The sequence below is a fragment of the Microbacterium sp. NPDC058062 genome (assembly GCF_042885375.1).
Lineage (GTDB): Bacteria > Actinomycetota > Actinomycetes > Actinomycetales > Microbacteriaceae > Microbacterium > Microbacterium trichothecenolyticum_C.
Genome location: NZ_JBHVSC010000009.1, coordinates 1 through 84,699, shown reverse-complemented (window position 1 = coordinate 84,699; position 84,699 = coordinate 1). Strand labels below are relative to the sequence as shown.

Genomic DNA, 84,699 nt, shown 5'->3' with positions numbered 1-84,699 from the left:
AAAAAGACCCCCACCAACCAGAAAACCGGTCGACAGAGAAAAAAATTGGCATTTGACAAGTGCACGCTGTTGAGTTCTCAAAGATCGGACGCACCCGCATTCCGGCTTCACAGCCATCACCGCAGGGCAACTTCACTATCTTATCCCATCAAAGCTGTCCGTCAGACCGACCGGAGCGCTTCGAGCGGGAAACCCATCGTCCAGCACGCGAAGCGTCTTGGAGGTGATGGGGCGGTTCGTTACTTGAGGGGAGCCAGACCCTGAGGCCTTCCGCTCTACCCTTTGGGGCGAACAAGAAGACTTTACCCCGCGGATGCGGTTTCGTCCAAATCGACGCCCCAGACGGCTGCTCGGCCCCCGCGGAGACCCCACGGAGACCCCGCCAGACGCCGGATCCCGTCACGATCGAACCTGCCCCAAACGCAGATCAGCCCCGCACGAAGCGGGGCTGATCTGGTGAAGCTGGCGGTGACGGTGGGATTTGAACCCACGGTAGGGGGTTACCCTACACAACTTTTCGAGAGTTGCACCTTCGGCCGCTCGGACACGTCACCGCCGACAAGCTTACGACACGTCGGCGGATGCTGCGAATCGAGGCCTCTCCCGCGGTCTCAGCCGAGCTCGATCGCCCCGCGGATCACGTCGACCACACGCTCCGGCTCGTCGATCCCGACGGCGAACACGTACGTCGCCGTGAACCCGATGCCTGCGAGCGACTCCGCGATCCCCGCCAGGTCCGCCGGCGTCGACTCGGGGGTGATCGCCACCATCGCGGTCTTCTCGATGTCGTCGTAGTCACGTCCGACGTCGTCGCAGTGGCCGCGGAGCACGTCGAGCTTGTGCGTGGGCAGCTCGCCGCGCACGCCGAGGTTGCACGCATCCGCGTATTGGGCCACCAGCCGGAGGGTCTTCTTCTCGCCGCCCCCGCCGATCAGCAGATAAGGATGCGGGCGCGTGATGCTCTGCGGGGAGTTCAGCGTCCGCTCGAGCTGCCAGATCGCACCTTCGTAGGACTCGTCCGAGTCCGACCACATCTGCAGGCAGATCTGCAGCGTCTCCTCGAGCTCACGGAACCTCCGGCCGACCGGCGGGAACGGGAAGCCGAGCCCGCGGCACTCCTCCTCGTTCCACGCCGCGCCGAGCCCGAGGCCGAAGCGACCGCCCGACAGCACGTCGAGCGTCGTCACCTGCTTCGCCAGCAGGGCGGGGTGCCGGTAGATCACGCCGGTGACGAGGGCATGGAGCATCGCCTTCTCGGTGTGTGCGGCGATGAACCCGAGCGTGGCGTACGCCTCGAGCATCTCGTGCTCCACCGGGCCGAGGCCGGGCAGCTGCCAGAAGTGGTCCATGACCGTGATGCGACGGATGCCGGCGTCCTCGGCATTGCGCACGTGCCGGGCGAGCGCCGGGCCGAGCTGCGCGGCGCCGGTGCGCCAGGTGAAGTCTGCGATGTGGATTCCGAAGTCCATGCGCATCTCCTGTTCCGAGCGATCGGATCGACTGCATCGTCAGGTTAGTCGCCGCCGCGAGGGTGCGGGCCAGCCGAGCGCATCCACTTCGACGGCGACGGCCCCCGTGTCGCCGGGGCGGTCTAGCGTGGGGATCGTGACCGACGAGCACCCTGGCGAGGCGCCGACATCCGTCACGGGCCGCATGTCGACGACGCAGCGGTATGTGCTGTGGATCGCGGTGCTCGCGTCGTTCGTGGCCTTCCTCGACGGCACGATCGTGAACGTCGCCCTGCCGGCGATCAGCGAGGAGCTCGGCGGCGGCATCACGACGCAGCAGTGGGTCGTCGACGCGTACCTCATCACCCTCGGTGCGCTGATCCTCGTAGCGGGATCCGTGAGCGATGCGTACGGGCGGGTGCTGGTGCTGCGCATCGGGCTCATCGGGTTCGGCATCGCCTCCCTCGCGATCGCCGCCTCCCCGACCGCGGAGTTCCTCATCGTCGCGCGGGGGTTCCAGGGCGCGGCCGGCGCGTTCCTCGTGCCGAGCTCGCTCGCGCTCATCACGTCGAACTTCAGCGGCTCGGCGCAGAGCCGCGCCATCGGCATCTGGACAGCCATGACCACGTCCGCCATGATCGTCGGCCCGCTGCTCGGCGGCATCCTGGTCGACTTCGCATCGTGGCGGTGGGCCTTCCTCATCAACGTCGTGCCGATCGGCGTCACCCTCGCGCTGCTGGCGCGCGGCGGCTTCCGCGACACGCGGCATCCCGGTGCCTCGATCGACTGGGTCGGTGCGGCGCTGTGCACCCTCGGTCTCGGCGGCATGGTCTACGCCCTCATCGAGCAGCCCAACCAGGGCTGGGCGTCCCCCGCGATCTGGCTGCCGCTCGTCCTCGGCGCGGTGCTGTTCCTCGCCTTCATCCTGCGGCAGCGCACGGTGCGGCGTCCGATCCTGCCGCTCGATCTCTTCCGGGTGCGCAACTTCTGGACCGGCAACGTCGCGACCACCTTCATCTACGGGGCGCTGGCACTCAACGGACTCGTCGTGGTCGTGTACCTGCAGGAGGGCGCGGGACTCCCCGCGACGCTGGCCGGGCTGGCCAGCCTGCCGATGACGATCCTGATGATCCTCTTCAGCTCACGAGTCGGGTCGCTCAGCGGGAGGTGGGGTCCGCGGTTCTTCATGACCGTCGGACCGATCACGATGGGGATCGGCGCTCTGCTCCTCCTCACCGTCGGCACCGACTTCTCCTACTGGTGGCAGGTGCTGCCGAGCATGATCGTGATGGGCGCGGGCCTCGCGCTCACGGTGGCTCCGCTCACGTCGGCGATCCTCGGGGCGATCGGCCCCGAGCGCTCGGGCATCGCCTCGGCCGTCAACAACGCGGTGGCGCGCGTCGCCGGGCTGATCGCCATCGCCCTGCTCGCCACCATCGTCGGCGGCGCGCTCGACCTCGACGGGTTCCACCGGTCGGCCATCGTCACGGCGGTGCTGATGATCGCCGGCGGGATCACGTCGTTCTTCGGGATCCGCAATCCCCAGCGCTCACCTGACGGGGTATAGACCCGGCGATCCACGCTGGCTTGCAGCATCCGCTCACTGCAAGACTGGCCGCATGGCCGTCATCGAGAACTCGAAAGTCACCATCGTCGGAGCCGGCAGCGTCGGCTCGAGCGCCGCATACGCCGCGCTCATCCGCGGTTCCGCCCGCCACGTCGCCCTCTACGACATCGCGACGCAGAAGGTCGAGGCCGAGGTCCTCGACCTCGCGCACGGCACGCAGTTCACCGGGACGAGCGACATCATCGGCGGCAGCGACCTGTCGGTGGTCGAGGGTTCGCACGTCGTCGTGATCACGGCGGGCGCGAAGCAGAACCCGGGTCAGACCCGCATTGAGCTCGCCGGCGTGAACGCCGGGATCATGAAGAAGATGATGCCGCAGCTGCTCAGCGTCGCGCCCGACGCCGTCTACGTCATCGTCACCAACCCCTGCGACGTGCTCACGGTCCTCGCGCAGGAGGAGACCGGCCTGCCGCCCGAGCGCATCTTCGCGTCGGGCACCGTGCTCGACACGTCGCGTCTGCGCTGGAAGCTCGCCGAGCGCGCGGGCGTCTCGACCTCGAGCGTGCACGCGTACATCGTGGGCGAGCACGGCGACACCGAGTTCCCGCTGTGGTCGAAGGCGACGATCGGCACCGTCCCGATCCTCGAGTGGGTCACGCCCGCCGGCGACCGCATGTCTGTCGAAGAGCTCGACCAGATCGCCATCGACGTCCGCGACGCCGCCTACAAGGTGATCCAGGGCAAGGGCGCGACGAACTACGCGATCGGTCTGTCGAGCGCGCGCATCATCGAGGCCATCCTCAACGACGAGCGCGCGGTCATGCCCGTCTCGCCGGTGCTGCGGGACTTCCACGGCGTCGACGGCGTGGCGCTGTCGGTGCCGTCTGTCGTGAGCGCGGCCGGTGCCGTGCCGATCCGCGAGACGCAGTTCGACCACCAGGAGCTCGAGCTGTTCCACGCCTCCGCCGCGGCGCTGAAGGAGGTCGCCGACTCCCTGCGCGGCTGAGCCCCGTCGACGCCGGCGGCACGGATGCTGCGGGCCGCAGCATCCGTTTCCCTCATTCGAACAGGCGGGCGAGGTTCTCCAGTGACGACGCGAGGCCCTCGGCGTGGTCTTCGGGCGAGATGCCGGAGGGCACGTCCGTCGCCTGGACGGTGACGAGGGTCGACCCGTGGCGCGGCTCGAAGCTCCATGTCATCGTCATCGTGCCGGCGAAGGCGGGGTCGTCCGAGGGGAAGTCGATCGCCTCGATGATCCCGTGCGGCGGTGCGAGCTCGACGCGGCGCACGTCCGCCACGTCGGCATCCGCGGTCGCCTTGCCCCCGCCTTCGGGAGCCTCGTCGTAGGTCAGCACCATGCGGTAGCCGGTGACCGGGTCGAATCGCTCGAAGCGGCCCGTCATCCCGGACGGCGGCAGCCATGCGAGGAGCTGGCCGGCATCCGTGAACGCGGCGAACACGCGGTCGGGGGCGGCCGCGATGAGACGGGATGCCGAGTCCACACGCATACCGTCAACCTACGCCTCGACCGGACGTGCGCGGGGCTCGCGGGCGATGTCGCGGGCCGGACGTAGGCTCATCGCATGCCCGCTGCCCGACGCCCGACGCAGACAGCCCCCTACCGGTGCACCGAGTGCGGCTGGACCACGCTCAAGTGGGTGGGGCGCTGCGGCGAGTGCCAGCAGTGGGGCACCGTGGTCGAGGCCGCCGAGCAGACCGGCATCCTCCGCTCGGTGACTCCGGTCTCCCCCGGCGCGGGGCGCGCGGCGCAGCCGATCACGCGCATCGACACGTCCGACGCACCACGGCGCACCACGGGCGTCGGCGAGTTCGACCGCGTCCTCGGCGGTGGGCTGGTGCCTGGAGCTGCGATCCTGCTGTCGGGCGAACCGGGCGTCGGCAAGTCCACGCTGCTGCTCGAGGTCGCCGCGCAGTCCGCCCAGGCGGGGCGGCGCGTTCTCTATGCGAGCGCCGAGGAGTCCACGGCCCAGGTGCGGCTGCGCGCCGAGCGCACCGGCGCGCTGCACGACGAGCTCTACCTCGCGAGCGAGACCGACCTCGCGACGATCCTCGGGCACGTCGACGAGGTCAAGCCCGACCTTCTCATCGTCGACTCGGTGCAGACGGTGTCGTCGGCGCTGTCGGAGGGCATGGCGGGGCATCCGTCGCAGGTGCGCGAGGTCGCCGCGACGCTCATCCGCGTCGCGAAGGAGCGCGGCCTTCCCACGATCATCGTCGGCCACGTCACGAAGGACGGCTCGATCGCCGGTCCTCGCATCCTCGAGCACCTGGTCGACGTGGTGTGCCAGTTCGAGGGCGATCGGCAGACGTCGCTCCGGTTCGTGCGTGCGCTCAAGAACCGGTTCGGCCCGACGGACGAGGTCGGATGCTTCGACATGACCGGCGCCGGCATCGCCGAGGTGCCCGACCCCAGCGCGCTGTTCCTCGGTCACGGCAGCACCGAGCCCGGCACGTGCGTGTCCATCGCACTCGAAGGTCGCCGGGCGCTCCCCGTCGAGGTGCAGGCGCTCACGATCGACAGCAAGTCGGGCAACCCGCGGCGCATCGTTAACGGCGTCGATGCGGCGCGCGTCGCGACCGTGCTCGCGGTGCTCGAGAAGCGGATGAAGATCAAGACCTCCGACCAGGACGTCTACGTCTCGACGGTCGGCGGTGTGAGGTTCGCCGAGCCTGCGGCTGATCTCGCCATCGCGCTGGCCGTCGCTAGCGCGGTCGAGGGCTGGACGATTCCCCGGCACATCGCCGTCGTCGGCGAGCTGAGCCTGGCGGGCGAGGTGCGGCCCGTCACCCAGGCCGCGCAGCGACGCAGCGAAGGCGCGCGACTCGGCTATCGCGATGTCATCGACCACCGGTCAGGATCCCTCGGGGGCGCCGTCAGCGACGTGCGGGTGCGCTCGAAGGGCCGACCCGGCGAGGACATCCCCGAGTTCTGAGCCGCGGCGACGCCCTCAGCGACCGCGAGGCCGCCGGCGCCGCCCGGGATCGGCGAACCCCAGCACGATGGGGATCACCAGTCCGGCCGCGCAGACGATTCCGACGAGCAGGTACTCCACCCGGCGAGTCTGCCCCGCGGCGTCGCGCCCCGGCGGACTTTCGCGCGGAGTGTCCGACTTCCGCGATCAGGCGTCGAGCGCGGCGATGAGGTCGGTGGGTGAGGCCTGCAGCGGGTGCGGGCCGGCGATGTCGAAGAAGACCGTGGTGATCTCGTCCTCGTGCGCGCCGAGGAAGGCGCGCAGCCACGTCGGCGACTGCAGCGCAACGCCCGGGGGCAGTGTCTCGGGCTTGTGGGCGGCGTCGCTGAACAGCAGCAGCGCGATGTCGCCGGTCTTCGCGTCGCGGTAGGTCCACACCTCGCCGACGTCGAGGGGGTTGTCACGGTGACCGGGCCGCATCAGCGGGACGACGGTGGGGCCGTGGCGCAGCGCGAAGGCGACCGCGGCCATGTCCTGCGTCTGGAGCGCGTCGCCGAGCTGGGTATTGCGGAAGTCCGCCGCTCCGGCCTTCTTCACGCGTTTCTTGCCTGCCACCCGTCCAGCGTAATCGCCCGACGCAGCGGCGACGCGGCGGTCAGTCAGGCGAGGAAGCCGCGCAGCAGGGCCTCGGAACCGGCGAGGTGTTCGAGGATCGCGGCTTCCGCAGCATCCGGTCGCCCCGCGAGGATCGCCGTCACGATGCGCTCGTGCTGCACGTTGGAGTGCTCGATGTTGCGCGGCAGCAGCGGGAACGTGTCGAGCCACTCGTTCACGCGCGCCCGGTTCTCGGCGGCGAGCGCCACGAGGGACGGGATGGCGGCGAGCTCGGCGATCGTGAGGTGCAGCAGGGTGTCGAGCCGGCGATAGTCGGCTTCGGATGCTTCGGCCACGACCTCGTAGCGCGCCCACAGCTCGTCGCGGGCGGCGGCGTCGAGCGTGCGTCCGGCCGCGGCGCGGGCCGCGCCCGCCTCGAGCACGCGGCGAAGCCCGAGGACGTCCTCCAGCTCGGCGGTCGTGACGTCGCGGGGGTGCGGAGGTTGCGGCAGCGGGTCGGCGACGAACGTGCCGCCGTAGCGGCCGCGTCGGCGCACGAGGTAGCCGGTGTCGGCGAGCTCACGGATCGCCTCACGCACCGTGTCGCGGCTCACGGCGTAGAGCACGGCGAGCTCGCGCTCGGACGGCAGCGACTCCCCCGGCGCGACCACGCCCAGCCGGATCGTCTGCACCAGGCGCGCGACGGTGTCTTCGAGCGCGTTGCCCTCGCGCACCGGCCGGTAGACGGCCTTGCGCACCTCCTGCAGTGGGGCATCGGTCATGGCGAGACCCTACAGCGGGGTGACATAGGCGTTCGTGATGCCGCCGTCGACGACGAACGTGCTCGCGGTGATGAACGACGCGTCGTCCGACGCGAGGAAGGCGACCGCCGCCGCGAGCTCCTCGGGCTCGGCGAAGCGACCCATCGGCACGTGCACGAGCCGGCGCTGCGCGCGCTCGGGGTCCTTCGCGAAGAGCTCCTGCAGCAGCGGGGTGTTCACCGGGCCGGGACACAGTGCGTTCACGCGCACCCCCTGGCGCGCGAATTGCACGCCAAGCTCGCGGGTCATGGCGAGCACGCCGCCCTTGGATGCGGTGTACGAGATCTGCGACGTCGCCGAACCGAGCAGCGCGACGAACGAGGCGGTGTTGATGATCGACCCCTTGCCCGCCGGCACCATGTGCCGCAGCGCCGCGCGCGAGCACAGGTACACGCTCTTGAGGTTGACGTCCTGCACGCGATCCCACGCCGGCAGCTCGGTCGTCTCGATCGAGTCGTCGTCGGCGGGTGAGATGCCGGCGTTGTTGAACGCGATGTCGAGGCGCCCGAGGTCGCCCGCGACCGAGTCGAAGAGCATGTTGACGGATGCCTCGTCCGCGACGTCCACCGGACGGAACAGCCCGTCGACCTCCAGGGCCGCCCGCTCCCCGGCGGCCGGGTCGAGGTCGGCGATCACGACGCGTGCGCCCTCGGCGGCGAACCGCCGTGCGGTCGCGAGGCCGATGCCGGATGCCCCGCCCGTGATGACGGCCACCCGGTCCTTGAGCCGCTGGGTCAGATCCATGCGCTTCCCTTCCTTTCCTGCCCTGCGATGTCCGGACTTCGCAGGATTCCGCGCCCCGAAGCCCGCGAAGTCCGGACATCGCACCCGGTGTCGATGCCAGTCACGAGGCGTCCGTCGCGAAGAAGACGTTCTTGGTCTCGGTGAAGTGCTCGACGGCGTCGGGGCCCAGCTCGCGGCCGAGGCCCGACGCCTTCATGCCGCCGAACGGGGTCCAGTACCGCACCGAGGAGTGCGAGTTGACCGACAGCACGCCGCTCTTCACACCCCGCGAGACGCGCACCGCACGGCCGAGGTTCTCGGTCCAGATCGAGCCGGCGAGACCGTAGATCGTGTCGTTCGCCAGCCGGATCGCGTCGGCCTCATCGTCGAACGGGAGCACCGCGACGACGGGCCCGAAGACCTCCTCGCGCGCGATGCGGTCGGCGGGGCCGGCCAGCACCACGGTGGGGGCGAACCAGAAACCGTCGCCGGACGGCGCCGACCCGCGGAACGCGACGTCCGCCCCGTCGAGGAAGCCTTCGACGGTGGAGCGATGGGATGCCGAGATCAGCGGCCCCATCTCCGTCGCCTCGTCCGCGGGGTCGCCGACCCGCCACGCCTGCACCGCGGGCTCGAGGAGTTCGAGGAACCTGTCGTACACCGATCGCTCGACCAGGATGCGGCTGCGGGCGCAGCAGTCCTGCCCGGCGTTGTCGAACACTGCCCCTGGTGCCGATGCTGCGGCCTTCTCGAGGTCGGCGTCGGCGAACACGATGTTGGCGCTCTTGCCGCCGAGCTCGAGGGTGACGGGCTTGAGCTCGCGCGCGCAGCCCGCCGCGACATCCGTCCCCACCGACGTCGAGCCGGTGAAGACGACCTTGCGCACCTCCGGGTGCGAGACGAACCGCTGCCCGACGACCGAGCCCGACCCGGTGACGACCTCGAACAGCCCCTCCGGCAGTCCGGCGAGAAGCGCGAGCTCCCCCAGCCGCATCGCCGTGAGCGGAGTCAGCTCGGCGGGCTTCAGCACGACGGCGTTGCCCGCGGCGAGCGCCGGCGCGAACCCCCACGACGCGATGGTCATCGGGAAGTTCCACGGCACGATGATGCCCACCACCCCGTACGGCTCGTGGAACGTCACGTCGAGCCCGCCCGCGACCGGGATCTGCTGCCCCGACAGCCGCTCGGGCGCCCCGGCGTAGAAGTTCAGCACCTGCGCGACGTGCGACGCCTCCCAGCGGGCGGACCCGATGGGGTGACCCGAGTTGAGCACCTCCAGCTGCGCCAGCTCCTCGATGTGCGCCTCGACCACGCGCGCGAACGACCGCAGCGCGTCGGCCCGCGCGACCGGCGGCAGCGACGCCCACGAACGCTGCGCGACGACGGCGCGCGAGATCGCAGCATCCGTCTCGTCCTCACTCGCGCGAGCGACCTCACGGATCGGCAGCGCGGTCGCCGGATTGATGACGGTGAACACGCTCATGCGCTCGGCACTCCTCGCGATGCATAGACGGATGCCTCGGCCACGAGCCCCGCGAACAGCCGGCGGTCCTCCTGGTTCTGCTCGGGGTGCCACTGCACGCCGAGCACGTAGCCCTCGCCGTCCGACTCGAAGGCCTGTACCAGCCCGTCGGTGTGGGCGGTCGCGACGAGTCCGTCGCCGAGGCGGTCGACGCCCTGGTGGTGGTAGCTGTGCACCGCGAGCGCACCGGGTCCGACGAGCTCCGCCAGGCGCGACCCCTCGTCGACGATGACGTCGTTCGTCGCGAAGACGCCCCCGCCGACACGGAACCGCTCGGTGCCGAGCGCCTCGGGCAGATGCTGATGCAGCGTGCCGCCGCGCGCCACGTTCACGAGCTGCAGGCCGCGGCAGATCGCGAGGACCGGCAGTCGTCGCTCCTCCGCGCCGCGGAAGAGGGCGAGCTCCCACGCATCGCGATCGGGCCGGGGCTCGTCGGTGCGCGGATGCCGCTCGGCGCCGTACAGCTCCGGCTGCACGTCGAGCCCGCCGGTGAGGATCAGCCCGTCGAGTCCGTCGAGCACCGCGTCCGCGGCGATCTCGGGGTCCGGCTGCGGCGGCAGCAGCACGGCCACGCCGCCCGACGCCGTCACCGAGTCGAAGTAGACCTGCGGGAGGAACGCCGCGCGGACGTCCCAGACGCCCTGCTTCGCCTGCTCGAGGTAGGTCGTCAGACCGATCACAGGCTTCTTAGAGCCGCTCGAAGCCACGGACCCTCTCCCAGTCGGTCACGGCGGCGTCGTAGGTCTCGACCTCGATGCGCGCCTGGTTCAGGTAGTGCTCGACCATGTCGTCGCCGAACGCCGCCCTGGCGATGGCCGATTCGTCGAAGAGCTGCGCCGCTTCGCGCAGCGTCGTCGGCAGGTGGTCGACGCCGGCCGTGTAGGCATTGCCCTCCAGCCGATCGGGCAGCGGCAGCTCGTGCTCGATGCCGTGCAGGCCGCCCGCGATGATCGCGGCGATGCCGAGATACGGGTTGACGTCGCCGCCCGGCACACGGTTCTCGACCCGCAGCGACGAGCCGTGGCCGACCACGCGCAGCGCGCACGTGCGGTTGTCGACGCCCCACGCGACGCCGGTCGGGGCGAACGAGCCCTTCGCGAAACGCTTGTACGAATTGATGTTGGGTGCGTAGAGGACCGTGAACTCTCGGAGGGTCGCCAGGACGCCGGCGATCCAGTGCTCCATGAGCGGGCTGAAGCCGTGCGCGCCGTCGCCGGCCATGACGGGGTCCCCCGTCGCCGAGCGCACCGACAGATGGATGTGGCAGCTGTTGCCCTCCCGCTCGTTGAACTTGGCCATGAACGTGAGCGATTTGCCGTGATGCCCCGCGATCGCCTTCGCGCCGTTCTTGTAGATCGCGTGCTGGTCCGCCGTCTGCTGCGCCTCGGCGAACCGGAACGCGATCTCCTGCTGACCCAGGTTGCACTCGCCCTTGACGCCCTCGGTGTAGAAGCCGGCGCCGTCCATCGACAGCCGGATGTCGCGCAGGAGAGGTTCGAGGCGGCCCGAGGCGAGCAGGTCGTAGTCGACGTTGTAGTCGGTGGACGGTGTGAGATCCCGGTAGCCCTTGGCCCAGGCATCCCGATACGTGTCGTCGAAGACGATGAACTCGAGCTCTGTCCCGGAGAAGGCCACGAGACCGCGGTCGGCGAGCCGCTCGCGCTGGCGGTTCAGGATTTCGCGCGGCGACTGCACGACCGGGTCGCCGTTCTCCCACGTGAGATCGGCCATGACCATCGCGGACCCGGGCAGCCACGGGACGCGTCGGAGGGTGGAGACGTCGGGGCGCAGCATCATGTCGCCGTAGCCGGTCTCCCAGCTCGACATCGCGTAGCCGTCGACGGTGTTCATGTCGACGTCCACCGACAGCAGGTAGTTGCACGCCTCCGCACCGTGCGGCAGCACCTCTTCCTGGAAGAGCCGCGCCGACACCCGCTTGCCGACCAGCCTGCCCTGGGCGTCGGCGAACGCGACGATGACGGTGTCGATGTCGCCCGCGGCGATCCCGGCGTCGAGATCGGAAACGCTGAGAGGGGCCTGGGCCGTCATGAGTCCTCCATTGGTGGGCCGCGCGTCCTTTTCGCCCCACCAAAGCCACCGTATCGGGCCTTGCACGGGACGAAGTTGCTTCTAAAGGTAGACACGAAGTACCTTTCGCGCCATTCTCTTGCCAAGAGGCGATACATCCGTAGAATCGCGCGCGCTTTCCCGAGAGCGAGGAGCCCGTCATGTCAGATTCCCGATCCGTCGGCGGCGTCACCTATACGCAGGCCGGCAGCGAGTACTTCCAGAAACGCCAACTCACCCGCGCAGCCGGATTCTGGGGCCTGTGGGGCCTCGGTGTCGCGGCGGTCGTCTCGGGCGACTTCTCGGGCTGGAACTTCGGCCTCGGAGCCGCCGGCTGGGGCGGACTGCTGATCGCGACGCTGATCATCATCGTCATGTACTTCGGCATGCTCTTCTCGATCGGCGAGATGTCGGCGGCGCTGCCCCACACCGGCGGCGCCTACTCGTTCGCCCGTTCGGCGATGGGCCCGTGGGGCGGCTTCATCACCGGCTTCGCCGAGACCATCGAGTACGTCTTCACCACGGGCGTGATCGTGCTCTTCTCCGCCGACTACCTGAACGGCATCTTCTCGATCCTCAGCGGCGGGGCGTTCGACCTGAAGGCGGCGGGACTCCAGTGGGTCTGGTGGATCGTCCTCTACGCCGTGTTCATCGGTCTCAACACGGCGGGAGCCGCGATCTCCTTCCGGTTCGCCGTCGTCGTGTCGATCCTGACCATCGGCATCCTCGTGCTCTTCGGCGTGCTCGCGTTCGCGAACGGCGCCGTCGACTTCTCCCGGGTGTGGGACATCGCGCCCGATGAGTCCATCGCCGGATCGTCGGAGTTCCTGCCCTTCGGCGGCATGGGCATCCTGTTCGCCCTGCCGTTCGCGATGTGGTTCTTCCTCGGGATCGAAGAGCTCCCCCTCGCGGCGGAAGAGGCGCACAACCCCCAGAAGGACATCCCCCGCGCGGGCATCTGGGGTCTTCTGACGCTCATCTTCACCGGCGCCATCGTGCTGTTCCTGAACCCGGCGGTCACCGGCTCGGCCGCGATCGCGGCGAGCGGCGAGCCGCTGCTCGACGGCTTCCGAGCCTTCCTGCCGCCTCAGCTCGCTGCGGTGCTCGCGCTCTTCGCGCTGATCGGCCTTCTCGCCTCGCTGCAGGGCATCATGTTCGCCTACGGACGCAACATGTACTCCCTGTCGCGCGCGGGCTACTACCCCAAGTTCCTGTCGCTCACGGGCAAGCGCCAGACGCCGTGGGTGGCTCTCCTCACGGGCGCGATCATCGGCTTCGTCGTGCTGGTCGGCGTCGATCTCATCACGAAGGCGAACGAGGACATCGGCGCCGTCTCGAATGCGATCGTGCTCAACATCGCGGTGTGGGGCGCGGTCATCTCCTACCTCCTGCAGATGGTGTCGTACATCGTGCTCAAGGTGAAGCTGCCGAACGTCGCGCGCCCGTACCGCAGCCCGGTGGGCATCACGGGCGCCGCCATCGCCGGCGTCATCGCCCTCGCGACGTTCATCGGCCAATTCATCAACCCCGGATACACGGCCGCGATCATCGCGATCGGGGTGCTCTACGTCATCGGCCTCGTCATCTTCGCCCTCGTCGGCCGCCACCGCCTGGTGCTCTCTCCGGAAGAGGAGTACGCGCTGTCAGGTGGCCAGCACCGCGATCCTCAGGCGGAGGGCTACGACGCGATGGAGAAGGAAGTCTTCGACAACAAGCCCTAGGTGTTCGGCCAAAACACCTTGTGCAGGGGAAGAGGAGCGGGGCGGCCTGGGGGACGCCCCGCTCCACTGCGTCGCACGGACGATCGGGAAGACGGATGCTGCGCCCCGCGGTATCCGGCAGGGGTCCGAGGTGCGCGTCAGTAGAGCAGGAACTGCTTCGGCTCCGTCGACGGGATGCCGCCGATCTCGACCGACAGGTGGTACGAGGCGCCGCCGCCGGGAGCCATCGGGCGGTTGCCGTCGGCGCAGGTGCCGACCGCGGAGCGCGTGCGATCCCACGAGAGGGCCGTCGCGCTCGACACCGTCTGCCCGGCGGCGATCAGCACGATCATGTCGCTGGGCTCGCTCTGGCAGTCGGTCGAGCGCCACCAGATGTCGTCGCCGCTGGTGACCGTGAACGACTGGGCGCTGGTGCCGACGTTCATCGTGCAGTCGGGCCCGTTGTTGGTGAGCGTGATGGTGAACTGCGGCTGCTGCTCGCCCGCGTAGGTGTCGGCGCTGGTGACCGGCTCGACCGTGATCTCGCTCGCGACACACGGCTGCGCGGTGGGGGTCGCCCCGGGCGTCGGGGTCTGCCCCTCGACGACCGCACCTTCGACGGCCCCGGTGTCGGTTCCCCCGGTGGTCGCCTGCGACGACGGCACCGGCAGAGACTCGGCCGTGTTCTTCGCCGGGGGCTTCTCGTCGGAGGAGGTCGTCGCCGCCCCCGCCCACGGCTGCGCGATGAGCAGCCAGACCACCGCCGCGATGACCAGCAGCCCGACGATCAGCACGAGCCGCCGGCGACGGTAGACCGCCTTGGAGGGGCGACGTCGGGGGCTGGTGCCGGTCATGCTCAACAGGCTAACGGCGGGCGTCGCCTTCTCCCGTCGGCGCGCCCCGGATGCCGCGACCCGGCGGCCGCGCGAGCGTCAGAGGCGCTTGATCATGCGGGTGTTGCCGAGGGTGTTCGGCTTCACGTGCGCGAGGTCGAGGAACTCCGCGACGCCCTCGTCGGGAGAGCGGATGAGCTGCGAGTAGACGTCGGGGTCGACGACCTGCTCGCCGATCTGCTCGAACCCGCGACGCGTGAAGAAGTCGACCTCGAACGTCAGGCAGAACAGGCGCGAGAGGCCGAGCGTGCGGGCGTTCGTCTCGAGGCCCTCGACGATCGCGCGGCCCACACCGTGGTGCAGCCAGCCGTCGGCGACGATGAGGGTGCGGACCTCCCCGAGGTCCTCCCACATCACGTGCAGCGCGCCGCAGCCGATGATGTCCCCATTCGCGTCCTCCGCGATGAGGAACTGCTGCGTCGCCTCGTACAGCACGACGAGGTCCTTGCCGAGGAGGATCCGCCGCTGCACGAACGGCTCGAGGAGCGCCTGGATGCGGCGGACGTCGCTCGTGCGTGCCGGCCGGACGGTGAACTCTGCCACCCGTCAAGCGTAGAGCCGCGCGGGCCCCGGAACGACGAAGAGCAGATGCCGTGGCATCCGCTCTTCGTTCGAATCAGGGGTTACGCGTTCGCAGCGAGATCCGGAGTCGCGGAGATCTCGCCGTTGTGCACGACTCCCACCGCGACCTTGTCGCCGCGCGGCCCGTGCTCGAAGACGAACTCGCCGTTCTGCGCGTCCACCTTCACGTGGTCGCCGGACTCGAGCTCGCCGTGCAGGATCTTCTCCGACAGACGGTCCTCGACCTCGCGCTGCATGGCGCGACGCAGCGGCCGGGCGCCGAGTGCGGGGTCGAACCCGATCTCGATCAGCTTGTCCTTCGCGGCATCGGTCAGCTCGATCGTCATGTCGCGGTCGAGCAGACGCTCGCCGAGGCGCTTGGTGAACAGACCCACGATCTGGCGCAGCTCGTCCTTGTCGAGCTGCGGGAAGACGATGATGTCGTCCACGCGGTTCAGGAACTCGGGCTTGAAGTTGCGCTTCAGCTCCTCGTTGACCTTGCCCTTCATGCGCTCGTAGGTCGTGCCGCTGTTGCCCTCGACCTGGAAGCCCACGGGGCCACCGGCGATCGCCGACGAACCGAGGTTCGTCGTCATGATGATCACCGTGTTCTTGAAGTCGATGACGCGACCCTGACCGTCGGTCAGGCGGCCCTCTTCGAGGATCTGCAGGAGCGAGTTGAAGATGTCGGGGTGGGCCTTCTCGATCTCGTCGAAGAGCACGACCGAGAACGGCTTGCGGCGCACCTTCTCGGTGAGCTGGCCGCCTTCTTCGAACCCGACGAATCCGGGAGGGGCACCGAACAGTCGCGAGACGGTGTGCTTCTCACCGAACTCCGACATGTCGAGCGAGATGAGCGCGTGCTCGTCGTCGAAGAGGAACTCGGCGAGCGCCTTGGCCAGCTCGGTCTTTCCGACACCGGTGGGGCCGGCGAAGATGAACGAGCCCGACGGGCGCTTCGGGTCCTTGAGGCCGGCGCGCTGACGGCGGATCGTCTTCGAGAGGGCGGCGATCGCCTCCTCCTGGCCGATGACGCGCTGGTGCAGCGCCTTCTCCATGAAGACGAGACGGCTCGACTCCTCCTCGGTGAGCTTGAACACCGGGATGCCGGTCGCCTGGGCGAGCACCTCGGCGATCAGGCCCTCGTCGACGACGGCGTGGCTGGCCACGTCACCCGAGCGCCACTGCTTCTCGAGGCGCAGGCGCTCGGCGAGCAGGGACTTCTCCTCGTCGCGCAGCGACGCGGCCTTCTCGAAGTCCTGGTCCTCGGAGGCGCGCTCCTTGTCCTCGCGAACCTTGGCGATCTTCTCGTCGAACTCGCGGAGCTCCGGCGGGCTCGACAGGATCGACAGACGCAGGCGGGCGCCGGCCTCGTCGATCAGGTCGATGGCCTTGTCGGGCAGGAAGCGGTCCGAGATGTAGCGGTCGGCGAGGTTCGCCGCCGCGACGATCGCGCCGTCGGTGATCTGCACCTTGTGGTGCGCCTCGTAGCGGTCGCGCAGCCCCTTCAGGATGTTGATCGCGTGGGGCAGGCTCGGCTCGGCGACCTGGATCGGCTGGAAGCGGCGCTCGAGCGCAGCATCCTTCTCGAAGTGCTTGCGGTACTCGTCGAGCGTGGTCGCACCGATCGTCTGGAGCTCACCACGCGCGAGGAGGGGCTTCAAGATCGACGCGGCGTCGATCGCACCCTCGGCGGCACCCGCACCGACGAGGGTGTGGATCTCGTCGATGAAGACGATGATGTCGCCGCGCGTGCGGATCTCCTTGGTGACCTTCTTCAGGCGCTCCTCGAAGTCACCGCGGTAGCGGGAACCGGCGATGAGCGAGCCGAGGTCGAGCGAGTAGAGCTGCTTGTCCTTGAGCGTCTCGGGCACGTCGCCCTTGACGATGGCCTGCGCGAGGCCCTCGACGACCGCCGTCTTTCCGACGCCGGGCTCGCCGATGAGGACGGGGTTGTTCTTGGAGCGGCGCGACAGGATCTGCATCACGCGCTCGATCTCCTTCTCGCGCCCGATGACCGGGTCGAGCTTGTTGTCGCGCGCGGCCTGCGTGAGGTTGCGACCGAACTGGTCGAGCACCTGCGAGCCGCCCTGCGTGCTGCCCTGGGTCTGCTCGCCGGCGCCGGAGGCGACACCCGCGGGCTCCTTGCCCTGGTAGCCCGAGAGCAGCTGGATGACCTGCTGGCGCACCTTGTTGAGGTCTGCGCCGAGCTTGACGAGCACCTGGGCGGCGACGCCCTCGCCCTCGCGGATGAGGCCGAGGAGGATGTGCTCGGTGCCGATGTAGTTGTGGCCCAGCTGCAGCGCCTCGCGGAGGCTGAGCTCGAGCACCTTCTTGGCGCGCGGCGTGAAGGGGATGTGCCCGGTCGGCTGCTGCTGACCCTGGCCGATGATGTCCTGCACCTGCTCGCGCACGGCGTCGAGCGAGATGCCCAGGCTCTCGAGCGCCTTGGCGGCGACCCCTTCGCCCTCGTGGATGAGACCGAGCAGGATGTGCTCGGTGCCGATGTAGTTGTGGTTCAGCATCTTCGCCTCTTCCTGGGCGAGGACGACCACACGACGGGCACGGTCGGTGAATCTCTCGAACATCGTTCACTCCTCCGGGGCGCCTCGGGTCGGTTGACCCACTGCGCCTTACAACGAGGGTAGCCAGCGGCTCGGGAGCGCACGGCCGTGTTCGCCGTGGGCATAGCGGGCGCGACACAGAACGGATGCCTTGCGTCGCAGCATCCCACGGGCTTATCGTTTTTCGATAATAATGTTTATCGATATGTAGTGAGGATGTGGACATGATCGACGCAACAGTCGACACGCTTCCCGGTCGCGCGGACCGCATCACGATGCGGGTGATCGGCGGACTGGCTGCGGCCATGGCCGTCGCGCTCGCCGCGGGTCAGGCGACCATCGTGGCGACCTTCGCGTGGGCCGACGCGGTGACCCTGTCGCTGCTCGCCGACCAGGCGCTGCCGGTCGAGGGCGGTGAGGGCGTGAGCGAGGCCGCCGTCGAGACCGTCGCGCTCACCACCGACGCGCTCGCGGCGGGAACGCGTGCGCTCTTCGCGGGCGGTGCCGTGCTGCTCGGCGTCACCGCGGTGATCGTCGGGTTCGCACTGGCGCTGCTGATGTTCGCGACGGCCTCGGGCCGGCCGTTCCGCCCGGCGCTCTACCGGTTCAGCCTCGTGGCCGGACTGGTACTCGTCCTCGGGCCGCTGCTGGCGACGGCGCTCACGGGGTTCGCCTCGATGCAGGCGGCTTTCGAGCTGAACGATGCCGTGAACGGCATCCTGGTCCCCGGGTTCGCCCTGTCGTCGTGGGGCCTCACGATCCCCGTCGTCGGCCTGGGTGTGATCTGCCTGGCGTATCTTCTCCGCCGGATGGAAGGCCTCCAGCGGGACACGGCAGGCCTCGTATGACGCCAGCCGACGACGACGGGCCCTCCGGCGTCCACTGCCGGCTCGACGAGCTGCTCGAGTCCCGCGGCATGACGCTCACGCGGCTCTCCGAGCTGGTGGGGGTGTCGGTCGTGAACCTCTCGATCCTGAAAAACGACCGCGCCCGCGCGATCCGCTACTCGACCCTCTCAGCGATCTGCCGGACCCTGGATTGCGAGATCGGCGACCTGCTGGTGCGGGCTGACACCTGACTCCGGCACGTAGGTGCGCCGGCCCCCTCTGCTCACCTGTCACAAAGCGTCGCGGTGGGTGGCGATTTGCGACAGGTGAGCAGCGGCCGTCGAGGCACGAAATCGCTCACCTGTCGCGAAGTGTCGTGGGTGCCGGCATTTCGTGACAGGCGAGCAATGGGGCCCGGGCAGAGGCGACTCACCTGTCACAAAGTGCCGAGGTGGGTGGCAGTTCGTGGCAGGCGAGCCAAGAGGATTCCGGATGCCGCGGGCCGCAGCATCCGGAATCTGAGACGATGCGGTGGGGCGGCGACTCAGGCGCGACGGCGGATCGCCGCGCGCACCCTCTGCACCGCCAGTGCGGGTTCGTCGAACAGATCGGCCTTGGTGATCTGCACGATGATCCATCCCGCGGCGCGAAGGGCCTCGTAGCGGGCGATGTCGCGAGCCCATTGCTCCGGATCGAGGAGGTGATGCTCGCCCTCGTACTCGATCGCGATCTTGAGGCCCGGATACGCGAGATCGACGCACCCGAGGTAGGCGCCGTTCTCATATACGTCGTGATTTCGCTCGGGCTCGGGCAGACCGTGATCGATGAGCGTGAGGCGCAGCCAGGACTCGGTGCGGGACGCGGAGTCGGTTCGCACGCGCGGCAGCGCGAGTCGAGCGGCGGCCACGCCGACCCTGCGGCCCGCGGAGACGGCGGTCTGGAGATCGGCAAGCGTCGCGAGAGGTGAGTCGACGCGCCACGTCCGCGCCACCGCGTCTCCGGCCGCGACAACGTCATAAGGATCGGTCAGCTGTCGTCCAAGACTCACCCAGACGGCCGCGGGCGTCGCGATGAGCAGACCCGTGCGCTCATCGCGCATGGTGGTCACGAGCGAGCGCTTGGCCTCGTGCCCGCGGATGCCGACGCTGCGAGGAAGCCGTCGCGGTCGGAACACCGACACATGCAGGAGCGATCGCGCGATCAGGAGGTATGGGAGAGGAATCCCGAGAATGACCGCGGCAGTGATGTGGCTGAAGAACTCACCCTCGGACATCCGCGGCGCATAGGCGAGGGCAAGTGCGAGGTGGGCTCGCTCGGCAGGGCCGAGAGCGCGACCCCAGCGGTCGGTCTCGAGCTCCTCGGGGAGGAAGGCATCACAGACCACTCGCACCCCGTGATAGGGCTTGTCCACGTCGGTGCGACGCAGTCGCCCCAACGGCACTCCGGCCTCTCTCGCCTGTCGCACCGAGAATCTGGGCCCGAGCTCCTCCGGAAGCGGTCGCATCACACGAGAAGCGTGACCTGAGCGCCGTCCGGATCGCGTCGTGACAGTTCGATTCCGTGGAGAGTCCGAAGCTCACCGCGCCTGGGGAGGAAGGGGCATCGGGCTCGTCCACCCGCTGCTCACCTGTCACAAGGTGCCGGCGCGGGCGACGCATCGCGACAGGTGAGCAGCGGCGACACCAACGAGAGCGGCTCACCCGTCACGAAGTGCCACTCGGGGCGGCACTTTGGGACAGGTGAGCAGCGGCGACACCAACGAGAGCGGTGAGCCGAAGACCTCAGAGGGCTCCGGATGCCGCGGGCCGCGGCATCCGTTCATCCGGGGGTCAGTTGGGGTAGATCGGGATGCGGATGTTGTCGAACTCGCTGCCGGTGAGGATGGCGAAGGTCTCGGCGTCCTCGTCCTCGAGGCCGTTGACCGCCGTCACGACGCCGCGCGGGGCCATGTCCATCGTGCAGACCTGGTCGGCCGGCGGGGTCACGAAGGTCACGGTGACCTCGGTCGCGCTGGTCGGCTCGGTGTTCTCGATCGTGGGAGCGCACGAGGACGAGCCCCACGACAGGATCACGAACTGGCCGTCGACGTCGGTCCAGCCGGCACTCGGCAGGTAGTCGGTCTCGCTGCCGGCCTTCAGGCCCTCGACGCCGTCGAGGTCGGTGTCGCCGTGCCAGCCGTCGCCGGTCACCTCGATCTCGACGCCCTTCGCGGGGTCGACCCCGTCGGGAACGCCCACCAGCGTCACGCGCGGGACGAGGTCGGCGGTGCACGCCTTGTCGCCCTCGGCGTCGACCAGCGTGACCTTCATCACGCCGTCTTCGAACGTCGCCTCCTCGGCGACCGGGATGCACGTCGAGCTGCCCTGGGTGACGATGCCGACCATGCGGCCGCCGTCGAGCCAGGCCGCGCCGACCTCCTGCTCGTTGCTGTCGTCGCTCTTGCCGGTCGCGGCCGGCGACGGGGTGGTGCCGCCGCTGCCGGCGGGCGTCGCGCAGGCGGTCAGGAGTCCTGCGGTGAGCAGCGCCAGGCCGAGCCCGGCGAGCAGTGAACGGGAGCGAACGGGCATGCGAGGCCTCCTGGAGTTCCGCGGACGCCATCCCCCGCGGCATCCGTCACCCATATCGTGTCGCAAAACGCCCCGGAATCTCAGCAGTCCGGTCACGTCAAGGTCACGATCCGCCGGGAGAACGCCTTACTGCAGCGCCGACGTCAGGCGCGCGAGATTGTCGAGCACCGTCGAGCGCAGCGGCTGCTTCTCCCACTCCTCGAGCGTGAGCTCCCGCGAGAGCGAGCGGTACATGTCTTCCACGATGCGCATCTGGCGCACGAACTCCTCGCCACGCACCAGCATCGAGATCTCCATGTTGAGACCGAATGAGCGCATGTCCATGTTGCTCGAGCCGACGATGGCGACCTCGTCGTCGATGGTGAGGCTCTTCGTGTGCAGGATGAACGGCTTCTTGTACATCCAGATCTTCACGCCTGCGCGCAGCAGCGCTTCGTAGTAGCTGCGCTGCGCGTGGTACACCATCGCCTGGTCGCCCTCCTCCGACACGAACAGTTCGACATGGATGCCGCGCTGACACGCTGTCGTGATCGCCAGGAGCATCGCCTCGTCGGGCACGAAGTACGGGCTCACCACGATGATCTTGCGCTGCGCCGCGTAGAGCAGCCCGGCGAAGAGCTTCAGGTTGTTCTGGAACTCGAATCCCGGCCCGGAGGGGATGATCTGGCAGTCGAGATCGCCCGGCCCGCTGGTCACGTCGAACAGGTCGATCTGCTCGGTGAGCACCTCATCGGTCTCGCTGTACCAGTCGCTCAGGAAGACGGCATTGACGGATGCGACGACCGGGCCTTCGATGCGCGCCATGAGGTCGACCCAGTTCAGACCGCGCTTGATGTTCTTGCGCAGGTTGTACGTCGAGGCGGTGACGTTCTGCGAGCCGGTGAACGCGACGCGCCCGTCGACGACGAGGAGCTTGCGGTGGTTGCGCAGGTCGGGGCGCTGGTACTTGCCGCGCAGCGGCTGCACCGGGAGCATGAGGTGCCACTGCGCGCCCATCCCGGTCAGGCGCTTGAGCGTGCGCTTGTAGAACGGCTTGCCGCGGTTCGCCCAGTGATCGAGCAGCACACGCACGGTCACCCCGCGCGCCGCCACCTCTTCGAGCGCGCGGAAGAAGTTGTCGGTCGCGGCATCCGCCTGGAGGATGTAGAACTCGACGTGCACGAACCGCTCGGCTTCGCGGATGGCGTCCGCCATCGCGTCGAGGCTCTCCTGGTAGTCGGGGATCAGGTGTGCGGCGTTGTCGCCCGCCAGGGGCATCGCACCGAGATTGCGGTTGAGCGTCACGAGCGACGTGAACCAGCTCGGCGCGTGCGGGCGCAGTGTTCCGAAGTCCAGCGACGCGCTGGTGTCGTGGATGTAGTCGTTGATGCGCTCCTGCTTGCGACGGCGCTTGCGCGGAAGCCGCGGGTTGCCGATCAGCAGGAACAGGAAGACGCCGATGATCGGGATGAAGTAGATCGCCAGCAGCCACGCCATCGCCGCGGTCGGACGGCGGTTGCGCGGCACCACGATGATCGCCGTGATGCGGATGACGATGTCGACGATGAAGACGAGCACCACCCACCACGTCGCGTCGAACGTGATGGTGATCATCGAGCGGAGCCTCTCCCCGGCGTCGGGCGGACCGACCCGATCGGACACGCCGATCGAGCGGTGTGCCCCACACTATCGGGGGCGGCGGACGCGGCCCGCATCCGGGCGAGGTCTGCGGGGGCGGGTGCCGGCGGCGATCAGGCGTCGGTGGAGGCGGTGCCGGGCGCCACCGGCGGCAGCCCGCGCTTGGCGCGCTCTTCGGCCTCGATCTTCGCGTAGACACGACGCTCGGTGCGGTCGGCGCGGACGATGCTGCGCAGCACGAAGAAGAAGATCAGCGACACGAGGACGGTCGGCAGGAGCGTCCAGAGCGCCGCGACCCAGTAATCCATGCCTTCAAGGATACGCCGTGCGGTATCGCCTCCTCCCCTCCTCCCCAGGGCCCCGCTTTCGGCCCCGGGGCGACGACGCCTGTGGAGACGGCGGTGCGGACCCCCGGCGTCACGACACTCTTCCCATGACCCCCACCATCGTGAAAGCCGCGGACGCCGCGCAGTTCCTCTCCTTCGTCCCCCGCATGCTCGGCTACCACCCGACGCAGAGCCTCGTCGTGATCCCGTTCCATGGGGGCCGCAGCCTGGGCGCCATGCGCTTCGACCTCCCCGACGGCGACGAGGACGCGGTCGACAGGATCGCCGCGACGGTCACGGGCATGGTGTGCCGGCTCCCCGAGGCCGATGCCGTCGCCGCGATCGCGTACACCGGAGCACGGTTCCAGGACGAGGGACGGATGCCGCATCGCGACCTCCTCGCCGCCCTCGAGCGCCGCGCCGATGCGTGCGGCCTGCGGGTCACCGATCTGCTGTGCGTCGGCACCGACGGGTGGGGCTCGTTCCTCGACGGGGAGTGTCCCGCGACGGGGAGATCGCTCGGCGACCTGGAGTGGATCGGCTCCGGAGACATCCCGGAGCCGGACGGCGATCAGTCGACGGGCGCCGACTTGCCGGAGTGCTCGGCCGATGAGCGCGAGCGTGTCGCGAAGGCGATGACGGCGCTCGACACGGCGGTGGCGGTGCTGTGCGGACCACCGGCGGACGGCGGCACTGCGGCGCGCACCGTGCGCTCTGCCCGCACCGCGTGCGACGACGCGGTGCTGGGCTCCGCCCGCGGAACGGAGGGCGCGACGAGCGCGGCGCTGCCGAGCGCGCGGGTCAGCGACCTCGGCCCCGTTCCGGCGCCGGTATCGGGCACGGCGGAGGCTGCGGCATCCGTCACCGACGAGGTGGCGCGGGTCGACCCGCAGGCGCTCGCGGCGGTCTGCCGGTTCGACGATCTGCCCGGGTTCTTCGAGGACGCCCTCGCACGACCGCTCGATGCGGCGGACGCGTACGACGACGCCGCTCTCGTGTGGTGCCTCGCGCGGCCGTCGCTGCGGGATGTCGCGCTCGTGCAGTGGAGCGGCAACCTCGCACAGGGCGACGAGGCGTTCGATGCACAGCTGCGGTGGGAGTCGGGAGAGGAGTATCCGGCGCATCTCGCGATGCGCATGTGGGGAGAGGGCGACCGGCCGCAGGTGTCACGGCTCGAGACCGCTCTCCAGCTGTCGCGCCGGGCAGCTGCGGTCGCGCCGCACGACGCGCAGCCCGGTCCGCTCGCGATGTGCGCGTGGCTGTCGTGGGCTCTCGGTCGCTCGACCCATGCGGCGGCATACGCGGAGCGCGCGTGCGAGATCGAGCCCGAGCACGGGCTGTCGCAGATCGTGCTGTCGTTCGTGAACGCCGGGCACCTGCCGGACTGGGCGTTCCAGCGCACGAGCGCCCGGTGATCCGCGCGCGGGAGTATCCCGCCGGCGGGCTACTTGACGAGCGGGAAGAGGATCGTCTCGCGGATGCCGAGCCCGGTCACCGCCATGAGCAGCCGGTCGATGCCCATGCCCATGCCACCGGTCGGGGGCATGCCGTGCTCGAGCGCGCGCAGGAACTCCTCGTCGATCCGCATCGCCTCGAGGTCGCCCTTCGCGGCGAGCTTGGCCTGTTCGATGAAGCGCTCCCGCTGGATGACCGGGTCGATGAGCTCGGAGTAGCCGGTCGCGAGCTCGAAGCCGCGCACGTAGAGGTCCCACTTCTCCACGACGCCGGCGATCGAGCGGTGCTCGCGCACGAGCGGGCTCGTGTCGACCGGGAAGTCCATGACGAAGGTGGGGCGCACGAGGCCCGGCTTCACGAAGTGCTCCCACAGCTCCTCGACGAGCTTGCCGTGGATCGCGTGCGGCGGCAGGTCGACGCCCTCGGCCTCGGCGAGCGCGACCAGGTCCTCGAACGGCGTCTCGGGCGTGATCGAGCGGCCCGCCGCCTCCGACAGCGACTCGTACATCGACAGGCGGTCCCACTGCCCGCCCAGGTCGTATTCGGTGCCGTCGGCCCAGATCACCGTGGTCGAGCCCGAGATCGCGACGGCCGCATTCTGGATCAGCTCCTGCGTGAGGTCGGCGATGCCGTTGTAGTCGCTGTACGCCTGGTACGCCTCGAGCATCGCGAACTCGGGGCTGTGAGTCGAGTCGGCACCCTCGTTGCGGAAGTTGCGGTTGATCTCGAAGACGCGGTCGATGCCGCCGACCACGGCGCGCTTGAGGAACAGCTCGGGCGCGATGCGAAGGTACAGGTCGGTGTCGAACGCGTTGGAGTGCGTGATGAACGGGCGTGCCGACGCTCCACCGTGCTGCACCTGCAGCATCGGGGTCTCTACCTCGATGAAGTCGTGCGACGCGAACGTCTGTCGCAGGCTGGCGTTGACCTTCGCGCGTGCGAGGACCGTGTCGCGCGCGCGGTCGCGCACGATGAGGTCGAGGAAGCGGCTGCGGACGCGACTCTCTTCGCTGAGCTCGGAGTGCAGGTTCGGCAGCGGGAGGACGGCCTTCGACGCGATGCGCCACTCCGACACCATGATCGACAGCTCGCCGCGGCGGCTCGAGATGACCTCACCCGAGACGAAGACGTGGTCTCCGAGGTCGACGAGCTCCTTCCACGCCTGCAGCGACTCGTCGCCGACGGCCGCGAGCGACACCATCGCCTGGATGCGGCTGCCGTCACCCGCCTGCAGCGAGGCGAAGCAGAGCTTTCCGGTGTTGCGGCTGAAGACGATGCGTCCGGCGACCGCGGCGGTCACGCCGGTCTCGGCGCCCGGCTCGAGGTCGGCGAACCGATCGCGCAGGGCCGGGATGGTGTCGGTGATGGGCAGGCTGACCGGGTAGGCCCCACCCGCGGCATCCGCACGCTCCGCGATCAGACGCTCGCGCTTGGCCAGCCGCACGGCCTTCTGCTCGAAGACTTCTTCTTCGGTCGGCTCGTCGGGCGCGGTCGCGTCGGTCACGGGGTGGGCTCCTCGGTGGGTGTTCTCCGCAGAACGCGGACCCCCAAGTCTACCGAGGTGCTCAAGGGTGCGAGTAAGGTCGGGGCCGGTCCTTCGAACGCCCACCTCGACACGATCGGACGACGCGATGTCGCAAGCTCGTCGCACGATGTCGGATCTCGCCGGGTTCTGGGTCGTCGCGGCCGCCTTCACGAGCGTCACCGCCTACGCCACGGTCCCGACGCCGCTGTACCCGCTGTACCAGGCGGCCGACGACTTCCCCGTTCCGGTCGTGACGTTCATCTTCGCCGCGTTCGCGGTGGGGGTCGTCTTCAGCCTGTTCCTGATCGGCCACATCAGCGACTGGGCGGGACGACGCCGGATGGCCGTGATCGCGGTCCTCGTCTCGGCGCTCGCGGCGGTCGTCTTCATCGTGTGGAACTCGGTCCCGGGCCTCATCGTCGCGCGATTCGTCGACGGCGTCAGCGTGGGCATGCTCAGCGCCGCGGCCACCGCACACCTCGCCGAGCTGCGCGCGAGGGCGCGCCCCGCGGAGACCGCGGTCGTCGCGGCGTCGGTGGCCGGAGCCGCCAACCTCGGCGGACTTGCGCTCGGACCGCTCGCGGGCGGCCTCTTCGCCGAGTTCGCCCCCAACCCCCTCGAGCTGCCGCACATCGTCTTCCTCGTGCTCTTCATCGCCGCGGCCTTCGTCCTGCGCCACGTGCCCGAGACGGTCGACACGTCGGCGCGGGATCCGGCCTACCGACCGCAGCGGCTCGCATTCCCCTCCGGGTCCGGTGCGGCCTTCGCTGCGGCGGGCACCGGCGCGGCCGCCTCGTTCGCGCTGTTCGCGCTGTTCACGTCGCTGGCGCCGACATTCCTCCACGACACGTTCCACGTGTCCGACCACCTCGTGGACGGGGCCACCGTCTTCGCCGTCTTCGGCGCCGCAGCGCTCGCGCAGCTGCTGCTGGTCCGCGTCGCCCAGCGGGCGCAGCTCCTCATCGCGATGCTGTGCTTCGTCGTCGGACTCGTGTCCATCGCCGCAGGAGCCCTGATCCCCGCCCTCGTGCTCTTCATCACGGGCGGGATCGTCGCCGGGTCCGGCGCCGGCATCATGTTCCGCTCGGCGATCGCCGCGGCCGGGGCCCTCTCGGCACCCGACCGCCGGGGCGAGACTCTCGCACTCCTCTTCCTCATCGCCTATGGGGGCCTCGTCGCACCGGTGCTGCTCGTCGGACTGAGCCTTCCCTTCGTGGGCGAGACGACCGTGCTCCTCGTCTTCTCCGCCGTCGTGCTCCTCGCGACGCTCGGCGCGGGTGTCGCGATGCGGCGTCACGCGCTCCCGGCACGCACGCGGTCGGACGACCGGGCAGGGTGATCCCGGCCGCGGACTCGGCGGATCGCCTCAGGGCAGGTCGACCGCAACCCCGAGCCGCGCCCAGCGGATCCGTTCCCGCACCGGCCCCGGGGCGGCTTCGAAGACCGCCGCGGCGGCCTCCTCCTGCTGCGAGAAGTGACTCCATCCCTCGACGTGGATCGGCACGGCCACGTCGGGCTGGGCGAGCCCGACGAGCTCGACCGCGTCGTCGGCGTCCATCGTGTACGAGAGCGGCCCGGTGCGGGGGAACTTCACCGCGCCGATGTGCACGAGCGCCACCTCGGGCCGCAGCCCGGTCGCCGCGCGCCGCAGGCCGCCGTACATCACGGTGTCGCCCGTCATCCACAGGCCGGGCCGTCCCGCGCCCCCGAGCGAGAGCGCGAACCCGACGACGGGTCCGACGATCGGCCCGGTGAGCGGAGCCCCGTGCCGGCACGGGGTCGCGGTGACGAGCAGGTCGCGCTTGCCCTCGGCGGTGAGGGTGACGGCATCCCCGGCGGCGAGGCCCCGGGCGTCGGGATGCGCGCCGTCCTTCGTCAGCGCCTTCGCGCCCGCGACCGTGGTCAGCACGGTCCGCGCCGCCGACAGCCCCGCCCGACCCGCGTCGTCGAGGTTGTCGGCGTGGTGATGGTGGCTCAGCAGCACCACGTCGACCACGCCGACCTCCTCGAGCGGGATCGCGGGGCCGGTGGTCTTGCGCGATGACGTGCCCAGAGCGAAGGAGTACGTACGGCCCGGCGGGTCGAACGTCGGATCCGTGAGGATCCGCCAGCCTTCCCATTCGACGAGGGCGGTCGGGCCGCCGATCCGTGTGACGCGCATGTCGCCTCCCAGCCCTCGTACCGGGCGTCAGCCCAGGTAGATCTCTGCGTTGTCGATGAATCGGTGCCCCGCCACCGAGGCCGCGATGAGGGCGAGGGCGGGACCGCTGCTGCCCTCGTCGACGGGCAGGAACGTCGCCGGGTCGACGACGCTCAGGTACTCGAGCCGGATCCGCGGCTCCCCCATCAGCGTCGACTGCGCGGCGGCGATGCATGCGTCGACGCCGCGGTCCGCGTTCGCTGCCGCCGCGTCGAGCGCAGCCGGAAGGAGCGCAGCGGCCACGAGGTCGCGGTCCTCGAGCATGCCGACCCGCGTCGACACCGGCAGGCCGTCGTCGCCCCGCACGGTCTCGACGGTCGCCACCTCGACGTCGAAGAACAGGTCGCGGATCATGCGGCGCACCAGGAACACCCGCTGCCGGTCCCGGTCGCCGTACACGGCGACGTCCGGCCGGACGAGATGGAACAGCTTGGCCTCGACCGTCAGCAGCCCGTCGAAGTAGAACGGGCGGGCGCGCCCTTCGTAGCGGAGGCCGAGGTCGCCCGCGGTGACCTTCGTCGTCGCCGCGCCGTCCGGGAGCAGCTCGCTCGCCTCCGGTGCGAACACGACGTCGACGCCGAGCGATTCGAGCAGGCGCTCGTCCTCGTCGGGGGTCCGCGGGTAGGCGGCGAACTCGGACGGCGAGGCGAAGCGCAGCGGGTTGACGAACACCGACACGACGACGATGTCGGCCACCTCGCGCGCGCGATGCACGAGGTCGATGTGCCCGTCGTGGAGCGCGCCGATGGTGGAGATGAGCGCGATGCGCGCCCCCGGGGCGGCGGCGCGGACCTCGGCGAGCCGAGCGCGCAGCTCGTCGACGGTGCTGATCATCCTTGGATCGTAGCGGGGGGCTCGGCTCCGGGGCCGGAACCCGCCTCCGCCAGCGCGTGGTCGATGGTCGTGTGCGCGAGGGCCGACAAGAACGAGCCCGGGTGCGGCACGCCCGCTTCGGCGAGGAGGGCGGTCGCCTGCCGCACGATCGAGCGCGAGAAGTCGCGTGCCGTCGCGATCGCCTCGGCGTACGCGGGGCGAGCCGACTCGTCGACCACGACGGGCTCGCAGCCGAGCTCGACGGCCAGCGCCTGCGCGATCGGCAGCACCGGAGCGGGTGCGGTGACGGCGGCGTAGGCGCTCGCGAGCGCACGCAGATCCATCGATGTTCCGCTGAACTCGATCGCGGGGTGCACGGCGAGCGGGATCGCCCCCTTCGCGACGGCGGCGGACAGGATGCCGGTGCCGAAGGCCGGATCCGTGTGCAGCACGAGCTGCCCCGGCTGCCACGCTCCGACCTCGGCCAGACCGCCGACCAGTCCCTCGAGCTGGTCGTGAGGCACCGCGACGATCACCAGCTCGCTCCGGCGCGCGACCTCGGTGGCGTCCAGGACGGGAACCCCGGGCAGGATCGCCTCGACATGCTCGGGGTCGGAGCCCTGGGTGATCCCCACGAGCGCGTGCCCGGCTCCGGCGAGTGCCGCGCCCAGGACGGGGCCGACCCGGCCGGCGCCGATGATCCCCACGCCGAGGCGACCGTCGCGGCTCACGCGCGGTCCTCCCTCGGCTCGGCCGCAACGGTGTATCCCGGGGGCGGTGGCGGGACCGGCGGCACGGCCACCCCCGCCGCAGCGGGAGGAACGGGCGCCGGCCCGGCAGGCACGTAGGCCTCGGGCTCCGGGCGCACGGCGGCCTCAGAATCCATGTCGTCCTGGGCCCAGCGATGGGTGCGGTCGGCCAGCGCGGCGCGCACCGAACCGTGGGCGACGTCGTCGAACAGCGCCAGGGCGGCGTCGCGGTCGACGGCCGCGAGGAACGGCGAGACCGGGCCGGTGACGACGTGTGCACGCACATTGGTCACGCGCGACGCGCGGTCGAGCGGCCCCTGGTAGAGCCCGAAGCTCTGCAGGCGCGCGAGTGGGAGGATCACGAGCTTGCGCCACACCACGCCGCGCCGCATCAGGAGCACGTCCTCGGTGAGGCGGAAGCCGTTGCGGCGGTACGAGAACGGCCGGATCCACCACGCGCGCTTCGGCGTGTTCGTGAAGGTGTCGTCGTCGGTCGGCCCGAACATGCCCTGCTGCACGATGAGCGCCCGCTCGTCGTCGGGCAGCGAGGGCTGGAGGAGGCGCAGCACCCGCTCGACGTCCGCCGCGGTGCCGACCGGCAGCACGGTCGTGAACTGATCCGTCGTGCCGTCGGCGGCGCTGCGACCGGTGAGGCGGTTGATGCGGATCGTCCACCATCCGGCGGGGCGCCAGAAGACCCCCTGTGTCACCTCGACGGCATGCACCCGGCCGGGCGGGACGATCTCGGTGATCGTCGTGAAGAGCCCGAATGTGATGCGCACGCCGTCGGGCGTCGGCGCGATCGAGTAGCGCAGCGAGCGCACGATCGAGCGCACCCAGTACGCGCCGAAGCCGATGATCGCGGGCACGAAGCCGAACAGCAGCCAGGTCACGCCCTGACTGACGCCGATCACGATGGCGACGACGGCGAACAGCAGTCCGAGCGTCGACGCGCTGAGGACATGGGATGCCACGAGCCGGCCGACCGGGATGTGCACGACCGACTCCCGCTCGGCGACCGGGGCCTCGGGCCCCTCGATCAGCCCCGTGATCTCGCGGCCGACGGTCTGGCTGAGGGAGGCCACCCTGCCGGGCTGTCGCGGCGCGACCGCACCGGCGGGGCCGGCGGCCATCGCGAGCCGCCGCCCCGACGCGAGACGGAGGATGTCGGCACGGACCGCTTCGGCGTTGGCGGTCGAGAGGTACTCGAGCTTGACGTTCGCGTCGGTGCCCGCGCCCACGACCTCGAGTTTGGCCATGCCCAGCAGCCGCGCGATCATCGGCCGCGTGAGGTTGACGCCCTGCACGCGGTCGAGGGGCGCACGCCGCTGCGTGCGGAACAGGATGCCGCTGCGCACCTCGACGTCGTCGTCGGTGATGCGGAAGGTGTGGAAGCGCCACGACGTATAGAACACCGTCACGAGAACGATGAGAACCACAAGTACAGCGACGCCGGCCAGCAGATAGAGGTTGTTCGCGATGATGAAGTCGATCGGGTCGCCGCCGACCTGCTCCCACTCCACGACCTCGTCCCCCACCCCGGGGGCGAGCCACGGCAGGAAGATGTACAGCAGCCGGTCGCGCAGATTCGCGAAGATGATGCCGATGACGACGATGAGGAACAGTCCGCCGCGCAGCAGCGGGGTCAGCGGATGCAGCCGGTGCCACTCGCCGTCGCTCAGCGGTGACCGCACCAGCTGCGGCGGCGGCACGCCGGGCCCGGCAGGCGTCGGCTCAGCAGGGGGAACCGTGCTCATAGCCCTGTGCGCCGGCTCTCGGCGACCTCGACGAGGTGGTCGCGGAGCGTCTCGGCGGTGGACTGCGCCAGCCCCGGGATCACCACGCCGGTCGCGGCGGCGGCCGTCACGAACTTGAGCTGCGCGATGCCGAAGCCCCGATCCAGCGGACCGTGCGTGATGTCGATGAGCTGCATGCGGCCGTAGGGCACAGCGACGAAGCGCTGCCACAGGATGCCGCGGCGGAAGACGAGATCGTCGTCGCGGAGCTGGTACCCGATCGCCCGCGCCTGGCGCGGAAGGATGGCGAGGGTCCACGCGAGGATCACGGTCATGATGCCGCCGGGGATCCACGCCCACAGCTGGTGCATCAGGAGTGTGAGCACGAGCGTGGCGGCGATGACCACCAGCAGGAACGACCCCGTCGAGATCAGCTGCACCGTCACGTACTTCGGGGAGATCTGGTGCCACACCCCGCCCTCGAGCGCGAGACGGTTCTCTGACCGCGGCTCGACGAGCCGCTCGAACTCCGGGGCGGCGTCCGGGACAGCCGCCGCCTCAGGCGCGGCCGCCGCGTCAGTGACCGCGGAGGCGGGGTTCGAGTCCGGGGTCGTCGCCTCCGGGCTGTTCGTCATCGTCGTCCTTCCGGATGGTGCACAGGTGCTCCGCGACCAGACCCGCGGCGACCAGCAGGGCGCCGCACACGGTCGTCGCGATGACCGTTCCCAACGAGCCTAGCGAGGGCGTGACCGGCCGGGTCGACAGGAAGATCCACAGGCCTGCACCCAGGCCGCCGATCGCGGCGCCCACGATGCTGGACGCCTTCGCGAGCATCGCGATGCGCACGGCGCGGAACGGGTCGACCTTCGCCTTGGTGGTGCCGTGCGTGGCGCGGCGGATCGGGATCGCCAGAGCGATCACGACGACCCCGAGCAGCACGAGGAGGATGGGCAGGGTCACCGCGGGTGTGAACGTGGGGCTTCCTGCCGAGGTCAGCAGCTGGTCCACGAGGAAGCCCGCCGCGACCCCGAGGACCGCGGCGATGATCAGCACGCCCGCACCGGTGCGCTTCATCGGCCCTCCGTCCGCAGCCGGCGCAGCGCCTCGTCGACCCGGCCGACGCCCGGGAGCACCGCGTCGGGATCGACGGCCAGCCACGGCCCGAGCACGAAGTCGCGCTCGGCCGCGCGCGGATGCGGCAGCAGCAGGCGCGGATCGTCGCTGACGACGTCGCCGTAGGCGATCAGGTCGAGGTCGAGCGTGCGGTCCTCCCAGCCTCCCTCGCGCGCGGAACGTGCGACCGACCGCACCCGGCCGTGCCGCTGCTCGATCGCGTGGAGGTAGCCGAGCAGCACCGACGGTGCCAGGCGTGTGGTCAGGATCGCCACGGCGTTCAAGTAGGCCGGGGCGGAGGCATCCGGTCCTTCCGGCTTCAACGCGACAGACTCGATCGGCTCCGACACGCGGACCGCGTCGACGAGCGGCACGCGGGCGAGGTCCTTGATGGCCGCGGTCATCGTCTCGGCGCGGTCGCCGAGGTTGGCGCCGAGCGCCACGACGGCTTCGACGGCCTCCCGCGGATGGCGGTCGGGGTCGCCGTCGAAGCCCTGCGCGAGTCGGCGGTTCACGAGCCCACCGTCCACGTCGGCTCGACAGGGCGGCCGCGGCGGATGGTGACCGCGACATCGGAGAACGGAACCGTGATCGGGGCCTGCGGCTTGTGCACCGTGACCGCGACCATGCGCACGAGGTCGTACGTGAGGAGGTCGTCGGCGATGCGCGCCGCGACGCCCTCGATGAGGTTCAGCGGCTCGCCGCCGACCATCGCGACGATGCGCTCGGCGACCTCGCCGTAGTGCACGGTGTCGGCTACGTCGTCCGTCTCGGCCGCCTCGGCGGTGCTGAGGTACAGGGTCACGTCGACGACGAACTCCTGGCCCTCTCGGCGCTCGTCCTCGAACACCCCGTGATACCCGTAGGCGCGCACGCCGGTGAGCGTGATCTCGTCGATGAAGTCCATCAGCCCTCCTGGCCGCCTGTTCGATCCGCACCGGCCCAGCGGTCGGCGACCACCAGAGCATCCCGGGTGGCGCCGACATCGTGGACGCGCACCGCCCACACGCCCGCCTGCGCCGCGAGGACGCTGGTCACCGCCGTCGCCAGGTCACGGCGGGCCTCGGAGGCGTCGGCGGGGTCCTCCGCGAGCGCGTCCGCGAGGAACCGCTTGCGGCTGGTGCCGATCAGCACCCGCTGGCCCATCGCGACGAAGCGGTCGAGACCTCGCAAGGTCTGCCAGTTCTGCTCTCCGCGCTTGCCGAAGCCGATGCCGGGGTCGACGATGATCCGCGCGGGATCGATGCCGGCCTGCGCGGCGGCCTCGATCCTGCCGGTGAGCTCGCGCGTCACCTCGGCCACGACGTCGTCGTATACGGCGCGCGCGTACATGTCGGCGGAATGGCCGCGCCAGTGCTGCAGCACCACGTCCGCGTCGGTCGGGGCGACGGCCGCCAGCATCCCGGGGTCGGCCATGCCGCCCGAGACGTCGTTCACGATCCGCGCGCCCGCCTGGACGGCCAGGGCGGCGGTCGAGGCGTTCATCGTGTCGATGCTGACGACGACCCCCGCGTCGGAGAGGGCGCGCACGACGGGGATCACCCGCTCCTGCTCGACGTCCGGAGCCACGCGCTCGGCGCCCGGCCGGGTCGACTCACCGCCGATGTCGAGGATGTCGGCGCCCTGCGCGCGGAGCAGCAGTCCGTGGGCGACGGCGGCATCGGCATCCACATACCGTCCGCCGTCGCTGAACGAGTCGGGCGTCACATTGACGACGCCCATGATGAGGGTCATGAGCGGCCGGCCCCGATCAGCGCGACCAGCTCGGCGCGCGCGGCCGGTTCGGCGAGCTCCCCGCGGGCGGCGATCGTCACCGTCGAGGCATCCGGCTGCCGTCCGCCGCGCATCGTCACGCACTCGTGCGAGGCGTCGAGCACCACGAGCACGCCGCGGGCGTCGAGGGATCCGGCGATCACGTCGGCGATCTGCTCGCCCAGGCGCTCCTGCACCTGCGGCCGCGACGACAGGATGTCGACGACCTTCGGCAGTGCGCCGAGGCCGACGACCTGCTCGCCGGGGAGGTAGGCGAGGTGCGCGTGCCCGCGGAAGGGCAGGAGGTGGTGCTCGCACACCGAGCGGAAGATGATGTCGCGCAGGATCACCGCTCCCGAGGGGAGCGTGTCGGGAGCGGGGCCGCGCGACACCGAGATCGTGTGCGCGAGCGGGGCGGCAGCATCCGCCCCCACTCCCGCGAAGAACTCGGCGTACGCGTCGGCGACCCGCTCGGGTGTCTGCTTCAGTCCGGGGCGCTCGGGGTCTTCGCCGATCGCCTCGAGCAGCTCGCGCACGAGCGCGGCGACGCGCTCACGATCGACGGCCATAGGCCGAGCCTACGCGGTCGCCGGGCGCGCCTGTCCGGTGGGGCGCCGCTTGGTCGCCTTCTCGGCGGCCGGCAGCTCGTCGGCCTCGACGCTCGCGGCGAGTCCTGCCTCGCCGCGACGCTGCGGGACCTCGACGGGAGGCAGCTCCGAGACGGGGCGCTGCTCGCTCGACAGCCACTGCGGGCGCGGCGGGAGGCGCTTGACGTCCTTGAAGATCTCGGCGAGCTCCAGGTGGTCGAGCGTCTCCTTCTCGAGAAGCTCCAGAGCGAGCTTGTCGAGCACGGCGCGGTTCGCGTTGATGACCTCGTACGCCTCGTTGTGCGCCTGCTCGATGAGGTCGCGCACCTGGACGTCGACCCGCTCGGCCACGCGCTCCGAGAACTCGCGGCCGTGGCCCATGTCGCGGCCCATGAAGACCTCGCCCGAGGACTGGCCGAGCTTGACGGGACCGATGTCGCCGGTCATGCCGTACTCGGTGACCATCTTGCGGGCGATGTTCGTCGCCTTCTCGATGTCGTTCGAGGCGCCGGTGGTCGGGTCGTGGAACACGATCTCCTCCGCGACGCGCCCGCCCATCGCGTACGTGAGCTGGTCCTGCAGCTCGTTGCGCGTGACGGAGTACTTGTCGTCGAGCGGCAGCACCATCGTGTAGCCGAGGGCCTTGCCGCGCGGAAGGATCGTGACCTTCGTGACGGGGTCAGTGTGGTTCATCGCCGCCGCCGCGAGCGCGTGACCGCCCTCGTGATACGCCGTGATGAGCTTCTCCTTGTCCTTCATCACGCGCGTGCGGCGCTGCGGGCCGGCGATGACGCGATCGATGGCCTCGTCGAGGGCGCGGTTGTCGATCAGCTGCGCGTTCGAGCGGGCGGTGAGGAGCGCGGCCTCGTTGAGGACGTTGGCGAGGTCGGCGCCGGTGAAGCCGGGCGTCTTGCGGGCGACGACCTCGAGGTCGACGCCGTCCGCGAGCGGCTTGCCGCGGCCGTGCACCTCGAGGATCTTGGTGCGCCCCTTGAGGTCGGGCGCGTCCACGCCGATCTGCCGGTCGAAGCGGCCGGGGCGCAGCAGCGCCGGGTCGAGGATGTCGGGGCGGTTCGTCGCCGCGATCACGATGACGTTGGCCTTGGGGTCGAAGCCGTCCATCTCGACGAGCATCTGGTTGAGCGTCTGCTCGCGCTCGTCGTGGCCGCCGCCCATGCCGGCGCCGCGGTGGCGGCCGACGGCGTCGATCTCGTCGATGAAGATGATGGCCGGCGCGTTCTCCTTGGCATTGTTGAAGAGGTCGCGCACGCGGCTCGCGCCGACGCCGACGAACATCTCGACGAAGTCCGAACCCGAGATCGAGTAGAAGGGCACGCCCGCCTCACCCGCGACAGCGCGGGCGAGGAGCGTCTTGCCGGTTCCGGGAGGGCCGTACAGCAGCACGCCCTTCGGGATGCGGGCGCCGACCGCCTGGAACTTCGAGGGGTCCTTGAGGAAGTCCTTGATCTCTTCGAGCTCTTCGATCGCCTCGTCGGAGCCCGCGACGTCCTGGAAGGTGACCTGCGGCATCTCCTTCGTCACGAGCTTCGCGCGCGACTTGCCGAACTGCATCACCTTGCTGCCTCCGCCCTGGGCGCTCGAGAGCAGGAACCAGAAGAGGAGGCCGAGCAGCAGGATCGGCAGGAGGAGCGAGATGAAGCCGTCGAACCACGTGGCGCGGGGGACGGCGTCGTTGAAGCCGTCCTTGGGGTTCGCGTCGTTGATCGCGGTGACGACTTCGTCAGCCCGCGCCGACACGTAATAGAACTGCACGTCGGAGGCGCCCTCGTACTCCTTCGAGAGCTTCATGTCGACCCGCTGGTCGCCGTCGGTGTTGACGACCTCGGTGACCGTGTCGCCCGAGAGCAGCTCGAGACCCTCCTGCGTGGAGATCTGCTTCGCGCCGCCCAGGCTCGAGATGAGCGAGAAACCCACGATGAGGAAGACCCCGATCAGCAGGACGTAGAAGAGCGGGTTGCGGGTGATCTTCTTGAAGTCCATGGCGCGGGCGCGAGCCCGACCCCTTTCGTCGACGTGCCGCCGCGGACGGGAAAACCCCCGTCGACGGTTGAATCAGGGTATCGCGCGATTCCTAGGCGCCGTCTGTGCATTCGCCCCGGGCGTAATCACAGTCCGCCCGATAGCGTGGGGCGAAGCGCCGCACGAGCCCACGACGAGGAGGACCCCGTGCCCCGCATCCACCCCTCGCTCATCGTCCTCGCCGCAGCGGCCGTCGCCCTGACCGGCTGCGCGTCCGCTCCGCAGGCGCTGGCGCCCTCCGAGATCGTTGCCGAGATCTCGTGTGCGGACATGGACCCCCTGGGCGGCGACCCGGGCGGGGCCGGCCCCATGCCCGACGACTTCGAGCCCGTCGCCGCGGTCCGCTGCGTGCCCTTCCAGACCGTCGAGGACGACGAGGGCATCTGGTCCGTCGTCCTCCGTGAGCGGCTCGAAGGCGATCTCACGGCGCTTCTGCGCGCTCAGGCGGAGCCCGACGACGCGCGCTCTCTGGGACCGTGCGCGGCGATCGCGATGATCGCCCCGCAGATCTGGCTGACGGATGCTGCGGGCCGAGGCATCCCTGTCCGCTATCCGGCCGACGGCTGCAGCCAGCCGAAGCTCGACCTGATCGGCGACGCGCTGGCCGACCTGGCCGTCGTGCAGACCGACGAGGAGCAACGCACGCTCGCGCAGCCGCGCGCGGCGCTCGACGCCGGATGCGCGCCGACGTGGTCCGCCCGGCCGCTGCAGATCGCGTCGCCGGAGGATCTCGAGGAATGGGAGGGGACGCTCGACGCGCCCGCCCCCGCGCCGACATCGACGGGCATCCAGACCGTGCCGTGGGCGCCGCCGCGGACCCCCGCACCCGGCGAGGTCGAGACGCTCCGGCTCTGCGCGTACTCCACCGACGATGCCGCGAACCCCTCGGCGACGCCCGCGCCCGGCGCGACGACCTGGGCCACCATCGACGTGGAGGGCACCGCGTGGTTCACCGGCAGCCGTCGGCTCGACGCCGCCGAGACGCGCGCAGTGCTCGAGGCGGCAGCATCCGCTCAGCCGCTGCCGGAGTCGTGCGACGACATCCCCGGTTCCCTGGTCGTGCTCGACGCGAACGAGGAGGGGACGGCGCCGATCACGGTGGAGCTGGACGGCTGCCGCCGGCTCATCGTCGACATGGTCTCGACGTACACCGCGCCGCCCGCCCTCGTGGAGATGCTCGCGGGCTGACCCGATTCAGGAATAGACGTGCGGCGCGAGCACGGCCACGTCGCGCAGGTTGCGGTACTTCTCCGCGTAGTCGAGGCCGTAGCCGACGACGAACTCCGTCGGGATGTCGAAGCCGACGTAGCGGCAGTGCACCTCGACCTTGGCGGCCTCGGGCTTGCGCAGCAGCGCGAAGACCTCGACGGATGCCGCACCACGGGCCGCGAAGTTCTCCAGCAGCCAGCTGAGGGTCAGACCCGAGTCGATGATGTCCTCGACGATGAGCACGTGCTTGCCGAGGATGTCGGTGTCGAGGTCCTTGCGGATCTGCACGACACCGCTGGACTTCGTGCCGGCGCCGTAGGACGAGACCGCCATCCAGTCCATCGTCACGTGCTTCTTGAGCGCGCGCGAGAAGTCGGCCATGACCATGATCGCGCCCTTGAGCACTCCGACCAGCAGAAGGTCTTCGTCGGCGTAGTCCTCGGCGACCTGCGCCGCGATCTCGTCGAGCTTGGCTCGGATCTCCTCCTCGGTGACGAGGACTTCGGTGATGTCGCTGGAAACGTCGGCCGCGCGCATGTCAAGAGTCTAGAGGGGCGACTTCAGCGCGCGGTGAACTCGATGCGGCCGCCGACGCGGCGGGCGTGGCATCCGGGGAGGTCGATCGGGCCCTGACCCGACCAGTCCGTGACCAGGCGCGCCACCTCGAGCGTCTGCGTGCGGGTGAGGCTCTCGTGGAACTCGCTGGCCACGACGTGCCGGATGATCCGGTTGCGCAGCGCCGCCGGGTTCGCGGCGAGCGCCGCCGCCGACACCGAGATGCCGGCCTCCGCGTGCTCGACGATGTCCTCGATCGTCTCGTCGATCATCTCGTCGAACGCCTCGGCGTCCTCGCGCAGCTGCGCCGCCGTGCGGGCGAGCGCCTCGGCGATCCCCGGGCCGAGTTCGGATTCGAGCACCGGCAGCACCGTCCCGCGCACCCGCACGCGCGCGAACCGCGGGTCGGCGTTGTGGGGATCGTCCCAGGGCTCGAGCGCCTCGACCGCGCACGCGGCGCGGGTCGTGTCGCGGCGCACGCCCAGCAGCGGGCGCAGCAGCGGGATCCCCTCGAGATCGGATGCCTCGGCCATGCCCTGCAGGCTGGTCGCGCCCGCGCCGCGGGCGAGGCCGAGCAGCACCGTCTCAGCCTGGTCGTCGAGCGTGTGACCGGTGAGGATCGCGGCCGCCCCGATCGCCCGGGCACCGTCCGCGAGGGCGCGGTATCGCGCCTCGCGGGCCGCCGCCTCCGGACCGCCGGCTGCGCCGACCTCGACGCGCGCCACGCGGGCCTCGAGCCCGAGCGCCTCGGAAGTCGTCGCGGCGGCGGCCGCAGCATCCGTCGATCCGTCCTGCAGGCCGTGGTCGACGGTGAGCGACGCGGCGCGGAGGCCGAGCTTCGGCGCCTCGAAGGCCGTCGCCGCGGCCAGCGCCAGAGAGTCCGCTCCGCCCGACAGGGCCACGAGCACCGTCCCTCCGGGTTCGAGGCCAGTGAGCGCGCGGCGCACGGCGAGCCGCACCTCGGCGACGGCGGGGTCGAGTCCGGGTCTGCGCTCCTCCACCCGCCCACCGTACCCGCGACGCGCCGCGACTAGGCTGGTCGCGGCAATCCACAGTCTTCGAAGGAGCACCACTATGGGCGCGTACGACGCCGTCATCGAGATCCCGCGCGGCAGCCGCGTGAAGTACGAGGTCGACCACGGCACGGGCCGCGTGTTCCTCGACCGCATCCTCTACACGCCCATGGGCTACCCGACCAACTACGGGTTCTTCGAGAACACCCTCGGCGAGGACGGCGACCCGCTCGACGTGCTCGTGATCCTCGACGTGGACCTGGCCCCCGGCATCCTCGCCAGCGTCCGTCCCGTCGGTGTGCTCAAGATGAGCGACGAGGCCGGCGGCGACGACAAGGTCGTGGCCGTGCTCGCCAAGGACCCGCGCTGGGCGCACATCCAGGACGTCGGCGACATCTCCGAGTACCTGCAGAAGGAGATCACGCACTTCTTCGAGCACTACAAGGACCTCGAGCCCAACAAGTGGGTCAAGGTCGACGAGTGGGCGAACGCCGCCGAGGCCGAGCGCCTGGTCGACGAGGCGTTCGCGCGCTTCGCCCAGCACGAGGGCCAGACCGCGACCCAGGGTGAGGGCGTCGCGCCCAGCACGCTCTGACATGTCTTCACGCGAGAACCGGATGCCTCGGCATCCGGTTCTCGTCGTTTCCGGCGTGGATGCGGGTCAGACCGAGATGCCGCGATCGGCCATGAAGTAGATCGGGTTGACCGGGGAGCCGTTGACGTACGTCTCGAAGTGCACGTGGCAGCCGAACGAGTTGCCGGTGTTGCCCTCGCTCGCGATGAGCTGGCCGGCGTTGACCCACTGCCCGACGCCCACGAAGATGCCGCCGTTGCGGATGTGGCCGTAGCCCGATCCGATGCCGCCGCCGTGGTCGATCTTGACGTAGTTGCCGTAGCCGCCGTTCCAGCCGGCGTAGACGACGCGCCCCGCCGACGCGGCGTAGATGCCGGATCCGCAGCCTGCGGCGAGGTCGACACCGTAGTGGAAGCCGCTGGAGCAGTAGCTGTTGCCGCACTGCACGGTACGCGGGCCGTAGCCGGAGCTGCGCCAGCCGGATGACGGACGGGCCCAGCCGGAGCCGACGACGGCTCCACCGCCGCCGCTGCCGCCACCTCCGCCGCCTCCGCCGCCCTGGTTCTGCTGGGCGAGGCGGTCGGCCTCTGCCTTCGCCGCGGCTGCAGCCGCCGCAGCGGCCGCGGCAGCCGCCGCGGCGCGGACGCGCTCGCCCTCCTGGTAGTCGGCGACGGTCTTCGCCGTGGCGTCCTGCAGGGCCGCGAGCTGCGCCTCGAGCTCGCCGCGCTTGGCGTTCTGCGCGTCGAGGGCGGCCTGCGCCTCGTCGGCGGCCTTCTGCGCGGCGACCATCTTCTCTTCGGCGATCTTCTGCAGCCGGTCGCGCTCCGCGCGCTGCACACCCGCCTGGTCGCTGAGGCTCTGCGCCGAGTCGCGGGCGGTGACGGCCTGGGCGTAGACGTCCTGGTTGCGCTGGACGAGCTTGTCCATCGTTCCCAGACGTGCCAGCAGGTCGTCGGCGCCGGCGGCCGACCCCGCGAAGAACAGCTCGAGGGATGTGTCGTCGCCGCCGTTGCGATACAGCTGCGCCGCGACGCGGCCGGCCTTGTTCGCGGCGTCGATCGCGGCGGCGGCCTGCTCGTCGGCCTGCTGCTGCAGCTGGTCGGCGCGGAGCGCGGCGTCGAAGTACGCCTGCTGCGCGACGTAGAACTCGTCGGCCATCTGCTGCGCGACCTGCTGCTTCGCGGCGACATCGGCTTCGAGCCCGGCGATGAGCTCTTGGATCTTGGTGATCTCGGCGGCCTTGGCCGCCTCGTTGTTCTTCGCGGCGACGACGTCGTCCCACGAGGGGTAGTCGGCGGCGAATGCCGGGGCGACGAGCGGGCCGAGCGTTCCGCCGGCTGCGCCGAGCGCGGCGACGCCGAGGATTCCGAGCCCGAGCGCGGTGCGCCGGTTCATCGAGGGCCACAGCCGCCGCTGCTCGCGAGCAGACGGCGCGCACCCGCAGTCCACGGAGGCGTCGTCGGACACGGCCTGATCAGTGACGTTTTCGGGCTGCACCGGATCCCTCCCTCGCGGCGTCAACTCGTTTCACACTAGCAACATCAGTAACATGCGCAACCCCCCAGAGGTGCACGGCGACCGCCGCCTCGGGAAGCGGTCACCCGGTCAGTGTGCGCCTCGAGAACGCGTTGCACAAGGGCGGCGCGCGCTCGATTCGCGTTTTCGCGAGGAGTTACGTATGCTTGGTCCTCGGCAGTGAGCCCCAAAGGTTCACCCGGCCCCATCGTTTAGCGGCCTAGGACGCCGCCCTTTCACGGCGGTAGCACGGGTTCGAATCCCGTTGGGGTCACTCCACAATTCAATAAGCATGGCCCTGTAGCGCAGTTGGTTAGCGTGCCGCCCTGTCACGGCGGAGGTCGCGGGTTCAAGTCCCGTCAGGGTCGCTCCGAGCGACGGGCCCTTTTTTCGAAGAGGGCCTTTCGTCTAGGACGCGGCAGGTCTTGTATGAGAGATGCCGTGCGGCTCTGTAGCTCAGTTGGTAGAGCGTTCGACTGAAAATCGAAAGGTCACCGGATCGATGCCGGTCGGAGCCACAAGGGTGATCGTTACAGTCACCCCAGGAACCCTCGCGTAGCTTCTACATCGCGGGGGTTTCGTCTTTCTTCAGCGCATGACGCGGTAGCCGAGATACACCGACCCGTTCGCGAAGCGGCGCTCATCGATGAGTTCCAGGTCGAGACGCAGCCCCTCGTCGAGGAAGCGGATGCCGCCCCCGACGACCGCGGGCGAGATCACGGTGTGCACCTGATCGAGGATGCCGGCGCGCGCCGCCGCTGAGGCGAGCCGGCCGCCGCCGATCCCGATCGGGGTGGCGGAGGCATCCGTCATCCGTCTCACCTCATCGGGGTCGAACGAGGTGCGCAGCTCGGTGCGGCGGGTCGTCACGGCGTCGAGGGTCGCGGAGTAGACGACCTTGTCGACGTCGCGCCACTGCAGCGCGAACTCGCGCTCGGCCGGCGGAAGGTCGTCGAGCGGGAAGTCCTCCCAGGCCTTCATCACCTCGTAGACGCGACGTCCGTAGAGGTGGGTGCGCGCGGGCGCCATCAGGTCGTTGACGAAGGAGTGCACCTCGGTGTCGGGCGTCGCCCATTCCCAGCGGCCGTCCGGACCGGCGATGTAGCCGTCGAGTGAGGCGGAGTTGAAGTAGATGAGCGAGCCCATGCGTCGGGACGCTACTCGGCACGCCACTCGCGGGCCAGCGTGTTCGCGTTGCCAGTGAATCGTCAGCCACCACCACTTGCGGTGGGGACGGCTGCGAGGGCTATTGTTTCTCGATAGGTACATACCGTTTATCGATAGGCAGACTCGCATGCAACGCACCACGATCGTCGTCCTGAAAGTCCTCATCGCGGCACTGCTCGCGCTGCTGCTGTGCTGCCAGGTGTTCGTGGTCCCGGCCGTCGCCGCGCAGTCGGCGGTGCGCTACTCCGAGATCTCGTACTTCGAGATCCCGGGCACGATCGTCGGCATCCTCTTCCTCCTGTGCGTGCAGGTGGTGCTCGTGTGCGTGTGGCGCCTGCTGTCACTCGTCCGCGAAGACAGCATCTTCAGCGAGAGCGCCTTCCCCGACGTCGACGTCAGCCTGGCCGCGGTCGCGTTCGCGACGTTCCTGGTGCTCGTCGCGCTCATCGCGCTGAGCCTCACGGGATTCATGACGCCGTCCATCACCCTGCTCCTGCTGCTCGGCGTCGTGGTCGGCGCCGGCCTGTCGCTTTTGATCGTGGTGCTGCGGGGGCTATTGCGGAAAGCCTCGCAGCTCGAGCACGACCTCTCGGAGGTGGTGTGATGCCGATCATCATCAACCTCGACGTGCAGCTGGCGAAGAAGAAGATGTCGGTCACCGACTTCGCCGCCGCGATCGACATCACCCCCGCGAACGTCTCGGTGCTGAAGAACGGGCGCGCGAAGGCGGTGCGGTTCACGACGCTCGACGCGATCTGCCGGGTGCTCGAGTGCCAGCCCGGCGACATCCTCGAGTGGGTGCCCGACGACCACCCGGCGGCGATCGCCGCCGCGGAGGGTGAGGCATGACCGCAGCGACGGCGGGGCGAAGGGTGGCGCCGGCGTGGAGCTCGACGGCGATCGCCGAGCTGCTCGACGTCGTGCGCTGCCCGGTGTGCGGCGCGGGCATCGTCGCCGAGCGGAGGTGCCCGGCCTGCGGGGCGGACTTCCGCGGCGCGATCGGCCGCGACCTGTGGGCGGCGTCGCAGGACGCCGTCGATGCGCTCAAGGCGCGACAGCTCGTTCTCGAGCGCGTGCCGATCGTCCCGGTCGGGGCACCGAGCGCCGCCGTCGCCGCGGAACCCGTCGTCACCCACCACCCTCCGGCTCCGTCGGCGATCCCCGCGCCGGCAGCGGGGCCCTCCGCGACCGTGCAGTCCGTGCTCGCGGTCGCCGGAGCCGGGCTCGTCGCGGTGGCCGCGGTGGTGTTCACGTTCTTCAATCCCGACCTCGCCGACCCGCTGCCGCGCGCCGCGATCGTCGGCGCCATCGCCGCGGCGTTCCTCGGCGGCTCCGCGTTCCTCTCGCGCCGCGGCCTGCGCTTCTCCGCCGAGGCGATCGGAGCCCTCGGCGTGGTGTTCCTGGCTCTCACGATCGCGACCGCGCTCGCGCTGCTTCCGTCCGGCCTGGACGGATGGGTCTTCACCGCTGTGACGACGCTGGTCGCCGGCGGCGCCCTCGCCGGGCTCGCTCCGCGTGCCGGCGTCCGCGCATGGCTGTGGAGCGGCCTCGTGGCCCTGGCCTTCGTTCCCGTGATGCTCGGACTCGCGACCCCCTCGGCACTCGCGACCACGGCCGGCTGCCTGGCCTCCGCCGCCGCGGCGAGCGCGCTGGTCGCCTTCGCGTCCCGCGGGTCGAGCGGCTTCGCGCGCCCGCTGACCGCGGAGACCGTGACCCTCACCGTCGTCCAGTTCGGCTTCGTGGCCGCCGCGCTCCTCACCGTGTGGGGAACGGATGCCTCCACCGGCGTCTCCCCCGCGTACCTTGCGAGCGCGACCCTGGTCGCGATCGCCGCCCTTGCCGCAGTGTCCGCGCGGCACCTCGCGGGGGCCCTGTGGAGCGGTGTCGCCGGAGCGGCGATCGTCGCCGCCGTGGTGGTGCTGCCCCTCGCCGCGACAGGTCTCGGCGACTGGCTCGCGGCGTTCCCCGTCGCCGCCGGCCTCGGGCTCGTCGTCGCGGGTGCGCTCAGTCCGCTGCATCGCGTGGTCGCGCGCGCCGCCTTCTTCGCCGGAGCCGTCGCGATCGTCGCGGCCGTCGCCGTGATCCCGACGCTCACCGCCTTCCTGACGCTGGCGGGCGCCGTCGCCGGCCCGAGCACCGTCCTGTCGTCGGCGACCGGGCTGGGGCTCACGGCAGGGCTTGCTGCCCTGGCTCTGTCGCTCGCGTCGTTCGCGGCGATCACGACCCCGCACGGCGTCGCACTCGCAGGTGCCGCCGGGGACGAGGCATCCGTCGAACGGCGCCTCATCACCGACCCCGGCGCCGAGCCGCTCGAGGCGTGGCGGCCACCGGCCATCGGGACCCGGTGGCTCGGATTCGTCGGCGCGTGGTACGCGGTGCTTGCGTTCCTCACGGTGCTCGCGCTGCCGAACCTCGAGGTGTGGGCGCGCATCGCGATCGGGCTCGTCGCGGCGGTCGTGGCCGGTGCCGTCTCGACGACGTGGCTGCGGGATGCCTCGGCCGCCGTCCGCATGCCGCTCGTGGTGGGCGCGCACGCGGCCGTCGCCTTCGCCGCGGTGCTGTCGTGGCGCGACGACGACCTCACGGTGTGGGCGGGCGCCGCCGTCGTCGCCACCCTCGGCGTGCTCGCACTCACGGTGCCGCGCGCGGCGCGGTTCGTGCACGTCGGAGTCGGATTCGCCTACGCGCTGGTGGTCCTCGCGACGGCGCTCGCCCGTGCGGGCGCCGACCCGCTCGTGGTGGTCTGCCTCACCACCTGCGCCGCCGGTACGGTCGCCATCGGGGTCACGTTCGCCCGCCGGGTTCCGTCGCGCGAGTGGTACGCGGTGCTCGTCGTGACCGCCGTTCCCTTCGCCGTCGGTGTGCTGCAGGTGGTGTTCGAGCGCAGCGGCTGGACCGCCCTGTCGACCGCGGTGATCTTCTGCCTCGCCCTCACACTCGTCACGACGACGCGACCTGGGCTCGGCATCGTCGTGCGCACGCTCGCCGCGGCGACCCTCGTGCCCGCCGTCGCAGTGGTCGCGGTGTGCCTCGGCGCGCAGCTGCTGCCGATGAGCGGCTCGCCGATCGTGCTCCCCGTCATCGCGGCGGTCGTCGCCGGCGTGCTGGCGTCGGCGGACCTTCTCACCACCGCCCTCTCGCGGCGCCTGCCGGCGACACACGTGCGGGCCGCAGGGCTCGCGGTCGAGGCATCCGCTCTCCTCACGGCCGTGATCGCCGTCGGGCTCTCCCTCGTCCGCACGTCGGCGGGGCTGCCGACCACGCTGCTCGTGCTCGTGATCCTGGGCGTCGGGTTCGTCGCGACCGCCCTCTTCTCGCCGCGCCGCTACGCGTGGCCGCTCGCGGGCGCGGCGTTCACGGGTGCCCTGTGGAGTGCGTGGGGCATCGTCCGCGTCACGGGCCTCGAGCCGTACCTGCTGCCGCCCGCCCTGGGCGTCTCGATCGTCGCCGCCTGGCTGACCGCGCGCGGGCGGCCGGCCGTCGGGCTGTACTCCGTGGGCCTGGCCGTCGCGGTGGTCCCCGTGCTGATCGCGCTCGCGCTGGACGGCACGGATGCTGCGATGCCCGTGTTCTCGATGGATGCCGGCTTCCCCGCCCGGGCCGCTGCGCTCGTGGGTGCGGCCTGGGCGTTGGTGGCAGCATCCGTCATCGTGTCCCGCGTGTCCGCGCCACGTGTGCGCCGCCTGCGCCTGCTGCGGGCGCCGACGCTCGCGGTCGCGATCGCCGCGGCCGCGGCCGCTGCGGTGCAGGGAGTGCGGTGGGGTACGGGGCTCGACGACGCGCCCACGGACCCGCTCATCGTCGCGGCGCTCGCGTTCGGACTCGTCGGTGCCGGGGCAGCGGCGTGCGCCGCGCGACTGCTCCACGTCGGGGCGACACCGGACACGCTGCTCTCCCGGACGCGCTGGCTCGGCGCGCCCGCCGTGCTGATCCTCGGGGTCGCGGCGTGGCCGGCGATCGAGCGGGACTGGTCCGTCATCTGGACGATGTGGGCGCTGCTGCTGGCGCTGCTCACGCTCATGGTGGCCGTCGCCGCGCGCGGCCTCCGGGCGCCGACCGCGCTGCCACCGGTGTGGTTCCTGTTCGCGGTGTCGTTCACGACCGCGGTGGTCGCGTGGAGTCCTCGCGACCTGCGCGTCGAGTGGTTCTCGCTGCCGCTCGGGCTCTTCCTGCTCGCGGCCGGGGCGCTCGCGCTGCGCCATCCCGCACCGTTCGCGCCCACGCGGTCGTTCGAGGCGTGGCCCGCCGGCTGGACCGGATCGTGGCCGCTCCTTGCGCCCGGCCTCGTGACGATGCTCAGCGCATCCGTCGCGGCGACCTACACCGACCCGCGGACGTGGCGCGCGATCCTCGTGATGGCGATCGCGCTGGTCGCGATCCTGGTGGGGGCCACCCGGCGCCTCGCCGCGCCGTTCCTCATCGGGATCGTCGTGCTGCCGGTCGAGAACGTGCTGGCGTTCATGGTGCAGATCGGCCGCGGCATCGAAGCGATGCCGTGGTGGATCACGCTGTCGGTGGTGGGAGCGGTGCTGCTCATCATCGCCGTCGGCTACGAACGGCGGGCCGGCGACGGCACCGGGCTCGCGGCCCGACTGCGCGACCTCGCCTGATCGGGCGGCTCAGGACCCGAAGGTGACGTCGACCTGTATCTCGGTCGCGAGCCGCTCGAGCTCCTGGGTGAGGGCGGCGAGATCGACGGATGCCGGGATCCGGGCCGTCACCGTCGCCTCGAACAGCCGGCCGCCGTACATGGCCGCCTCACGCGTCTCGGTGGTCATGCGGTCGATGCTGATGTCGTGGGAGCGCAGGACCGTCGTCATCTCCCTGACGATGCCCGGATGGTCGTTGCCGATCACCTGGAGGGTGAGCGGACGCATGGCGGCAGCCTCCGCGGAGGGCTCGGAGCCGGTGCTGACCGTGACGGAGAGCAGCCCGTCGAGCACCGACAGGGACTCACGGAGCTCGTCCGCACGTGCCGGGACGACGGAGACCTCGACGACCCCGGCGAACACCCCCGACAGCTCGGCGAGCTGGCTGTTCTCCCAGTTGCCGCCGTGGCGGTCGACCACATCGGCGACGGCCGCGACGAGACCGGCCCGATCGCCTCCGACGAGCGTGAGCACGAGGATCGTCATGGCTCACAGCGTACCCACCGGGCGACGGCGGGTTCAGTCGGATCGCTCGGCGAGCATCGAGGTCATGCGCGAGATCTCGATGCGCTGGTCGGAGTCGAAGTGGTTGGCGAGCTGCGCGAGCTCCGCCTCCGCACCGTCGGCGCTGCCGAAGAGCTCCGTGATCATGACGAGCGCGCCCTGGTGGTGCTGGATCATCGACTGCAGGAACAGCGTGTCGAAGTCCTCCCCCTCGGCAGCCTCGAGAGCTTCCATCTGCTCGGGGCTCAGCATCCCGGGCATGAGCGTGTGCTCGTCGTGCGCAGCATCCGGATCCCTCACCGGCTCGCCGCGGTTCTGCAGCCACGTCTCGAGCTGGACCATCTCGTCTTCCTGGCTGATCCGCATGCGCTCCGCGAGGAGACGGATGTCGCGGTCAGAGGTGCGGTCGTCGACGTAACCCGTCATCTCCAGCGCCTGTGCGTGGTGGTGCAGCATGTCGCGCACGAAGACGACGTCCGTCTGGGTGTGTGCTTCCGGCGTCACCTCGAGCTGCTCGCCCGGCGCGAGCGTGCGGCCCTCCTCGCCGGGAGCGCCCAGTTGGACGACGGGGGCGGTCGAGGTCGGGCGAGGTTCGGGGGGCGTCGCGGTGCATCCGGTGAGTGCGAGCGCGATCACGAGCACAACGCTCACCCGAGCGACGACTGGGGTCACAGAACGCTCCTCCGACACCGATGGCGGGAACCGAAGTGCCCGAATCGATCCTAGCCAGGAGACATAGAGAACCGATAGATTCCGAGCATCGGCCTCCCCCAGGGCCTGGTTCGGGCACGCTGTCGTGCGCGGGCTCCTGCCGGAGGCATCCGTTTCCAGCGCAGTGAGAGGGGCACGTCCGATGAAGAACTCCCGATCCGCGCGATGGCGCAGACACACGCTCGCCGCAGCAGGAGCACTCCTGCTCGGTGCGTCGGTGCTGACCGCCACCGCCGCCTCCGCCGAGAGCGACCCCCGCGAGGGCGCCCCTCCCGGCTACCTCGATGCCACAGAGATCACGAGCAACATCGAACTGCTCGCGAGCCTCCCGCGCGTGGCGCCGTTCGACGCCGCTCCCGGCAACTTCGGCTTCGTCAACTCCGACCTCGCCTTCACCGGCGACAACGCCATCGTCGGCAACTTCAACGGCTTCCAGGTGTACGACGTCTCGGATCCCGCCGCTCCCACGCTGCGCGCGTCGTTCGTGTGCCCCGGCGGCCAGGGCGACGTCTCGGTGTACGGGAACCTCCTGTTCATGTCGGTCGAAGAGACGCGCGGCCGCATCGACTGCGGCACCCAGGGCGCGGGCGGCGCGGTGAACGCCGAGCGGTTCCGCGGCGTGCGCATCTTCGACATCACCGACATCGACCACCCGGTGCAGCTGCCCGGCGTGCAGACGTGCCGCGGCTCGCACACGCACACCCTGGTCACCGACCCCGACGACCCGGCGAACATCTACATCTACAACTCGGGGACCTCGGGCGTCCGCCCGGCCGCGGAGCTCGCCGGCTGCGAGAACGTCTCGTCGAACACGCAGAACCCTGTCACGACGGGCAACCCCACGCAGTGGCGCATCGACGTCATCAAGGTGCCGCTGGCGGCACCGCAGACGGCGGCGGTCGTGAGTCAGCCGCGCATCTTCACCGACCCGGTGACGGGCGCCTACAACGGTCTGCAGAACACCCTGTCGGGCACCCTGCACCCGTCGGGCGCCGCCTACAGTCCGGTGCCGAACACGAACACGTGCCACGACATCACGGCGTACCCCGAGATCGGCCTGGCCGCCGGCGCCTGCCAGGGCAACGGCATCCTGCTCGACATCTCGGATCCGGCGAACCCGGTGCGACTGGACGCGGTCTCCGACCCGAACTTCTCGTACTGGCACTCGGCGACGTTCAACAACGACGGCACGAAGGTGATCTTCACCGACGAGTGGGGCGGCGGCACGTCGGCCCGCTGCCGCGCGACGGACAAGCCGGAGTGGGGCGCCGACGCCCTGTTCGACATCGTCGGCGGCAAGCTGCAGTTCGCGAGCTACTACAAGCTGCCCGCGGTGCAGACGGCCCAGGAGAACTGCGTCGCCCACAACGGATCGATCGTGCCCGTGCCCGGTCGTGACGTCATGGTGCAGGCCTGGTACCAGGGCGGGTTGTCGGTGATCGACTTCACCGACACCAAGAACCCGAAGGAGATCGCGTATCTCGACCGGGGCCCGATCAACACGCCGAACCCCAACGGGCTCAACCTGGGCGGGTACTGGTCGACGTACTGGTACAACGGCAACGTCCTCGGCAGTGAGATCGCGCGCGGCTTCGAGACGCTCGGGCTCACGCCGAACCAGTGGATGTCGGCGAACGAGATCGAGGCCGCCGGAGAGATCCAGCAGGCCGAGTTCAACGCCCAGCTGCAGACGAAGCTCGAACATGCCCCGAGTTTCGCGGTGGTGGGGGCGTACGTCGATCAGGCGGAGCGCGCCGGGTCGCTGACGCCGAAGGCGATCCAGCAGGTGCGCAAGCACCTGGCGGAGGCCGAGGTGCTCTCGGGCGACGGCAGCGCGAACCGCGCGGTCGCCGCGCAGCTCGACAACGCGGCTCGCAAGTCGGGCGCCGCGCCCGGCTCCGACGTGGCCGAGTCGATCGCCGCCCTGAGGGCGCTGTACAGCTGACACGACGCCGGTCGCAGCGTCGGTGCCCGGCGGTCTTCGGACCGCCGGGCACCGATCGATCCGGGCTGCTGCCCGTCGGACCAGGTCCGGCGCGCGGTCTCAGCGCGGCGCGAGCTCGGACGTCACCGGGAACGGCAGTCGGAAGCGTTCAGGATCGGCGCCGACGGCGGACGCCGCGCCGTACTCGTCCGCGACCACGGTGACGCCGCGGGCGCTCGCCTCGGCGATCCGCACCGGTCGCTCGGTGCCGTCCGCGAGGCGAAGGGTCCACCGGTCGGCGAGATAGCCGATGCCGAGCTCCTCGAGCAGCTCCTCGGCGGCGAGCCACTCGAGGTCGGCGACGCCTTCGGGCGTGCGCTCGCGACCGAGCAGGTCGAAGACGCGGAAGCCGTCGCCGGAGGCGAGCATCCATCCCAGGATCTCGCCGTCGGCGCGACGGTGTTCGATCCAGTCCGCAGGCAGCACGGGACACGAGCGTACCGACACCGACGCCGGGAGGCGACGCGGATCGTCCACAACCCGCGCCACGGTCGGGCCGCGGGTCGCGGCATCCGGGTAGCATCCCCCTCAGAGATCGCACGTGGGGATGCGCGGTCCGGATGCGGGGAGTCTCATGGCCACCTTCGGCACACCTCCCGCCCGACGGCCGTCGGCGCGGGTGCGACGCCGGCGCCTGTTCGCGGGCATCGCCGGCGCTGTGGTGCTGCTCGCCGTCATCGGCGGCACGGTCGCGGCGATCGGCTTCGCGCGTGCGGGCGCCGACGATCAGGGGACGGATGCTGCGCCCCGCGCGACAGAGTCGGCCACGCCCACGCCCACGCCGACCCCGACGCCGCTGACGCCCGAGGAGCAGTTGCTCGCGTCCGCGACCGACCCTGCTGCGTGCGCGGTGAGCTTCACAGGTGACGGCATCGCCGACGCGCCCATGCTGCAGACGCAGGGCGCGCTGTACGCAGGCTTGCCGATCCCTTCGCGCGACGGGCTCGTGTTCGCCGGCTGGTACGCGACGCCGGCGGATGCCGCGGCGTTCGCGATCCCCGGACGCGTGAACGGCTCTGAACCCGTCGCCTGCACCGACCAGCGCGTGACGCTGTACGGCGCGTGGATGAGCTCCGAGCAGAACGCGGCCGAGGACGCCCGCATCCCGATCCTGATGTACCACCAGTTCACCGCGAATCCCGGCGGGGAAAGCGGCTGGCTGCGCGGCAACTACGCCTACATCGGCGACTTCGACGCGCACATGAGCCACATCGCGACGACAGGCTTCTACCTGCCCACGTGGGACGAGCTGTCGGCCTTCATCGATGGGCGCCTCTTCCTGCCGAACCACTCGGTGATCGTCACCGACGACGACGCCGATCAGACCTGGTTCGACCTCGCGGCGCCGGTGGTCGACAAGTACAAGGTGCTCACCACGTCGTTCATGATCACGGCCTACCGGCAGGATCCGCCCCCGAACGCCTACGTGCTGCGGCGCTCGCACACGCACGACATGCACCGTGCGGGGGCGAACGGCGACGGGCTCATCACGAACCTGTCGGTCCCCGAGATCGTCGCCGACATGGAGGCGTCGTACGGCGTGCTCGGGGTCAAGGAGATCATGGCGTACCCGTTCGGGCACTACAACGACACCGCGAAGGAAGGCCTGCGCCAGGCGGGCTGGGAGATGGCCCGCACCATCGAGCCCGGCTACGTCACGATCGGCACCGACAAGCTCGCGCTGCCGACGGTGCGCATCAATTACGGCATGGGACTGGACGCGCTGATCAACCTCATCGGGTGATGGCCGACGAGTTGGACGAGGAGTCCACTACCGGTTCACCTTAAGGCGTGTCAAGTTTTCCGGGAAAACTCTTCCGGTCGTCGCCTGGCGGGCGTACAGTGACAACGCGCAGGGGGGCGCAGTACCCGAAACTGAGGTCCCCTTCGACCCGACAACCCGGCCGGGCCGCGCAATTGGGGTTGGACTGCTCGACGCTGTCGTCGCGCCGTTCGACGGGGAAGTACATGTCTGCTAGGGACGCGTCGTCGTGCGCGCGGTGGACCGCGGTCTGAAGCCGACCGCGATCAACGCGGCGCCAACGGGCGCCGGAGGAGTGACCCGAACGCTCCTCCGACGTCCACCCCTGACGCGCCCTGATCCGGACACCCTTCCCGACGCGATCGCCCCTCGCGTACAGCCGTCGCTGGAGCGCCGCCGCCACTGGGAGCGGCGCTACCGGCGACGGTTGGTCGCGACCGATGCGTCCTGCGTCACCGCGGCCGCCATCGCAGCGATGGTCTTCGAAACGGGGCTCACCCCATCCCTCGCAGTTCTCGCGCAGCCGGCACGCATCGGAGTGTTCGTCGTGTGCGCCTGGATGGCACTGCTGTGGCTCGCACGCACGCGCGAGCCGTCCGTGCTCGGTGCGGGCGCGGCGGAGTATATGCGCCTCGGGCACGCGACGGGATTCGCCTTCGGCATCCTTTCGACCGTGTTCGTCCTCGCCCAACTGCCCGGCCTGCGGGCTCAGCTCATCGTCGCGCTGCCCTGCGGCCTCGTCGCACTCGTGCTCACCCGCCGCATGTGGCGCAAATGGCTGATCCATGAGCGTGAGCGCGGCGAATGCCTCTCGCGCGTCATCGTCGCCGGCACCCGCGACGACGTCGAGTACGTCATCGACAAGCTGACACACGATCCCCATCACGCCTACATGGTCATCGGTGCGACGACGACGGACGGGGTGTTCGACCCGATCGACATCGAGGATCACCATTACCCGGTGATCGGGTCGATCCGCCTGACCGCGCGGTACGGACGCGAGGCCGGTGCGGACGCCATCGTCGTCGCCAGCACGCCCGAGAACGACCGAGACTTCGTGCGGCGGCTCGGGTGGGAGCTGGAGGGCAGCGCGGCCGAGCTGGTGCTGTGCAATCGACTCACCGACGTTGCTGGGCCCCGACTGTCGTTGCGGCCCCTCGATGGGCTGCCTCTCGTGCAGGTGAAGATCCCCGAATTCGAGGGTGGCGTTCATGCCATCAAGCGGGGAATGGACGTCGTGCTCTCACTGCTCGCGCTCGCGCCGATCGTGATCATCGCGCCGTTCGTCGCCATCGCCATCAAGCTCGACTCCCGTGGGCCCGTGCTGTTCCACCAGTTGCGGGTGGGTCGGGACGGCCGGCAGTTCTGGATGCTCAAGTTCCGCACGATGGTCGCCGACGCCGAGCTGAGGCGCACGGAACTGACCTCGCGCGACGAAGGCGCCGGCCCGCTGTTCAAGATGAAGAGCGACCCCCGTGTGACGCGCGTGGGTGCAGTCCTGAGAAGGTTCTCCATCGACGAGCTGCCGCAGTTCGTGAATGTGCTGCGCGGTGACATGAGCATCGTGGGACCGCGCCCGCCCCTGCCCTCCGAGGTCACGTCATACGACGGCACCGTATGCCGGCGGCTGTACATCAAGCCGGGGATCACGGGCCTCTGGCAGATCAGCGGCCGCAGCGATCTGACATGGGACGACAGCGTGCGGCTCGACCTCCGCTACGTCGAGAACTGGTCGATCGCGACCGACCTCATGATCATGTGGCGGACCGCGCACGTCATGATCGCACCGAAGGGGGCGTACTGATGTCCCCTCTCCAGACCAGGCCGGCGACAACGGCGTCGCCGGCCGCCAAGAACCGGATCCGCGGTCACACGCCGCCATACCCCACGGGTGCACCCCGGTGAGTGCGTGTGACGACAGCCCGTTCCCCCAAGCGGGCGTGGCCGCGGGTCCCTGGGACACGTCCATCGCGAGGGAGCGCACGCCATGACGATTCACCATCCGACCGATGCCCCCGAAGCCGCCGCGATGGCTGCGAGCGTGCCCGGCAAAGTGCGATTGGGAGTAGTGGGTGTCGGAAAGATGGGGCTGTCGCACTTGTCCATCGCGCGCGCGCTCGATCACGTCGAAGTGGTCGGGGTGTGCGACTCCACCGACTACGTCCTCGACGTGCTCGGCAAGTACACGGGCATGCACACATTCGGTTCCGTGTCGCGCATGCTCGACGAGGCGCAGCCCGACGCGGTGCTCATCGCGACGCCGACGGGGTCGCACGCAGAGTTGGTGGGCGCGGTGATCGACAGGGGTGTCCACGTCTTCTGCGAGAAGCCGCTCACGCTCCGGGCGGAGGAATCCCGCGAACTGGCACGGCGGGCGGACGATCTGGGCCTGGTCGCCCAGGTCGGTTATCACAATCGATTCATCGCGACGTTCGGCGAAGTGAAGCGGCTGCTGGATGCGGGCGCGGTCGGTCGGCCAAGCCATATACTCGCCGAGGCATATGGGCCCGTCGTGCTGAAGCAGAAGGGCTCTACGTGGCGAAGCCGGCGAGCTACGGGCGGGGGCTGTCTGTACGACTACGCGGCGCACCCGATCGACCTCGTGAACTGGTACGCCGGAACGCCGCAGGGCGTTCGCGGGTCGGTACTGCACAGCATCTTCTCCACCGAGACGGACGACGAGGTGTACTCGACCTTCGTCTACGACGACGGACTCACCGCCCATATCTCGGTCAACTGGTCGGACGATTCGTACCGCAAGATGTCCACCTCAGTCACTGTCAGCGGATCGCGGGGGCGCATCTACGCCGACAGGCAGGAGATCCGCGTGTACCTCAGGGACGGCGCCACGCCGCCGGCCGGCTACCATCCCGGCTGGAACGTCCACTACACCACCGAACTGACGCCACCGGTCTCGTTCTACCTGCGTGGCGAGGAGTACACCGCGCAACTCGAGAGCTTCATCGACGCCGTCGGCGCGCACGAGCACCACGCGCGCCAGAACTCCTTCGACAGCGCGGCCGCCACGGACGCGATCCTCGACGCGATCGTCCGGGACTCGGAGCGCTCGTCCGATGGCACCCCGGCGCCGCGCGCAGGCTCGGACCGGCACCGGCGCACGTCGAGGAGATGGGGGCAGAAGCGATGACGCTCGACACCATGAGGCCGGTCCACATCATGGATCGGCTGCTGCTCGGCGACAACCAGTTCTTCGGCATCAACCACATGTCGGAGGAGCGTGCGCGTGCGCAGGCCATGCACTTCCAGGACACCCAATCGATCGTCGACGTCATCGAGGTCGCGCTCGAGGAGGGCGTACGCACGCTGATGTGCACGACGCACGACCGGATCGCCGAGGTCTGCGATCGTGTCCGGGATGATCCAGAACGCTACCGCGGGCTCCGCTTCTACCCGTGCATGCCGTACGCGCACAAATACGCGAACGCGGTGACTGAGCACGGCATGTTGGGCGCCCTCCGCTCGTTCCTCCCCGACGACGGGGCGTTGGAGGCCGTCGTACGTGGAGGTCGGTCGGTGCTGCGCAAAGACATCGAAGGCATGATCCCGCTCCTGATCGACGCCGAGATGAAGATGTTCCGTGGACTGCAGACGCCGGTGATCTTCCTGCAGAACGTCGTCGTGGATCTTCTCCTCGGACTGGGATTCGACGAGGCGTTCGCGGCCTTCGATCGTCACGTCCGCACGCGCTACGGCGCCGAGCCAGGGTTCATCACCATGAACCTGCCGCAGCTGCTGGATCGCCTGGACGCGATCGGCATCGGCAATCCGATCGTCTGCGCGAACATCAACGCGATGGGCTTCCGGATGTCGGGCGGCCTGGAAGCGTACGAGCGGGCACTCACGCAACGGATCTTCCGTCCGGTGGCGATGTCGGTGTTCGCCTCCGGTGCCATCGCGCCGCGCCCTGCGCTGGAGTGGATCCATGAGCACGCGCGAGTCGAATCGATCGTCTTCGGCGCCTCTTCTCGGTCCTCGATCGCGAGCACCGTGACCATCGCGCGGGAGCTCTGGGGACCAGCCGTCGCACAGGTTTCGTGACGCGCGGCACTCAGCTCCATGAGTGGGTTCTCATCGGATACTCAGTGAGAAAGCACTCATTTATAACGGGTTTGTCACGGAAGGCGTGTCGGGGCCTGTAAGAATCGATCTACACGTCGAAGGCTGACCTTCGACGATCCGTGCCCCCCTACCCGAGCGCCGGTTCGCCGGCGCTTTCCTTTTGCATGCATATGAAGAAATTCCATCGTCACCTCATCGCCTCCCTCACAACCCTCGCCCTCGCCGCAACCTCGGTCGCGGCTGCGGCACCGGCCATCGCGGCCACCCAGTCCACCGCAGTGATCAGCGCCGAAGCACCGCGCACCGCCGATCTCGTCGCCTCGGCGAGCTCCGACTGGGGCTACTGGCGCTCGGCGACGGCACCGGCCTCGACCTGGAAGACCGACACCGCCGCCTGGAAGACCGGAAAGGCGCCCCTTGGCTGGGGCCGCGACACCGGCCCTGTCGGCACCGTTCTTCCGACGATCTCGGGCAGCCAGCCGCTCGCAACGTACTTCAAGAAGACGTTCTCGGTCGGCACCGAACTGCCCGCATCCCTCAAGCTGACCACCTGGGCAGACGACGGCGTCGTCGTGTACCTCAACGGCCGAGAGATCGCCCGGGCCAACATCGCGAGCTCGGCCCAGATCGGCCCCAACACCTACGCGACAGCCGCCCCCAACTCGACGACGGCCCGCCAGCGTCTGGTGACGGTCGATGTGCCCGCGAGCGCTCTGAAGTCGGGAACCAACGTCCTTGCAGCGCAGGTCGCATCGAACTGGCGTGCGACGCCGAACATCAGCTTCGATGCCAAGCTGACCGCAACCTACAGTGCAGGCGGAAGCACCACGCAGCCCACCACGCCCACCCCTCCGGCCGATGGTTCGGTGACGGGCTGGGGTGCGCCGGACTGGCGCGACGAGTTCGACTACGTCGACTCGTCGACCGGCAAGCCCGCCGTGGACCCGACCAAATGGAACGTCCGCGACCGGAGCACGCTGGGTCTCCTCCCCGACGCGGCCGTGGTCGACAAGAACCAGGTGACCGTCGACGGCAACGGCATCATGCACATCCGCGCGGACTGGCTCGACCAGCCGGTGATCCGCACCTCAGGCGCCGGCCCCAAGGAGATCTGGCACAAGACGGGGTACCTGGATCAGCGCTCGCTGCGCAGCGGCGACGTCTCGCGCTCCCAGCAGTACGGCCGCTGGGAGATCCGCGCCAAGGTCCCGACCGGGCCGCATACCCTCGGCGCCCTCGCCGCGTTCTGGCTGCGCAACAGCCAGTCCGGTGAGATCGACATCATGGAGGCCTGGGGTTACGACAACGGTCCGCTGCGCGATCAGAAGATCAACTCGGCTACGACGACCGTGCACACCCAGACGTCCGGGCCCGGGAACGAGAAATTCTTCTGGACGCACAGCGAGCACGGCGGTCCCGTGCCGGTCTGGGACGACTTCCACACCTTCGCGTTCGAGCTGACGCCGACGTACGCGGCGATCATCGTGGACGGCAAGGAACTGGCTCGCACCACGCCCGCGAAGAACCCGACGCTGTGGAACAAGGACTACTTCGGCAGCCCGCTCCACATGCGCCTCAACCTCCACGTGGGTCCGTCCGAGCTGTACTGGGGCCTGCCCGACCCCAACAACCGTGCGGCCACCCAGAACCTGGACTTCCAGGTCGACTACGTGCGGACTTGGTCGTACGACGGGTGATGCGGACGGCGGTCAGACGCGCGCGTCCCTGGCGACGACGGGCGGATGCTCCGCCTCCGCCTTCGCACCGGCCCGCGAGATCGGGACCGTGACGTCCGACTCCTGACTGACGGGGGTCTCGCCATCGGGCGAGGCCCCCGCTTCGTCGTCTGCGGGCTCGCGGGCACCACGCCCGCGACGGTCGCGGCGATAAGCGAGGGTGGGTCCGCTGCGGGCCCTGGTGACGAGCAGAGCCGCGATCCCGCCGACCATCAGGCCGAGGAACAGCCCGCCGGCGACGAATACCGGGACACCGGGCCGGTTCGAATCGGTGGGTGCACTCGCGGGAGTCACCAGGCTGCCGGGGAAGAACGGCGTCGCTTCGAGTCTCGCCTTCTGCTCGAGCAGGGCGTCGAGCTGCAGCTGCGTGGCCGCACGGGCGTCGCTGTCCGGAGGCTGGGAGTCGTACAGTGCCTGCAGCCGGTCGATGGACTCGGAGAGCTCAGCCGTAGTCTGCTCGACGACATTGCGGGCGTTGTCGGATCGCGTCTCGCCGTATGCCGTCGCCACGGCATTCGCCCATTCCGCCGATCGCTCGGGCGACCGCGTCGTGACCTCGAAGGTGAGCACCTGCGAACCCCGCGGAACCTGGACCACGGTCGCGTCACGCAGCGCTCCGACGGAGGCGTCGTCGAGCCCGGCTGCGGCGCGCTCCAGCACGGACGCGGAGGTCGCGACCAGCCGCTCGGTCTCCATGTTGACCGTGTTGAACGACGACCCCGACGACAGCACGCTGATGGGCTCGACCGTGTGCTGCGCGGTCGCGGTATACGTCTGCGGAAGAAGCGCCCAGGCTGCGGCTCCGATCGCGACGAACGTGAACACCGTCGCGGCAAGGACCCACCACGACTTGACGACCCCCGTGTAGAGGTCTTCGAGCGTCCAGTGATTCGACACGAACGTCCCCCGATCCCCAATCGGCATCGCACCGGGCCCCCTCGCCCGTCACGCGTATTCTACGTCCGCGATCGGCCGTCTGGTCCGTCGCACACGATTGTGATCAGACCGGGAGGTCCGTCTCGTCGGACGCGGTCATGTCACCGCCCGCGCGCGGGAAACCCGGGACCCCGTCGCACGCGTGAGGGGTCGCGGCTCCGCCGCCTGCCGAGTAGAATTCCGGCGAAGCCGTCGATGTCGGGGAGGCGTCGACACCTGGGGAATGCAGAGACGCGTCCACCGGGTCTTCACTCATCGAATGGGGACATCGATGACAGAGCGAATCGGCTATGCCGCGGGGGCGTTCGACCTCTTTCACATCGGCCACCTGAACATCCTGCGCCAAGCGAAAGAGCGATGCGACATCCTGATCGCCGGCGTCGTCAGCGACGAGATGCTGAAGCTGTCGAAAGGGATCGAGCCGTTCGTCCCGACGGCGGAGCGCGTGGCGATCGTCGAGGCGATCACCTACGTCGATCGGGTGCACGTCGAGGACACGCCGAGCAAGATGGACGCGTGGTCCGCGCTCGGGTTCACGCACTTCTTCAAAGGCGACGACTGGCGGGGTACGGCGAAGGGCCGGCGGCTCGAGAGGGAGTTCCGCGCAGTCGGCGTCGAAGTCGTCTACTTCCCCTACACGGTGCACACCTCGAGCACCGCGTTGCGTGCGGCGCTCGATGCGGCGATCGCCGCCCGGCAACTCCCGGCATGACCGAGCAGGTGCGGGCTCAGGCGGTGCCGCACGGAGGTAGGGACACTCCGCAGGTCTCCGTCGTCATCCCCACGCATAATCGCCCTCAGCTCATGAAGCTCGCGGTCGAGAGCGTCCTCAGCCAGCGTGCCCCCGTCACCGGCGAAGTGATCATCGTCTTCGACGCGTGTTCGGTGGATGTCCCGGAGGTGGCTCTCCCTGCGGGGTGGAGCCTGCGGGGTGTTCCCAATTCGCGGACACGGGGGCTCGCCGGCGCCCGCAACAGCGGGATCTCCGATGCCCGCGGGGATTACGTGGCGTTCCTCGACGATGACGACGTCTGGCTACCCGGCAAGCTCGCCGCACAGATCGACCGTTTCGCCGAGAGTCCCGAGGCGGTCGTCGTCGGCACTGCCATGGTCGTCGACAACGGAACCGAGGACGTCGTGCGGCTCGCGCCGAGCGAGAACCTGACGCACGAGGACTTCCTGCGCAACCGCAATCCTGGTGTCCATTCGTCCAGCCTGCTGTTCCGCCGCGCGGATCTGCTCGGTCCCCTCGGTCTCATCGACGAAGAGCTGCCCCGCAGCTACGGGGAGGACTACGACATCCTGCTGCGCGCCTCGGCACTGGGCGCTGTGACGGTCGTGAACCGGCCGCTGGTCCGCGTTCTGTGGAACGGGCAGTCCTACTACTTCGGGCAGTGGGCAGCCTATGCGGAGGCCTTGCAGTACCTCCTCCGCAAGCACGGGGACTTCGCGACGACCCCGGGCGCGATCGGACGGATCGAGGCGCAGGTCGCGTTCGCCCTCGCCTCGTCGCGGCAGGGACGGGATGCGCGGCGGTGGGCCCGGCGGGCGATCAGCAACGATCCGCGACAGATCAAGGCTTATCTGGCGATCGCCATCTCGCTGAGGCTGCTCACCCCGGCAGCGGTGACGCGGATCGCACAGAGGTTCGGCAGAGGGATCTGACATGAAGATCCTTATCGCGTGCTCCTCCGGCGGCCACCTCACGCAGGCGCTCGCACTGCGTGGCTGGTGGGAGCAGCATGAGCGCTGCTGGGCCACCTTCCCGGTCGAGGATGCGCGCTCGCGCCTGGCGGATGAGCGCGTGTACGAGATCCACTACCCGACGGTGCGGAACCTCCCCAACCTCATCCGCAACTTCGGCCTCGCTCGCCATGTGCTCGCCCGCGAGCGCCCGGACCTCGTGTTCTCCACCGGCGCCGCGATCGCTCTGCCTTTCTTCGCTCTTGCGCGTCTTCATGGCGCCCGGACGGTCTATCTCGAGCCGGTCGACCGCGTGACCTCGCCCGGCCTGAGCGGCCGGCTCGCGTATCCGTTCGCCGACGAGTTCCTTGTCCAGTGGGAGCAGATGCGCGCGTTCTACCCCGGCTCGCGGAACGTCGGGGTGGTGCTATGAGCACCCCGCACTCCGAGGTGGCGCGCACCCGCAGAAGGGGCGCGCGCCGGGGGACCCGACGCGGTGACATCGTGCTCAGCCTCCAGGGAGGTCTGGGCAACCAGCTGTTCCAGTGGTCGTTCGCGCAGCAGCTGATCTCGGAGGGTCGCGCGGTGCGGTTCGATCGGGTCCGCTGCCGCGGCGACCGCCCGTACGCCCTGGGCGGACTGGTTCCCCGTTCGTCGCTGCTGAACCCGCTGCACGGCGCAGCACTGGCCGCGGCCGAGAGGGTCGGCATCATCAGCGAGCGCTCTCGGTTCCGGCTCGTCAGACAACGGCGATCGGGCTACGACCCCGACGTCCGCCGCGATCTCGACGGCACGTCGTATCTTCTCGGGTACTTCCAGTCGCCCCGCTACTTCGCCGAGGTGGCCGATCAGGTCGGACGCAGCATCCTCGATCATCTCCAGACGCTGCTCCTCCCCGACGGTGCGCGGTTCGCGGCCGAACTCCGCGACGACCCGGCCGCGGTCGCTGTCCACGTCCGGCGAGGGGATTACCTGACCGATCCCGCAGCGGCGGCACGACACGGCGTCCTCGAGCGCGGCTACTACGACCGCGCTCTCGCCCTGATGGCAGACCTCGGCTACACGCACCGCGTCTGGTTCAGCGACGACCCGGCATGGGTGCACGCGAACCTCGCCGCGCCGGGCGACCGCATCTGCGACCCAGCCGTCACCACGTCGGACGGCGGCGAGATCGCGTTGATGGCGGCGTGCGCCACGCGGATCGTCGCGAACAGCAGCTTCAGCTGGTGGAGCGGCTACCTCGGATCCCCGAGTACACCTGCGCGCCCGGTCGTCGCCCCGGTGGTGTGGTTCGCCGGTGGCCACAGCGACGCGAGGGACCTGATCCCCGTCACTTGGGTCAGGGTGTGAGCACCGTGGGCGCGCCGTTCGTCGTCGTCTCCGCGGGGACGTATCACCTTCCGTTCCAGCGGCTGATGGAGTGGATCCAGCGCTGGCACGACGATCATCCCGACGTGCGCCTTCTCGTGCAGCATGGGCCGTCCCGGCCCGTCGACGGCGCAGAGAACGTCGCCCTGCTGCCCTACTCGGAGCTGCTCGCCCTGTGCGCGGAGGCGGACGTCGTGGTGCTGCAGGGCGGGGCGGGCGGCGTCATGGACATGCGGGCGTTGACGGTGGTCCCGATCGTCGTACCGCGGGTGCCCGGCGACGGGGAGGTCGTCGACGACCACCAGCTGGTCTTCACCGCCGAGATGGCGAAGCTCGGCCTCATCCGGCGTGCGGCCACCTTCGAGGAGCTCGAGTCGCTGTTGACCTCCTCCCTGGAGCCCGCACCCGTTATGCGGCACCACGCCGGGGAGGTCGCGACACCGGGCGTCGAGCGCGTGGCGGAGCTGCTGAGCCGCCCTGTGCGGAAGCTCCCGTGGCGCTATCGGCTGCGGCGGCTGATCCGCGTCGCGCTGAGCCTGGCCGCGAGTCGCGTCACACGTACCTCCCGATGAGCGGAACCCGGCGCCACAGCCCCTTGAGATCGAGCACACCGCGGAGGAACCACAGGGTGACCGCGTAGATGCCGCTGAGGACGACAACCGCGACGATGAGGACGGCGAAGCCGACCCCGCCCAACCAGGTGAAGGCGGCGCCGCCCAGTCCGAACACGACCGTCGGGATCGCCGCAGGCAGGAGGAGCCGTCGCGGCATGAGCCGGACACCCATCCCCCGGTGCACCTGCCACACGGCGAGGAGGTTGTCGACCATCACCACCACGACCCACGTGATCGCGGCGCCCCAGATCCCGAGGACCGGTACGAGGAGCAGGTTGCCGCCGATGCTCACCGCGACGGCGAGCGCCTTGTTGTACATCTGCCACGCGCTTCTGCCGCCCTGGAGGAGGATGCTCTGCAGCATCCCCGAAGCGGTCTGCAGCATCATCGACGCGGCGATGAGCGCCATCGGCCCCCAGCCCTCCACGAACTCGGGGCCGAAGACGAGCAGCACCGATCCGCCCATGGAGATGAGAAGGAGAAAGAACGGCCAGTTGAGCAGGATCATCACCCGAACGACCCGGGTGTGCAGGCGGCTCGACTCCTCGAGCTCGCTCCGGGCCAGGAGCGCGGACGTCGTGGGGGCGACGGCGACCCTCATCGACTTGTCGACGATGCCGCCGGCTTTCACGACGCGCGTCACGACGGCGTAGACGCCCGCGACGGCAGGCGAGGAGAGCGCGGCCACGATCAGGACGTCCGCCCATTCCAGGGCTGCCTCGAGGGTGAGCCCGAGCGCTCGCGGCAGGTTGAAGCGCCAGAACGCCTCGGGCGTCAGGCGGTCACGGCTGGGCGCGTCGGCGCGCCTGCGGAAGTCCCTCACCAGGGGTGCCGCGATCACGAGGGCGGTGACCAGGAGCCATATCGGCAACGGCCACAGCCAGGCCTCGAAAGCGGCGGTCGCGGACAGGAAGGCCCATGCGACGACCGACACCACGGCGAGGCGCGAGGCAGGCACACCCACACTCTGGAGCAGCGTGAAGGCTGTCACGCCGCGAAGCATGCGCGCCGCCGCCTGAAGCACGCCGAGGAGCGCGCCGGGGACGATGAAGAGGCTCATCGCTCGAAGGAGCGGCTCGAGCGTCGACCGCTCGCCTGGCGCCGCGAGCCAGCCGGCGATCCCGCCGGCGCCGAACCACAGCAGTACTGATGCGCAGGTCGACACCACGACGACAGGCACGACGGCATACAAGAGGATGCGCCACTCGGCGCCGACGCGGTCGAATGCGCGCTCCGCCGCGATGAATCGCACGATGCCGCTGTTGGTTCCGAGGCCCAGAATCAGCGTGAGGATGGTGAAGACGCCGACGGCCTGGAAGAAGACACCGGCGCCGGATGCGCCGAGCAGATTGCCGACGATCGACGTGAGGCCCAGCGCGGCGAGAGCGGCGAAGGCGGAGCCGAGCAGGCTGACCAGCCCGCTGCGCGCCAGCTGCTCACGTTCCATTCCCGGACCGTCCGAAGGGCACCGGATTGCTCCTCCAATACTCCGAGTCGCCGAGGTACTTCTCTCTGAGCATCACCGCAAGCGCAGGGCCGACGAAGACCAGCTGACGGTCCAGCCCGTAGAAGATCGCGAGGCCGCAGGCGACCACGACACTGGCATGCAGCCAGAGCGCCGACAGGTTGGGAGCATCCGCGGTGCGGAACGCGCCGCTGAGCAGCATGAGTGCAAAGAGTGCCAGACCGACGAACCCGAAGCAGAACATCGTGTTCCAGATCGCGCCCTGCGTCCCTATGAAGATCTCGCTCCACCGGCTGGGGAGAGGCGCCCCGTACCCGAGGATCGGAGACTCGAGCGTCCGTTCGAACGTCTCCACGTAGAGACTTCCTCGTCCTGTTGTCGTGTCCGCCGCTTCCTGCCGGGTGACGATCGCGTCGAGGAATCCCGACAGCGTGAGGATCGTCGCCGACGCTGCCGAGAGCAGCGTGACCCACAGCAGCGCCATCCACCTTCCCCGCAGAGCCAGTCGCAGCATCACGTACAGCACCACACCCGCCAGTCCGACGAACATGCCGCGGTTGCTGCTGACGACGGCCGGGGGCACGATCGCGACGAGGCAGAGCACGAGGAACCACATCGCACGGGCGCTCCGGTGCGCGATCACCGTGGCGACGGCGATAGGAGTCAGCACGGCGATGCCTGCGCCCCACCCGTTCGCATACGGGAACGGCGCGGATGGTCGCATGAACGGCTCCTCGGCTCCCCAGGGCATCTGGATCTCGGCGAGCGGCGGGAACACCAGGTCGCTCACGTACTCGTCCGACGTGATGGCGTCGGGCAGAAGCAGCCCGACCGTGAATGTCAGGCGGTACTCGGGGAACAGCATCCCCAGGTATCCGCCGACGATGACGAAGACCCAGATGAACGTCAGCCCATTGAGCACTCGACGTGCCGGCAGCGTCCGTCGTGCGTTGACGATGTACACGATCATGATCGCCAGCGCGAGGAACTGCCCGAAGCGCAGCCCCACGCTGACGAATCGTCCGAGCTGGTCGACCATGAGCGCACACGGGATCATCCAGATCGCGAATCCGAACCACGGCAGCACGCCCGGCACGAAGGTGAAGCTCCGCCGAAACGTCAGGTAGGCCAGCATCGGAATCGCGACGATGATCTGCGCGAAAGCCAGCAGACCCAGCGCCCAGAAGACGGGATAGCCCCACAGGACGACGAGCACGGGCCACGCCGGAAGGGCGGAGGTGTCAGTCTCGGCCGCCGGGCTCTGACCGGTCGAGCGCACCAGCGAGCGGCTGGGCGACGGCACGAAGGACATCATGGCGATCTCAGTTGCCGGTACTTGCGACGCAGGGAAACGGTGAACACCAGAAGCTGCCACACGAAGAGTGCCGTGTAGGCGAGCGCGAATGCCGCCGGAACGGCCAGCAGACCGACGACGACATACGTCGTCGACGGGTCCTGGGGCTGTTTGACGAGGGAGTCGGCCAGGCTGGGAGACCCGTCATGCGAGCCGTGCGAGCGCGGCAGGAGCTTCTCAGCGAGAAGCTGGGAGAGGAACCACGCCGACACGAGCACCGAGAAGAGGGCCGCGACGACGACGAGCGCGAGTGGGGCGTCGGTGCGGAAGAGATACACGGCCACAGCCACGTGCACGAGCGGCGTCCTCACTCCGTCCACGACGTGATCGAGCCACTCGCCCGCCGGGCCACCGCTTCGCTGGATCCGCGACAGCTGGCCGTCCGCCGAATCGAAGACGTAGCCGGCGAGCAGCAGCAGTGCGGCAAGCGGCGGAGCCCATGGCCCGGATCCCAGGCCGATGAGCAGCACCCCGGCGGCGCCCAGCGCGGCGCTGACCGCGGTGAGCTGATTGGGGGTCGCCCCGATGACGGCCGCCTCCACCGCGACGCGCCCGCCGAGCGGTCGGTTCACCCATCTGAGGTATGCGGGGACACCGACCGCCGGCTTCTGCGCCGAACCCAGTGCGGCGAGCGCGTGCCCCCGCGCCAGGCGTTCCATCACCTCGGCATGTTCAGCGCCAGGTCGAAGCTCAGATCTGCCGTGCTCCGGTAGTTGGCGTGCATCGACGCGGATATGACGTTCTTCCCCTCCACCAGCAGGGCCGCCGGTACGACGAAGGTGGAGCGGCTCGCCGACGCCGTCGCGTTGCTGACGACCGCGGTCGCGTAGGAGTTCTGTGTGATCGCGCCGACGGGCATCCGTGTCCTCCCGAGCTCCACGCCGTTCAGGTACACGATCACGCCGTCGTTCGCGATCACCGTGACCGTTCCGTCCTTCACTCCGGCCGCGTCGACCACGGTGAAGGACTTCCGGAACTGCGCGCTCAACGGCTTGGTCGCGAGGGCTGTCGGATCGATGTTCGTCGCAGCGGAGGCGACACCGCGCGCGAGCACACCGTTGCCGACCGACCACGTCGAGTCGTCGAACTGCACCGCGTTCCAGTCCGCGGGCAACGGGTCGTTCGAGTACCGCCACGACCAGGCTGCACCGTTGTCGATGACGACCGGCGGATCCACCGGGTCCGGAGGCGCCAGAGTGTGCACCTGGAGCGTGACGGCTGACGACGATCCGCCACCGCCCACCGCCACCACGCCGTAGACGTACGTCGTGTCCGCAGTGAGGCCGCTGTCCGACCACGACAGCTGCGACGCCGGAACCGAGGCGACGGCGACACCACCGCGGGTGATCGAGTACGAGGCCACCGGCCCACCGCTCGCAGGTGCGTTCCACGACAGCGTGGCGGCGTCCTGCGTCACATTGCTCGACGCCAGGCCCGTGACCGGACCCGGAGCTGCGATGGGCGCCCCGCGCTGGGCGACGAACGACAGATCGAAGCTCATATCTGGAGTGCTGCGGTAGTTGGCATGCGACGAGGCCGCGATGACGTTCGTGCCATTGACGAGCGTGCCCGCGGGCACGGTGAACGTCGAGCGGGTCGCCGCCGCCGTGGCGTGGGTGACGACGGCAGTCGCATACGTGTTCTGAGTGATCGCGCCCGCCGGCATCCGAGTCCTTCCGAGCTCGACGCCGTTCAGGTACACCACCACCCCGTCGTTCGCGATGACGGTGACCGTCCCCTCTGCCACCGTGTTCGCGTTCGTCACCGTGAACTCGTGCCGGAACTGCGCGCTCAGCGGTCGTGGCGACAGCGCGTTCGGGTCGATGTTCGTCGCTGCACCGGCGACTCCTCGGGCGAGCAGGCCGTTGCCGACGGCCCACGACGAGTCGTTGAAGCTCACCGACGCCCAGTCGGCCGGAAGCGGGTCGGACGAGAATCGGTACGACCACGGCGCGCCGTTCGCGATGAACGTCGTCGAGGTGTCAGGCGCCGTCTGGACCGTCGCCGCGGCGGTGCTCGCCGAGCGGTTGCCCACGGCATCCCTAGCCCGCACGAAGTACTTTGTCGCCGTGGCGGTCGCCGGCACGCTGATGGCCGTCGCCGTGGTCGAGGCGATCACGCGGTTGCCACGCAGCACCTCATATGTGACACCGCCCGGATCGGAGGAGGCGCTCCAGCTCAGGTCCGCCTGTGTGCCGCCGCCGGTGATCGCCACCGAGATGGGGCCCGGCTTGGTCGGCGCCGCCGCGTCGCGGGGGGCGAAGCGGGCGAAGCCGCCAGACCACTGATTGATGAAGCCGGCGCGGATCGTCCGCTCGAGATCGCCTCCGGCCCACACGACGCCCGTGGAGTCGACGAAGAGTCCCCAGACGCCGTACCCGGCCCGCGCAGTCACGATCGGTGCGAAGTCGTAGACGTACTTGTGCGTCTGAGCATTCCACGCCCCGAACAGGCTGATCTTGTCCGCCTGTGTCCAGTTCGTCCCGACGTTCGACCAGGTGTATGCGTCCTGGTAGACGAAGTCGCCGCAGTGGCATCCGCCGTAGACGAGGCCGTTGCCGGTCGCGACCGCCTGGAAGTCTCCGCCCGCCTTGGTGATGCTCCCACTCGTCAGCGCGAAGGTATCCCGGTTGTAGGAGAACATCGAGTGTTCGGAGCCGCCCAGCCAGACCTGATCGCCCGCTTCCACGACACCGAGCTGCCAGACGTTACCGGTGATGTTCCCGTTGGCGTCGAGCACCGGCCTACTGAAGGTCGGAGTCCATTGGGGAGAGGTGAGCGGAGCGCCGGCTACCGTCTGCAGCGCGGTCGCGCTGGGCGCCTTGACGTCCTCCTTCATCCTGAAGTAGCCCGAATAGTAGGCGCGATCGCCCTGCGCGGACGCGTCGACGGACACCGTCGTGCCGTTGAGGAAGGCATTCCAGTCAGAGTCGGGCGTGCTCGTGGTCACCGCGACGCGCCCTCCGTTCCACGTGCTCGCGCTGGAGGGCGAGCCGGCGCGGGTCAGATGGGTGAAGGCACCTGCGACGTACAGCAGGTTGCCTTGGACGTCGAGTCCGCGAACGGACGGCAGGCCGCCTGTCGTGCGGTTCTCCGCATCCACCTGGGTTCCTGAGAGCGCACCCGTCGTCGGATTGACGAAGGCGAGAGCGGCCTGCGGGGTGCCGTTGACCGACGCGAACTGTCCGCCGATGGCGAGTCGTCCGTCCGGAAGAGGTTTGATCGCCTTCACCTGACCGTCGAGGGCCGGCCTGAAGGTGGAGACCCACTCGCCGGTGTTCACATCGAAGGCGGCGATGTACGGCTGGTCGACCTGATCCGCCCCTGCCTCAGTGCGCTTGACGTACCGGAAGTTGCCGCCGACGTACACCTTGCCGGCCATCTCTCCGAAGGCAGCCACCTCGGTGTTGAGCTCCCCGGTCGCGCCGTTGGCCGAGCCTGACACACCCCACACGGTCTTCATCGCGTCGCTGTTCGGGATGGCGGGCATCGTGCTCGCGGGCGCTCCGCTGTCGGGGATCGAGCCGAAGTTCATGTCGGACAGCCGCAGAGTCGGCCGCAGGAACAGCTGCGTGAACGGGTACGCGGTGCCTTGATTGTTGTTCGGCGTCCACAGGTACGACGTGGACGCGTTCTGTCCCGTCACGCCGCTGCCGTAGGCCCAGCCGGCGAGCCAGCTGTGGTCCTGCTTGGCCACGGTGTCGATGCGGTTGAACGACGTGTTGTTGCCGAAGCTGCTGGTGAGCCCGCCACTGCCGTTCGTCGTTCCGAAGCGCCAGGTTCCTACCCGCTGCTCGGCGTTGAAGGTCCAGACCCACCGGTCGCGCACGACCATCTTGAAGCGCGCCTCCTGCCAGGTGGTTCCGGCGACGTTGGTCGCCCGACGCACGCGGATGCCGTCAGCCAGCGCGTCGACCCGGCCCTTGTCGAGGATCCCGTCGATGGTCGCCGAGGGCAGTTGAGCCACCTTGAACGCCGCAGTTCCCGAGGGCGTGTTCGCGATCGTGGCGGCCGACTGGAGACCTTGGTAGTAGTTCTTCCAGCCTTCACGCCCTCGGGCGATCAGGACCCATCCCCCGCCTTCCGACTCCTGATCGCAGTAGAACTGCTGCGGGTACACCAGTGCGGGAGTCTGCAGCCAGTACACGCCGTTCGTCGATGCCGGATAGTTCTGTTTGATCTCCCAGCACGAGCCCGCGGCCGTCGCCTCCGTCTTGCCGTCCGGCAGCGGATCGGCGGCGGTCGCCGACATCGGCATGGCGAGCGCACCCACCACTGCCATGATCGCGATCGTCGCGGAGAGGGCGAGGCGAGGCCGCCCGCGCGTGGTCATACGTGACGATTGGCGTACTCGGGTGGGCTCGATCTCGTTCATGGCAGCGGGCAATCCTGGTCATCGGGTATTTCGTGGGTGGCGAGCTTCCACACGTCGTCTTCGAACACTGCGCCGTAGACGTGTTTCACTGGCCGGCCGGGGTTGTACAGCGACGCTTTCAGCGACTTCCCGGTCTCGTCGAGCACGTCGATGCCCGAGACATCGACGCACACGGTCAGGGTCATGGTGGGCGGATCGACGCTGAGGTCGACCGCCGAAGCGGTGGTCTGGGTCACCTTGGCCTCGCCCACCTGGTGATAGCCGAGGTCGTACTGCTCCTGGGCGGCGGACTCGAGTTCGCCCAGTACGAACCCGGTCGCGATCTTGTCGAGCCCCACGGCGGAGCCGTCACCGCGCTGCGCGATATCGTTCGTCGCAGCGACGACAGCGGCGGCGCTGTCCTCGGCCCGTTCGACCTGGTCAGCTTCGCTGGTGCTGATCGGCGCCGGAGATGGCGCGTCGAACTTCAGCGGCTCGGTCGAGGCCTGGTCCTTCTCTGCATCGCCGGTGTCGACCGCCCCCGTCGACGTGGGTGGGGCAGGTGCCGACGGGGGCGTGCCCAGGAAGACCGCGACGGCGACCGCCGCCGCGATCAGGACGAGACCGGCGACTCCGACGCGCATGCGACGCTGCCGGCGGCCGTCGGTGCTCTTGTCCTGCGTCTTCGGCGCGGTCATGTGCTCACCACGCAAAAGCGTCCATGAATGGACACCATCCGAGCACCTCCCCAGTGCTCAGCGGCGGGTTCGGGTTCCGCCGTTCAATGCGCCGACCGACTCACGGAACCCCAAGATTCGTGCGCCGTCGGGTGTCGGACGCATGCAACATGCTAACTCGTTGTCACGGCGCGTCAAGGGTGGGTCTTCGAAACCTGCTAAGATCCGGGCGCTCAGAGCTCGCCGGGCTGGACGGCCTCGCGGTCGAGGTCCTCGACGAAGCGGCGCGCGGGGCTGACCGCGGCGCCCGCCTTGCGGGGCGCGTAGACGACCAGCGAGTGGAAGAGGAAGCGGACGAAGAACGCGACCACGAGGGTGATCGCCGTCGCCACGACCGCTGAGATGTGCCCCGTCGAGACCATCATGGCGACGATCGGGATGCGGATCACGGCCTCGGCGTTGTTGAACGTGAAGGACTTCGCGAAGCGCAGCCACACGCCGGAGGCGCTCTCGCGCATGTCCTGGAAGACGAAGCGCTCCTGCAGCAGGAAGTTGCCGATGATCGTCACCTCGGCGGCGACGATCGCGGCGACGATGTAGTCGACGCCCCAGTGGGTGAGCGCCCAGACGATCGCGACGTTGGCGACGGCGCCGAGTCCGCCGATCACGGCGAACAGCGACATCTTGCCGAACCGCAGCGCGGTCAGCTGCGTGAGGAAGTGCAGTCCCTGACGCACGGACGCCTTCGATTCGCCCGCATGGCGGTCCGCGAAGTCGAAGGGGATCTCGGCCACGCGCATCGGGCGGCGCGCCAGGATCTCCAGCAGGATCTTGAATCCGCGCGGGCGCAGCTGCTCGGCGTCGATCGTGCGGCGATCGACGAGGAAGAACCCCGTCATCGGGTCGGAGACGTCCTTCAGCCGGATGGGGAACATCGCGCGCGTCACCGCCGTCGACGCCTTCGAGACCATCACCCGGGTGCGGTCCGCGAGTCCGCCGGCGGTGCCTCCGCCGGCATAGCGCGAGGCGATCACGACATCCACGTCGCCGCGCGAGTAGCGGTGCCAGAGCTCGGGGATCTCTTCGGGCGGATGCTGCAGATCGGAGTCCATGACGAGGCAGGCGTCCGCCTCGGCCGCGGCGAAGCCCTCCATGACCGCTCCCCCGAGACCGCCGACGGGTCGGTCGCGGTGGATCAGCCGGACCGGCAGGGCAGCGGATGCGGCGACCTCGCGGATCACGTCGGGGGTGGCATCGGTGCTGTCGTCGACGAAGACGATCTCGGCGTCGAGACGGTTCTGGACCGCGGCGGTGATACGCCGGACGAGCTCCGCGATGTTCGGAGCCTCGTTGTACGTCGGAACCACGATCGACAACAGCATCGCGGGCTATCCTCCCATGCGCCGGCGAATCCGACTCGGGCGGTTCAGCAGACGCATGGGAGACCCTCGGTCAACGCACGGCGGCGAATCGCCCCTCGACACGCGTGCGCAACCCGAGGATGCTGGGCGAAAACCCTCGCCGACCCCCGGAGGCTGCCATGCCCGCACGTCCGTCCCATCGCCCGTCACCGAGGATCGCGAGGTCGATCGCCCTCGGCTCGCTCGCCACCGGACTCATCGTCGCCTCGCTCGCCGGCGCCGCCGGGGCGAACGCGGCACCCGGCGGCACACCCGGCCCCCGCTACGCCCCGGGGTCGGAGGGCGCGGGCGACCCGTACTTCCCGTTCGCGGGCAACGGCGGCATCGACGTCCAGCACTACGCCCTCGATCTCGACTACACGCCGCCGCCGCCCGCGCCCGCTCCCCTGGAAGGGCAGCTGACAGGGGTGGCGACCATCGACCTGGTCGCGACGGCCGACATCGACCGCTTCAACCTCGACCTGCGGGGGCTCACCGCGTCGTCGGTCGTGGTGAACGGAAAGAGCATGGCGTTCACGCAGGGCTCTGGGGAGCTCGCCGTCACGCCGCGCCCGAAGCTCAAGACCGGGCAGTCCGCGACCGTGGTCGTGACCTACGGCGGCACCACCGGTCGTCCGACCGACATCGAGGACGCCCTCTACGGGTGGGTGACCACGCGCGACGGGGCGATGGTGGTGAGCGAGCCCGACGGCTCGTCGACCTGGTTCCCGGTGAGCGACCACCCGACCGACAAGGCGACCTACTCGTACGAGATCACCGTGCCCGAGGGCCGCGTCGCCGTCGCCAACGGACTCCTCGAGGGATCGGAGACCGCGGACGGCAGGACCACGTGGCGCTGGAACGCGCCCGATCCCATGGCGGCGTACCTCGCGACCGCGACGGTCGGCGACTTCCGGCTCGAGCAGTACACGGCAGCGAACGGGACGCCGATCATCGACGCGATCGACAAGTCGCGGCAGCCGGCCCAGTACGCGAACCTCGCCAGGACGAGCGACATGCTCACCTTCTTCGAGGGCCTGTACGGCGACTACCCCTTCGTCTCGTACGGCGCCATCGTCGACAACGACTCCGTGTCGTACGCGCTGGAGACGCAGACCCGGTCGTTCTTCTCGAGCTCGGCGGGGCTGGGCACCGTCGCCCACGAACTCGCACACCAGTGGATGGGCAACCAGGTGAGCCCGGGCCGCTGGGCCGACATCTGGCTCAACGAGGGCTGGGCGACGTACTCCGAGTGGATGTGGACCGAGCACAACGGCGGACAGACCGCCGACGCACGGTTCAACGCGCTGATGTCCTCGTCCTCGCAGTCCGCGTGGAACACCGTGCTCGCCGACCCTGGCCCGTTCGGCCTGTTCGGCACGCCGGTGTACAACCGCGGCGCGGCGCTGCTGCACGCCCTGCGTGAGAAGGTCGGCGACGAGGTGTTCTTCGACATCGCGAAGCAGTGGGTCGTACGCTTCGGCGGCGGAACCGCGACCACTGCCGACTTCATCGCACTCTCGGAAGAGGTCTCCCATCAGGACCTCACCACGTTCTTCGACGTGTGGGCCTACCAGCCGCCGAAGCCGACGAGCTGGTGACGATCGCGGGTGGGCGCCGCACGCGGCGCCCACCCAGGTTCCATCCCTGAGAATGGAATGGTGACTTCCCCGGCTTCCTCCCCCTCCACCATCACGATGTTCGGCGCCGACTGGTGCCGCGACTGCATCCGCACCAAGAAGCAGCTCGACGAGCTCGGCATCTCGTACACCTACGTCGACCTCGTCGCCGACCCCGCCGCTGCGGACGTCGCCCGCGACATCTCGGGCCGTACCAACATCCCGGTCGTCGTGTACCCGGATGCGTCGCACCACGTCGAGCCGTCGAACGCCGACGTCGAGTCGAAGCTGCGGGAGCTCTCCCTCATCTGAGGTCCGGATCGACCCGGGTTCGCGGTCGGGTCTGACGCGGCGGACCCCCGCCGAATTAGGCTGAGGCCGTGAGCGTCGAACGCAATACCCGGGCGATCGAAGGATCCGTCGTCACCGACTTCGAGGACCGCATGAGCTATGGCGGCTACCTCGATCTCGCCACCCTGCTGTCGGCCCAGCGGCCGCTGAGCAACCCCGAGCACCACGACGAGCTGCTGTTCATCGTGCAGCACCAGACCACGGAGCTGTGGCTGAAGCTCGTGCTGCACGAGCTCGGCGCCGCGTGCCGGCTGCTGCGCGAAGACCAGCTTGCCCCCGCGCTCAAGTGCATCGCACGCGTCAAGCACATCCAGAAGACCCTCACCGAGCAGTGGTCGGTGCTCGCGACGCTGACGCCCGCCGAATACGGGCAGTTCCGCGGCGTGCTGGGCAACGCCAGCGGATTCCAGTCGGCGCAGTACCGCGCCGTCGAGTTCACGCTCGGCAACAAGAACGCCGCCATGCTGCGGGTGTTCGCCTCCGATCCCGCCGCCCACGCCCTCGTCGCTGCGGCGCTCGAGGCGCCGAGCCTCTACGACGAGTTCCTCGCGATGCTCGCCCGCTCGGGCTACCCGATCCCCGCCGAAGTGCTCGAGCGCGATGTCACGAAGGCGTGGACCTACACTCCGGAGCTCGTGCCCGTGCTCACCGAGATCTACCGCGATCCTGAGGCCCACTGGGCGGCCTACGAGACGTGCGAGGAGCTCGTCGACCTCGAGGACAACTTCCAGCTCTGGCGCTTCCGCCATCTCAAGACGGTCGAGCGCATCATCGGCCTGAAGACGGGCACCGGCGGCTCGAGCGGCGTGCCTTTCCTTCAGCGCGCGCTGGACCTCACGTTCTTCCCCGAGCTGTACGCCGTGCGGACGGAGCTGTGATGTCGCACGATCCCGACGCGCTGCGCGAACTCCTCGGCGCCGAGGCGGTGCTCTGCCGCCGGGCGATCACCGGCGAGCACGGTGTCTCGCTGCCTCCGTTCACCGACCACCACGTGCACCTGCACCTCATCGACGAGAGCGGTCTGGCCGCAGGCGGCATCGCCGGCGTCGTCGATCTCGGCGGCGACCCGGTGGCACTGGCACGGCGGGGGAACCACAGCATTCCGCGCGTGGCATATGCCGGCGCGTTCCTCACGGCGGTCGGCGGATACCCGGTCGGCCGGCCCTGGGCACCCGCGGAGATCGCGCGCGAGATCGCGGACGCGTCGACCCACCCCGGCGTCGCCGGCGGCGCGGCGACCGCGGTCGACGAGCAGGCGTCGTTCGGGGCATCCGTCATCAAGGCGGCGCTCAACAGCGTCGCGGGTCCCGTGCTCGACGCACCGGCGCTGGCCGCGATCGTGGAGGTCGCGCGCGAGCGCGGGCTGCCCGTCGTCGCGCATGCGGAGGGCGAAGGGATGCCGCAGCTCGCGCTCGACGCGGGCGTTGACGGCTTCGCCCACACGCCGTTCACCGAGTTCGTCGGACGCCACTTCACTGCGCACGCGGTCGCCGCCGGCCAGGTGTGGATCTCGACCCTCGCGATCCACCGCGACGACGACGAGGCGGCCGAGTTCGCGCGGGTGAACCTCGCGGGCTTCGCCGCCGCGGGCGGACGCGTGCTCTACGGCACGGACCTCGGCAACGGCGAGCAGCCGGTCGGCGTCAACCCCGACGAGGTCGCGGCGCTCGACCGCGCGGGAATCCGCGGTGCGGCGCTCATCTCGGCGCTGGCCGATCCATGGCCGCTCGTCGACCCGCCCTCGGGTGTCTGCACCTTCGTCCCCGGCCCACCGCCGACCGGCCTCGACGAGGTCGCCGAGTGGCTCCGGGGCGCGACCGTCGTCCCGACCGAGGAGCTGATCCATGACGACCACTGACCCGACCGAGGCGCCGGTGGCCGAGCGACTCGAGGACGAGGCATCCATTCTCGACGCCGCCGACCCGTTGCGCGCGCACCGCGACGCGTTCGTCGGAGCCGAGACGTCGCTCGTGTACTTCGACGGCAACTCGCTCGGGCGCCCCCTGCGCGCGAGCGTCGAGCGGCTCGCCGCGTTCGCGCGGGACGAGTGGGGCGGGCGCCTCATCCGCGGCTGGGACGAGTCGTGGATGCAGCTGCCCTTCGACACCGGCGACGCCGTCGGCCGCGCGGCGATCGGCGCCGCAGCGGGTCAGACGGTGATCGGCGACTCGACGACCGTGCTCCTCTACAAGCTGCTGCGCGCGGCGTTCGACGCCGCCGTCGCCGCGGATCCGGCACGCGTCGAGATCGTCGTCGACCGCGACAACTTCCCCACCGACCGCTACCTGGTCGAGGGCATCGCCGCGGAACGCGGCGGGCGCCTCAGATGGATCCACGTCGACCTCGACGGCGGTGTGTCCGCTGACGCGCTCCGCGCGGCGGTCGGCCCCGAGACGGCCGTCGTGCTGCTGTCGCACGTCGCGTACCGGTCGGGATACCTGGCGGATGCCGCGACCCTCACCCGCATCGCGCACGACGCCGGCGCGCTCATCCTCTGGGATCTGTGCCACTCCGCAGGCTCCGTGCCGGTCGAGGCCGACGCGTGGGACTTCGACCTCGCGGTGGGCTGCACGTACAAGTACCTCAACGGCGGTCCCGGTTCGCCGGCTTTCGCCTACGTCGCCGCACGGCTGCAGGATCGGCTCGCACAGCCCATCCAGGGGTGGATGGGCACGGCCGACGTCTTCGCGATGGGGCCGGAGTACCGCCCTGCCGACGGCATGCGGCGCTTCCTCTCGGGCACGCCGCCCATCGTCGGCATGCTCGCGATGCAGGACACCCTCGACCTGCTCGACGAGGTGGGCATCGAGGCCGTGCGCGCCAAGTCGGTCGCACTCACGGAGTTCGCCGTGCGTGTGGCCGACGAACTGCTCGCTCCACTCGGGGTCGCGGTCGCCTCGCCGCGGAACCCCGCCGAGCGCGGCGGACACGTGACGCTGTCGCACCCGTCGATGCGCGCGGTCACCGCCCGCCTGTGGACGCAGGACGTGATCCCCGACTACCGCGACCCCGGCGGGCTGCGCATCGGCCTCTCGCCGCTCTCGACGTCGTTCGCCGAGACCCTCGCCGGCCTCCGGGCGGTCGAGGCCGCCGTCCGCGCCGAATCCTGACCGCGGGGCGGTGTCCACAGGGGACACGATCGATCGACACGGCTGACCTACACTGGCGCGATGAGCAATGAGGCTCCGCCGGCGACTGGGGTTCCGGCAACCACCTCCTCCGCCCGTCTCAGCCGGGGCACGATCGCGCGCTACGCGACCGGATCGCTCGGCACGGGCGGCTTCGCGACCCTGCCCGGGCTCGTGCTGACCTACTACCTCACCGACTCGCTCGGAGTCGCCGCGCTCGCAGCCGGCGCCGTCATCACGGTCGCGAAGGTGTGGGACGTCGTCATCGACCCGGTCATCGGCGCGCTCACCGATCGCGACCTCGCCCGCCACGGCAGCCGCCGGCGCTTGATGCTGATCGGCGCGCTCGCGCTGCCGGTGCTGTTCGCGCTGACGTTCGCGGTGCCGCCGTCGCTCGGGCCGCTGGTCGCCGGCATCTGGGTGCTGCTCGCGTTCACGCTCACGGCGACGGCGTTCAGCCTCTTCCAGGTGCCGTACATCGCGCTTCCCGCCGAGCTCACCCCGCGCTACGACGAGCGCACGCGGCTGCTGACGTGGCGCGTCGTCGTGCTCACGCTCGCGATCCTGCTGTTCGGCGCCGGGGGTCCGGCGCTGCGTCGGGTGTCAGAGGACCCGTTCGTCCAGTACCTCGTGATGGGCGTCGTCTGCGGTGTGGTCATCGGGATCGGGATGCTGGTTGCCACGGGTGTCGCCAAACGCGCAGCTGGGCCCACGCGCCCGGAGGCTCCGGACGCCGCCCCTCAGCCGATCCGCGAGAGTGCACCTGGTCGCCGAGAGGTGGGGAACGAACAAGCGTCTCGGCGACCAGCTGCACTCTCGCCGGAAGGTGGAGCGACGGATGCGCCGGCCGCCGGGATCCGGGCGCACTTCGCCGAAGGGATCGGTGCACTCAGGCGAAGCAGGGCGTTCCGGATGCTGCTGTCGACGTTCGTGCTGCAGGCGCTGGCCACCGGACTCATGCTCGCCGGCGCTCAGTACGTCGCGACCTGGGTGCTGCACTCGCAGGCCGCGGTCGAGCTGCTGTTCGTCGCGCTGATCGCGCCGGCGCTGCTCGCCGCCCCCGCGTGGGGAGTGGTCGCGCGCCGCATCGGCAAGGAGCGGACGTTCACGATCGCGAGCGTCGTCTTCGCGATCGCGGCGGTGTCGATCCTCGGCATGCTGTGGGCGCCGGGCGACTGGATCTATGTGCCGGTCGGCATCGCGGGCATCGCGTACGCCGGCATGCAGTCGCTGCCGATGGCCATGCTCCCCGACGTCATCTCGCACGACGAGCGCACGCACGGACCCGGCCGCGCGGGATCGTTCAGCGGCGTCTGGACCGCCGGAGAGACGGTGGGCTTCGCGCTCGGCGCGACGACGCTGGCGGTGATCCTGGCCGTCACGGGATACGTCTCGTCGACGGGCACGCAGGTGGTGGAGCAGCCGGATGCCGCGATCACGGGCATCGTCGTGAGCTTCAGCCTCGCGCCGGCCGTGCTGATCGCGCTGAGCCTGCTCACCCTCGCCCGCTACCCGCTGCGCCGCGCCGACATCGACCACCACGACACCGAGTCGCAGCCCGCCTGAGACCGAGTGCCGCCGCACAGGCACGGTGACATAGGATGCCCGGTGACGGACTCACGAGCGGGAGTCGCCGCGAGTTCGAAGGAGAACACATGTCCCCCACCTCGTCCGCGACGCCGGCGAAGCCGCGCAAGGCGCCGGCGAAGCGCGCGCCGAAGTCCGACCTTCCGGCCGACGAGCGCGCTGTGCTCGACGCCGACATCGATCGGCTCGAAGCGGGCGCGAAGGTGTGGGTCGCGCTCACCCTCGACCAGCGGGCCCGCCTGCTCGGCCGCGTGCGCGACGCCGTCGGCGTCGTCGCACAGGAGTGGGCCGACGCCGCGACCATGTCGAAGGGGCTGGAGCCGGGGCATCCGCTGTCGGGCGAAGAGTGGCTCGGCGGGCCCTACGCCATCATCGGACTGCTCGACGCGCTGCGCGAGACGCTCGAGGCGCTCGCGAAGGGCCGCAGCCCGCTCGACGGCGTCACGCTCGACGAGGCTCCCGGCGGGCGCCTGCGCGCGAACACCTTCCCCCTGAACGGCACCGAGAAGTTCCTGCTGTCGGGCTTCACCGGCGAGGTGTGGTTCGAGCCGGGCGTCTCCGCGATCGAGGCGACCCGCGCGGCGGGCCTCGCCCAGCTGACCCCGACCGTGTCGGGTGGCGTCGGCCTCGTGCTGGGCGCGGGCAACGTGAGCTCCATCCCGGTCGCCGACGTGCTGTACGAGCTCTTCGCGCACAATCGCGTGGCGCTGCTCAAGGTCAACCCGACGCAGGACGCGCTCGTGCCGGTGTTCGAGCGCGCGCTCGCCCCGCTGATCGAGCCCGGCTTCGTGCGCATCGTGCGCGGCGGGGCTGCGACCGGCGCCTACCTGACCTCGCACCCGCGCTTCGCGCACGTGCACATCACCGGCTCGGCAGTCACGTTCGACGCGATCGTGTGGGGCACCGGGACGGTCCCCACGCCCCCTCCACGCGCCGCTGGCGCGTCGCCCGGAGCCTCCGGGCGCGTGGGCCCAGCTGCGGCAGCACGCGCGTCGGGAAGCCCGAAGCTTCAGGTTCCGATCACGGCCGAGCTCGGCGGCGTCTCACCCATCATCGTGGTGCCGGGAAGGTGGTCGGCGGCAGACCTGAAGTACCAGGCCGAGCACGTCGCGACCATGCGCCTCGTGAACGCCGGGCACAACTGCATCGCCGGCCAGGTCGTGATCATCAGCTCCGACTGGCCGCAGCGCGCGGAGTTCCTGCGGGAGCTGCATACGGCGTACGCCGCGGCGCCGGAGCGCCCGGTCTGGTACCCCCGCAGCGAAGAGCGGCTGGAGGCCGCAGCATCCGCGTATCCCGATGCCGTGTGGAGCGCCGACCGCACGCGCGCGATCGTCGAAGCCGGCCACGGTGACGACGATGTCGAGACGGTCGAGTACTTCGCGCCCATCCTCGGGGTCGTCGAGGTCGGCGGCACCGGCCAGGAGTTCCTCGACGCCGCGGTCGCGCACGCGAACGACAGGCTCACCGGCACCCTCGGTGCCAACGTGATCATCGACCCCGCCACCGAGGAGGCCCTCGGCGAAGGGTTCGAGCGCGCGCTCGCCGACCTGCGTTACGGCGACATCGCGATCAACACATGGACGGCCTTCAACTTCCTCACCGCACGCCTCACGTGGGGCGGTTTCCCCGGCGCGACGCTCGACGACGTGTCGAGCGGCATCGGCGTCGTGCACAACGCCCTGCTGCTGGATCGCGTCGAGCGATCGGTCGCCCGCGGCCCGTTCCGGCCCTTCCCCCGTTCGGTCGGCAAGGGCGTGTTCACGATCCTGCCGACGCCGCCGTGGTTCGTGAGCTCGCGCACCGGCGCCGAGGTCAGCGCCGGGCTCACGCGCTACCTCGTCGACGGCAAGCTTCCCGGACTGGTGAAGACGCTCACGAAGGCCATGCAGGCGTGACGGCCGATTTCGGCTCCGACGGGCTCGAGGCCGACTACATCGTCGTCGGCGCGGGCTCGGCCGGAGCGGCGCTCGCGGCGCGGCTGAGCGACGACCTCAACGTCTCGGTGCTGCTGCTCGAGGCCGGCGGCCCCGACAAGGCGCTCGAGCTGCACGTGCCCGCCGCCTTCTCGAAGCTGTTCCGCGGCGCCTACGACTGGAACTACGACACCGTCCCGCAGCCCGCTCTGGAGGGCCGCACGGTGTACTGGCCGCGCGGCAAGACGCTGGGCGGATCGTCGTCCCTCAACGCGATGATGTGGGTGCGCGGCTTCGCCGCCGACTACGACGAATGGGCGGATGCCGCCGGCCCCACGTGGTCCTGGGACGCGCTGGTCCCCTACTTCCAGCGTGTGGAGCGCACGTCCGACCCGGCGGATGGGACACAGGGCGCGCACGGCCCCCAAGCCGTCGAGCACCAGCGCGACCCCCGGCCCCATACCGCCGCGTTCCTGGCGGCGGCGCGGGAGGCGGGGCATCCTGTCACTCCCGCGAATCTGCCCGAGGGCCAGGGCTTCTCGCAGACGATGGTGAGCGAGCACCGCGGCGCGCGCGCTTCGACGGCCGACGCCTACCTCCGTCCCGCGAAGGGCCGACGCAACCTGCGCGTGATGACGGGTGCCCACGTGCGCCGGATCACCTTCACCACTGCCGAGGAGGACGGGGCGGAGCCCCGCGCCAACGGCGCGTATGTCGAAGTGGACGGGATCACGCGCCACGTGCGCGCCCGGCGCGAGATCGTCCTGTCGGGCGGAGCGGTGAACACTCCGCAGGTGCTCATGCTGAGCGGCATCGGCCCGGCTGAGCATCTCGCCGAGCACGGCATCGAGGTCGTCGTCGACGCCCCCGATGTCGGGGCGAACCTGCAGGACCACCTCGTCGCGGGCCTCGCGCCGGCCGCGAAGGGCGGCACGCTGTACGACGCCGAGAAGCCCGCCGAGCTCGCGAAGTACCTCACCGCCCGCAAGGGGATGCTGACCTCCAACGTCGCCGAGGCCTACGGGTTCGTGCGCACCGAGGTCGCCGAGCGCACGGGCGCGCCGGAAGGGCTCCCCGACATCGAGATCATCTTCGCGCCCGTCCCGTACGTCGGCGAGGGCCTGGTGCCGACGCCGGCGCACGGGCTGACGGTGGGTGCGATCCTCCTGCGCCCGCGCAGCCGGGGCACGATCCGGCTCGCGTCGGCCGACCCGTCGGCGGCGCCGCTCATCGACCCCGCGTACCTGTCGGATCCCGAGGGCGTCGACGCCGAGACGATGCTCGCGGGGCTCGCCGAGTGCGAGAGCCTCATCGACACCGAGGCGCTCCGTGCCCTCACCACCGGCGGCTGGGTGCAGCCCGACGGCGGCGAGCGCATGACGCCGGTGGAACGCGCGGAGCTGTCGCTCCGCCGCTACTCGCATACCCTCTACCACCCGGTCGGCACCGCGCGGATGGGGACGGATGCCGCGTCCGTCGTCGACCCCGAGCTGCGCGTGCGCGGGGTCGCCGGACTCCGCGTGGCCGACGCATCCGTCATGCCCACGGTGATCCGCGGCCACACCAACGCCCCCGCGATCGTGATCGGCGAGGTCGCCGCCGACCTCATCCTCGGCCGCCGCGTCTGACGGCGTCGGCCCGGCTCGGGGCCGCCGCCCCGGGTGGCGCAACACGCGGGGTCGCACCGGTGATGCCGCGTGTCGTGACCCCCGAACTGCGACCCCGGCGCCTCGGGTGCCGCAACACGCGGGGTCATGCGAGCGGGCCCGCGCGTCGTGACACCGGAGCGGCGTGTCAGCGGAGCGATGCCGGCACAGGGGTCTCAGGGAGGGGCAGCGGCGTGCCCCCGGCGAACATGCGGCGGACCAGCGGCAGCGCGGCGCGCGAGAACATGACGCGGGTCATCGCCCGCGACGCGGCCGCCTCGAGCCGGGTCGCCGGGACCATGCGCTTGATGCCACCACCCGGGATCTCCTTGCCCTTCTCGGCGAACGGCGCGATGTCGGCCGAATACGCCCGCAGCGCCTCGGGCGCATCGCCGGGCGTCGCCGCGAGCCGCGCCGCCAGCAGGTACGCGCCGATGAGCGCGACGGCGGTCCCCTGTCCCGTCATCGGCGAGCCGCACGACGCGGCGTCCCCGAGCAGCACCACCCGGCCGTTCGCGACGTCGGGAAGGTCGATGCGCACCAGCTCGTCGAAGTACAGATCGGATGCCTCGCCCAGCGCTTCGAGCACTGCCGGCGCGTGCCATCCGGCACCGGCGATGCGCTCACGGATCAGCGACTCCTGCGCGGCTCGGTCGCCGCGCAGTGCGGGGTCGCGGTCCATGCGGAACGTGAGGATCGCCTTGGAGGTCGCCGGGTCGAGGTCGGGCCGGATGCCGAAGGTCGCTCCGGGAACGAAGCGCATCGCGAACCAGTTCTCTTCGAGGTCGGCGGGCGTCGGCATCGTGAAGAACGCGGCATAGCCGCCGAGGTAGGTCGCGAACTGCTCCTCCGGCCCGAAGGCGAGGCGCCGAGTGAGGGAGTGCACGCCGTCGGCGCCGACGACGACGTCGAAGCGATCGGGTCCGGCGTGCTCGAACCGGACGTCGACGCCGGACTCGTCCTGAGCGAGTGCGGTGAGGCGGTCGCCGTACCGGAGGTCGAGCACGCCGGGTGACTCGTCGGAAGCGGTGTGCAGCGCATCGAGCAGCACCTGCGCGAGGTCACCGCGCGCGATCTCGATCTCGGCGACCGCACCCTCCCCGTCGAAGTCAGCCATCGACATGCGGCCCAAGACCCTGCCCTCGCCGTCGACATACGACATGCCTTCCTCGTGCACGCGGAGGCGATCGATTCCGGGCATGATGCCCATGCGCTCGGCGACCTCGCGACTCGCACCGCGCAGGTCGACCGCCTGCCCGCCGGGACGCGGGGCCGCCGCCCGCTCCACGACGGTGGTCCGGATGCCGGACCGCACGAGTTGCAGAGCGAGGGCGAGACCAGCGATTCCGGCACCGGACACGAGGACGTGAGGCGTCCCGGCGAAGTCGCTCATGAGGCATCCCATCTCTTAGACGTTTGTATGAGACATATGTCTAACAGGTGAGTCGCACGTTTGTCTAGCACGTTCGTCTAAGACGCATCGGTACGATGGGCGCATGGGCAATCGCGAAGACCTCCTGGCCGGCGCACGACAGGTGATCCTCGAGCGCGGCGTCGCTAAGGCGACTGCACGGGACATCGCCGCTGCCGCAGGCGTGAGCCTCGCCGCGATCGGCTACCACTTCGGCTCGAAGGACGAGCTCATCAGCGCCGCGCTCACCGAGTCCCTCGGCAGCGGCATCGGCGACGCGATGGAGGCCATCGTCGACGAGACGGCCGCGCTCCCCCTGATCGACGGCTTCGCCACCCTGTTCGACCGCATGCCCGAGATCTTCGCGGCCAACCGCGAGGCCCTGGTCGCGAGCCTCGAGAACTCCGTCCGCGTGTCGCGCGACGCCGGCGCGAGCCGGGCGCTGGCGGATGCCACCGAGCAGGCGCACCTCGGCATCGTCGAGGTGCTGCGCTCCGCGCGCCCCGATCTCAGCGCCACCGACCTCGATGCGATCGCCAAGCTCGAGTTCGTCCTCGTGCAGAGCCTCGGCCTGCTGTGGATCATCAGCCCCGACTCCCTGCCCACCGGCGACGAGCTCGCCCGCGCGGTCGCCGCGATCGCCGGCGCCGGCGCGGGCGCTGCCCAGACCTGACCCTGCTCCACCCCCGTCCACAGGTCAACCGCGGTTCCACAGGACCGGTCCCCGCGCTCGTGCCCTGCAGAAGCCCGGTTGACCTGTCGGAGGGCAGGGGGATGGATGCTGCGACCCCGGGCCGCAGCGCGGACACAGCGATACCCCTCGCGAGGAGCGGCGGGGCCTCGAGCAAACATGACTCGGGTCAGCGATCCCCACACACCCCGGTCAACAGGTCAACCGCGGTTCCGCAGGACCGATCCCCGCGCACGTGTCCTGCAGAAGCCCGGTTGACAGTGATGATTGGTGCTGGGAGCCCCGCAGCGGTCGTCCTGACTCTCCGATTGACTGACCGTGGTGTCTTGGACGGGATTCG

At 70.0% G+C, this 84,699-nt stretch carries 75 protein-coding genes and 4 tRNA genes; 36 read left to right on the top strand and 43 right to left on the bottom strand.

The window, feature by feature from the left end; all coding sequences use genetic code 11:
• Nucleotides 1–463: 463 nt before the first annotated feature.
• Both ACFVSU_RS21265 and ACFVSU_RS21260 read right to left on the bottom strand, forming a co-directional pair.
• Nucleotides 464–554, bottom strand: a tRNA-Ser gene (locus ACFVSU_RS21265).
• 57 nt (nt 555–611) lie between these two features.
• Nucleotides 612–1,469: an LLM class F420-dependent oxidoreductase gene (locus ACFVSU_RS21260; RefSeq protein WP_387147817.1), complete on the bottom strand. Its 858-nt coding sequence runs from the start codon at nt 1,467–1,469 to the stop codon at nt 612–614.
• Between the two features lie 184 nt (nt 1,470–1,653).
• On the opposite strand from ACFVSU_RS21260, the gene ACFVSU_RS21255 reads away from it, so the two are divergent.
• Nucleotides 1,654–3,015, top strand: coding sequence for an MFS transporter (locus ACFVSU_RS21255; protein WP_387147824.1), 1,362 nt, complete (start codon nt 1,654–1,656; stop codon nt 3,013–3,015).
• Nucleotides 3,016–3,067: 52 nt separating this feature from the next.
• A complete protein-coding gene (locus tag ACFVSU_RS21250; RefSeq protein WP_310292893.1) occupies nt 3,068–4,021 on the top strand; it encodes an L-lactate dehydrogenase in 954 nt (317 codons plus the stop codon).
• Between the two features lie 52 nt (nt 4,022–4,073).
• On the opposite strand, the gene ACFVSU_RS21245 is transcribed toward ACFVSU_RS21250, so the two are convergent.
• Nucleotides 4,074–4,523, bottom strand: coding sequence for an SRPBCC domain-containing protein (locus ACFVSU_RS21245; RefSeq protein ID WP_387147813.1), 450 nt, complete (start codon nt 4,521–4,523; stop codon nt 4,074–4,076).
• A 75-nt stretch (nt 4,524–4,598) separates the two neighbouring features.
• Between ACFVSU_RS21245 and radA the strand changes: the two genes are divergently transcribed.
• Nucleotides 4,599–5,969 (top strand): DNA repair protein RadA, encoded by a 1,371-nt coding sequence (radA, locus tag ACFVSU_RS21240; protein ID WP_387147810.1) that lies wholly within the window; start codon nt 4,599–4,601, stop codon nt 5,967–5,969.
• Nucleotides 5,970–6,155: 186 nt separating this feature from the next.
• On the opposite strand, the gene ACFVSU_RS21235 is transcribed toward radA, so the two are convergent.
• The 6 genes from ACFVSU_RS21235 to ACFVSU_RS21210 all read right to left on the bottom strand — a co-directional run bounded on the left by ACFVSU_RS21235 (nt 6,156) and on the right by ACFVSU_RS21210 (nt 11,657).
• Nucleotides 6,156–6,563: a dehydrogenase gene (locus ACFVSU_RS21235; RefSeq protein WP_387147807.1), complete on the bottom strand. Its 408-nt coding sequence runs from the start codon at nt 6,561–6,563 to the stop codon at nt 6,156–6,158.
• A gap of 44 nt (nt 6,564–6,607) precedes the next feature.
• Nucleotides 6,608–7,324: a FadR/GntR family transcriptional regulator gene (locus ACFVSU_RS21230; RefSeq protein ID WP_387147804.1), complete on the bottom strand. Its 717-nt coding sequence runs from the start codon at nt 7,322–7,324 to the stop codon at nt 6,608–6,610.
• Between the two features lie 9 nt (nt 7,325–7,333).
• A complete protein-coding gene (locus tag ACFVSU_RS21225) occupies nt 7,334–8,107 on the bottom strand; it encodes a 3-oxoacyl-ACP reductase (protein ID WP_387147801.1) in 774 nt (257 codons plus the stop codon).
• A 100-nt stretch (nt 8,108–8,207) separates the two neighbouring features.
• Nucleotides 8,208–9,569, bottom strand: a complete 1,362-nt coding sequence (locus ACFVSU_RS21220) for an aldehyde dehydrogenase family protein (protein WP_387147798.1) — start codon at nt 9,567–9,569, stop codon at nt 8,208–8,210.
• Nucleotides 9,566–10,288: a gamma-glutamyl-gamma-aminobutyrate hydrolase family protein gene (locus tag ACFVSU_RS21215; protein ID WP_387147795.1), complete on the bottom strand. Its 723-nt coding sequence runs from the start codon at nt 10,286–10,288 to the stop codon at nt 9,566–9,568. The genes ACFVSU_RS21220 and ACFVSU_RS21215 overlap by 4 nt, the downstream gene beginning before the upstream one ends.
• Before the next feature lie 7 nt (nt 10,289–10,295).
• A complete protein-coding gene (locus ACFVSU_RS21210; protein ID WP_387147792.1) occupies nt 10,296–11,657 on the bottom strand; it encodes a glutamine synthetase family protein in 1,362 nt (453 codons plus the stop codon).
• 179 nt (nt 11,658–11,836) lie between these two features.
• Between ACFVSU_RS21210 and ACFVSU_RS21205 the strand changes: the two genes are divergently transcribed.
• Nucleotides 11,837–13,396, top strand: a complete 1,560-nt coding sequence (locus ACFVSU_RS21205) for an amino acid permease (RefSeq protein ID WP_387147789.1) — start codon at nt 11,837–11,839, stop codon at nt 13,394–13,396.
• A 137-nt stretch (nt 13,397–13,533) separates the two neighbouring features.
• Here ACFVSU_RS21205 and ACFVSU_RS21200 read toward each other — a convergent pair whose 3' ends face one another.
• The 3 genes from ACFVSU_RS21200 to ACFVSU_RS21190 all read right to left on the bottom strand — a co-directional run bounded on the left by ACFVSU_RS21200 (nt 13,534) and on the right by ACFVSU_RS21190 (nt 17,417).
• Nucleotides 13,534–14,229: a hypothetical protein gene (locus ACFVSU_RS21200; protein ID WP_387147787.1), complete on the bottom strand. Its 696-nt coding sequence runs from the start codon at nt 14,227–14,229 to the stop codon at nt 13,534–13,536.
• Between the two features lie 78 nt (nt 14,230–14,307).
• Nucleotides 14,308–14,811 (bottom strand): amino-acid N-acetyltransferase, encoded by a 504-nt coding sequence (locus ACFVSU_RS21195; protein ID WP_387147784.1) that lies wholly within the window; start codon nt 14,809–14,811, stop codon nt 14,308–14,310.
• A gap of 80 nt (nt 14,812–14,891) precedes the next feature.
• Nucleotides 14,892–17,417: an ATP-dependent Clp protease ATP-binding subunit gene (locus tag ACFVSU_RS21190; RefSeq protein ID WP_387147781.1), complete on the bottom strand. Its 2,526-nt coding sequence runs from the start codon at nt 17,415–17,417 to the stop codon at nt 14,892–14,894.
• 200 nt (nt 17,418–17,617) lie between these two features.
• Here ACFVSU_RS21190 and ACFVSU_RS21185 point away from each other — a divergent pair, with 200 nt between their 5' ends.
• Nucleotides 17,618–18,241 (top strand): hypothetical protein, encoded by a 624-nt coding sequence (locus ACFVSU_RS21185; RefSeq protein WP_387147778.1) that lies wholly within the window; start codon nt 17,618–17,620, stop codon nt 18,239–18,241.
• The gene (locus tag ACFVSU_RS21180) at nt 18,238–18,471 is read left to right on the top strand and encodes a helix-turn-helix domain-containing protein (RefSeq protein ID WP_387147775.1); all 234 of its coding nucleotides are present in this window, start codon (nt 18,238–18,240) and stop codon (nt 18,469–18,471) included. Before ACFVSU_RS21185 ends, ACFVSU_RS21180 begins: the two co-directional genes overlap by 4 nt.
• A gap of 293 nt (nt 18,472–18,764) precedes the next feature.
• Here ACFVSU_RS21180 and ACFVSU_RS21175 read toward each other — a convergent pair whose 3' ends face one another.
• From ACFVSU_RS21175 to ACFVSU_RS21160, 4 genes are all read right to left on the bottom strand, one after another.
• Nucleotides 18,765–19,604, bottom strand: coding sequence for a hypothetical protein (locus ACFVSU_RS21175; RefSeq protein ID WP_387147772.1), 840 nt, complete (start codon nt 19,602–19,604; stop codon nt 18,765–18,767).
• Nucleotides 19,605–20,049: 445 nt separating this feature from the next.
• Nucleotides 20,050–20,787 carry a hypothetical protein gene (locus ACFVSU_RS21170; protein ID WP_387147769.1) on the bottom strand — a complete coding sequence of 246 codons (738 nt, stop codon included), beginning with the start codon at nt 20,785–20,787 and terminating at the stop codon, nt 20,050–20,052.
• 126 nt (nt 20,788–20,913) lie between these two features.
• Nucleotides 20,914–22,380, bottom strand: a complete 1,467-nt coding sequence (gene cls, locus ACFVSU_RS21165) for a cardiolipin synthase (RefSeq protein ID WP_387147765.1) — start codon at nt 22,378–22,380, stop codon at nt 20,914–20,916.
• A gap of 137 nt (nt 22,381–22,517) precedes the next feature.
• Nucleotides 22,518–22,712 carry a hypothetical protein gene (locus ACFVSU_RS21160; protein ID WP_056372494.1) on the bottom strand — a complete coding sequence of 65 codons (195 nt, stop codon included), beginning with the start codon at nt 22,710–22,712 and terminating at the stop codon, nt 22,518–22,520.
• Nucleotides 22,713–22,837: 125 nt separating this feature from the next.
• Between ACFVSU_RS21160 and ACFVSU_RS21155 the strand changes: the two genes are divergently transcribed.
• Nucleotides 22,838–24,145 carry a DUF4192 family protein gene (locus tag ACFVSU_RS21155; protein ID WP_387147761.1) on the top strand — a complete coding sequence of 436 codons (1,308 nt, stop codon included), beginning with the start codon at nt 22,838–22,840 and terminating at the stop codon, nt 24,143–24,145.
• A 29-nt stretch (nt 24,146–24,174) separates the two neighbouring features.
• On the opposite strand, the gene lysS is transcribed toward ACFVSU_RS21155, so the two are convergent.
• A complete protein-coding gene (lysS, locus tag ACFVSU_RS21150; protein WP_387147758.1) occupies nt 24,175–25,689 on the bottom strand; it encodes a lysine--tRNA ligase in 1,515 nt (504 codons plus the stop codon).
• A 127-nt stretch (nt 25,690–25,816) separates the two neighbouring features.
• Between lysS and ACFVSU_RS21145 the strand changes: the two genes are divergently transcribed.
• Nucleotides 25,817–27,049: an MFS transporter gene (locus ACFVSU_RS21145; RefSeq protein WP_387147754.1), complete on the top strand. Its 1,233-nt coding sequence runs from the start codon at nt 25,817–25,819 to the stop codon at nt 27,047–27,049.
• A gap of 27 nt (nt 27,050–27,076) precedes the next feature.
• Here the strand turns inward: ACFVSU_RS21145 and ACFVSU_RS21140 are convergent, their stop codons facing one another.
• From ACFVSU_RS21140 to ftsH, 11 genes are read right to left on the bottom strand one after another with little or no spacing between them, the layout of a single operon-like run.
• A complete protein-coding gene (locus tag ACFVSU_RS21140; protein WP_387147751.1) occupies nt 27,077–27,871 on the bottom strand; it encodes an MBL fold metallo-hydrolase in 795 nt (264 codons plus the stop codon).
• 27 nt (nt 27,872–27,898) lie between these two features.
• The gene (gene panC, locus ACFVSU_RS21135) at nt 27,899–28,744 is read right to left on the bottom strand and encodes a pantoate--beta-alanine ligase (protein WP_387147748.1); all 846 of its coding nucleotides are present in this window, start codon (nt 28,742–28,744) and stop codon (nt 27,899–27,901) included.
• On the bottom strand, nt 28,741–29,454 hold the full coding sequence (locus ACFVSU_RS21130; protein WP_387147745.1) for a DUF2520 domain-containing protein: 714 nt from the start codon (nt 29,452–29,454) through the stop codon (nt 28,741–28,743). Before ACFVSU_RS21130 ends, panC begins: the two co-directional genes overlap by 4 nt.
• On the bottom strand, nt 29,451–31,229 hold the full coding sequence (locus ACFVSU_RS21125; RefSeq protein ID WP_387147742.1) for a PH domain-containing protein: 1,779 nt from the start codon (nt 31,227–31,229) through the stop codon (nt 29,451–29,453). The genes ACFVSU_RS21130 and ACFVSU_RS21125 overlap by 4 nt, the downstream gene beginning before the upstream one ends.
• Complete coding sequence (locus tag ACFVSU_RS21120; RefSeq protein WP_387147739.1) at nt 31,226–31,843, bottom strand: PH domain-containing protein; 618 nt, start codon at nt 31,841–31,843, stop codon at nt 31,226–31,228. Before ACFVSU_RS21120 ends, ACFVSU_RS21125 begins: the two co-directional genes overlap by 4 nt.
• Nucleotides 31,785–32,282 carry a DUF3180 domain-containing protein gene (locus tag ACFVSU_RS21115; RefSeq protein ID WP_387147736.1) on the bottom strand — a complete coding sequence of 166 codons (498 nt, stop codon included), beginning with the start codon at nt 32,280–32,282 and terminating at the stop codon, nt 31,785–31,787. Before ACFVSU_RS21115 ends, ACFVSU_RS21120 begins: the two co-directional genes overlap by 59 nt.
• Nucleotides 32,279–32,836, bottom strand: coding sequence for a 2-amino-4-hydroxy-6-hydroxymethyldihydropteridine diphosphokinase (gene folK, locus ACFVSU_RS21110; protein WP_387147733.1), 558 nt, complete (start codon nt 32,834–32,836; stop codon nt 32,279–32,281). Before folK ends, ACFVSU_RS21115 begins: the two co-directional genes overlap by 4 nt.
• Complete coding sequence (gene folB / locus ACFVSU_RS21105) at nt 32,833–33,228, bottom strand: dihydroneopterin aldolase (protein ID WP_387147730.1); 396 nt, start codon at nt 33,226–33,228, stop codon at nt 32,833–32,835. The genes folK and folB overlap by 4 nt, the downstream gene beginning before the upstream one ends.
• Nucleotides 33,228–34,055 (bottom strand): dihydropteroate synthase, encoded by an 828-nt coding sequence (folP, locus tag ACFVSU_RS21100; RefSeq protein ID WP_387147727.1) that lies wholly within the window; start codon nt 34,053–34,055, stop codon nt 33,228–33,230. The genes folB and folP overlap by 1 nt, the downstream gene beginning before the upstream one ends.
• Entirely contained in the window at nt 34,052–34,642 is a 591-nt protein-coding gene (gene folE, locus ACFVSU_RS21095) for a GTP cyclohydrolase I (RefSeq protein ID WP_387147724.1), read from the bottom strand. The genes folP and folE overlap by 4 nt, the downstream gene beginning before the upstream one ends.
• A gap of 9 nt (nt 34,643–34,651) precedes the next feature.
• Nucleotides 34,652–36,661, bottom strand: coding sequence for an ATP-dependent zinc metalloprotease FtsH (ftsH, locus tag ACFVSU_RS21090; RefSeq protein WP_387147721.1), 2,010 nt, complete (start codon nt 36,659–36,661; stop codon nt 34,652–34,654).
• Between the two features lie 186 nt (nt 36,662–36,847).
• On the opposite strand from ftsH, the gene ACFVSU_RS21085 reads away from it, so the two are divergent.
• Nucleotides 36,848–37,888: a hypothetical protein gene (locus ACFVSU_RS21085; protein ID WP_387147718.1), complete on the top strand. Its 1,041-nt coding sequence runs from the start codon at nt 36,848–36,850 to the stop codon at nt 37,886–37,888.
• Between the two features lie 6 nt (nt 37,889–37,894).
• Here the strand turns inward: ACFVSU_RS21085 and hpt are convergent, their stop codons facing one another.
• Together hpt and tilS are read right to left on the bottom strand one after the other, a co-directional pair.
• Nucleotides 37,895–38,446, bottom strand: coding sequence for a hypoxanthine phosphoribosyltransferase (gene hpt / locus ACFVSU_RS21080; protein ID WP_056372524.1), 552 nt, complete (start codon nt 38,444–38,446; stop codon nt 37,895–37,897).
• 23 nt (nt 38,447–38,469) lie between these two features.
• Nucleotides 38,470–39,465, bottom strand: a complete 996-nt coding sequence (gene tilS, locus ACFVSU_RS21075) for a tRNA lysidine(34) synthetase TilS (protein ID WP_387147715.1) — start codon at nt 39,463–39,465, stop codon at nt 38,470–38,472.
• Nucleotides 39,466–39,538: 73 nt separating this feature from the next.
• Here tilS and ppa point away from each other — a divergent pair, with 73 nt between their 5' ends.
• The gene (ppa, locus tag ACFVSU_RS21070) at nt 39,539–40,072 is read left to right on the top strand and encodes an inorganic diphosphatase (protein ID WP_310292821.1); all 534 of its coding nucleotides are present in this window, start codon (nt 39,539–39,541) and stop codon (nt 40,070–40,072) included.
• Nucleotides 40,073–40,138: 66 nt separating this feature from the next.
• Here ppa and ACFVSU_RS21065 read toward each other — a convergent pair whose 3' ends face one another.
• Nucleotides 40,139–41,518 carry a peptidoglycan DD-metalloendopeptidase family protein gene (locus ACFVSU_RS21065; protein ID WP_387147711.1) on the bottom strand — a complete coding sequence of 460 codons (1,380 nt, stop codon included), beginning with the start codon at nt 41,516–41,518 and terminating at the stop codon, nt 40,139–40,141.
• Between the two features lie 249 nt (nt 41,519–41,767).
• Between ACFVSU_RS21065 and ACFVSU_RS21060 the strand changes: the two genes are divergently transcribed.
• The 3 genes from ACFVSU_RS21060 to ACFVSU_RS21050 all read left to right on the top strand — a co-directional run bounded on the left by ACFVSU_RS21060 (nt 41,768) and on the right by ACFVSU_RS21050 (nt 42,084).
• A tRNA-Glu gene (locus ACFVSU_RS21060) sits at nt 41,768–41,840 on the top strand.
• Nucleotides 41,841–41,860: 20 nt separating this feature from the next.
• Nucleotides 41,861–41,934, top strand: a tRNA-Asp gene (locus tag ACFVSU_RS21055).
• A 77-nt stretch (nt 41,935–42,011) separates the two neighbouring features.
• Nucleotides 42,012–42,084, top strand: a tRNA-Phe gene (locus ACFVSU_RS21050).
• A gap of 70 nt (nt 42,085–42,154) precedes the next feature.
• On the opposite strand, the gene ACFVSU_RS21045 is transcribed toward ACFVSU_RS21050, so the two are convergent.
• On the bottom strand, nt 42,155–42,712 hold the full coding sequence (locus ACFVSU_RS21045; RefSeq protein ID WP_387147709.1) for a dihydrofolate reductase family protein: 558 nt from the start codon (nt 42,710–42,712) through the stop codon (nt 42,155–42,157).
• 148 nt (nt 42,713–42,860) lie between these two features.
• Here ACFVSU_RS21045 and ACFVSU_RS21040 point away from each other — a divergent pair, with 148 nt between their 5' ends.
• Genes ACFVSU_RS21040 through ACFVSU_RS21030 form a run of 3 tightly spaced genes read left to right on the top strand, consistent with a single transcriptional unit; the run spans nt 42,861 to nt 47,343 of the window.
• Nucleotides 42,861–43,337 carry a DUF2975 domain-containing protein gene (locus ACFVSU_RS21040; protein WP_387147706.1) on the top strand — a complete coding sequence of 159 codons (477 nt, stop codon included), beginning with the start codon at nt 42,861–42,863 and terminating at the stop codon, nt 43,335–43,337.
• Complete coding sequence (locus ACFVSU_RS21035) at nt 43,337–43,582, top strand: helix-turn-helix transcriptional regulator (protein ID WP_056366551.1); 246 nt, start codon at nt 43,337–43,339, stop codon at nt 43,580–43,582. The genes ACFVSU_RS21040 and ACFVSU_RS21035 overlap by 1 nt, the downstream gene beginning before the upstream one ends.
• Nucleotides 43,579–47,343 (top strand): SCO7613 C-terminal domain-containing membrane protein, encoded by a 3,765-nt coding sequence (locus tag ACFVSU_RS21030; RefSeq protein WP_387147703.1) that lies wholly within the window; start codon nt 43,579–43,581, stop codon nt 47,341–47,343. The genes ACFVSU_RS21035 and ACFVSU_RS21030 overlap by 4 nt, the downstream gene beginning before the upstream one ends.
• A gap of 9 nt (nt 47,344–47,352) precedes the next feature.
• Here ACFVSU_RS21030 and ACFVSU_RS21025 read toward each other — a convergent pair whose 3' ends face one another.
• Together ACFVSU_RS21025 and ACFVSU_RS21020 are read right to left on the bottom strand one after the other, a co-directional pair.
• The gene (locus tag ACFVSU_RS21025; RefSeq protein WP_387147700.1) at nt 47,353–47,868 is read right to left on the bottom strand and encodes a glycine cleavage system protein R; all 516 of its coding nucleotides are present in this window, start codon (nt 47,866–47,868) and stop codon (nt 47,353–47,355) included.
• Between the two features lie 33 nt (nt 47,869–47,901).
• Nucleotides 47,902–48,558 (bottom strand): DUF305 domain-containing protein, encoded by a 657-nt coding sequence (locus ACFVSU_RS21020; protein WP_387147697.1) that lies wholly within the window; start codon nt 48,556–48,558, stop codon nt 47,902–47,904.
• Between the two features lie 181 nt (nt 48,559–48,739).
• Here ACFVSU_RS21020 and ACFVSU_RS21015 point away from each other — a divergent pair, with 181 nt between their 5' ends.
• The gene (locus ACFVSU_RS21015) at nt 48,740–50,542 is read left to right on the top strand and encodes an LVIVD repeat-containing protein (RefSeq protein WP_387147694.1); all 1,803 of its coding nucleotides are present in this window, start codon (nt 48,740–48,742) and stop codon (nt 50,540–50,542) included.
• A 99-nt stretch (nt 50,543–50,641) separates the two neighbouring features.
• On the opposite strand, the gene ACFVSU_RS21010 is transcribed toward ACFVSU_RS21015, so the two are convergent.
• Entirely contained in the window at nt 50,642–51,007 is a 366-nt protein-coding gene (locus ACFVSU_RS21010; protein ID WP_387147691.1) for a hypothetical protein, read from the bottom strand.
• Between the two features lie 148 nt (nt 51,008–51,155).
• Here ACFVSU_RS21010 and ACFVSU_RS21005 point away from each other — a divergent pair, with 148 nt between their 5' ends.
• The 5 genes from ACFVSU_RS21005 to ACFVSU_RS20985 all read left to right on the top strand — a co-directional run bounded on the left by ACFVSU_RS21005 (nt 51,156) and on the right by ACFVSU_RS20985 (nt 58,120).
• A complete protein-coding gene (locus tag ACFVSU_RS21005) occupies nt 51,156–52,325 on the top strand; it encodes a polysaccharide deacetylase family protein (RefSeq protein ID WP_387147688.1) in 1,170 nt (389 codons plus the stop codon).
• A 445-nt stretch (nt 52,326–52,770) separates the two neighbouring features.
• On the top strand, nt 52,771–54,147 hold the full coding sequence (locus ACFVSU_RS21000; RefSeq protein WP_387147684.1) for a sugar transferase: 1,377 nt from the start codon (nt 52,771–52,773) through the stop codon (nt 54,145–54,147).
• Between the two features lie 183 nt (nt 54,148–54,330).
• Nucleotides 54,331–55,491, top strand: a complete 1,161-nt coding sequence (locus ACFVSU_RS20995) for a Gfo/Idh/MocA family protein (RefSeq protein ID WP_387147681.1) — start codon at nt 54,331–54,333, stop codon at nt 55,489–55,491.
• Nucleotides 55,492–55,502: 11 nt separating this feature from the next.
• On the top strand, nt 55,503–56,402 hold the full coding sequence (locus tag ACFVSU_RS20990; protein ID WP_387147678.1) for a hypothetical protein: 900 nt from the start codon (nt 55,503–55,505) through the stop codon (nt 56,400–56,402).
• Between the two features lie 191 nt (nt 56,403–56,593).
• Nucleotides 56,594–58,120 (top strand): family 16 glycosylhydrolase, encoded by a 1,527-nt coding sequence (locus tag ACFVSU_RS20985; RefSeq protein ID WP_387147675.1) that lies wholly within the window; start codon nt 56,594–56,596, stop codon nt 58,118–58,120.
• A gap of 12 nt (nt 58,121–58,132) precedes the next feature.
• Here ACFVSU_RS20985 and ACFVSU_RS20980 read toward each other — a convergent pair whose 3' ends face one another.
• Nucleotides 58,133–59,056, bottom strand: coding sequence for a hypothetical protein (locus tag ACFVSU_RS20980; RefSeq protein WP_387147672.1), 924 nt, complete (start codon nt 59,054–59,056; stop codon nt 58,133–58,135).
• Between the two features lie 310 nt (nt 59,057–59,366).
• On the opposite strand from ACFVSU_RS20980, the gene ACFVSU_RS20975 reads away from it, so the two are divergent.
• The 5 genes from ACFVSU_RS20975 to ACFVSU_RS20955 are packed head-to-tail and all read left to right on the top strand — an operon-like array spanning nt 59,367 to nt 62,718.
• Complete coding sequence (locus ACFVSU_RS20975; RefSeq protein WP_387147669.1) at nt 59,367–59,807, top strand: adenylyltransferase/cytidyltransferase family protein; 441 nt, start codon at nt 59,367–59,369, stop codon at nt 59,805–59,807.
• A complete protein-coding gene (locus ACFVSU_RS20970; RefSeq protein ID WP_387147666.1) occupies nt 59,804–60,760 on the top strand; it encodes a glycosyltransferase family 2 protein in 957 nt (318 codons plus the stop codon). Before ACFVSU_RS20975 ends, ACFVSU_RS20970 begins: the two co-directional genes overlap by 4 nt.
• Nucleotide 60,761: 1 nt before the next feature.
• A complete protein-coding gene (locus ACFVSU_RS20965) occupies nt 60,762–61,211 on the top strand; it encodes a UDP-N-acetylglucosamine--LPS N-acetylglucosamine transferase (RefSeq protein ID WP_387147663.1) in 450 nt (149 codons plus the stop codon).
• On the top strand, nt 61,208–62,128 hold the full coding sequence (locus tag ACFVSU_RS20960) for an alpha-1,2-fucosyltransferase (protein ID WP_387147660.1): 921 nt from the start codon (nt 61,208–61,210) through the stop codon (nt 62,126–62,128). Before ACFVSU_RS20965 ends, ACFVSU_RS20960 begins: the two co-directional genes overlap by 4 nt.
• Complete coding sequence (locus ACFVSU_RS20955) at nt 62,125–62,718, top strand: glycosyltransferase (RefSeq protein ID WP_387147658.1); 594 nt, start codon at nt 62,125–62,127, stop codon at nt 62,716–62,718. The genes ACFVSU_RS20960 and ACFVSU_RS20955 overlap by 4 nt, the downstream gene beginning before the upstream one ends.
• Here ACFVSU_RS20955 and ACFVSU_RS20950 read toward each other — a convergent pair.
• The 6 genes from ACFVSU_RS20950 to ACFVSU_RS20925 all read right to left on the bottom strand — a co-directional run bounded on the left by ACFVSU_RS20950 (nt 62,699) and on the right by ACFVSU_RS20925 (nt 71,992).
• A complete protein-coding gene (locus tag ACFVSU_RS20950; RefSeq protein WP_387147654.1) occupies nt 62,699–64,207 on the bottom strand; it encodes a lipopolysaccharide biosynthesis protein in 1,509 nt (502 codons plus the stop codon). The genes ACFVSU_RS20955 and ACFVSU_RS20950 overlap by 20 nt on opposite strands.
• Nucleotides 64,197–65,528 (bottom strand): O-antigen ligase family protein, encoded by a 1,332-nt coding sequence (locus ACFVSU_RS20945; protein ID WP_387147651.1) that lies wholly within the window; start codon nt 65,526–65,528, stop codon nt 64,197–64,199. Before ACFVSU_RS20945 ends, ACFVSU_RS20950 begins: the two co-directional genes overlap by 11 nt.
• A gap of 8 nt (nt 65,529–65,536) precedes the next feature.
• Nucleotides 65,537–66,238: a CDP-alcohol phosphatidyltransferase family protein gene (locus ACFVSU_RS20940; protein ID WP_387147821.1), complete on the bottom strand. Its 702-nt coding sequence runs from the start codon at nt 66,236–66,238 to the stop codon at nt 65,537–65,539.
• The gene (locus ACFVSU_RS20935) at nt 66,238–69,912 is read right to left on the bottom strand and encodes a fibrinogen-like YCDxxxxGGGW domain-containing protein (RefSeq protein ID WP_387147648.1); all 3,675 of its coding nucleotides are present in this window, start codon (nt 69,910–69,912) and stop codon (nt 66,238–66,240) included. Before ACFVSU_RS20935 ends, ACFVSU_RS20940 begins: the two co-directional genes overlap by 1 nt.
• A gap of 38 nt (nt 69,913–69,950) precedes the next feature.
• Entirely contained in the window at nt 69,951–70,577 is a 627-nt protein-coding gene (locus ACFVSU_RS20930) for a hypothetical protein (RefSeq protein ID WP_387147645.1), read from the bottom strand.
• 266 nt (nt 70,578–70,843) lie between these two features.
• Entirely contained in the window at nt 70,844–71,992 is a 1,149-nt protein-coding gene (locus tag ACFVSU_RS20925; RefSeq protein ID WP_387147642.1) for a glycosyltransferase, read from the bottom strand.
• Nucleotides 71,993–72,150: 158 nt separating this feature from the next.
• On the opposite strand from ACFVSU_RS20925, the gene ACFVSU_RS20920 reads away from it, so the two are divergent.
• The 8 genes from ACFVSU_RS20920 (at nt 72,151) to ACFVSU_RS20885 (ending at nt 82,239) form a co-directional block, all read left to right on the top strand.
• On the top strand, nt 72,151–73,611 hold the full coding sequence (locus ACFVSU_RS20920; protein ID WP_387147639.1) for a M1 family metallopeptidase: 1,461 nt from the start codon (nt 72,151–72,153) through the stop codon (nt 73,609–73,611).
• Between the two features lie 96 nt (nt 73,612–73,707).
• Entirely contained in the window at nt 73,708–73,941 is a 234-nt protein-coding gene (locus tag ACFVSU_RS20915) for a glutaredoxin domain-containing protein (protein WP_045297699.1), read from the top strand.
• A 68-nt stretch (nt 73,942–74,009) separates the two neighbouring features.
• Complete coding sequence (kynA, locus tag ACFVSU_RS20910) at nt 74,010–74,858, top strand: tryptophan 2,3-dioxygenase (protein ID WP_387147636.1); 849 nt, start codon at nt 74,010–74,012, stop codon at nt 74,856–74,858.
• Entirely contained in the window at nt 74,858–75,838 is a 981-nt protein-coding gene (locus ACFVSU_RS20905; RefSeq protein ID WP_387147633.1) for a hypothetical protein, read from the top strand. Before kynA ends, ACFVSU_RS20905 begins: the two co-directional genes overlap by 1 nt.
• Complete coding sequence (locus ACFVSU_RS20900; RefSeq protein WP_387147630.1) at nt 75,825–77,090, top strand: kynureninase; 1,266 nt, start codon at nt 75,825–75,827, stop codon at nt 77,088–77,090. The genes ACFVSU_RS20905 and ACFVSU_RS20900 overlap by 14 nt, the downstream gene beginning before the upstream one ends.
• A 60-nt stretch (nt 77,091–77,150) precedes the next feature.
• Nucleotides 77,151–78,674 carry an MFS transporter gene (locus tag ACFVSU_RS20895; RefSeq protein ID WP_387147627.1) on the top strand — a complete coding sequence of 508 codons (1,524 nt, stop codon included), beginning with the start codon at nt 77,151–77,153 and terminating at the stop codon, nt 78,672–78,674.
• Between the two features lie 89 nt (nt 78,675–78,763).
• On the top strand, nt 78,764–80,593 hold the full coding sequence (locus ACFVSU_RS20890; protein WP_387147624.1) for an aldehyde dehydrogenase family protein: 1,830 nt from the start codon (nt 78,764–78,766) through the stop codon (nt 80,591–80,593).
• Nucleotides 80,590–82,239, top strand: coding sequence for a GMC family oxidoreductase (locus tag ACFVSU_RS20885; RefSeq protein ID WP_387147621.1), 1,650 nt, complete (start codon nt 80,590–80,592; stop codon nt 82,237–82,239). The genes ACFVSU_RS20890 and ACFVSU_RS20885 overlap by 4 nt, the downstream gene beginning before the upstream one ends.
• 166 nt (nt 82,240–82,405) lie before the next feature.
• On the opposite strand, the gene ACFVSU_RS20880 is transcribed toward ACFVSU_RS20885, so the two are convergent.
• On the bottom strand, nt 82,406–83,650 hold the full coding sequence (locus ACFVSU_RS20880; RefSeq protein WP_387147618.1) for an FAD-dependent monooxygenase: 1,245 nt from the start codon (nt 83,648–83,650) through the stop codon (nt 82,406–82,408).
• 103 nt (nt 83,651–83,753) lie between these two features.
• Between ACFVSU_RS20880 and ACFVSU_RS20875 the strand changes: the two genes are divergently transcribed.
• Entirely contained in the window at nt 83,754–84,341 is a 588-nt protein-coding gene (locus ACFVSU_RS20875) for a TetR family transcriptional regulator (protein WP_387147615.1), read from the top strand.
• Nucleotides 84,342–84,699 lie beyond the last annotated feature (358 nt).

What these genes read in the sequence shown, in the direction of transcription:
- ACFVSU_RS21140 (WP_387147751.1), bottom strand. Translation starts at nt 27,871, where the DNA reads ATGCGCGTCACACGGATCGGCGGCCCGACCGCCCTCGTCGAATGGGAA.
- ACFVSU_RS21260 (WP_387147817.1), bottom strand. Translation starts at nt 1,469, where the DNA reads ATGGACTTCGGAATCCACATCGCAGACTTCACCTGGCGCACCGGCGCC.
- ACFVSU_RS20995 (WP_387147681.1), top strand. Translation starts at nt 54,331, where the DNA reads ATGACGATTCACCATCCGACCGATGCCCCCGAAGCCGCCGCGATGGCT.
- ftsH (WP_387147721.1), bottom strand. Translation starts at nt 36,661, where the DNA reads ATGGACTTCAAGAAGATCACCCGCAACCCGCTCTTCTACGTCCTGCTG.
- ACFVSU_RS21120 (WP_387147739.1), bottom strand. Translation starts at nt 31,843, where the DNA reads ATGACGAACAGCCCGGAGGCGACGACCCCGGACTCGAACCCCGCCTCC.
- ACFVSU_RS21030 (WP_387147703.1), top strand. Translation starts at nt 43,579, where the DNA reads ATGACCGCAGCGACGGCGGGGCGAAGGGTGGCGCCGGCGTGGAGCTCG.
- folB (WP_387147730.1), bottom strand. Translation starts at nt 33,228, where the DNA reads ATGGACTTCATCGACGAGATCACGCTCACCGGCGTGCGCGCCTACGGG.
- cls (WP_387147765.1), bottom strand. Translation starts at nt 22,380, where the DNA reads ATGATCACCATCACGTTCGACGCGACGTGGTGGGTGGTGCTCGTCTTC.
- ACFVSU_RS21005 (WP_387147688.1), top strand. Translation starts at nt 51,156, where the DNA reads ATGGCCACCTTCGGCACACCTCCCGCCCGACGGCCGTCGGCGCGGGTG.
- ACFVSU_RS21190 (WP_387147781.1), bottom strand. Translation starts at nt 17,417, where the DNA reads ATGTTCGAGAGATTCACCGACCGTGCCCGTCGTGTGGTCGTCCTCGCC.
- ACFVSU_RS21155 (WP_387147761.1), top strand. Translation starts at nt 22,838, where the DNA reads ATGACCCCCACCATCGTGAAAGCCGCGGACGCCGCGCAGTTCCTCTCC.
- ppa (WP_310292821.1), top strand. Translation starts at nt 39,539, where the DNA reads ATGGGCGCGTACGACGCCGTCATCGAGATCCCGCGCGGCAGCCGCGTG.
- ACFVSU_RS21255 (WP_387147824.1), top strand. Translation starts at nt 1,654, where the DNA reads ATGTCGACGACGCAGCGGTATGTGCTGTGGATCGCGGTGCTCGCGTCG.
- ACFVSU_RS21250 (WP_310292893.1), top strand. Translation starts at nt 3,068, where the DNA reads ATGGCCGTCATCGAGAACTCGAAAGTCACCATCGTCGGAGCCGGCAGC.
- ACFVSU_RS21200 (WP_387147787.1), bottom strand. Translation starts at nt 14,229, where the DNA reads ATGACCGGCACCAGCCCCCGACGTCGCCCCTCCAAGGCGGTCTACCGT.
- ACFVSU_RS20900 (WP_387147630.1), top strand. Translation starts at nt 75,825, where the DNA reads ATGACGACCACTGACCCGACCGAGGCGCCGGTGGCCGAGCGACTCGAG.
- ACFVSU_RS20940 (WP_387147821.1), bottom strand. Translation starts at nt 66,238, where the DNA reads ATGGAACGCCTGGCGCGGGGGCACGCGCTCGCCGCACTGGGTTCGGCG.
- ACFVSU_RS20960 (WP_387147660.1), top strand. Translation starts at nt 61,208, where the DNA reads ATGAGCACCCCGCACTCCGAGGTGGCGCGCACCCGCAGAAGGGGCGCG.
- ACFVSU_RS21220 (WP_387147798.1), bottom strand. Translation starts at nt 9,569, where the DNA reads ATGAGCGTGTTCACCGTCATCAATCCGGCGACCGCGCTGCCGATCCGT.
- ACFVSU_RS21025 (WP_387147700.1), bottom strand. Translation starts at nt 47,868, where the DNA reads ATGACGATCCTCGTGCTCACGCTCGTCGGAGGCGATCGGGCCGGTCTC.
- ACFVSU_RS20935 (WP_387147648.1), bottom strand. Translation starts at nt 69,912, where the DNA reads ATGACCACGCGCGGGCGGCCTCGCCTCGCCCTCTCCGCGACGATCGCG.
- ACFVSU_RS21145 (WP_387147754.1), top strand. Translation starts at nt 25,817, where the DNA reads ATGTCGCAAGCTCGTCGCACGATGTCGGATCTCGCCGGGTTCTGGGTC.
- ACFVSU_RS20880 (WP_387147618.1), bottom strand. Translation starts at nt 83,650, where the DNA reads ATGAGCGACTTCGCCGGGACGCCTCACGTCCTCGTGTCCGGTGCCGGA.
- ACFVSU_RS20920 (WP_387147639.1), top strand. Translation starts at nt 72,151, where the DNA reads ATGCCCGCACGTCCGTCCCATCGCCCGTCACCGAGGATCGCGAGGTCG.
- ACFVSU_RS20985 (WP_387147675.1), top strand. Translation starts at nt 56,594, where the DNA reads ATGAAGAAATTCCATCGTCACCTCATCGCCTCCCTCACAACCCTCGCC.
- ACFVSU_RS20890 (WP_387147624.1), top strand. Translation starts at nt 78,764, where the DNA reads ATGTCCCCCACCTCGTCCGCGACGCCGGCGAAGCCGCGCAAGGCGCCG.
- ACFVSU_RS21180 (WP_387147775.1), top strand. Translation starts at nt 18,238, where the DNA reads ATGACGCCAGCCGACGACGACGGGCCCTCCGGCGTCCACTGCCGGCTC.
- radA (WP_387147810.1), top strand. Translation starts at nt 4,599, where the DNA reads ATGCCCGCTGCCCGACGCCCGACGCAGACAGCCCCCTACCGGTGCACC.
- ACFVSU_RS21115 (WP_387147736.1), bottom strand. Translation starts at nt 32,282, where the DNA reads ATGAAGCGCACCGGTGCGGGCGTGCTGATCATCGCCGCGGTCCTCGGG.
- ACFVSU_RS21170 (WP_387147769.1), bottom strand. Translation starts at nt 20,787, where the DNA reads ATGCCCGTTCGCTCCCGTTCACTGCTCGCCGGGCTCGGCCTGGCGCTG.
- ACFVSU_RS20875 (WP_387147615.1), top strand. Translation starts at nt 83,754, where the DNA reads ATGGGCAATCGCGAAGACCTCCTGGCCGGCGCACGACAGGTGATCCTC.
- ACFVSU_RS21230 (WP_387147804.1), bottom strand. Translation starts at nt 7,324, where the DNA reads ATGACCGATGCCCCACTGCAGGAGGTGCGCAAGGCCGTCTACCGGCCG.
- ACFVSU_RS21035 (WP_056366551.1), top strand. Translation starts at nt 43,337, where the DNA reads ATGCCGATCATCATCAACCTCGACGTGCAGCTGGCGAAGAAGAAGATG.
- ACFVSU_RS20950 (WP_387147654.1), bottom strand. Translation starts at nt 64,207, where the DNA reads ATGGAACGTGAGCAGCTGGCGCGCAGCGGGCTGGTCAGCCTGCTCGGC.
- folE (WP_387147724.1), bottom strand. Translation starts at nt 34,642, where the DNA reads ATGGCCGTCGATCGTGAGCGCGTCGCCGCGCTCGTGCGCGAGCTGCTC.
- ACFVSU_RS20970 (WP_387147666.1), top strand. Translation starts at nt 59,804, where the DNA reads ATGACCGAGCAGGTGCGGGCTCAGGCGGTGCCGCACGGAGGTAGGGAC.
- ACFVSU_RS20975 (WP_387147669.1), top strand. Translation starts at nt 59,367, where the DNA reads ATGACAGAGCGAATCGGCTATGCCGCGGGGGCGTTCGACCTCTTTCAC.
- ACFVSU_RS21205 (WP_387147789.1), top strand. Translation starts at nt 11,837, where the DNA reads ATGTCAGATTCCCGATCCGTCGGCGGCGTCACCTATACGCAGGCCGGC.
- ACFVSU_RS20895 (WP_387147627.1), top strand. Translation starts at nt 77,151, where the DNA reads ATGAGCAATGAGGCTCCGCCGGCGACTGGGGTTCCGGCAACCACCTCC.
- ACFVSU_RS20930 (WP_387147645.1), bottom strand. Translation starts at nt 70,577, where the DNA reads ATGCGCGTCGGAGTCGCCGGTCTCGTCCTGATCGCGGCGGCGGTCGCC.
- ACFVSU_RS21225 (WP_387147801.1), bottom strand. Translation starts at nt 8,107, where the DNA reads ATGGATCTGACCCAGCGGCTCAAGGACCGGGTGGCCGTCATCACGGGC.
- hpt (WP_056372524.1), bottom strand. Translation starts at nt 38,446, where the DNA reads ATGCGCGCGGCCGACGTTTCCAGCGACATCACCGAAGTCCTCGTCACC.
- ACFVSU_RS20925 (WP_387147642.1), bottom strand. Translation starts at nt 71,992, where the DNA reads ATGCTGTTGTCGATCGTGGTTCCGACGTACAACGAGGCTCCGAACATC.
- ACFVSU_RS20905 (WP_387147633.1), top strand. Translation starts at nt 74,858, where the DNA reads ATGTCGCACGATCCCGACGCGCTGCGCGAACTCCTCGGCGCCGAGGCG.
- folP (WP_387147727.1), bottom strand. Translation starts at nt 34,055, where the DNA reads ATGACCCTCATCATGGGCGTCGTCAATGTGACGCCCGACTCGTTCAGC.
- ACFVSU_RS21045 (WP_387147709.1), bottom strand. Translation starts at nt 42,712, where the DNA reads ATGGGCTCGCTCATCTACTTCAACTCCGCCTCACTCGACGGCTACATC.
- ACFVSU_RS20915 (WP_045297699.1), top strand. Translation starts at nt 73,708, where the DNA reads ATGTTCGGCGCCGACTGGTGCCGCGACTGCATCCGCACCAAGAAGCAG.
- ACFVSU_RS21040 (WP_387147706.1), top strand. Translation starts at nt 42,861, where the DNA reads ATGCAACGCACCACGATCGTCGTCCTGAAAGTCCTCATCGCGGCACTG.
- ACFVSU_RS21245 (WP_387147813.1), bottom strand. Translation starts at nt 4,523, where the DNA reads ATGCGTGTGGACTCGGCATCCCGTCTCATCGCGGCCGCCCCCGACCGC.
- ACFVSU_RS21210 (WP_387147792.1), bottom strand. Translation starts at nt 11,657, where the DNA reads ATGACGGCCCAGGCCCCTCTCAGCGTTTCCGATCTCGACGCCGGGATC.
- ACFVSU_RS20990 (WP_387147678.1), top strand. Translation starts at nt 55,503, where the DNA reads ATGAGGCCGGTCCACATCATGGATCGGCTGCTGCTCGGCGACAACCAG.
- ACFVSU_RS21125 (WP_387147742.1), bottom strand. Translation starts at nt 31,229, where the DNA reads ATGAGCACGGTTCCCCCTGCTGAGCCGACGCCTGCCGGGCCCGGCGTG.
- panC (WP_387147748.1), bottom strand. Translation starts at nt 28,744, where the DNA reads ATGATCAGCACCGTCGACGAGCTGCGCGCTCGGCTCGCCGAGGTCCGC.
- ACFVSU_RS20965 (WP_387147663.1), top strand. Translation starts at nt 60,762, where the DNA reads ATGAAGATCCTTATCGCGTGCTCCTCCGGCGGCCACCTCACGCAGGCG.
- ACFVSU_RS21185 (WP_387147778.1), top strand. Translation starts at nt 17,618, where the DNA reads ATGATCGACGCAACAGTCGACACGCTTCCCGGTCGCGCGGACCGCATC.
- ACFVSU_RS21160 (WP_056372494.1), bottom strand. Translation starts at nt 22,712, where the DNA reads ATGGATTACTGGGTCGCGGCGCTCTGGACGCTCCTGCCGACCGTCCTC.
- ACFVSU_RS21015 (WP_387147694.1), top strand. Translation starts at nt 48,740, where the DNA reads ATGAAGAACTCCCGATCCGCGCGATGGCGCAGACACACGCTCGCCGCA.